Source organism: Saliphagus sp. LR7, assembly GCF_003344565.1.
Classification (GTDB): domain Archaea; phylum Halobacteriota; class Halobacteria; order Halobacteriales; family Natrialbaceae; genus Saliphagus; species Saliphagus infecundisoli.
Genome location: NZ_QPND01000002.1, coordinates 220465 through 330580, shown reverse-complemented (window position 1 = coordinate 330580; position 110116 = coordinate 220465). Strand labels below are relative to the sequence as shown.

The 110116-nt window shown below is 67.8% G+C and carries 115 protein-coding genes, 3 tRNA genes, 2 pseudogenes and 1 riboswitch (2 of these 121 running past the window's edge); of the genes and pseudogenes, 57 read left to right on the top strand and 63 right to left on the bottom strand.

Annotated elements, in window-relative coordinates; all coding sequences use genetic code 11:
• A protein-coding gene (locus DVH23_RS04285) for a DNA polymerase domain-containing protein (protein ID WP_114576195.1) crosses the window boundary here: on the bottom strand, window positions 1-2929 show its 5' portion. 1079 nt of this gene lie to the left of the window's left edge; 2929 of the gene's 4008 nt are visible here — the first part of the coding sequence; the start codon lies at window positions 2927-2929; the stop codon falls past the left edge of the window.
• A 97-nt stretch (window positions 2930-3026) separates the two neighbouring features.
• Between DVH23_RS04285 and DVH23_RS24110 the strand changes: the two genes are divergently transcribed.
• Genes DVH23_RS24110 through DVH23_RS04270 form a run of 3 tightly spaced genes read left to right on the top strand, consistent with a single transcriptional unit; the run spans window position 3027 to window position 4087 of the window.
• Window positions 3027-3209: a hypothetical protein gene (locus DVH23_RS24110; protein WP_114576194.1), complete on the top strand. Its 183-nt coding sequence runs from the start codon at window positions 3027-3029 to the stop codon at window positions 3207-3209.
• A gap of 39 nt (window positions 3210-3248) precedes the next feature.
• The gene (locus tag DVH23_RS04275) at window positions 3249-3653 is read left to right on the top strand and encodes a hypothetical protein (RefSeq protein ID WP_114576193.1); all 405 of its coding nucleotides are present in this window, start codon (window positions 3249-3251) and stop codon (window positions 3651-3653) included.
• Entirely contained in the window at window positions 3650-4087 is a 438-nt protein-coding gene (locus DVH23_RS04270; RefSeq protein WP_114576192.1) for a hypothetical protein, read from the top strand. The genes DVH23_RS04275 and DVH23_RS04270 overlap by 4 nt, the downstream gene beginning before the upstream one ends.
• 383 nt (window positions 4088-4470) lie before the next feature.
• Here DVH23_RS04270 and rad50 read toward each other — a convergent pair whose 3' ends face one another.
• From rad50 to DVH23_RS04255, 3 genes are read right to left on the bottom strand one after another with little or no spacing between them, the layout of a single operon-like run.
• Complete coding sequence (gene rad50 / locus DVH23_RS04265; protein WP_114576191.1) at window positions 4471-7167, bottom strand: DNA double-strand break repair ATPase Rad50; 2697 nt, start codon at window positions 7165-7167, stop codon at window positions 4471-4473.
• The gene (gene mre11, locus DVH23_RS04260) at window positions 7164-8411 is read right to left on the bottom strand and encodes a DNA double-strand break repair protein Mre11 (RefSeq protein ID WP_114576190.1); all 1248 of its coding nucleotides are present in this window, start codon (window positions 8409-8411) and stop codon (window positions 7164-7166) included. Before mre11 ends, rad50 begins: the two co-directional genes overlap by 4 nt.
• Before the next feature lie 57 nt (window positions 8412-8468).
• Window positions 8469-8732, bottom strand: coding sequence for a helix-turn-helix domain-containing protein (locus tag DVH23_RS04255; protein ID WP_114576189.1), 264 nt, complete (start codon window positions 8730-8732; stop codon window positions 8469-8471).
• 122 nt (window positions 8733-8854) lie between these two features.
• Between DVH23_RS04255 and DVH23_RS04250 the strand changes: the two genes are divergently transcribed.
• Both DVH23_RS04250 and DVH23_RS04245 read left to right on the top strand, forming a co-directional pair.
• On the top strand, window positions 8855-10069 hold the full coding sequence (locus tag DVH23_RS04250) for a proteasome-activating nucleotidase (protein ID WP_114576188.1): 1215 nt from the start codon (window positions 8855-8857) through the stop codon (window positions 10067-10069).
• Window positions 10070-10186: 117 nt separating this feature from the next.
• A complete protein-coding gene (locus DVH23_RS04245) occupies window positions 10187-10585 on the top strand; it encodes a hypothetical protein (RefSeq protein WP_114576187.1) in 399 nt (132 codons plus the stop codon).
• A 2-nt stretch (window positions 10586-10587) separates the two neighbouring features.
• Here DVH23_RS04245 and DVH23_RS24105 read toward each other — a convergent pair whose 3' ends face one another.
• Window positions 10588-10725: a hypothetical protein gene (locus DVH23_RS24105; RefSeq protein WP_198667831.1), complete on the bottom strand. Its 138-nt coding sequence runs from the start codon at window positions 10723-10725 to the stop codon at window positions 10588-10590.
• A gap of 112 nt (window positions 10726-10837) precedes the next feature.
• On the opposite strand from DVH23_RS24105, the gene DVH23_RS04240 reads away from it, so the two are divergent.
• Both DVH23_RS04240 and hmgA read left to right on the top strand, forming a co-directional pair.
• Complete coding sequence (locus DVH23_RS04240) at window positions 10838-11392, top strand: GMP synthase subunit A (RefSeq protein ID WP_114576186.1); 555 nt, start codon at window positions 10838-10840, stop codon at window positions 11390-11392.
• Between the two features lie 60 nt (window positions 11393-11452).
• Window positions 11453-12688 carry a hydroxymethylglutaryl-CoA reductase (NADPH) gene (gene hmgA / locus DVH23_RS04235; protein WP_114576185.1) on the top strand — a complete coding sequence of 412 codons (1236 nt, stop codon included), beginning with the start codon at window positions 11453-11455 and terminating at the stop codon, window positions 12686-12688.
• Between the two features lie 2 nt (window positions 12689-12690).
• Here the strand turns inward: hmgA and DVH23_RS04230 are convergent, their stop codons facing one another.
• Window positions 12691-13059 (bottom strand): hypothetical protein, encoded by a 369-nt coding sequence (locus DVH23_RS04230; RefSeq protein WP_224828357.1) that lies wholly within the window; start codon window positions 13057-13059, stop codon window positions 12691-12693.
• A 5-nt stretch (window positions 13060-13064) separates the two neighbouring features.
• The gene (locus tag DVH23_RS04225; RefSeq protein WP_114576184.1) at window positions 13065-13586 is read right to left on the bottom strand and encodes a DUF5817 domain-containing protein; all 522 of its coding nucleotides are present in this window, start codon (window positions 13584-13586) and stop codon (window positions 13065-13067) included.
• An 87-nt stretch (window positions 13587-13673) separates the two neighbouring features.
• Between DVH23_RS04225 and DVH23_RS04220 the strand changes: the two genes are divergently transcribed.
• Both DVH23_RS04220 and DVH23_RS04215 read left to right on the top strand, forming a co-directional pair.
• The gene (locus DVH23_RS04220; protein ID WP_114576183.1) at window positions 13674-15551 is read left to right on the top strand and encodes a prolyl oligopeptidase family serine peptidase; all 1878 of its coding nucleotides are present in this window, start codon (window positions 13674-13676) and stop codon (window positions 15549-15551) included.
• Between the two features lie 225 nt (window positions 15552-15776).
• Window positions 15777-16115: a cupin domain-containing protein gene (locus DVH23_RS04215; protein WP_114576182.1), complete on the top strand. Its 339-nt coding sequence runs from the start codon at window positions 15777-15779 to the stop codon at window positions 16113-16115.
• Window positions 16116-16230: 115 nt separating this feature from the next.
• Here DVH23_RS04215 and DVH23_RS23470 read toward each other — a convergent pair whose 3' ends face one another.
• Window positions 16231-16575, bottom strand: coding sequence for a hypothetical protein (locus DVH23_RS23470; protein ID WP_157972321.1), 345 nt, complete (start codon window positions 16573-16575; stop codon window positions 16231-16233).
• A 325-nt stretch (window positions 16576-16900) separates the two neighbouring features.
• Window positions 16901-17022: transfer RNA gene (locus DVH23_RS04210), tRNA-Arg, on the bottom strand.
• 93 nt (window positions 17023-17115) lie between these two features.
• Here DVH23_RS04210 and DVH23_RS04205 point away from each other — a divergent pair.
• Together DVH23_RS04205 and DVH23_RS04200 are read left to right on the top strand one after the other, a co-directional pair.
• On the top strand, window positions 17116-17697 hold the full coding sequence (locus DVH23_RS04205) for an AAA family ATPase (RefSeq protein WP_114576181.1): 582 nt from the start codon (window positions 17116-17118) through the stop codon (window positions 17695-17697).
• Window positions 17694-18116: an RNA-binding domain-containing protein gene (locus tag DVH23_RS04200; RefSeq protein WP_114576180.1), complete on the top strand. Its 423-nt coding sequence runs from the start codon at window positions 17694-17696 to the stop codon at window positions 18114-18116. Before DVH23_RS04205 ends, DVH23_RS04200 begins: the two co-directional genes overlap by 4 nt.
• On the opposite strand, the gene DVH23_RS04195 is transcribed toward DVH23_RS04200, so the two are convergent.
• Complete coding sequence (locus DVH23_RS04195) at window positions 18117-19523, bottom strand: signal recognition particle protein Srp54 (protein WP_114576179.1); 1407 nt, start codon at window positions 19521-19523, stop codon at window positions 18117-18119.
• A 144-nt stretch (window positions 19524-19667) separates the two neighbouring features.
• Between DVH23_RS04195 and DVH23_RS04190 the strand changes: the two genes are divergently transcribed.
• From DVH23_RS04190 to DVH23_RS04175, 4 genes are all read left to right on the top strand, one after another.
• Window positions 19668-20003 carry a hypothetical protein gene (locus DVH23_RS04190; protein WP_114576178.1) on the top strand — a complete coding sequence of 112 codons (336 nt, stop codon included), beginning with the start codon at window positions 19668-19670 and terminating at the stop codon, window positions 20001-20003.
• 108 nt (window positions 20004-20111) lie between these two features.
• On the top strand, window positions 20112-20765 hold the full coding sequence (locus DVH23_RS04185) for a bifunctional 4-hydroxy-2-oxoglutarate aldolase/2-dehydro-3-deoxy-phosphogluconate aldolase (RefSeq protein WP_114576177.1): 654 nt from the start codon (window positions 20112-20114) through the stop codon (window positions 20763-20765).
• Between the two features lie 166 nt (window positions 20766-20931).
• Window positions 20932-22401 (top strand): amidophosphoribosyltransferase, encoded by a 1470-nt coding sequence (gene purF, locus DVH23_RS04180; protein WP_114576326.1) that lies wholly within the window; start codon window positions 20932-20934, stop codon window positions 22399-22401.
• Between the two features lie 99 nt (window positions 22402-22500).
• On the top strand, window positions 22501-22743 hold the full coding sequence (locus DVH23_RS04175; protein WP_157972320.1) for a hypothetical protein: 243 nt from the start codon (window positions 22501-22503) through the stop codon (window positions 22741-22743).
• Between the two features lie 75 nt (window positions 22744-22818).
• On the opposite strand, the gene DVH23_RS04170 is transcribed toward DVH23_RS04175, so the two are convergent.
• Both DVH23_RS04170 and DVH23_RS04165 read right to left on the bottom strand, forming a co-directional pair.
• The gene (locus DVH23_RS04170; RefSeq protein WP_114576325.1) at window positions 22819-24393 is read right to left on the bottom strand and encodes a polysaccharide biosynthesis C-terminal domain-containing protein; all 1575 of its coding nucleotides are present in this window, start codon (window positions 24391-24393) and stop codon (window positions 22819-22821) included.
• Between the two features lie 209 nt (window positions 24394-24602).
• Window positions 24603-25163, bottom strand: coding sequence for a DUF420 domain-containing protein (locus DVH23_RS04165; protein ID WP_114576175.1), 561 nt, complete (start codon window positions 25161-25163; stop codon window positions 24603-24605).
• Window positions 25164-25690: 527 nt separating this feature from the next.
• On the opposite strand from DVH23_RS04165, the gene DVH23_RS04160 reads away from it, so the two are divergent.
• Both DVH23_RS04160 and DVH23_RS04155 read left to right on the top strand, forming a co-directional pair.
• Window positions 25691-26446, top strand: coding sequence for a glycerophosphodiester phosphodiesterase (locus DVH23_RS04160; protein ID WP_114576174.1), 756 nt, complete (start codon window positions 25691-25693; stop codon window positions 26444-26446).
• A 47-nt stretch (window positions 26447-26493) separates the two neighbouring features.
• Window positions 26494-27672: an MFS transporter gene (locus tag DVH23_RS04155; RefSeq protein ID WP_157972319.1), complete on the top strand. Its 1179-nt coding sequence runs from the start codon at window positions 26494-26496 to the stop codon at window positions 27670-27672.
• A gap of 133 nt (window positions 27673-27805) precedes the next feature.
• Here DVH23_RS04155 and DVH23_RS04150 read toward each other — a convergent pair.
• Window positions 27806-27890 (bottom strand) — tRNA-Leu (locus tag DVH23_RS04150).
• A gap of 102 nt (window positions 27891-27992) precedes the next feature.
• Here DVH23_RS04150 and DVH23_RS04145 point away from each other — a divergent pair.
• The 3 genes from DVH23_RS04145 to DVH23_RS24100 are packed head-to-tail and all read left to right on the top strand — an operon-like array spanning window position 27993 to window position 29820.
• Window positions 27993-28526 carry a multiprotein-bridging factor 1 family protein gene (locus tag DVH23_RS04145; RefSeq protein WP_114576172.1) on the top strand — a complete coding sequence of 178 codons (534 nt, stop codon included), beginning with the start codon at window positions 27993-27995 and terminating at the stop codon, window positions 28524-28526.
• A gap of 56 nt (window positions 28527-28582) precedes the next feature.
• Window positions 28583-29656 (top strand): trans-acting enoyl reductase family protein, encoded by a 1074-nt coding sequence (locus DVH23_RS04140; protein ID WP_114576324.1) that lies wholly within the window; start codon window positions 28583-28585, stop codon window positions 29654-29656.
• Window positions 29653-29820 carry a hypothetical protein gene (locus DVH23_RS24100; RefSeq protein ID WP_198667830.1) on the top strand — a complete coding sequence of 56 codons (168 nt, stop codon included), beginning with the start codon at window positions 29653-29655 and terminating at the stop codon, window positions 29818-29820. Before DVH23_RS04140 ends, DVH23_RS24100 begins: the two co-directional genes overlap by 4 nt.
• On the opposite strand, the gene DVH23_RS04135 is transcribed toward DVH23_RS24100, so the two are convergent.
• Window positions 29814-30683 carry an aminotransferase class IV gene (locus DVH23_RS04135; RefSeq protein ID WP_114576171.1) on the bottom strand — a complete coding sequence of 290 codons (870 nt, stop codon included), beginning with the start codon at window positions 30681-30683 and terminating at the stop codon, window positions 29814-29816. The two genes, DVH23_RS24100 and DVH23_RS04135, sit on opposite strands and share 7 nt — an antisense overlap.
• 121 nt (window positions 30684-30804) lie before the next feature.
• Window positions 30805-31557 carry a VOC family protein gene (locus tag DVH23_RS04130; RefSeq protein ID WP_114576170.1) on the bottom strand — a complete coding sequence of 251 codons (753 nt, stop codon included), beginning with the start codon at window positions 31555-31557 and terminating at the stop codon, window positions 30805-30807.
• A 170-nt stretch (window positions 31558-31727) separates the two neighbouring features.
• Here DVH23_RS04130 and DVH23_RS04125 point away from each other — a divergent pair, with 170 nt between their 5' ends.
• Both DVH23_RS04125 and DVH23_RS04120 read left to right on the top strand, forming a co-directional pair.
• Window positions 31728-32027 (top strand): winged helix-turn-helix domain-containing protein, encoded by a 300-nt coding sequence (locus tag DVH23_RS04125; RefSeq protein ID WP_114576169.1) that lies wholly within the window; start codon window positions 31728-31730, stop codon window positions 32025-32027.
• Window positions 32017-32430: a hypothetical protein gene (locus tag DVH23_RS04120; protein WP_224828368.1), complete on the top strand. Its 414-nt coding sequence runs from the start codon at window positions 32017-32019 to the stop codon at window positions 32428-32430. Before DVH23_RS04125 ends, DVH23_RS04120 begins: the two co-directional genes overlap by 11 nt.
• Before the next feature lie 25 nt (window positions 32431-32455).
• On the opposite strand, the gene DVH23_RS04115 is transcribed toward DVH23_RS04120, so the two are convergent.
• From DVH23_RS04115 to DVH23_RS04100, 4 genes are all read right to left on the bottom strand, one after another.
• Complete coding sequence (locus DVH23_RS04115) at window positions 32456-33565, bottom strand: S1C family serine protease (RefSeq protein ID WP_114576168.1); 1110 nt, start codon at window positions 33563-33565, stop codon at window positions 32456-32458.
• Between the two features lie 189 nt (window positions 33566-33754).
• Window positions 33755-34210, bottom strand: a complete 456-nt coding sequence (locus DVH23_RS04110) for a TIGR04206 family protein (protein ID WP_114576167.1) — start codon at window positions 34208-34210, stop codon at window positions 33755-33757.
• Complete coding sequence (locus tag DVH23_RS04105) at window positions 34207-35316, bottom strand: GTP-binding protein (RefSeq protein WP_114576166.1); 1110 nt, start codon at window positions 35314-35316, stop codon at window positions 34207-34209. The genes DVH23_RS04110 and DVH23_RS04105 overlap by 4 nt, the downstream gene beginning before the upstream one ends.
• A gap of 58 nt (window positions 35317-35374) precedes the next feature.
• A complete protein-coding gene (locus DVH23_RS04100; protein WP_114576165.1) occupies window positions 35375-37075 on the bottom strand; it encodes a hypothetical protein in 1701 nt (566 codons plus the stop codon).
• 138 nt (window positions 37076-37213) lie between these two features.
• Between DVH23_RS04100 and DVH23_RS04095 the strand changes: the two genes are divergently transcribed.
• Entirely contained in the window at window positions 37214-37417 is a 204-nt protein-coding gene (locus tag DVH23_RS04095) for a hypothetical protein (protein ID WP_114576164.1), read from the top strand.
• A 4-nt stretch (window positions 37418-37421) separates the two neighbouring features.
• Here DVH23_RS04095 and DVH23_RS04090 read toward each other — a convergent pair whose 3' ends face one another.
• Both DVH23_RS04090 and DVH23_RS04085 read right to left on the bottom strand, forming a co-directional pair.
• Window positions 37422-38420 (bottom strand): Gfo/Idh/MocA family protein, encoded by a 999-nt coding sequence (locus tag DVH23_RS04090; RefSeq protein WP_114576163.1) that lies wholly within the window; start codon window positions 38418-38420, stop codon window positions 37422-37424.
• Between the two features lie 43 nt (window positions 38421-38463).
• A complete protein-coding gene (locus tag DVH23_RS04085) occupies window positions 38464-39717 on the bottom strand; it encodes a tRNA(Ile)(2)-agmatinylcytidine synthase (protein WP_114576162.1) in 1254 nt (417 codons plus the stop codon).
• 85 nt (window positions 39718-39802) lie between these two features.
• Between DVH23_RS04085 and DVH23_RS04080 the strand changes: the two genes are divergently transcribed.
• Both DVH23_RS04080 and DVH23_RS04075 read left to right on the top strand, forming a co-directional pair.
• A complete protein-coding gene (locus DVH23_RS04080) occupies window positions 39803-41902 on the top strand; it encodes an acetate--CoA ligase family protein (RefSeq protein WP_114576161.1) in 2100 nt (699 codons plus the stop codon).
• Window positions 41899-42960, top strand: a complete 1062-nt coding sequence (locus DVH23_RS04075) for a phosphotransacetylase family protein (protein ID WP_114576160.1) — start codon at window positions 41899-41901, stop codon at window positions 42958-42960. Before DVH23_RS04080 ends, DVH23_RS04075 begins: the two co-directional genes overlap by 4 nt.
• A gap of 6 nt (window positions 42961-42966) precedes the next feature.
• On the opposite strand, the gene DVH23_RS04070 is transcribed toward DVH23_RS04075, so the two are convergent.
• Complete coding sequence (locus tag DVH23_RS04070) at window positions 42967-43719, bottom strand: glucose 1-dehydrogenase (RefSeq protein ID WP_114576159.1); 753 nt, start codon at window positions 43717-43719, stop codon at window positions 42967-42969.
• Window positions 43720-43893: 174 nt separating this feature from the next.
• Here DVH23_RS04070 and DVH23_RS04065 point away from each other — a divergent pair, with 174 nt between their 5' ends.
• Entirely contained in the window at window positions 43894-44868 is a 975-nt protein-coding gene (locus tag DVH23_RS04065; protein WP_114576158.1) for a transcriptional regulator, read from the top strand.
• A 358-nt stretch (window positions 44869-45226) separates the two neighbouring features.
• Entirely contained in the window at window positions 45227-46621 is a 1395-nt protein-coding gene (locus tag DVH23_RS04060; protein WP_157972318.1) for a carboxypeptidase-like regulatory domain-containing protein, read from the top strand.
• Window positions 46622-46768: 147 nt separating this feature from the next.
• Here DVH23_RS04060 and DVH23_RS04055 read toward each other — a convergent pair whose 3' ends face one another.
• The gene (locus tag DVH23_RS04055; protein WP_114576156.1) at window positions 46769-49285 is read right to left on the bottom strand and encodes a cbb3-type cytochrome c oxidase subunit I; all 2517 of its coding nucleotides are present in this window, start codon (window positions 49283-49285) and stop codon (window positions 46769-46771) included.
• The gene (gene coxB, locus DVH23_RS04050; protein WP_114576155.1) at window positions 49285-50292 is read right to left on the bottom strand and encodes a cytochrome c oxidase subunit II; all 1008 of its coding nucleotides are present in this window, start codon (window positions 50290-50292) and stop codon (window positions 49285-49287) included. The genes DVH23_RS04055 and coxB overlap by 1 nt, the downstream gene beginning before the upstream one ends.
• Before the next feature lie 274 nt (window positions 50293-50566).
• Between coxB and DVH23_RS04045 the strand changes: the two genes are divergently transcribed.
• Window positions 50567-50857, top strand: coding sequence for an amphi-Trp domain-containing protein (locus tag DVH23_RS04045; RefSeq protein WP_114576154.1), 291 nt, complete (start codon window positions 50567-50569; stop codon window positions 50855-50857).
• A gap of 1 nt (window position 50858) precedes the next feature.
• On the opposite strand, the gene DVH23_RS04040 is transcribed toward DVH23_RS04045, so the two are convergent.
• Complete coding sequence (locus DVH23_RS04040; RefSeq protein WP_114576153.1) at window positions 50859-51245, bottom strand: hypothetical protein; 387 nt, start codon at window positions 51243-51245, stop codon at window positions 50859-50861.
• A 58-nt stretch (window positions 51246-51303) separates the two neighbouring features.
• Between DVH23_RS04040 and DVH23_RS04035 the strand changes: the two genes are divergently transcribed.
• Window positions 51304-51939 (top strand): adenylate kinase, encoded by a 636-nt coding sequence (locus tag DVH23_RS04035; protein ID WP_114576152.1) that lies wholly within the window; start codon window positions 51304-51306, stop codon window positions 51937-51939.
• Here DVH23_RS04035 and DVH23_RS23465 read toward each other — a convergent pair.
• Window positions 51936-53777: a polymer-forming cytoskeletal protein gene (locus DVH23_RS23465; protein ID WP_157972317.1), complete on the bottom strand. Its 1842-nt coding sequence runs from the start codon at window positions 53775-53777 to the stop codon at window positions 51936-51938. The genes DVH23_RS04035 and DVH23_RS23465 overlap by 4 nt on opposite strands.
• 180 nt (window positions 53778-53957) lie before the next feature.
• Between DVH23_RS23465 and DVH23_RS04030 the strand changes: the two genes are divergently transcribed.
• The 4 genes from DVH23_RS04030 (at window position 53958) to DVH23_RS04015 (ending at window position 56574) form a co-directional block, all read left to right on the top strand.
• Window positions 53958-54908 (top strand): DUF106 domain-containing protein, encoded by a 951-nt coding sequence (locus DVH23_RS04030; protein ID WP_114576151.1) that lies wholly within the window; start codon window positions 53958-53960, stop codon window positions 54906-54908.
• Between the two features lie 48 nt (window positions 54909-54956).
• A complete protein-coding gene (gene cmk / locus DVH23_RS04025) occupies window positions 54957-55529 on the top strand; it encodes a (d)CMP kinase (RefSeq protein ID WP_114576150.1) in 573 nt (190 codons plus the stop codon).
• Window positions 55529-56431, top strand: coding sequence for an RNA-guided pseudouridylation complex pseudouridine synthase subunit Cbf5 (locus DVH23_RS04020; RefSeq protein ID WP_114576149.1), 903 nt, complete (start codon window positions 55529-55531; stop codon window positions 56429-56431). The genes cmk and DVH23_RS04020 overlap by 1 nt, the downstream gene beginning before the upstream one ends.
• A gap of 72 nt (window positions 56432-56503) precedes the next feature.
• Window positions 56504-56574, top strand: a tRNA-Pro gene (locus tag DVH23_RS04015).
• A gap of 115 nt (window positions 56575-56689) precedes the next feature.
• Here the strand turns inward: DVH23_RS04015 and DVH23_RS24095 are convergent.
• The 4 genes and pseudogenes from DVH23_RS24095 to DVH23_RS04005 all read right to left on the bottom strand — a co-directional run bounded on the left by DVH23_RS24095 (window position 56690) and on the right by DVH23_RS04005 (window position 59493).
• Window positions 56690-56857, bottom strand: a complete 168-nt coding sequence (locus DVH23_RS24095) for a hypothetical protein (protein ID WP_198667829.1) — start codon at window positions 56855-56857, stop codon at window positions 56690-56692.
• Window positions 56858-56890: 33 nt separating this feature from the next.
• Window positions 56891-57022 (bottom strand): annotated as a pseudogene (locus DVH23_RS24950) (type II toxin-antitoxin system death-on-curing family toxin); the annotation flags it as partial.
• A 95-nt stretch (window positions 57023-57117) separates the two neighbouring features.
• Window positions 57118-58176 (bottom strand): AAA family ATPase, encoded by a 1059-nt coding sequence (locus tag DVH23_RS04010; RefSeq protein WP_114576148.1) that lies wholly within the window; start codon window positions 58174-58176, stop codon window positions 57118-57120.
• 39 nt (window positions 58177-58215) lie between these two features.
• Window positions 58216-59493 (bottom strand): DUF4179 domain-containing protein, encoded by a 1278-nt coding sequence (locus tag DVH23_RS04005; protein WP_198667828.1) that lies wholly within the window; start codon window positions 59491-59493, stop codon window positions 58216-58218.
• 127 nt (window positions 59494-59620) lie between these two features.
• Between DVH23_RS04005 and rnz the strand changes: the two genes are divergently transcribed.
• Complete coding sequence (rnz, locus tag DVH23_RS04000) at window positions 59621-60553, top strand: ribonuclease Z (RefSeq protein ID WP_114576147.1); 933 nt, start codon at window positions 59621-59623, stop codon at window positions 60551-60553.
• A 100-nt stretch (window positions 60554-60653) separates the two neighbouring features.
• Complete coding sequence (gene engB, locus DVH23_RS03995) at window positions 60654-61271, top strand: GTP-binding protein EngB (RefSeq protein WP_114576146.1); 618 nt, start codon at window positions 60654-60656, stop codon at window positions 61269-61271.
• On the opposite strand, the gene ddh is transcribed toward engB, so the two are convergent.
• Together ddh and DVH23_RS03985 are read right to left on the bottom strand one after the other, a co-directional pair.
• Window positions 61268-62200: a D-2-hydroxyacid dehydrogenase gene (gene ddh / locus DVH23_RS03990; RefSeq protein WP_114576145.1), complete on the bottom strand. Its 933-nt coding sequence runs from the start codon at window positions 62198-62200 to the stop codon at window positions 61268-61270. The genes engB and ddh overlap by 4 nt on opposite strands.
• 142 nt (window positions 62201-62342) lie before the next feature.
• A complete protein-coding gene (locus DVH23_RS03985; RefSeq protein ID WP_114576144.1) occupies window positions 62343-63644 on the bottom strand; it encodes an NUDIX domain-containing protein in 1302 nt (433 codons plus the stop codon).
• Window positions 63645-63728: 84 nt separating this feature from the next.
• Here DVH23_RS03985 and DVH23_RS03980 point away from each other — a divergent pair, with 84 nt between their 5' ends.
• Both DVH23_RS03980 and DVH23_RS03975 read left to right on the top strand, forming a co-directional pair.
• Window positions 63729-64487 carry a coenzyme F420-0:L-glutamate ligase gene (locus tag DVH23_RS03980; RefSeq protein ID WP_114576143.1) on the top strand — a complete coding sequence of 253 codons (759 nt, stop codon included), beginning with the start codon at window positions 63729-63731 and terminating at the stop codon, window positions 64485-64487.
• On the top strand, window positions 64484-65461 hold the full coding sequence (locus DVH23_RS03975) for a 5,10-methylenetetrahydromethanopterin reductase (protein ID WP_114576142.1): 978 nt from the start codon (window positions 64484-64486) through the stop codon (window positions 65459-65461). Before DVH23_RS03980 ends, DVH23_RS03975 begins: the two co-directional genes overlap by 4 nt.
• Here the strand turns inward: DVH23_RS03975 and DVH23_RS03970 are convergent.
• Window positions 65448-65639 (bottom strand): hypothetical protein, encoded by a 192-nt coding sequence (locus DVH23_RS03970; RefSeq protein ID WP_114576141.1) that lies wholly within the window; start codon window positions 65637-65639, stop codon window positions 65448-65450. The two genes, DVH23_RS03975 and DVH23_RS03970, sit on opposite strands and share 14 nt — an antisense overlap.
• Window positions 65640-65740: 101 nt before the next feature.
• Here DVH23_RS03970 and DVH23_RS03965 point away from each other — a divergent pair, with 101 nt between their 5' ends.
• Entirely contained in the window at window positions 65741-66001 is a 261-nt protein-coding gene (locus tag DVH23_RS03965; RefSeq protein ID WP_114576140.1) for a hypothetical protein, read from the top strand.
• Window positions 66002-66053: 52 nt separating this feature from the next.
• On the opposite strand, the pseudogene DVH23_RS03960 reads toward DVH23_RS03965, so the two are convergent.
• A pseudogene (locus DVH23_RS03960) lies at window positions 66054-66428 on the bottom strand (zinc ribbon domain-containing protein); the annotation flags it as partial.
• A 190-nt stretch (window positions 66429-66618) separates the two neighbouring features.
• Here DVH23_RS03960 and DVH23_RS03955 point away from each other — a divergent pair.
• The 5 genes from DVH23_RS03955 (at window position 66619) to yciH (ending at window position 71890) form a co-directional block, all read left to right on the top strand.
• Window positions 66619-66813 (top strand): cold-shock protein, encoded by a 195-nt coding sequence (locus DVH23_RS03955; RefSeq protein WP_114576138.1) that lies wholly within the window; start codon window positions 66619-66621, stop codon window positions 66811-66813.
• Between the two features lie 203 nt (window positions 66814-67016).
• A complete protein-coding gene (locus tag DVH23_RS03950; protein ID WP_114576137.1) occupies window positions 67017-68015 on the top strand; it encodes a MoxR family ATPase in 999 nt (332 codons plus the stop codon).
• The gene (locus DVH23_RS03945; RefSeq protein WP_114576136.1) at window positions 68016-69104 is read left to right on the top strand and encodes a DUF58 domain-containing protein; all 1089 of its coding nucleotides are present in this window, start codon (window positions 68016-68018) and stop codon (window positions 69102-69104) included.
• Window positions 69101-71458: a DUF3488 and DUF4129 domain-containing transglutaminase family protein gene (locus DVH23_RS03940; protein ID WP_114576135.1), complete on the top strand. Its 2358-nt coding sequence runs from the start codon at window positions 69101-69103 to the stop codon at window positions 71456-71458. The genes DVH23_RS03945 and DVH23_RS03940 overlap by 4 nt, the downstream gene beginning before the upstream one ends.
• A 138-nt stretch (window positions 71459-71596) precedes the next feature.
• Window positions 71597-71890, top strand: coding sequence for a stress response translation initiation inhibitor YciH (yciH, locus tag DVH23_RS03935; protein WP_114576134.1), 294 nt, complete (start codon window positions 71597-71599; stop codon window positions 71888-71890).
• Window positions 71891-71941: 51 nt separating this feature from the next.
• Here the strand turns inward: yciH and DVH23_RS03930 are convergent, their stop codons facing one another.
• The 7 genes from DVH23_RS03930 to DVH23_RS03900 are packed head-to-tail and all read right to left on the bottom strand — an operon-like array spanning window position 71942 to window position 75444.
• Window positions 71942-72307, bottom strand: a complete 366-nt coding sequence (locus tag DVH23_RS03930; protein ID WP_114576133.1) for a rhodanese-like domain-containing protein — start codon at window positions 72305-72307, stop codon at window positions 71942-71944.
• Between the two features lie 38 nt (window positions 72308-72345).
• Window positions 72346-72915: an NUDIX hydrolase gene (locus DVH23_RS03925; protein ID WP_114576132.1), complete on the bottom strand. Its 570-nt coding sequence runs from the start codon at window positions 72913-72915 to the stop codon at window positions 72346-72348.
• Window positions 72912-73313, bottom strand: coding sequence for a hypothetical protein (locus DVH23_RS03920; RefSeq protein ID WP_114576131.1), 402 nt, complete (start codon window positions 73311-73313; stop codon window positions 72912-72914). Before DVH23_RS03920 ends, DVH23_RS03925 begins: the two co-directional genes overlap by 4 nt.
• Before the next feature lie 40 nt (window positions 73314-73353).
• A complete protein-coding gene (gene hisH, locus DVH23_RS03915) occupies window positions 73354-74016 on the bottom strand; it encodes an imidazole glycerol phosphate synthase subunit HisH (protein WP_114576130.1) in 663 nt (220 codons plus the stop codon).
• A gap of 49 nt (window positions 74017-74065) precedes the next feature.
• The gene (locus DVH23_RS03910) at window positions 74066-74674 is read right to left on the bottom strand and encodes a uracil-DNA glycosylase family protein (RefSeq protein ID WP_114576129.1); all 609 of its coding nucleotides are present in this window, start codon (window positions 74672-74674) and stop codon (window positions 74066-74068) included.
• Window positions 74675-74698: 24 nt separating this feature from the next.
• The gene (locus DVH23_RS03905) at window positions 74699-75268 is read right to left on the bottom strand and encodes a DUF99 family protein (protein WP_114576322.1); all 570 of its coding nucleotides are present in this window, start codon (window positions 75266-75268) and stop codon (window positions 74699-74701) included.
• Between the two features lie 2 nt (window positions 75269-75270).
• Window positions 75271-75444, bottom strand: a complete 174-nt coding sequence (locus tag DVH23_RS03900) for a DUF5786 family protein (RefSeq protein WP_114576128.1) — start codon at window positions 75442-75444, stop codon at window positions 75271-75273.
• Window positions 75445-75548: 104 nt separating this feature from the next.
• Here DVH23_RS03900 and DVH23_RS03895 point away from each other — a divergent pair, with 104 nt between their 5' ends.
• Window positions 75549-76160: an MBL fold metallo-hydrolase gene (locus DVH23_RS03895; protein ID WP_114576127.1), complete on the top strand. Its 612-nt coding sequence runs from the start codon at window positions 75549-75551 to the stop codon at window positions 76158-76160.
• Between the two features lie 6 nt (window positions 76161-76166).
• Here the strand turns inward: DVH23_RS03895 and DVH23_RS03890 are convergent, their stop codons facing one another.
• From DVH23_RS03890 to DVH23_RS03875, 4 genes are all read right to left on the bottom strand, one after another.
• On the bottom strand, window positions 76167-76316 hold the full coding sequence (locus DVH23_RS03890; RefSeq protein WP_114576126.1) for a 50S ribosomal protein L40e: 150 nt from the start codon (window positions 76314-76316) through the stop codon (window positions 76167-76169).
• Window positions 76317-76359: 43 nt separating this feature from the next.
• A complete protein-coding gene (locus DVH23_RS03885) occupies window positions 76360-76845 on the bottom strand; it encodes a DUF367 family protein (protein ID WP_114576125.1) in 486 nt (161 codons plus the stop codon).
• A gap of 61 nt (window positions 76846-76906) precedes the next feature.
• The gene (locus DVH23_RS03880) at window positions 76907-78049 is read right to left on the bottom strand and encodes a thioredoxin domain-containing protein (RefSeq protein WP_157972316.1); all 1143 of its coding nucleotides are present in this window, start codon (window positions 78047-78049) and stop codon (window positions 76907-76909) included.
• A 280-nt stretch (window positions 78050-78329) separates the two neighbouring features.
• A complete protein-coding gene (locus DVH23_RS03875; protein WP_114576123.1) occupies window positions 78330-80099 on the bottom strand; it encodes a Rieske 2Fe-2S domain-containing protein in 1770 nt (589 codons plus the stop codon).
• A 106-nt stretch (window positions 80100-80205) separates the two neighbouring features.
• Here DVH23_RS03875 and DVH23_RS03870 point away from each other — a divergent pair, with 106 nt between their 5' ends.
• Window positions 80206-80571: a nuclear transport factor 2 family protein gene (locus DVH23_RS03870; protein ID WP_114576122.1), complete on the top strand. Its 366-nt coding sequence runs from the start codon at window positions 80206-80208 to the stop codon at window positions 80569-80571.
• Window positions 80572-80598: 27 nt separating this feature from the next.
• On the opposite strand, the gene serS is transcribed toward DVH23_RS03870, so the two are convergent.
• From serS to DVH23_RS03850, 4 genes are all read right to left on the bottom strand, one after another.
• The gene (serS, locus tag DVH23_RS03865; RefSeq protein WP_114576121.1) at window positions 80599-81969 is read right to left on the bottom strand and encodes a serine--tRNA ligase; all 1371 of its coding nucleotides are present in this window, start codon (window positions 81967-81969) and stop codon (window positions 80599-80601) included.
• A gap of 60 nt (window positions 81970-82029) precedes the next feature.
• Complete coding sequence (crcB, locus tag DVH23_RS03860; protein WP_114576321.1) at window positions 82030-82398, bottom strand: fluoride efflux transporter CrcB; 369 nt, start codon at window positions 82396-82398, stop codon at window positions 82030-82032.
• Window positions 82398-82790, bottom strand: a complete 393-nt coding sequence (locus tag DVH23_RS03855) for a CrcB family protein (RefSeq protein WP_114576120.1) — start codon at window positions 82788-82790, stop codon at window positions 82398-82400. The genes crcB and DVH23_RS03855 overlap by 1 nt, the downstream gene beginning before the upstream one ends.
• Window positions 82791-82793: 3 nt before the next feature.
• Window positions 82794-82856: riboswitch (Fluoride riboswitch) on the bottom strand.
• Between the two features lie 131 nt (window positions 82857-82987).
• A complete protein-coding gene (locus DVH23_RS03850) occupies window positions 82988-83689 on the bottom strand; it encodes a helix-turn-helix domain-containing protein (protein ID WP_114576119.1) in 702 nt (233 codons plus the stop codon).
• Window positions 83690-83865: 176 nt separating this feature from the next.
• Between DVH23_RS03850 and DVH23_RS03845 the strand changes: the two genes are divergently transcribed.
• Together DVH23_RS03845 and DVH23_RS03840 are read left to right on the top strand one after the other, a co-directional pair.
• Window positions 83866-84279, top strand: a complete 414-nt coding sequence (locus DVH23_RS03845; protein ID WP_114576118.1) for a universal stress protein — start codon at window positions 83866-83868, stop codon at window positions 84277-84279.
• Window positions 84280-84346: 67 nt separating this feature from the next.
• On the top strand, window positions 84347-84784 hold the full coding sequence (locus DVH23_RS03840; protein ID WP_114576117.1) for an acyl-CoA thioesterase: 438 nt from the start codon (window positions 84347-84349) through the stop codon (window positions 84782-84784).
• Here the strand turns inward: DVH23_RS03840 and DVH23_RS03835 are convergent, their stop codons facing one another.
• Window positions 84785-85786, bottom strand: a complete 1002-nt coding sequence (locus DVH23_RS03835; RefSeq protein WP_114576116.1) for a methyltransferase domain-containing protein — start codon at window positions 85784-85786, stop codon at window positions 84785-84787. It abuts the gene before it with no gap.
• A gap of 92 nt (window positions 85787-85878) precedes the next feature.
• On the opposite strand from DVH23_RS03835, the gene DVH23_RS03830 reads away from it, so the two are divergent.
• Both DVH23_RS03830 and DVH23_RS03825 read left to right on the top strand, forming a co-directional pair.
• Window positions 85879-86439 (top strand): TATA-box-binding protein, encoded by a 561-nt coding sequence (locus DVH23_RS03830; RefSeq protein WP_114576115.1) that lies wholly within the window; start codon window positions 85879-85881, stop codon window positions 86437-86439.
• A 44-nt stretch (window positions 86440-86483) separates the two neighbouring features.
• On the top strand, window positions 86484-86852 hold the full coding sequence (locus DVH23_RS03825; protein ID WP_114576114.1) for a hypothetical protein: 369 nt from the start codon (window positions 86484-86486) through the stop codon (window positions 86850-86852).
• Here the strand turns inward: DVH23_RS03825 and hisG are convergent, their stop codons facing one another.
• The 8 genes from hisG to DVH23_RS03785 form a co-directional block, all read right to left on the bottom strand.
• Complete coding sequence (hisG, locus tag DVH23_RS03820; protein ID WP_114576113.1) at window positions 86853-87701, bottom strand: ATP phosphoribosyltransferase; 849 nt, start codon at window positions 87699-87701, stop codon at window positions 86853-86855.
• A 350-nt stretch (window positions 87702-88051) separates the two neighbouring features.
• On the bottom strand, window positions 88052-88789 hold the full coding sequence (hisA, locus tag DVH23_RS03815; protein WP_114576112.1) for a 1-(5-phosphoribosyl)-5-[(5-phosphoribosylamino)methylideneamino]imidazole-4-carboxamide isomerase: 738 nt from the start codon (window positions 88787-88789) through the stop codon (window positions 88052-88054).
• Window positions 88790-88835: 46 nt separating this feature from the next.
• The gene (locus tag DVH23_RS03810; protein ID WP_114576111.1) at window positions 88836-90401 is read right to left on the bottom strand and encodes a tryptophan--tRNA ligase; all 1566 of its coding nucleotides are present in this window, start codon (window positions 90399-90401) and stop codon (window positions 88836-88838) included.
• A 55-nt stretch (window positions 90402-90456) separates the two neighbouring features.
• A complete protein-coding gene (gene endA / locus DVH23_RS03805) occupies window positions 90457-91488 on the bottom strand; it encodes a tRNA-intron lyase (RefSeq protein WP_114576110.1) in 1032 nt (343 codons plus the stop codon).
• A gap of 120 nt (window positions 91489-91608) precedes the next feature.
• Complete coding sequence (locus DVH23_RS03800; RefSeq protein ID WP_114576109.1) at window positions 91609-92361, bottom strand: DUF91 domain-containing protein; 753 nt, start codon at window positions 92359-92361, stop codon at window positions 91609-91611.
• A 97-nt stretch (window positions 92362-92458) separates the two neighbouring features.
• Window positions 92459-93478 (bottom strand): phosphonate ABC transporter, permease protein PhnE, encoded by a 1020-nt coding sequence (phnE, locus tag DVH23_RS03795; protein ID WP_114576108.1) that lies wholly within the window; start codon window positions 93476-93478, stop codon window positions 92459-92461.
• Complete coding sequence (locus DVH23_RS03790; protein WP_114576107.1) at window positions 93475-94242, bottom strand: phosphonate ABC transporter ATP-binding protein; 768 nt, start codon at window positions 94240-94242, stop codon at window positions 93475-93477. Before DVH23_RS03790 ends, phnE begins: the two co-directional genes overlap by 4 nt.
• Before the next feature lie 29 nt (window positions 94243-94271).
• Window positions 94272-95525: a substrate-binding domain-containing protein gene (locus DVH23_RS03785; RefSeq protein ID WP_232833692.1), complete on the bottom strand. Its 1254-nt coding sequence runs from the start codon at window positions 95523-95525 to the stop codon at window positions 94272-94274.
• 147 nt (window positions 95526-95672) lie between these two features.
• Here DVH23_RS03785 and DVH23_RS03780 point away from each other — a divergent pair, with 147 nt between their 5' ends.
• Both DVH23_RS03780 and DVH23_RS03775 read left to right on the top strand, forming a co-directional pair.
• Window positions 95673-96170 (top strand): AAA family ATPase, encoded by a 498-nt coding sequence (locus DVH23_RS03780; RefSeq protein ID WP_114576106.1) that lies wholly within the window; start codon window positions 95673-95675, stop codon window positions 96168-96170.
• Between the two features lie 76 nt (window positions 96171-96246).
• Window positions 96247-97422: an HD domain-containing protein gene (locus tag DVH23_RS03775; protein ID WP_114576105.1), complete on the top strand. Its 1176-nt coding sequence runs from the start codon at window positions 96247-96249 to the stop codon at window positions 97420-97422.
• A 672-nt stretch (window positions 97423-98094) separates the two neighbouring features.
• On the opposite strand, the gene DVH23_RS03765 is transcribed toward DVH23_RS03775, so the two are convergent.
• Window positions 98095-98397, bottom strand: a complete 303-nt coding sequence (locus tag DVH23_RS03765) for a MazG nucleotide pyrophosphohydrolase domain-containing protein (protein WP_114576103.1) — start codon at window positions 98395-98397, stop codon at window positions 98095-98097.
• Window positions 98398-98532: 135 nt separating this feature from the next.
• Here DVH23_RS03765 and DVH23_RS24090 point away from each other — a divergent pair, with 135 nt between their 5' ends.
• Both DVH23_RS24090 and DVH23_RS03755 read left to right on the top strand, forming a co-directional pair.
• Window positions 98533-99360 (top strand): CHRD domain-containing protein, encoded by an 828-nt coding sequence (locus tag DVH23_RS24090; RefSeq protein ID WP_198667827.1) that lies wholly within the window; start codon window positions 98533-98535, stop codon window positions 99358-99360.
• A gap of 134 nt (window positions 99361-99494) precedes the next feature.
• Window positions 99495-100169, top strand: coding sequence for an HAD family phosphatase (locus DVH23_RS03755; RefSeq protein WP_114576102.1), 675 nt, complete (start codon window positions 99495-99497; stop codon window positions 100167-100169).
• A gap of 7 nt (window positions 100170-100176) precedes the next feature.
• On the opposite strand, the gene DVH23_RS03750 is transcribed toward DVH23_RS03755, so the two are convergent.
• Window positions 100177-102519, bottom strand: a complete 2343-nt coding sequence (locus DVH23_RS03750; protein WP_114576101.1) for a DEAD/DEAH box helicase — start codon at window positions 102517-102519, stop codon at window positions 100177-100179.
• 100 nt (window positions 102520-102619) lie between these two features.
• Between DVH23_RS03750 and DVH23_RS03745 the strand changes: the two genes are divergently transcribed.
• Window positions 102620-103084: a DUF5518 domain-containing protein gene (locus DVH23_RS03745; RefSeq protein WP_114576100.1), complete on the top strand. Its 465-nt coding sequence runs from the start codon at window positions 102620-102622 to the stop codon at window positions 103082-103084.
• Window positions 103085-103116: 32 nt separating this feature from the next.
• On the opposite strand, the gene DVH23_RS03740 is transcribed toward DVH23_RS03745, so the two are convergent.
• Entirely contained in the window at window positions 103117-104607 is a 1491-nt protein-coding gene (locus tag DVH23_RS03740; RefSeq protein ID WP_114576099.1) for an MATE family efflux transporter, read from the bottom strand.
• A gap of 49 nt (window positions 104608-104656) precedes the next feature.
• Between DVH23_RS03740 and lipA the strand changes: the two genes are divergently transcribed.
• Complete coding sequence (gene lipA, locus DVH23_RS03735) at window positions 104657-105676, top strand: lipoyl synthase (RefSeq protein ID WP_255565197.1); 1020 nt, start codon at window positions 104657-104659, stop codon at window positions 105674-105676.
• A 2-nt stretch (window positions 105677-105678) separates the two neighbouring features.
• On the opposite strand, the gene DVH23_RS03730 is transcribed toward lipA, so the two are convergent.
• Both DVH23_RS03730 and DVH23_RS03725 read right to left on the bottom strand, forming a co-directional pair.
• Entirely contained in the window at window positions 105679-107886 is a 2208-nt protein-coding gene (locus DVH23_RS03730; protein WP_114576097.1) for an alkaline phosphatase PhoX, read from the bottom strand.
• 237 nt (window positions 107887-108123) lie between these two features.
• A complete protein-coding gene (locus DVH23_RS03725; RefSeq protein ID WP_114576096.1) occupies window positions 108124-108543 on the bottom strand; it encodes a hypothetical protein in 420 nt (139 codons plus the stop codon).
• Between the two features lie 436 nt (window positions 108544-108979).
• Between DVH23_RS03725 and pdhA the strand changes: the two genes are divergently transcribed.
• On the top strand, window positions 108980-110089 hold the full coding sequence (pdhA, locus tag DVH23_RS03720; protein WP_114576319.1) for a pyruvate dehydrogenase (acetyl-transferring) E1 component subunit alpha: 1110 nt from the start codon (window positions 108980-108982) through the stop codon (window positions 110087-110089).
• A 1-nt stretch (window position 110090) separates the two neighbouring features.
• A protein-coding gene (locus DVH23_RS03715) for an alpha-ketoacid dehydrogenase subunit beta (RefSeq protein WP_114576095.1) crosses the window boundary here: on the top strand, window positions 110091-110116 show its 5' portion. The gene runs 964 nt beyond the window's last position; 26 of the gene's 990 nt are visible here — the first part of the coding sequence; its start codon is at window positions 110091-110093; its stop codon lies off the right edge, out of view.

The following is a 110116-nucleotide window of genomic DNA, read 5'->3' as shown; positions in this document are numbered from 1 at the left end:
GCATCCGGAGCGTGTTCTTCGAGTTTTCGGTCACGTAGATCCGCCACGTCCCGCTATCCCGACCGTAGTTCGCCGTAAGCCCGAGATGAGCACAGAGCCGAAGGACGTCGTCTCGAAGTCGGTCGCTCGAGGTGGAGTAGCGCCACGAGTGTACCTGTCGATCGCCGTCCCCGTCGACGAGGAGTTCGAGGAACCGTCGTTTCTGTCTACGACTGCGATCGAAGACGAACTCGGGGATCCGTTTCTCGAAGCTTCCATCACCACAGAGCGACGTCAAGAGGTTTCCGAGGAGTTTCGACGTGATCGTGTACGCTCGATCGTCGACGTAGGAATCGAATCCCATCCCGTCGAGCAGATTACCGATCGTTGCGTGGTGGTTACTGCCGCCGTCCGCGACCGGGAGGTTCTCCTGGGCCAGTTTCACCGTCGTCGCGGATCCACGGAAGTTCTCACCGAACTGCTTGTCCTCGGAGGTGTAAACGTTCCCCTCGGTCACGAACCACGCGAGCAGGTCGAGGAAATCGTCCCCCTCGTACGTTCGTGGAATCCACTTTCTGCCGGATTCGCGGTGGATGAAGCTCGTCTCGCAGACCTCCTCGATGTATTCGCGATGGTCCTCGAACTCCTCGGCGGTGAAGACGTAGCCCGTCTCTCCGACGTCCGCTTTCGGGACACGTCGCGGCGTCCAGCCCAGCTCGGCTGTGAATGTGTGGCCGTGAACGGACGGCCGTACCCAGACCTCGTACTCGCCATCGATCAGCTCCGTGAGATCGGCCTCCTCGAGTTCGTCTCCATCGGGACCCTCCCAGTCGTGTGGGAGCTCGTAGTTCGTGGCCCGGTCGAGATTTCCGGCCTCAACGAACCCGTACTCGTCCTCGGTGATTCCGTTGGTTTCGTTCTTGCGGACGAGCATCCGGTGGTTCGGCGTCACGCTGAAGTCGATCTTGCTCGTCTCGATGTCGATCAGATCGCCCTCGTAGTCGGGATACGAGTGGGTCTCGACGACGGGCTTGACCTGTAACTCCTCCGTCTCCGGATCGAGCGAGTACACGTCGTCGCCGACGTCGAGATCCGTGATATCGCGGACCCCATCGGGAGTCAGGACCTCCGTATCCGGCGTAAAGCAGTTCATGATGACCTTCACCGCACCCTGCTGTCGGTCGTACTGCTCGAACTCCGGAGAACCGGGCTCGTTGACGTTTCGGAGTTCCTTTTTCTCCTCTCGCTCGGCGAGCAGTTCGTTGACCATCTCCCGGATGATCCCGTCGGGTTCCTGCCGGAAGTGCGTGGGTTCCGGCTTCGTCGGCGCGGTGTGGGTCGGGCCGTCGTACGTTTCGGGATCGACCCGCGTCTCCGGCGAGGCGTTGACGGTCACCATACACATCGGGTACAGCGATTTCAGGTCCAGCACGGTGACGTTCTCCTTGACGCCCGTGATCGGGTCGAAGACGGCCCCGCCCTCGTACTCCTCGCCGGCGTCCTGTTGGCCCTTCGAGGGCAGCGCGAAGCGGCCGTAGGCCTCGTGGAGGACGTACATGTCCACCGCGTCCCCGGGGGTGGGGGCGTCCTCTAACTTGCAGCCGACGAACGCCCGGACCTCGTCCCAGAAGGGGACGATGTTCTGCTGGCGGTCGAGTTCGACACAGAGTTCGACGTCCCGGAGGTTGTACTCGAGTAACTGGGTGGGGTCGTCCTCCCAGAGATCGCCGATATCTCCCGCATAGCGTTCCTTGCCGACGCCGAGTTCGGCCTCGCCGACGGCGTCCAGGCGATAGGAGTCGAGTTCGGAGATGACCATTCGCTGGTAGCCATAGAGCAGGTCGAAGACGACACGACCCTTGATGTCGGGACCGCCCCAGTTGCTCCGCCAGACCTCGTCGACTCGCGAGAGCCGGTCGATGTCCAGGTCGTAGTCGTGGTGCGGTCCTTGAAGGCGCTCCATCCGGTCGAGGAAGTAGGGCGCGTCGAAGTCCTCGAAGTTCCAGCCCGTCAGCACGTCGGGGTCGGTCTCTCGAACGTAGTCGACGAAGGCCTCGAGCATCGCCTCCTCCTCGGAGAAGGCGCGGATCTCGTGGTCGATCCCGCCCTCGATCGGCTCGTAGGCCGTGATCTCGTCGGGGATCGGCCCGTCGCCGATGGGGGCCTCGTAGAGCCACATCACGTACTCGTCGCGACCCGAGTCGTGGCTCGTCAGACAGACGATCGGCTCCTCGCCGTCCTCGGGGAATCCGGATCGGTCGTCGACCTCGATGTCGAACGTGCACACTCGAGGGGTGGCCTCGACCTCGCAGGCTTCGACCTCGTCGTGGGGGACCACGAGCGAGTCGTCGTCGGCGCGCCGTTCGGGGACGCGGATCCCGCTGCGGACGTCGTTGTCGATCAGAAAGCGGTTTGGAAAGAGGATGTCCGCCTCGTAGTGGTCGAACTCGTCTCTGACCTGGCCGACGTCTCGCGGGGTCTGGCCGAAGATCTTCGTCAGGCGCTCCCCCCGGATGCTCTCGTAGGGCTCGCCCTCGGCGTCTTCGGTTTCGCTGCCCGTGAGCCGGTCGTAGCGCTCCTCGGGCGGCCCCTCTAGGCTCGCGGTCGGCGCGTAGAAATAGGGGCGGAAGCCGACGACGCGGACGTGTTCGATCTCGCCGTTGCTCGTCCGGCCGAAGACGTGCATCACCGGCCGCTCGTCGTCGCCCCGGCCGGCGATGGTGTAGTCGACCTGCATCACCGCCAGCTCGAGGGCCCCCTGGGGCTCGGGGAGCGCCTCGGCGACCACGTCGACGACCTCCGCCCGGGAGGAGCCGCCGTTTCCGGCGACCGCGATCGCCTCCTCGACGAGCCGGTTGCCCGAGCCGGTCACCTCCCCGCCCTCGTCCCCGGACCCGTCGCCCACCTCACCGGCGTAGTCGCCGAGCCCGGTCTGTGCCTCCTCGCTCATGGCCCCGGGTTGGCGGGGCCCGAATAAAAACCCCCTCATCGACCGCCGCCCCCTCCCGGGACAAGAGCTTTAATGTGGTAACACATACCACGACACGGTGAACGCCGTGTCAGTCCGAGCGAGAGACGAGAGGCGCGAGGAGCACAGTCGCCACGACGACCCCGCAGTCGCGACGGTCGAGTGCTACGAAACCGACGGCAGGACCGTCTTCTTCGACGCGGAGAACCCGCTCGCCTGGATGGAGACCGCCCGAACGCTCGCCCTAGAGGAGTTCGCGTAGGGAGACAACGCTTTTCCCCCGACCCACCCTTTTCCGACCGTGGACCTCGAGCCGAGCGACCACGAGCCCGAGGAGGACGACCCCGAGGAGCGGTTTCACGACCCCGACTCCGAGGGATTGACGATCCCCTCGGCTCCCTCGCCACCCTCTCCCGAGGCGCCAGAAGTGCCCTCGCCGGGGGCCGACGAGGACGTCCCCTCGGAGATCCACTCCGCGTTCTGGCTCGTCGTGTTGACCCTGAACGCGGCCATCCTCGCGACCGCGGTCGGCGCCCTCGTGCTCGTCTTCGGCCACGGGACCCGCCCCGGGCTCGCCGCCCTCGCCTGTGGCGTTGCCCTGTTCGCGCTCGCCGCCCGTCGGTACCGTAACTCCAAGGCGCTGGCCGGAGGCGGAAGCGACGACGCCGAGAGCGATTCCGACACCGAAAGGGAGGAAGCACAATGAAAACCGTCCGCGACGCCGAGGGGACCCGCTACCTCCTCCGGAAACGCTCGACGGAGTCGAGTCTCGTCTACGACCCAGAAACGGGGGAGGAACGCTACCTCCCCAACGACCGCCTCGAGGAAGAGGAGGGAAGCGGATCGCCCCTCGAGACGGCCGCAGCGGGCGTCGATCCGGCGGTCCGAACGCTGCTTTCGGCCGTCCACGACGATGAGACGCTGGGCCTGGTGATCGCGCTCGCCGACCGGGGACCCATCGCCGTCCGCCAACTCCTCGACGGCTACGGCCTCTGCGAGAGCGACCTCCACGGCCGGCTGGCCGAACTCGTCGCCGCCGGCCTCGTAGAGGAGGCGACGGTCGCGGGCGAACGGGGCTACCGGGCGACCGGGGACTGCCGAGTGGCGCTCGAGATCGTTCGTCCCGACGCCGGAAGCTGACACTGCCGGCTGTGACTTCCTGCCGAAAGGTAGTCCGAGGTAAGAGAACCGTGGCTACGTTCGACTGAAAACCCTGTAAGATCCGTACGCGAGGACGCCCCCTACGGCCAGGAGGAAGAACGCTGCAAAAGGCCCTAATGGCTCGATCGGCGCGAAAAAGCCAGGTAAAACACGGCCATGATCGCGATAGCGATCGACCCAACACCATTGACAAAGTCCAGCCAGGGAAAATGGGTATGTTTCATCATAAGCTGTCTACGGCGGAGAACACTTAAAATTCCATCCAGTTGCCATATTGGTCGTTAGCTTGTGCACAACGTAGTCGATCTCGCATAGCCGTAGTTCGGCACGCGGGAGTCATAGGATCCAGTTCATAGTACGAGTCAATCTGAGGTCAACAGCGCCTCCGAGGGCGCGCTGCGCTCGAGCCGCGAGCGATTCGAGGTCGCCGACTTCTCGACGGCGACGAGGTCGTCGGCGGCCCCGACGAGTTCGTCGTCGTGGCTGACGACGACGATCTGCTCGACGCCGATCTCGCGCATCGACTCGATCAGCGAGACGAGCTGGGTGACGTGGCCCGAGTCCAGAAAGACGGTGGGCTCGTCTAAGATCAGCGGCGGCATCGGAGCCGACCCCTCGACGCCCTCGGCGAGCAGTCGGTAGATCGCACACCGCAGGCTGAGGTTGAACAGCGCCCGTTCCCCGCCCGAGAGCTGTTCGGGTTCGAGGGGCTCGCCGTCCTTCTGGTAGATCGTGAGCCGGTAGTCGCCGTCGAGATCGATCGCCGCGTAGGAGTCGTTTCTGTAGACCAGGTCGAACGTCTCGTTGACCAGTCGCTCCAGGGTCGAGACGTTTCGCTGGCGAAGCTCCGCCCGGAGGTCGCCGTAGGTCGCCTGGAGGGTCTCGGCCTCCTCGTAGAGCGAGTCGAGGCGCTCACACCGGACCTCGACGCTCTCCAGGCGCTCCCGGAGGCGCTCGAGTTCCTCGATCTTCTCCTCGATGCCCCCGATCGCCCCCTGGAGTTCATCGCGATCGTCCTCGAGATCCGATAGTTTCTCGCCGACCCGCTCGAGGTAGTCCTCCGCCTCGGCCTTCCGCTCGCGGGCCTGCTCGATCCGGTCGTCGTCGAACCCGCTTTCGAGGTCGCGCTTTCGCTCGCGTTTCTCCGAGAGCCCCTCGCGGCGTTCCTCGTTCATCGTCGCCCAGTCGTCCCGGCGCTCCCGGAGCCGTTCGATCTCGCCTTCGAGCTCGCCACGTTCGCTATCGATCTCGGCCACGCGCCGGAGCGTCTCGAGGGAGTCCCTGACCTCGCCGCGCTCGGCGTTGATTCCCCCGAGTTCCGAGCGGGCGTCCGCGACCTCGCTCTCTATGTCGGTTGCCTCCTCGCGGGCGTCTGCCGCCTCCTCGTCGTACTTCTCGGCCTCCTCGCGAAGCCGGTCGCGCTGGTCGCGGCGATCCGCGAGGGTTTCGCCTTTTTCCGCGAGCAACCGGGCGGCGCTCTCGCGCTGTTCTTCCAGTCGGTCGACCCGGCGTTCGGTCTCGACCAGGTCCTCGACGCGCTCGATGCGCTCGTCGATCTCCTCGCGGTCCGCTTCCAGTTCGGACAGCTCGGCCTCGAGCTCCGCCAGCCGCTCGCGTTTCCTCTCGAGGGCATCGACGTGGGGCGAGTCCTCGACGTCCTGGCCGCACTCTGGGCACTTGCCCTCCTCGCGCAACTGCTCGCCCTCCTCGATCGCGTCCTCAACCGACCGGATCTCGGCGGTCAGTTCGGTGAGCTCCGCCGTGAGGCCCTCGCGGTCGTCCTCCAGGGCCTCGAGACGGGACTCGCTCTCCCCGAACGCGATCGGCGCGTCCGCGAACGCCTCGCGGGCGGACTCGATCTCGCCGTCGAGCTCCTCGACTCTCCCCTCGCGTTCCTCGATCGCCTCGACGTCCTCGGCGATACGCGATTCGAGGTCGTCGGCCGCCTCGCGGGCCGCCGCCGCCTCCTCGTCGTACTCCGTGGCCTCCTCGCGGAGGCGCTCGATCTCGCCGGTCCGCTCGGTGATCGTCACTCGGACCTCCTCTAGGTCGTCCCGGAGCGCCTCGTCTCTGGCCTCCAGCTCCTCGACCCGGTCCTCGATGGTTTCCTCGTCTCGATCGCCGTCCGCGAGATCGATCTCAGAGACGTCGGCCTCCGCGAGCAGGCCCTCGCGTTCGTCGGCGAGCCCCTCGTCCTCGCCCTTCAGCTCGCGGAGCGCCTCGCCCGCCTCCTCGCGTTTGCGCTCGGTCTCGGCGATCTTCGACCGGAGCTTCTCGATCTCCTCCTCGAGCTCTTCGATCTCCTCGCGGGTCTCCTCGTGGCGCTCGAGAACGTCCGCCGCGCTCTCCCTGGCCTCTCTGGCCTCCTCGCGCTGGCTCTCGTAGCGCTCGATCTCGGAGACGACCTCGCCGCGGCGGCTTTCGAGGGCGTTCAGTCTCTCGTGGAGGTCCTGGTCTTCCTTGCGCTCGACTTGCGTCTGCAGATCCTCGAGGACCTCCCGCTGGCCGTCCAGCACCGACTTGACGCCCAGCCGGGCGTCGCTGGCACGTTCGCGGTACTCCTCTAGAGCACCCAGCTGGAGGAGGTCGTCGATCATGTCCTGGCGCTCGCCCGGCGAGGCGTGGATCAGCTTGTTGACCTCGCCCTGGCGGACGTACGCGCAGTTGACGAACGCGTCGGCGTCCATCCGCAGGAGTTCCGAGACCGCGCGCTCGACGTCGCGGGCGCCCTCGATCGGCTCGCCCGCGCCCTCGAGGATGCAGGTCGTCGTCGTCGCGCGATCCCCCCGGAGGCGAAGCTCGCGCTCGATCCGGTAGTCCCCGCCGTCGTGGTGGAAGTCGAGTTCGACCGTACACTCCTCCTCGCCGGTGGAGATCACGTCGTCGAGGGTTCGGTCGTCGAGCGCGCTTGAGCCGTAGAGCGCGAAGAAGACCGCCTCGAGCAGCGTCGACTTCCCGCTGCCGTTGATGCCGTGGACGACCGTCACCCCCCGGCGCAGGCGGAGGTCGGCGTCGCCGTAGCACTTGAAGTTCCGCAGGCGGACGCGTTCGACCCTCACGAGAACTCACCGATCGAGATCTGATCGTCGCTCTCGTCCGTCGGTTTCCCCGCTTCGGAGTCGTCGGAGGCTTCGGATTCGGGCGCTTTGGCGGCTTCGTCGCTCTCGGCATCGGTCCCGTCGCCGCCCTCGCCGGAAGCGGGCTCAAACGCCGCGGACTCCTCAAGGCCCTCCCGGACCCGGCGCTCGATGGCGTCCCGGACGTTCGCGTCCGCGAGATCGTCGTCCCTGACCACCCGATCGATGTCGCGGGCGGCGTCGCTCAGGCCGAGGTCGCGTACCCGTTTTCGGACGGCCTCGTCGGGGTCGGCGAAGTTCACCGAGACCTCGGTCTCCTCGTCGATCTCGCGGCGGTCGGTCACCCGGGCGACCAGGGCCCCGCGCTCGCTGGCGGCGGTCTCGATCGTCGCGGGGGTGATCGGCTCGCCCTCGCCCTCTACCGTGACGACGACGACCGCGTCCTCGACGTCGTACTCGCCGACGCGCTCGCGGACGACATCGCCGCCCTCGCCCTCGTGGAGGGTGACGTCGACGAAGACGAACTCGCGGCTCTCGATCCCGCGTCGGCGGATCTCCACGGCGTCGTCGAACTCGACGACGTTGTACCCCCGGCTCTCGCGCTCGCTCGCGCTCGCGCGCTCGGTCGAGCCACAGTAGGTGACCCACGTGTCCTCCACTTTGGCGGTTCCCGGTTCGTGGTTGTCCCCGAGCAGGAGGGCGTCGAACTCGACGTCCGCCTCCGCCAGGAGGGTCTCGGTCTCCCAGTCGGCGTGGGCGAACGGGGAGAACAGGCCGTGGGTGACGAGCGCGGCGTGGTCGCCGTCGTGGTCCGCGAACTCGTACTCGAGGTCCTCGCGCCGGGAGCGGGGAACGAAGTCGAGGCCGTAGAGAGCGACCTCGCCCAGTCGATAGGGCTCGCGCCCGAGGCGGGTCGCCAGCCCGAGATCGGCGAAGAGGTCGAGCCACTGGGCGTCGCGTTTGCCCTCGTGGTTGCCGACGACGGCGAGAAAGGGGATCCCCGCGTCGTCGAGGTCTCGCAGGACCGAAAGGGTGCTCTGGAGGTCGACCAGCCCCGGCCGTCGGTCGTGAAAGAGGTCGCCAGCGTGGACGACCGCGTCGACGTCGAGATCCATCGCGTCGTCGGCGACCCGACGGAACGCTCGCAGGAAGTCCCGGCGGCGCTCGGGAGCGTTGTACTGGCGATAGCCGATGTGGGTGTCGCCGGTGTGTATCACCCGCGTCATCTACCTCTCCCTTGCCGGGCGAACCCTATAGGGGTTCGGAGAGTCCGGTGAAACTAGTCAGTCCGCGATCGAAAGCGAGTAGAGCCGTTTCCGGGCGTCCGAGAACGAAAACCGGGAGTCGATGACGTTCTGCTCGTCGAGACGGCTCAACGCGTAGCGGACGGTTCGTGCGGGAAGCAGGGTTTCCTCGGCGATCTCCCCCTGAGTCATCGTCTCGTTGTACTCCAACACTTTGGCCACGAGTTTCGCACTCGGCGGCAGCTCCCGGACGTCCTCCCAGCTCCCCCCTCCTTCCGTGCCGACCGGCTCTGAGACGCTCATCGAGTCCCCCTACAGGATACAGAGTGATAATATTTTCCCTTCTATCGAATAACTTCTAGTTATTCCATCGGACGCCCGATCCACCCGAAGCCTCTTATGAAACAGCGACTTACGGAGGGGCAATGAGCGACACTGCGGACGAGATCGACCTCCCCTACGACGAGGAGGAAACGTCCCAACAGGAGAAGATCCAGGTCCTCGAGGAACGCCTCGACGGGCTCGAATCCCGAAACGAGGAGATGCGCGACAAGCTACTGGACGCAAACGCCGAGAACAACAAGTACCAGCAGAAACTCGAACGGCTGACCCACGAGAACAAGAAACTCAAGCAGTCGCCCCTGTTCGTCGCCACCGTCCAGGAGATGACCGACGACGGCGTCATCATCAAACAACACGGCAACAACCAGGAGGCCCTGACGGAGGTCACCGACGAGCTTCGCGAGGAACTCGACCACGACGCCCGGGTCGCCGTCAACAACTCCCTCTCGATCGTCAAGACGCTCTCCGACGAGACGGACGTTCGCGCTCGCGTAATGGAAGTAACTGAGAGCCCCGACGTCAGCTACGACGACATCGGCGGCCTCGAAGAACAGATGCAGGAGGTCAGAGAGACCGTCGAGATGCCCCTCGAGAAACCCGACATGTTCCGGGACGTCGGCATCGACCCGCCCAGCGGCGTGCTCCTCTATGGCCCGCCGGGCACGGGCAAGACGATGCTCGCGAAGGCGGTCGCGAACCAGACCGACGCGACGTTCATCAAGATGGCCGGCTCCGAGCTGGTCCACAAGTTCATCGGCGAGGGGGCAAAGCTCGTCCGGGACCTCTTTGAGGTCGCCCGCGAACACGAACCCGCCGTCATCTTCATCGACGAGATCGACGCCATCGCCGCGACCCGCACCGAGTCGAAGACGTCCGGAGACGCCGAGGTCCAGCGGACGATGATGCAACTGCTCTCCGAGATGGACGGTTTCGAGGACCGCGGCGAGATCCGGATCATCGCCGCGACCAACCGCTTCGACATGCTCGATCGCGCGATCCTCCGGCCGGGTCGGTTCGACCGCCTGATCGAGGTCCCGAAACCCGACGAGGAGGGCCGGGAACTCATCTTCGAGATCCACACCCGCGACATGAACGTCGCCGACGACGTCGAGTTCGCCGTTCTCGCCGCGGAGGTTGAGGAGGCCTCCGGCGCCGACGTGAAGGCGATCTGTACGGAAGCCGGGATGTTCGCGATCAGGGACGACCGCACCGAGATCCGGATGGAGGACTTCCGGGCGGCCTGGGAGAAAGTCCAGGCCGAAAACGACGACGAAGAGGTCTCGAAGACGTTCGCCTGAGCCAGACCGGTAGAACCAACCACGGCGAGTGCCTCGGCTCAGAGAGCCAATGTACGGACACAGTTCATCCCACGAGCGAGCGAACCGTGACCGGCCCGGTCGGCCGGCGGGAGGCCGATGAACCCGGCACGGGTCGACTTCGTCGTCGACCTCATCTACGGACTGTTGATCTTCGCCTCGATCGCCCTCATCGCCGTCCTCGGTACCCGTGTCGGGGTCGCGTTCGGCCTCGGCGTGCTCGCCTCCTACGTCGTCCACGTCGTCTGGAAAATGGCCAGGTTCGATCCCGACTGGATGACACGGGAGGTCGCCGACGAAGTCGAGGAGACGGTGACCGAGGAAGTCACCGAGGAGGTCGAACAAACCGTGAGCCAGGAGGTCGACGAAGTGATCGACAGGTTAGAGGAGATCAACGACCGGGTCGACCGCCGTCCCCGAACCGAGGAGGTCGACGAACGCGTCGAGGAGTTGACGCGCGAGAGCCGACCGGACGACGGCTCGGAGCGCGATCGGTAAGGCTACACCACTCCGAACGCCGCCCACGGCAGGACGAACAGCGCCGCCGCGAGCGCGAGGAGGATCAGCAGATAGCCCCCGACGGTCGCGCCCGCGGCGAGCCAGGCGGGTGAGAGCTCCGCCGTTCGCGGATCGTTCATGAACATCGGTCGCCGGGAGAGAGCAAAAGCCTGGCGGCGGTCGCCGGCGCCTCTCCGACGGGCGGCCGCGTGGTCCGGACCCCTTTTGTCGCCGCGGGCGCTATCGCCGGCAATGACGACGATCGTCGTGGTCGACAACCACGGGCAGTTCACCCATCTCGAACGGCGGGCGCTCCGGGACCTCGGCGTCGAGACCGAACTCGTCGACAACGAGACGCCACCCGAAGAGGTCGAAGCCGACGGGATCGTCCTCTCGGGAGGGCCCGACATGGACCGCATCGGCCACAGCGCCGACTACCTCCGCGACGGCCGGCCCGTCCTCGGGATCTGTCTGGGGATGCAACTGATCGCCGCCGAACTCGGCGGCCGCGTCGAGGGCGGGGACTACGGCGGCTACGCCGACGTCACCGTCGAGATCACCGATCCCGATGACCCCCTCGTCGGGTCGCTTGCCCCCGAGACCCGCGTCTGGGCGAGCCACGCCGACGAGGTCCGGGAGGTGCCGGAGGGCTTTTCCCGAACCGCCAGAAGCGACGTCTGTGGCGTCGAGGCGATGAGCGATCCCGAGAGGGCGCTCTACGGCGTCCAGTGGCACCCCGAGGTCGCCCACACCGAGGAGGGCGAGGAAGTCTTCGAGAACTTCGTCGCGATCTGCGAGTCCGCCTGACCCATCCCCAAACGAGCCCGGATAGGTACAGTTACACCGCGGGAGTCCGATTCTCGCCCCATGACCGACCCCGACGACCTGGCGGAACGGGTCCGGGAGGGCGACCTCCGCCTGCACGAACTCGAGGAGCACGCAGATAGCGAGACGGCCGCCACGGCTCGCCGGCGGCTCGTAGAGAGCGAGACGGGCGCCGACCTCGATACCGTGGGGGAGTACGCCTTCGACGCGGGGGAGGCGACGGAGTCGGCCGTCGAAAACCTGATCGGCGGGGCCCAGATCCCGATGGGCGTCGCCGGCCCCCTGGCGGTAGACGGCGGGGCAGCCTCGGGCGAGTACTACCTCCCGCTTGCGACCACCGAAGGGGCGCTCCTCGCCTCGGTCAACCGCGGGCTGTCGGCGATTCGAGCGGCGGGCGGCGCCGACGCGCGCGTGACGAAATCGGGGATGACCCGCGCGCCCGTTTTCCGGGTTTCGGGCGTCGCCGAGGCCGCCGAGGTCGTCGAGTGGCTCGGCGAGCAGGAACACCTCGAGTCGGTCAGGGAAGCCGCGGAGGCGACGACGAGCCACGGGGAGTTACTGGGAATCGAACCCTACGTCGTCGGCGACTCGATCTACCTCCGTTTCGCCTACGACACCAAGGACGCGATGGGGATGAACATGGCCACCATCGCGACCAGGAAGGCCTGCGAGGTCGTCGAGAACGAGACGCCGGCCTCGCTGGTCGCGCTCTCGGGGAACCTCTGTTCGGACAAGAAACCGGCCGCGATCAACGCCGTCGAGGGCCGGGGCCGCTCCGTGACCGCCGACGTCGTCCTCCCCGGAGAGCTGATCGAGGAGCGCCTGGGAACGACCCCCAAGGCGATCGCCGAGGCCAACACCAGAAAGAACCTCGTGGGGAGCGCGAAAGCCGGGAGTCTGGGATTCAACGCCCACGCGGCGAACACCGTGGCCGCCGCCTTCCTCGCGACCGGCCAGGACGCCGCCCAGGTCGTCGAGGGCGCGAACGCGATCACGACGATGGAGACTCGAGAGGGCGAGGAAGGGGAGACGGACCTCTACGCCAGCGTCAGCCTCGCCTCTCTCGAGGTCGGCACCGTCGGCGGCGGGACGAAGCTGCCGACCCAGGCCGAAGCCCTCGACGTGCTCGGGCTCGCCGGCGGCGGCGACCCCGCGGGGTCGAACGCCGACGCGCTCGCGGAAGTGATCGCCGTCGGCGCGCTCGCGGGCGAACTCTCCCTGCTGGCGGCACTCGCCTCCCGGCACCTCGCGAGCGCCCACGAGGACCTGGGTCGGTAGGGTTACGCCCGATCGCCCTCGGTCGGTTCTCGGCGGGCGCGGACGGTCGCGACCGCGACGTAGGCGCCGCCGGCGACGAGCAGGAGGTAGCCCGCGATCGTAAAGAGGGGAGCCGCCGCGGGCGCCACGAGGAAGAGACCGGCGGCGGCGAGGGCGTACGCGCCGGCGAAATCCCGCCGGCCGTAGGAGGCGTGGAGGACCGCGAGGGACGCAGCCGTAAGCGCGAACGCGACGAGGGCGAGCGCCGCGGGATCGAGCCCGAGGACCGAGCCGCCGATGTACCGGCCGTACGCGAAGAGGACGAGCGCGGCGACGGTGCCGACGCCGATCGCCGTCCCCTGGACGTCCACCGCGCCGTGTTCGTCGGCCACGGCGGTTAGAGCCGGCGGTACCGGCCGCCGCTCTCGCTCACCTCGCCCCGACGGCGCAGCTTTTCGAGGGCCGTTTCGACGTAGTCGGCGGGAACGCCGTGGTCGTCGGCGTACTCGACGATCTCGCTTTCGGTGGGTTCGTCGAGTTCGGAGAGAGCACGTTCGACGACATCCTTCCGGCTCGAGCCCGAGGGAGAACGAGGATCCCGGTCGCCCGCGGCCGCGATCTCGTCGGCATCGAGTCCCGATCCCTCGAGGTAGGCCTCGTCGTCGATCACGCCGTCTTCGACCTGGTCCTCGAGCTCCGAGACCGAATCGACGTCGGCGAACACGTCGCTCTGACCCTGGCGGGCGGCGAGCATCGAGGCGCGGACCTCGCGGGCGTGGTCGGCGTCGTCGGTCTCGACGAACTGCTTTCGCTTCTCGAAGGCCCGCCGGGTGCCACAGCGGGGGCACTCGGAGGTCTCGGAGCGACCCTCGACGATCCAGAGGTTCGAGCACTCGCCACAGCCGACGACGGCGTACATCGTCGGAACCTGCGGCGTCACCGTAATTCAACCTTCTCCCTCTCCGGTTCTCGAGGAACTATATGGCTGGTTTCACTCCACTGAAACATGACCGACGCCGCCGACGGCGATCCGAAGGACGTCCTCGACGAACTCGCCTCGCTCCCGACCTTCCACCATCCGACCGCCTCTCCCGACGGGGAGACGGTCGCGGTCTACCACGACGTCTCGGGCCGGAACGAACTCCACCTGATCGACGTCGCTACTGGGGAGTCCCACCAGGTCAGCGACGGCGAGGTCCCCCGGAACGCCCGCTGGCCCGTCCGGTGGGACGCCGCGGGTGAGCGGGTCTACTTCCACATCGACGACGCGGGCGACGAACAGAACGACGTCCACGCGATCTCCCGCGAGGGCGAGGTCGAACCGATCCTCGAGCGCGAGGGCCAGACCGTCCTCGCCGACGTGAGCGAGGCGTTCCTCCTCTTCGGCTCGACCGCGGAGGGCCAACTCAACCTCTATCGGTCGGATCCCGACGGCCGAAACCAGGAGAAGCTGACCGACTACGACCGGGCCGCTGCGGCCGGGACGATCTCGCCCGACGGCGAGCGGATCGCCTACGCGACCAACGAGAGCGACGAGTACGAGAACATGGACGTCTACGTCGCCGAGGCCGACGGCTCGGACCCCCGAAACGTAGAGATCGGCGAGGTCGGCGCCGAGTCCTTCCCCGCCGACTGGGGTCCCGAGGGCGACCGGCTGCTGGTCGCGGACAACACCGCGGATCTCGGTCGAGCCGGGATCTACGATCTCGAAGCGGGGGAGGTGACCTGGTTCGGCGAGGGCGAGGCCGAGGAGAGCCCGGTGCAGTTCATCGATGGAGGGCGATTTCTCGCGACCCGGACTCGCGAGGCCGCGGTCGTGCCGGTGGTCTACGACGTCGAGAGCGGGAGCTCGCGAGAACTCGACCTCCCCGAGGGCGTCGCCTCCTTCGCGGGCGGCGAGGCCGCCCTCTCGGAGGGTCGGGTGCTCCTCGATTACACCACGCCGAGCGAGCGCCCGGCGCTGCTCGCCTACGATCTCCACACCGACGGGACCGAGACGCTGATCGAGCCGACCTACGGTGACCTCGATCCGGGGATGTTCGCCGACGCCGAGTACTTCGAGTTCGAGTCCGACGGCGTTCCCGAGGTCGAGGCCGAAGCGATCGAGCTGGAACCGGGAACCGACCTCGAGATCGGTGCCCTGCTCTACGATTCGGGGGAACGCCCCTCCCCGCTGGTCGTCAACCCCCACGGCGGCCCGCGGGCGGCCGACCAGCGGGCGTTCGGCCTCTACACCCAGTTTCTCGTCTCCCGGGGCTACAGCGTCCTCCAGGTCAACTATCGGGGCTCGACCGGACGCGGGCGGTCGTTCGTCGAGGAACTCTATGGGGACTGGGGCGGGGCCGAACAGGGCGACGTCGCCCGCGGGGTCGAACACGTCCTCGCAGAGCGGGACTGGATCGACGCCGAGCGCGTGGTCGTCTTCGGGGGCTCGTATGGAGGGTACTCGGCCTACTGGCAGATGGTCCAGTACCCCGCGCTCTACGCCGCCGGCATCGCCTGGATCGGGGTCACGGACCTGAACCGGATGTACGACACCACGATGCCCCACTTCCGGACCGAGCTGATGGAGAAACAACTCGGCAGTCCCGATGAGCACGCCGACCTCTACGAGGAGCGCAGCCCGATCACCCACGCCGAGAACCTCGCCGCACCCCTGCTGATGGTCCACGGCGTCACCGACCGGCGCGTCCCCGTCGAACAGGCTCGAGCCTTCCGCGAGCGTCTCGAGGAGCTGGGCTACGAGTTCGGCGAGGAGGGCGACGTCGAGTACGTCGAACTCGGGGAGGAGGGGCACGCCTCCTCGGACATCGACCAGAAGGTGCGGCTGTTCGAGACGCTGGACGGGTTCCTCGAGCGCCGGATCGGGACACCTGGGACCTGAGACTCGGTTTGGCTCGAGTTTCTCCCGATCGGCCAACCGCTGCCCTGGTGGACTAAAAGGGCGAGGCTGTTTCGGGGAACCCCGGCGACGCAAGCACCGCAGCAACGCGAGGAGCGCAGCGAGCCGCGGGACGCGAAACAGCCGAGGGCTTTCGAGGTGGTGTTGACCTCGACAACGGCGCCAATCTCGACAACGACTTTCACGTCGAACTACCATGAGTAGAGTATGGAACGAGTTTCGATCCACGACACCGAAACCACAGAAGTCGCAGAGGGCGTCGAGTTGGCACTATTAGCCGGCACGGACTCGATGACCGTCCAGCATTTCGAGATCGAGCCCGGAGCGCGGGTGGACAAACACAGCCACCCCAACGAGCAGACGGGGATGATCTACGAGGGGGAACTGGTCTTCCTCTCGGAGGGCGAGGAGGTCGTCTGTGGTCCCGGCGACTCCTACGGGATCCCCGGCGACGAGCCCCACGCCGCCGAGAACCGCGGCGAGGAGACGGTTCGGGGGTTCGATATCTTCGATCCGCCAAGAGAAAATCCTAGTTGGCAGGAGTAGTTTGCAGAGCCTATAGAGAGGGCATTGTTTCAAGGTGGTTCTAGATCCTCTGCTTCAAGTTCCTCACTATAGGTTTGAACTTCGTATTCTCGCTCTCCATCTACAATAGTGAAATTTATTTTCGCCCTGACCTTTTCGTAGTCATCCCGAACATCTGCAATAGTAGAAAGGGCAAATATTCGCGGTACAACCTGTAATTCGATAGTTTCTCCTTTTTGAGAGTGAACGGCCCCCTCTCGTAACCCTTCTCAGTATCTACTATCTTGTTAGTTACAACAATTGGCTCTGAATCATAAACAAAATCCCCTAATTCTTCTCTGTGGAGTATATTCTTCCCAGAGTCAGAAGGTGATTTATTATAAAATTCCAGCCAATCCAATTCTGATCCAGTAATATGACCTGTGTCATCTCCCCGATTTTGAGCCAAAAAAATAAAGTTCCATTTGGATTTCACCCGCACGGGTTGAGTTCGTATTAGACCGGGGTGCAACCTTCTTATTAAATACAACATCTGACTTGGGCTTTCTAAAATGAGTTATAGCGAAGTCAACCAAAGATAATACCAAGGTTAGTGTGATGAGAATAAGGGTCCATTGCTCAATAGATAAGCCAAACATCTGCTATAGTGACCTCACTTAGTATATGGATCAAGGATAATTCATTGTTGTCATTAGACCAGAAATTCCTATGGGCACGATGGGATTCGAACCACGGTCGTTCTGCTCACTTCGTTCGCGCCACTCCCTGATTCGAACCCATCTCGTCCGACAGCGGCCGCTCGCGGATGCTCGCGGCACGCTGTACGGGCACGATGGGATTCGAACCCACGACCGTCGGATGTCTTCCCCCACAACACACGTCACGGGGATAGAAGTCCGACGCTCTATCCGGACTGAGCTACGTGCCCTCGGCCCATCATGGAGGACCGATCGGCATAAGCGGTAGGGATTTCGCCCCCGAGACACAGCCCTTATGCTCACCACGGCAGTATCGCTCCCCAATGCACGTCATCGGAACCGTGGGCCTCGCGGGCAGCGGGAAGGGAGAGGCGGCCACGGTCGCACGGGAGGCCGGCATCCCGGTCGTGACGATGGGCGACGTCGTCCGCCAGGAGACCGCCGACCGCGGCCTCGATCCCGCAAGCGACCACGGCCAGGTGGCCCAGGCCCTCCGAAAAGAGAACGGCCCCGCCGCGATCGCCGAACGCTCGCTCCCGATGATCGAGGACCGCCTGGAGGACCACGACGCCGTCCTCGTCGACGGCCTCCGCTCGGACCGCGAGGTCGATCGCTTCGAGGACCGCTTCGGCGACGCCTTCACCCTCGTCAGCATCGAGGCCCCCTTCGACCTCCGCCGGGAACGCGTCGAGGACCGGGGACGGGACACGAGCGAGGACGACGGCGGCGAACCCCTCGCCGAGCGCGACGAACGCGAACGCGGCTTCGGGATGGGCGAGGCGATGGAGCGCGCCGAGGTCACCATCGAGAACACCGACTCCCTCGAGGCCTTCCACGAACGCATCCGAACGGTCATCCGCGAGGGCGGGATCGACCGGAACCACTCCCCCACTCACGAACCATGACCGACGTCTACCGCGTCGATGTCGAACTCGCGGCCCCCGTGTTCCCCACCGAGGTCACCGCCCGGGTCGTGGACGCAGTCGAGAACCTCTTTCCCAACGCCGATATCGAGGAGAGCCACGGCGAGATCCGCGGCGAGGCCCACTCCCTCGATCACCTCTCGGAGCTGCTCCACCGCCAGGAGATCCTCGATACCGCCCGCGGCGAGTTCTTCGGCAACCGCGAGGGCGAGGATACGTTCACCTTCGCGCTCAAGAAAGGGGCCGCCTTCCAGAGCCGAGTCAACTTCTCGGTGGGCGAACCCGACGAACTCGGCGAGATCACGGTCCGGGTCCGTGTCCACGAGCCAGGTATCGAGGAGTACGTCGATCACGTCGCACCTCCCACCGAGGGCGGCCGGCCGATCGACCCCGAGGCCTGATCAGCCGAAGGGACCGCCGCCACCGCCGCCGCCCAATCCGCCCATCCCGCCACCGCCGCCGCCCTGCATCTGTTTCATCATCCGCTGCATCTCCTTGTCCGAGCCCATCCCCTGGAACTGCTTGAGCGTCTTCTCCATCATCTTGAACTGCTGGAGGAGTTCGCGGACCTCCTCCTCGCTGGTGCCCGACCCGCGCGCGATGCGCTCGATCTGGCTCGCGCCGATCGCCCTGGGATACTCCTTTTCGGCGTCGGTCATCGAGTCCATGATCACCGAAAACGAACGCATCCGGTCCTGGGTCACGTCCATCGCGTCGTCGGGCAACTGATCTTTGATCCCGCCGCCGAACCCGGGGATCATATCGAGGACCTGATCGAGCGGTCCCATGTTGTTCATCGCCTCCATCTGTTTTTGCATGTCGTTCAGCGTGAACTGCCCCGAGAGGAGGTCCTCGGGGTCCCAATCGTCTTCCTCCTCGATGCCCGTCTCGGCCATCGCGCGCTCGACGCGTTCGGCGAGCTGGCCCAGATCGCCCATCCCCAACAACCGAGAGATGAAGCCCTCGGGCTCGAAGCGCTCGACGTCCTCGACCTCCTCGCCGGTCCCGAGGAAGGCGATCGAGGAGTCGGTCTGATCGACCGCCGCGAGCGCACCGCCACCTTTCGCGGTCCCGTCGAGTTTCGTGATGACGACGCCGTCGATCCCGATCGACTCGTCGAACTGAGCGGCCTGGTCTTTCGCTCCCTGTCCGATCGCGGCGTCGAGCACGAGCAGGGAGGTGTCGGGCTCGACGACGCCCTCGATCTCCTCGATCTCGGCGATGAGGTCGTCCTCCAGGGCGTGGCGACCCGCGGTGTCGACGATGTGGACGTCAGCCTCGCTCGTCGCCTCCAGTCCCTCGCGGGCGACCGCGACGGGGTCGTCGGCGTCGGGATCGCCGTAGAAGTCGACCTCGGCGCGCTCGGCCATCTGTTTGCCCTGTTCGTAGGCGCCCGGCCGGAAGGTGTCGGTCTGGATCACCGCCGGCCGGAGCCCCTTCGTCGAGAACCACCAGGCCATCTTCGCGGCCGACGTCGTCTTCCCCGAGCCCTGGAGGCCCGCGAGCAGGATCGTCTGCTCCTCTAAGGGGAGATCCGTCGACTCGCCGATGAGGTCGACCAGCTCCTCGTAGACGATCCGGAGAACGAAGTCCCGCGCGGGGGTGCCCGCCGGGGGCTCCTCCTCTAGGGCCCGTTCCTCGATGTTGTCCGACAGCTCCATCACGAGCGAGACGTCGACGTCGGCCGACAGCAGCGATCGCTGGATCTCCTTTACGACCTCCTCGACGTCCTCCTCGGAGATCCGCGACTGCCCGCGGAGTTTGTCCAACGTGCCCCGGAGCGAGCTTCCGAGATCGTCGAGTACCATTTGCTCCCGGTAGGTCGCCGGGCGGTTAAAGCCTTGTCCGTCGCCCCCGCCCCGATCCGCACCGCCCGCACCCCCTCTCGAACCCCCGGCTATCGTAAGCACGTCTCCTTCGCGCGTCGGGACCCTTCTCGAAGACGCCCTCCCATGACCGCATCCACCGAACGCCGAGGGGTGACCCTGTCGCTGTCCCACGAGGAACAGTGGCTCCTCCACCACCTGATGCTCGACCGCATGGAACTCGAGGCCCGCTCGCCCGAGACCGATCCACCCTCGATGGACGTCTACCGAATCTTCGACAAGCTCGAGGCCGGCACCCACTGGTTCACCCGCCAGGAGTGTCGACGGCTCCGGGACGAACTCGACCGGTACGTCGACGCACGGGACACCCCCGACCGGGACAGGCCGACCGCGAGGCGGCTTCTCGACCGACTCGACCGGGGGGGGACGCCTCGCGGTTCGATCAGTCACGCGGGTCCCTGATCGCGGACGGCATCGACCGCAACCGTTCGAGGGGTCGAGACTGAGAGAGGCGACGGCCCGCAGTTGGGACGTGACAGCGCTTATTGTGGTGCCCCTCGATCCGCCGGTATGGCCGACAAACTCGAAACCTACGAGCGGATCGTCGACGCGGGCGTCGTCGCCGTCATGCGCGGGATCGGCGAGGACGACGTCGTCCCCGTCGCCCGTGCCCTCCACGAGGGCGGCGTTGAGGCGCTGGAAGTGACCGCCGACGCGACGCGCGCCAGCGAACTGATCGCCGACGTCGACCGGGCGCTCGCCGAGACGGACGCCGTTGTCGGCGCGGGGACGGTCCTCGACGAAGCGATGGCGGTAAACGTCATCGAGGCCGGCGCGGACTACATTCTGGCACCCCACTTCGATCGCGGGATGGTCACCACCTGCAACCGCTACGGCAAGATCGCGATTCCGGGGGTCGCGACGCCGACCGAGGCCGTCGAGGCGGCCGAGGCAGGCGCAGACATGCTGAAGGTGTTTCCCGCCTCGGATCTCGGTCCCGGCTACATCAGCGCGATCCAGGGCCCGCTCGGCCAGTTGCCGATCGTCGCCACCGGCGGCGTCAGTCCCGACAACGTCGACGAGTTCTTCGCGGCGGGCGCGACCGCGGTCGGCGCGGGATCGGCGATGATCGACTACGACGCGATCGATCGGGGCGATATGGACGGCGTCCGCGAACACGCCGCCCGGTTCGTCGAGGCCGTCGCCGACGCCCGTTCGGAGTAGCGTCCGACGGCCACCCACCGGGGCGGCCTTCGCGGAAGTATCCAGGTTCGTGCATACTTCCCCGCCCGGGTCGGGCGATCGAGGCACGAACAAGGAGCTTTTTGGTCGCTCGGTTCGACTCCCTCCCATGAGCAACCCGCGGGGCGAGATCCCCCAGCGGACCGGGATGACCGAGAAGTGCGGCGTCGTCGGCATCTCCCTCGACGGCCGACCGGCGTCGCGCCCCCTCTATTACGGACTCTACGCGCTCCAGCACCGCGGCCAGGAGTCCGCGGGGATCGTCACCCACGATGGCTTCCAGCAACACAGCCACGTCTCGATGGGGCTGGTCGGCGACGCCTTCACCGAGGGCGACCTCAAGGACTTGAACGGGTCGGCGGGGATCGGCCACGTCCGCTACCCCACCGCGGGCAGCGTCGATTCGAGCTGTGCCCAGCCCTTCTCGGTGTCGTTCAAGAGCGGCTCGCTCGGCCTGAGCCACAACGGCAACCTCGTCAACGCCGCGGAGGTCCGCGAGGAACTCGCGGGGATCGGCCACGCCTTCACCAGCGACGGCGACACCGAGGTCATCGCCCACGACCTCGCGCGGAACCTGCTCGATGCCGACCTCGTCCGGGCGGTCAAGCGGACGATGGACCGGATCCACGGCTCGTACGCGCTCACGATCAGCCACGACGACACGATCATGGGCGTCCGGGACCCCCAGGGGAATCGCCCGCTCTGTATCGGCGAGCTGGAGGACGGCTACATCCTCGCCTCCGAGTCCGCCGCGATCGACACCCTCGATGGGGAACTGGTCCGTGACGTCCGCCCGGGCGAGCTCGTCGTCCTCGCCGAGGACGGTTCCGGCTTCGACTCCTACCAGCTCGTCGACCTCGACGACACCGCCCACTGCTTCTTCGAACACGTCTACTTCGCGCGCCCGGACTCCGTGATCGACGACAGCCTGGTCTACGAGGTACGGCGGAACCTCGGTCGCAAACTGTGGGCCGAAAGCGGTGTCGAGAGCGACGTCGTGATGCCCGTCCCCGACTCGGGACGGGCGTTCGCGTCGGGCTACGCCGACGCCGCAAGCGAGACGACTCCCGGCGGGGCCGACCGCCCGGAGGACGACGACGGCGTCGAGTTCGCCGAGGGGCTGATGAAAAACCGCTACGTCGGCCGGACGTTCATCATGCCGACCCAGGACGAACGCGAGCGCGCGGTCCGCCTGAAACTGAACCCAATCAAGTCCACCGTCGAGGGGAAATCGATCACCCTCATCGACGACTCGATCGTCCGCGGGACGACCTCGAACCAGCTCGTCTCCCTCCTTCGCGACAGCGGCGCCGCGGAGGTCCACATGCGCATCGGCGCGCCCCCGATCGTCGCCCCCTGCTACATGGGGATCGACATGGCGACCCGCGAGGAGCTGATCGCCGCCGACAAAACGGTCGAGGAGATCCGCGAGGAGATCGACGCCGACAGCCTCGCGTACCTCTCCACCGAGGCCGTCGCCGACGTCCTGGCGACCGATCGGACCGACCTCTGTATGGGCTGTGTCACCGGCGAGTACCCATACGACATCGCCGGCGAGGAGACCGACCGGCCCGTCAGCCGACCGACGATCGAGGCCGCGATGAGTGCCGACGACTGACTCTCCCGGCGTCCGACCTCCAGTAACCTGTCGGACGGTGAAAACGTTTGATAGTCGAAGTGGAAACAGCCATCCATGGACAGGGCGTTAATCTATCACGTGTCCCTGTCCGTCGTCGGGGGCCTCTTGGGACTAAACGGGCTCTCGGAGATTCTCGGCGGGGAAACATCCCTCGCCTCGCTACTGATGGCGATCGGCGGTTTCGGGATCGTTCTGGGCGTGATCTACGACCGGATCTCCACTGGCGACTCGTCCGAATCAGCTCCGGACGCACGAGTGGTCCGCTTGGCGCTTCTCGGGGCCGTACTCGCCGTCGCCGGCACTCTCCTCGAGACGATATAGCAACCGCCGGGCAGGCGGTTCGGATCCAGGGCTTCACGGGTTTGGTTCGCTACTCCGTGAGCCGAAGTTCTGGAGTCAGAAGTACCGAGACAGCCCGCCCTCGCCGTCGAATTCCCGGACCCGACGACACAGCGGGCGTGCCGCCGATCCGATCGGGTCGGGAAACCCCGCGAGGATCCGGAGCATCTCGGTCAGCTCGAGCGCCCGGAAGACGATGGCGGTGACGAAGAAGATCGCGAGCCCGACGGGCGGGACGACGGCCGCCGAGACCGGGACCGGGCCGACGAGAGGGACGGCGATCGACGCCGAGATCGCGTCGGCGAGCGAGAAGATGGGGACCGCCGCGACGACGGTGGTGGCGGCGATGCGGACGTACCGGGCGTCGGCAGCAGGGTCGAAGCCGACCTGCCGGGCGCTCCAGACGTGGAGGACGGCCATCGAGCCGTAGCCGATCGAGGTCGCGACCGCCGCTCCCTGGATCCCGTAGCGCGGGATGAGAACGGCGTTCAGCACGGCGTTCAACAGCGCCGCGACCCCGGTCGCGGCGATCGGGTACCGGAGTTCGCCTTTCCCCTGGCTGATCGCGAGGATCGGGCGCGCGAGCGCGAACCCGACCGCGCCGGGAAGCAAGAGGAGCAACGGAGCGATCACCGGCTCCGAGCCGGGGCCCCAGTAGACGGGTACGACGTCGTCGGCCAGCGCCGCCATGCCGACGGCCATCACTGCGGTCAGCAATAAGGTGTACCGGCTCGTCCGCGCCGCGATCCGGGAGACCTCCGCCTCTCGCCCCTGGGACCACAGCTCCGAGGTCGACTGGACGAACACCATCTGGAGGGTCACCGGCGCGAACCAGAGGAACTCGGCGAACACCAGCGCCGCCTTGTAGTGGTCGACCTGGCCCCCGGGGACGAGCGCCTGAAGCATCATCACGTCGATATGGTACAGCGACATCACCAGGAAGACGAGCACGATCGACAGCGAGTTGAACGCCATCATCTCGCGTCTGGGGAGGCCGTCGTTCCCGAACCGGAAGACCCCGCGCAGCGACAGCCTCGAGTGCAAGAGCCCGAGCCCGAGGACGGCGGCCACGCCGGTCGCGATGATCTGGCCCGCGAGCGCGCCGACGACGCCGTAGCCGTAGTAGACCAGGGGGACGGCGACGACCACGAACGCGACGTTGTAGAGCACCTTCAGCGGCTCGGAGTAGCGCTCGAGGCCCAGCCCCATGAGCGACTTCCGGGCGAGTTCCCAGTACTGGGAGGTGATCACCAACCCGACGACAACGTAGAGGTACGTCCGGAACTCGGGGCCCCAGAGCGCGTCGAAGACGCCGACGTAGGTGAGCAGCGCCAGCACCGTCGCGCCGAGGATCGCCAGAAGCGTCGCCAGTCGGACGTAGAAGCCGACGACCGACCGCTCCCAGCCGGACTCCTCGCGGGTCTCGGCGACGAACTTCCGGACGCCGTCGGAGATGGCCGTACTCACGAGGATCATGAAAAGCGAGTGGGCGGCCAGCACCGTCGCGTACGCGCCGTACTCGCCCTCGTCCATCCAGCGGTAGAGCAACGGCGAGGAGAGGATCCCGAGCACCGTCGTGATCGCCCGCCCGCTCGCGACCGAGAGGATCCCGCTCGTGAGGCTCCGTTTCACGGGGCCCACCCCGAATCGGGAGACGGACCGCCCGCCGGGACCTCAGGCGGGCACGGAGCGAACGGAGAGGGCGATCGGCACGTCCGGTACATCGAGAGCGATCATCGGTACGTCGCCCACCTATTATAGTTCGGCGATCCCACGAGAGGGTCGGAGGGCAGGGAGCGTGCTCGGCCGTCGGACAGGTCAGTGATGTACGGCAGTTCGGATCAGTAGACGTGATACAACATCGTGTAGACGACGACCCCCAGAGCGAAGGAGACGAGCCAGAGCGTCGCCGCGACCCGCCCGACAGCGGCGTGGCGGGTCGCCGGAAGCTCCGCCGCCGGGCGAGTCGCCGCCAGCAGAAGGACGTAGTACAGAAGTGGGATGCAGACCACGGCGAGCAGGATGTGGACGGCGAGCACGGGGAGATAGACGAACCGCTCGACGGCCGCCGGCCCCGGGAAGGAAGCGGGACCCCCCAGCGCGACCAGCCGGTAGAGGTAGAGCCCGAGAAACGCCACGAACAGGAGAAAGGAGGCGACCATCGCCGCCCGGTGGCGGTCGATCCGGCCGGCCCTGATCGCCCGCCAGCCCGCGGCGATCGTCCCGATCGCCGTCAGGCTGATCGCCGCGTTGACGTGCGGGATCGCCTCGAGGACCCACGACGGTGCCCCCGGGACCGCCGACGGCGGGATCCGTCCGCCGGCGGCAGCGAAGACGACCGCGAGCGAGGCGACGCTCAACACCGCCGTCAGGAGCGGGACCTGGGATCGGACGACTGCCATACCGGATCTTGGCGCCCCGGGAGAAAGGGATTGCTCTCTCGACCTGCTCCCCGACGTCGGAGTACCGGGCGGTGTGACATCCTCCCCTCCCTACTCCCTCGGTCTTCGACCTCGGTCCTTGAGGAAGGGGCTTGCCACGCCCACCAAAAGGGCGGTTCGTTGGGAACTTACGGTTTCGAGTCCGACGAACTCGTGGCGGTGCCACGCCGCCGGTACTCCTATCCCGCACAGGACTCGGAAGTACTTGCTTATTTTGTGTCGGTCTGCGCCCCATGGGCTTACTTATTTGATGAGGCAAACACCGAGTCAACTGCCAGTTTGTGGGATGTCGAGACGCGACGGGAGACCGTCGCGTCGACGGATGGATATGTGGGCGTAGGGCAACCTAATCCTTCCGATTCGGGCGTTTGAACAGATGAAGACACCGCCGTATCCCCGCCCTTCCGGTCGGACATCAATCCGACCTCAACGGCGGGGTTTTGCCGGCTGCGATTCAGATAAGCCCCGCCGGACGGAATCCGGACGACATGAGGAAACGGGCGACCGACGCTCTCGTCGCCGGGGTGCTCGCGGCCGGGCTCGCGGTCCTCGCCGGAATCCGGGCGAGATCGCTGACGACGTTCGCCCACCGCGGGTTCGCGGCCGACGCCCCCGAGAACACGGTCCCGGCGGTTCGCGGGGCCGCCGACCGCGCCGACGGGGTCGAGATTGACGTCCGTCGGTGCGCCTCCGGCGAACTCGTCTGCGTCCACGACGCCGACGTCGAGCGCTTCACCGGCGACCCCATCCCCGTCGGCGAGACGGAGTGGACCGCCCTCCGGGAGATCGAGGTCGGCGACGGGGCGACGGTCCCCCGTCTCGAGGACGTCCTCGATGCCGTTCCCGACGACGTGCTCCTCAACGTCGAACTCAAGGAACGCGGGCTCGCGGCCGACGCCCTCGCGGCCGTCGCCGGCCGGGAGCGGGTCCTGCTCTCCGCGTTCGATCCCGAAGTTCTCGAGGAGGTCCGGGCCGCCGACGGCGGCGATGAGGTCGCACTCGCGTACGTCACCCGCTCGTCGCGGGGGACCTGTTCGGTTGCCGATCGCTTCGACTGCGTCGCCGTCCACCCCCGTGCCGACCTCCCGTTTCGGTCGGCGATCGTCCCGCGGGCCCACCGGCGGGGGCTCGCGGTCAACGCCTGGACGGTCGACTCCCGGCTCGAGATGCTCGCACTCGCGCTCGTCGGGGTCGACGGCGTCTTCGCTGACTCGGCGCGCTGTCTGGGCCGGTCCCGGCGGTAATCGGGCCGAACGGAAGCTACATGCAAGCGGGGGCGGGAACGCCACTCGTGCACGCAGGCGAGCGGTCGGGTGGCGAGCGGCTGATCGGGGGATACTCCGGACGGTTGCTGATCGGGCTCTCGACGGGCTACCTCGCGATCCAGCTCGGCCGGAACGTCCTCTCGCCGCTGCTTCCGGCGATCGTCGAGGACCTGGCGATTTCGTCGTTCGAGGCAGGAGTCGCCATCTCCGTGCTCTCGGCGGCGTACGCGCTGTGTATGTACCCCGGCGGACGGCTCTCGGACCAGCTCACCCGCAAGACCGTCCTGGTCGCCGCCGCTCTCGTCGCCGCCGCCGGTTTCGGGGTCCTCTCGGTCGCCGGCTCATACCCCGCCCTCCTCGGGGGCGCCGCGACGGCCGGCCTCGGCGCCGGTCTCTACTGGATCGCGCTGCGTGGCCTGCTCGCCGACCTCTTCGTCGACCGACGCGGCCAGGCGTTCGGGGTCCAGGACGCCCTGGGGTTCGTCGGGCCCATCGTCGCCGCCGGCGGCGCCGTCGCCGTCCTCTCGATCGGGGGGTGGCGCCTCGCGTTCCCCCCGCTCGTCGCCTTCCTGGTGGCGTCGGCGGCGTTCGCCCATCGCCGGATCGACGAACCCTACGAACTCGCCTGCGTCGGGTTCGATCTCCTGGCAACCGGCTGGCGCGTCTTCGGCGACCGCCAGGTCCGGTGGCTCGTCGTCGGCTACACCTGTGGCATCTTCGCGATGCAGGCCGTGATCGGTTTCCTTCCGCTCTTCTTGCAGGCCGAACGCGGCCTGCCCTCCGCGTACGCAAGCGCCGGCTTCGCCGTCCTCTTTCTCGGCGCCGTGATAACGATGCCGACGGCGGGCTACCTCGGCGACCGCCTCTCCCACGTCCCCGTCGCCGTCGGCGGGCTCTGTCTGAGCATCGCCGGTCTCCTCGGGTTCGTCCTCGGCCCCTCGCTCCCGGTCATCACCCTCGGAATCCTCTCGTTCGGGCTCGGCATCTGGGCGTTCCCGCCAGTGATCCAGGCCCACCTCATGACCCGCTTTCCCGACGAGAGCATGGGCGGGGATTTCGGCGCGTTCAAGACCATCTACGCGGGCGTCGGGAGTCTCGGCCCCGCCTACGTCGGCTTCGCGGCCGGCGTCGTCGGCTACACCCCCGCGTTCCTCGGGCTGATCGCACTGCTCGTCGCCGCGATCGTCGTCTTCCTGTGGGTCTGAGCCGGCGGTGGACGAAAAGTGGGGCCGGATTCGAACCACGCGAAGACGTGGTCGCTTCGCTGTGCGCGTCTTCTCTACTTCGAATCCGGTCGTACGATTCGCGACGCTCGCGGATTTGCTCGCGTCGAGAGAATGCGTGGGACCGGATTCGAACCGGCGGACCCCTACGGGACAGCGCCCTCAACGCTGCGCCGTTGGCCTGGCTTGGCTACCCACGCGCGGCAAGACTGCATTCCCGAGTAGACGGAGTTGTTTGATATGGGTTTCGCTTTGGCCCCCGCGAGCGGTGTATTCAAATGCGGTAGCCCCCAACGTCCCCTATGGCGAAATACTCGACGGGCACCTCGTCGGGCGGCGGTGGCGACAGCTGCGAGCTCTGTGGCGCCGAGAGCGGCTCGCTCCGGACGGCGACCGTCGCCGGCGCCGAACTCGAGGTCTGTCCCGACTGTGCGCCCCACGGCGAGGGCGGTTCGGGCAGGCGATCGGGCTCGGGCGGCGCGGGCGGCGGCCAGAGCCACGGCGGCAGTCAGGACAGCGAGGCCGAGCGGCGCAAACGCGCCGCCCGGAACACCGCGAAGGCGAACCCGATCTGGGACGGCGACTCCGAACACTGGGAGCGTGAGGGAACCAACTACGACGACGACCAGCTTCCGTACCTGGTCTCGGACTACGGCGAGGTCGTCGTCGAGGCCCGCCGGGACGCGGGCTACCAGCGCGGCGAACTCGCCGACGAGCTCGAGGTCCCCGAATCCGACCTGCTCGCGATCGAACAGGGCCGGGCGACCCAGGCCGGCGTCGGCGGCGGCCTCGTCCGGGAGCTAGAGGAGGTCCTCGAGGTCGAACTCGCGGAGTGATCCCGCGGACCGGCCGGAAGCGACACGTTGACGGCGACGGCGCCGCCGAACCTCGTATGGACCTGCTCGTCTACGGCTCCTACGGCTACACCGGCCGGCTGATCGCCCACCGGCTCGTCCGACGTGGACGGGAGCCGAGGCTCGCGGGCCGAAACCGCGACCGCCTCGAGGACCAGGCCGACGCCCTCGGTCTCGAGAGTCGAGCCTTCTCGCTCGACGGGCCGACCGAAGGGATTGTAGAGTACCTCGAGGGGTTCGACGCGGTCCTCAACTGTGCCGGCCCGTTCGTCGATACCTGCGGGCCGCTCGTCGAGGCCTGTCTCGAGGCCGGAACCGACTACCTCGACATCACCGGCGAGCTCCGGGTGTTCGAGGACCTCATCGAGAACGACGACCGCGCGCGTGAGGCGGGGATCGCTCTCCTTCCGGGCGCCGGCTTCGACATCGTCCCCTCGGACTGTCTCGCGGCCTTCCTCGCCGACCAGTTGGGATCGGTTGAGGAGCTTACCATCGGGATCGCCGGCGGAGCCTCGATATCGGCTGGGACCGCCAGAACGATCCTCCGGATGGCGGGCGAGGGCGCGGTCGTCCGCCGGGAGGGTCGGCTGCGGCGGGTTCCGGCGGCCGACGACGTCCGCGAGATCGAGTTCGGACGGGGTTACGGCACCCGGAGCGCCGTCACCGTGCCGTGGGCCGACGTCGTCTCGGCGCCCCGCTCGACCGGCGCCGAGGACGTCACGGCCTACGCCGCCGTTCCCTCGCCCGCAATCGGGCTCATGCGTCGGATGGGGCGGCTCGCTCCACTGGTCGGCAGCCGGCCTGCCAGGTGGCTCGGCGACCGACTGATCGACGCTGCGATCTCGGGCCCGAGCGCGCGCGAACGTGCTACCGGCTCGGCGGTCGTCTGGGCCGAGGCGACCGACGGCGACGACGTGGCGCGGGGACGCGTCGAGACCTCCGAACCGTACGGATTTACGGCACAGGCCGCGACGGCCATCTCCGAACGGGTCGTCGCGGGCGAGGTCGATCCAGGCTATCAGACGCCGGCGACCGCCCTGGGTCCCGATCTGGTCCTCGAGTTCCCCGGCGTCGATCGGGAACTGCTCGTGGCACCCGGAGAGGAGCCATGAACGTCGACCGGGCCGGCGCGTTCTACCTCGTCGGGGTCGCGCTCAACGCGGTCGCGTTCGTCTTCGCGCTGGCCGACGGCGAACCCCTGTTCGCGCTCGCCTTTGGCCTCGTGATGGTTTACCTCGGGATCCGCTATCGGATGCACGCCAGCGGCGGTCAGTAACAGGCCGTCTCGACGCGCTCGTCGTACAGTCGGGCGAGCAACTCGGTGACGGGGCCGACCTCGCGGTCGATGCCGTCGACGGTCCGAACCGGCCGAACCTCCCAGGTCGTGTTCGTGAGGAAGACCTCCTCGGCCTCCCGGATCGCCGCGGGCTCGTAGTACCCCTCCTCGATCGGGATCTCGGCCTCCTCGGCGAGTTCCATCACCACCCGCCGCGTGATTCCCGGGAGCACCGGACCGTCGGTCGTCGGCGTCCGTACTCCCTCCCCGGTGACGAAGAAGACGTTGCTCGTCGCGCCCTCGGCGACGTACCCTTCACCGTCGCGAACCAGGGCCTCGTCGGCGTCGTGGAGTTCCCGGCGGGCGAGGATCCCGTTCAGGTAGTTGTGGGTCTTCGCGCCCGCCGGGATCGCCTCGTCGGGAACCCGTCGAGTTCGGACCGTCTCGAGGGCGGCGGGGCCGTCATCGGCCCAGATCGCCTCCCCGGAGAGCCCGCCCCGCGGGAGCGGCTTGGCGACGACGACGACCGTCGGATCGACCGCGGGACCGGGGGTCAGCTTCCCTGGCTGGACCCCGCGAGTGATCGAGAGCCGGACGTAGGCGTCGAGCAGGTCGTTCGCCGCGAGCGTCTCGTCGATCCGCTCTCGAAGGTCCCCACGGGAAAGGCCGTGATCCAGCCCGATCGCCTCGCAGGTGGCCTCGAGGCGGTCGACGTGGGCCGCCCACTCGAAGACCGCGCCGCCGTAGGCCCGCATCGTCTCGAACGCACCGTCGCCGTACCGAAACCCCCGGTCCTCGACGGAGACCGTCGCCTCGCTTCGGGGCCGGAGTTCGCCGTCGACGTGATAGAGTCGCTCGGCCATACCGTCGCTTCGGCTCGCGGGTATTTAGGGACTCGACGTCGGGTCGGGGACACCGTTTCCGCTCGGGCGGCTCGCCGTCGCTCGCCACCGTTCGCTGAAAAACCTGCACCAAAAAACCGCCTTACCGCTCGATGACTTCGATCTCGTGGCCGTCCTGGTCCTTCGTGAAGGCGTAGTTGTAATCACACGACTCGGGATCGCGGTAGTCCTCGCTCTCGCGGGTCATCAGCGTCTCCCAGTCCTCCTCCAAGTCGTCGACGCGGACCGCGACGTGGCCCCAGGCGTCCCCGAGGTCGTAGCTGCGCCCGTCGTAGTTGTAGGTGAGTTCGAGGTCCATCTCCTCGCGGGAGGCATCCTCGGGAGCCATGAAGTAGTTCGCGAAGGAGTCGGCCTCCCAGCGGCCGGTCTCCTCGTACTCGAGGGTTCGGGTCCAGTAGCCCAGCGCCTCGGTCGCGTCCTCGACTCTGATCATCGTGTGGTCCAGTGACCAGCGCTCGCCGTAGTCGCGTTCGACGATCTCGATCTCGTGGCCGTCGGGGTCTTTGACGAACGCGTAGCCGGGGTTGTCCTCGGGCCGGCGGTAGTCCTCGACGCCGTTGTCCATCAGCTCGTAGTAGGCGTCCTCGACGTCCTCGACCCGAACCGCGATGTGGCCCCAGCCGTCGCCCATCTCGTACGTTCGGTCGTCGTGGTTGTAGGTCAGCTCGAGGGTCGCGCCGTCGTCGGGCTTGTCCTTGGGGCCGAGGTGGACGTTCGTGAACGTGTCGGCGTCCCAGCGGCCGTGTTCGACGTAGCCGAAGTTCTCTTGATAGAAGTCGAGCGATTCCTCCAAGTCCTCGACGCGCATCATCACGTGGTCGAGCGTCGCGTGCATGGAAGGTCATGTGCGACCCCGAGCCAAAAGCGTAGCGGAGGCGGCGACCGCCGGACACCCACCAGTGCCGTGGCCGGCAGTGATGGTCAACGGGCGATCGCGGCCCGGGTACGCGGACCCCGTTTCGCCCATCAGAACCTATTTCCGTCCATTCCGACCTTGATTACTCGATGCGGCAGGTGCTCTGGTGGCTGATCGGCGGTTCCCGCGGCGGGAAAAACCGCCTCCGGATCGTCCGAACGCTCGGCGATCGGCCGATGAACACCAATCAGCTCTCGGAGGAACTCGATCTGAACTACAAGACCGTCCAGCACCATCTCGAAGTGCTCGAGGAAAACGACGTCGTCGACACCCAGGGCGGCAACTACGGTCGGATGTACTTCCTGACCGATCGAATGCAACGCAACGTCGACGTTCTAGAGGAGATAGCCGCCCAAGCCGACATCGAGACCACCACCAATGACACGTGAACGCTCCGCGCTCGTAAAGACGGGTATCGTGGCCGCCGTCGCGGCGGTCGCCGGATACGCTGCCACGCTCACGCTCGGGCGGACGCCGCCGTTTCCGTTCGGGCCCCCGGAGTTGCTGGTGGCGCTCGTCCGGATCCAGCTGTTCGTCACGACGTTCAACCTGATCGTCCTCGTCCTCCTGATCCGGTCGTACGTCTCGCTGTACCGGGGCCTTCCGAACAAATACACGCGGAGCATGCTCGTGTTGAGCGTCGCCTTGCTGCTCTACGCGCTGACGTCGAACCCCTACGTCGCGGCGCTTTTCGGCTTCTCGCCGGGGGTCGACCTCGGGCCGTTCCTGTTCATCCCGCACGTGTTCGTCGGCGTGGGAATCGTCGTCCTGTTCTACCAGAGCCAGACGTGAGCCCAAGTGGAGCGACCCGGGCTCGCTACCGGGAGGCCGTCGCCGGCCGCTCGGGTCGTACCCCGAGAGTAACCGATACCGTCCGTCGCTCGCCGTCGCGACGCACCGCCAACTCGACGGTCTCCTCGGGCGACGCCTCGAGGGCGAGATACGACGAGAGCTCCTGGCCGTCGTCGATCGTCCGGCCCGCGACGCCGACGACGACGTCGCCCTGCCGGAGGGCATCCGCGGACGGCCCGTCCGGTTCGACCCGGGCGACCGCTACGCCGCGTGGCCCGTCGAGGCCGGCCTGGGAGGCGATCTCGGGGGTCACCGTCCGGAACCCGATTCCCAGGTACGGGTGGTCGTAGCTCCCGTCCTCGACGAGCGCCGGGACGACCCGGTCGACGAGGGCCGCCGAGATGGCGAACGCGAGGTTCTCGCCGCCGCCGGAGTTGATCACGCCGACGACCTCACCGTCCGTGGTGACGAGGGGCCCGCCGGAGTTGCCGGGGTTGACCGGCGCGCCGGTCTGGATCCCGTCGGGGATCGTGTAGCCGTTCGGCGCCGGAATAGACCGGTTGACGCCGCTTACGAGTCCCGAGGTGACCGAGCCCTCGAGCCCATAGGGGTTCCCGATCGCGAGGACTTCCGTCCCGACTGCGGGCTGGCTCTCGACCAGCGAAAGCGCCTCCGCGTAGTCGGGTTTCTCGTCGACCTCGATCACGGCGAGATCGCTCGAGGCGTCGGTCCCGACGACCGACCCGTCGCGCCACTCGCCCTCGGCGAAGCGCACCTGGACGTCCGTCGCGTCGGTGACGACGTGTGCGTTGGTGACGACGTAGCCGTCGCGGTACACCCAGCCCGATCCCTGGCCGCCGCCCGAGCCCTGACTGTCCGCGGAGTCGCCCCCGACCCGAACGAGGACGACCGACCCGATCACGTCGTCGTAGACCGCCGCGTATCCCCCCGTCGAGCCGGCGGCCGACGGAGCGGAGTCGTTGCCGGATTCGTCGGTTTCGTTTTCGGAGTCGCCGTCGGTTCCGTTCGCGGTCACCGATCCGATGTTCTCCGCGCTACAGCCGGCGAGCGCCGACGCGAGCGTAACGCCCGCAGCGGAGAGAACGGCGCGGCGACTCGGTTGGTTCGGTGTCATTGCATCTAATCGAAGCGCCGCAGACCGGAAAACCGTTGGCCGAACTCCGATACAACTCCGGGACAACTCGGGGACAACTGAGGCACAATTTCGTCACGAATCCGGTGCCCCCGCCCGCGTCGAACGGCTCGCCGGCCGCCTCCCCGTCTTCGCGCGCGGGCTCCTCCGCGGGGCTACCTTGCGCGGGAACTACCGCTCTCGCCCGTTCAGGTACGCCCAGCCCGCGAGCCCACCCAGCAGGACGGAGCCGACCGGGACCGCCGACCGTGTCGGTTCGGCGGCCAGCCCCCAGGCCGTCCAGCCGGCGGCGAGCGCCGCGAGCGCGAACAGGCCGGCGGCCACCCGCGGGTCGGCGCCGAGCCGCTCGCCGGCCGCCCAGACCGCCCCGAGGACGTAACAGGCGGTTCCGACCGGCCACATCCGGAGGTACCGGGGGAGGCCCGCAGTCGCCGAGAGGTACTCCGGGAGGGTGGTGACGTAGAACCCCTCGAGCGCGACCATCCCCCAGGGGAAGACGAGCGTCGCCGAGGTCGTCCGGACGGCGACCAGCGGCACCACGAGCGGCGCGAGGACGGCGAGGCGCCACGCCCATATCGCCTTTCGGTCGCGGACGGCACCGGCGCTCCCCTCGCCTGTGCGCGTCACCGCCGGAGGATCAGCTTCAGGACGTCCTCGTCCTGCAGGACGTGCTGATCACCCACTTGCTGTTCGTCGTGGGTCGCGCTCGGCCCCGAAACCCGCGCGAACCGAAAGCGCTCCTCGAACTCGCCGCCGAGCTTGTCGATGGCGTCCTCGACGGTCGCGCCCTCCCGGAGCATCAGGGGCTCCTCCCGGTCGATCCCGCGACCGGGCTTGTCCATGTAGACCCGGATGAACTCGAGGTGCTCCCAGATCCGGTCCTTGAGCGTGTCGAGGCCGCGTTCTGCCTCGGCGCTGATGAAGGTGACCGCCTCGGGGTCGAGTCCGCGCTCGCGCAGCTGGTCGTCCACCGTCTCCTTGTAGTCGGGATCGATCAGGTCGACCTTGTTGACGCAGGTGATCGAGGGGATGTACTCGCGGTTCTCCATCAGGCCGTCGACGAGCCGGTCGATGTCCACCTTCTCGCCGAGGTTGAGATCGGCGTTGACGTAGCCGTACTCGCGGGCGACCTCCTTGATCGTCGTTTCATCCAGATCCTGGTCGGCGCTCGAGGTCACTCGGATGCCGTCCTTGTGCTTTCGGCGTGCGGTCACCCGCGGGGGGTCGCGATCGACCCGGATGTTGATGTTATACAGCTCCTCCTGAAGGCGATCGTACTGTTCGATCTCGAACACCGAGAGCACGAACAGGACGAGGTCGGCGTTGCGCACGACCGCGAGCACCTGCTTGCCGTCGCCCTTTCCAGTTGCTGCGCCCTGGATCAGCCCCGGCACGTCGAGCAACTGGATGTTCGCGCCCCGGTGGGCGAGCATGCCGGGGTTGACGTCCAGGGTCGTGAACTCGTAGTCGCCCGTCTCGCTCTCGGCGTTCGTAAGCGAGTTCAGCAGCGAGGACTTCCCGACGCTGGGAAAGCCCACGAGGGCGACCGTCGCGTCGCCGGTCTTCTCGACGGAGTAGCCCGTCCCGCCGCCCGCCGAGGACTGGTTCTCCAGCTTCTCTTTTTTCTCCGCGAGCTTCGCCTTCAGCCGGCCGATGTGGGACTCCGTGGACTTGTTGTAGGGGGTGTCCTCGATCTCGGTTTCGATCTCCTCGATCTCCTCCTCGAGCCCCATTTGTCCCTAGCCAGCCGGTCGTGCCGAAAAACCCTTTCTATGCGCGACCCCGCCTCCCTCACTCGATCCGGTAGTCGTCGAAGCGGGCGACGGCGTACCGGTAGCCGGCGAGGGGTGCGACCAGCCCGACCGCGAGGACGAGCCAGGCGAGGGCGGCGATCAGGCCCGCGGGAACGGTCGGCTCGCCGATCACGGGGAGGAAGGCGAGAAGCGCCGTCAGAACATTGGCGAGGAGGGCGGCGGCGTCGATGGCGATGAGCGCGGCGGCCGCCGCGGGGAGGGCGATCGCGAGGCTGTAACAGAGGAAGGCGGCCTTGCTCGGCATCACCGCCTCCCGGTTGTTCGTTACCTTCACGCTGCCAAAGCGGGGGAAGGCGGTGCCGACGCCGGTCGCGAGCGCGGGCGAGAGGACCGCCCCTACGACGGTTCCGGCGACCAGGAGGAGCGTTCGCTCGACCGGGAGCGGGCTCGCGACTCCCGCCGCCAGGGCGACGAGGAGGCCGATCGGGGCGGTGACGCCCGCGCCCGCGAGGATCAGTCCCCGGGTCGAGGCTCGTCCCGACACCGTCGAGGTCATCGCGGCCGGCAGCGCGGGTCCGAGGTCGCCGAGTGGGTTCAGAGTGGCGAACGCGCCCGCGGCCCAGACGACGTACAACGAGAGAAGGACGGCGAGATAGGACGGAAACGTCCCCGTCGAGTACACCGTCTGGGCGAGCGGGAACACGCCGAACAGCGGGTAGGCGACGTACAGCAACCGGACCGGCGCCCGCTTGGTCCGGCGAAGAGCAGTCGCCGCGACCGTCCAGGCCGGCCGCCCGACGGTGGGGATGAGGGCGCTTTCGAGCCGACCGGGCGCGCGCTCGACGGGCTCGCGGGACGTGGCGGTCTCGTCCCCGCCGCCTCCGCCCTCGGTCCGGGCGGGGTCCGCGTACCAGTGGACCCGCGCGGAGGCGACGCCGGCGGCGAGGGCGACCGGGACGAACAGGACGGTGCCGACGAGAGCGCCGACCGCGGCCACCGGCGAGGGGTCGATGGTCGGAACACCGACGAGCAGGAGGTGGCCGGGCCAGCCAAGCGGGCTGTCCCCCAGCACCGAGAACACCACGGAGGTGATCCTGTTGAACCAGCCCGTCGCGATCAGACCCATGTAGACGGCGAAGGCGAGGACGCCGATGACGGTCCGGAAGCGCGCGACCGGCTCGTAGACCGTCAGCAGGTGGCGGATCCAGACGCCGACGACGAAGCCGACCGGGACGGCCGTCACGAGGAGCACGGCGACGACGACGACCGCGGCGGGCACCGGCAGGGCGGTCCCCGCGCCGTAGGCAAAGGCCCCCGAGAGCAGGAGCGTCGGGACGGCGATCCAGGCGCCGAAGAGGGCGATCTCGGCGCCGACGAGGCCGACGACGGCGTTCCTGAGTGGCGTCGAGATCAACAGACACGCGGGCTTTTCGACGTCTGCGACCGCGGTCGTCGTCCGGATCGTGGCCATGACCGCGACCCCGACCCAGAGCACGGCGGCGCCGCCGGTGACGATCTCCGTCGGCGTCCCAAACCCGAGGTCGCCGACGCCCCCCGCGGCGACGGCCTCGCCCGCCGCCGAGAGCCCGAGCACCCCGAACACGCTCACGGGACCGAGCATGAACAGGGCGACGGCCCCGAGCACCAGCAGCTTCGTCCGGTCGCCGGCGACGACACGGACGGTCCGGCGAAACTCCGTGCGGGCGACGACCGAGGCGGCACGCGAGACTCCGTTCATCGTCCGTCCCTGTCTCCCCGCCGACCCTAAACCTTTCGCACCGTTGTCGTTTCGGCGGGCGAACGGAGTCGAGGTCGAAACCGGCCGTGTGACATGACTTCGACACACATATCATCCGGGATACGCACGGGCCGGACGATGCCGGACCCGTCGTCGCTGCGCGACAGCACCCAGATCGTTCTCCCCCGGGAGGCGCTGGCAGGGCTCGAGGCGGGCCTCGACGACGCGTGTACGGTGACGGTGTTCGAGGAGGGCGAGGACCACTACCGGATCATCGGCAGCCCCGTCGAGATCAAACGTGCCGGCGAGTTCCTCGCGCGGAACGGCGTCGCCTTGCCTTAGCTCCTCAATACTTGATCTCGACGCGCTCGCCCGTCCGGGCCGACTCGTAGGCCGCCTCGGTGAGCATCGTCGCGTACAGCGCCGTCCGCGCGGTCGCGGGCGGCTCCGTCCCCTCGCGGACCGACTTGAGGAACGCCCCGACTTTCTCCGCGGTCGAGAGCACGCCCTCGATCGTCTCGCTTTCGCCCTCGGCGCCGGTTCGGATCAGGTGGCGGTCGTCCCAGCCCTCGCCCTCGATGATGCCCCGGCCGCCGTCGCCCCGGATCGCGATCCGCTCCAAGACGTCCGGGGAGTCCCCCGAGACGCCGATCGAGGCGACGGTGCCGTCCTCGAACTCGGCTGAGAGCGCGGCCTGGAGGTCGATCCGTTCGGCCTCGTGGTAGTAACTCATCTCGGCGGAGACGCTCGTCGGCCGGGCGTCGAGCATCCAGACGATGGCATCTAAGACGTGGCTCCCGCTGTCGTACAGCTGGCCGCCACCCGAGAGATCCGGATTCACTCGCCAGGTGCCCGCGACGTTCTGGATCCAGTCCTGGGCGATCTCGGCGGTGACGAACTTCGGTTCGATCTCGCCGGCCGCGATCGCCTCCCGGAGTTCGACGTAGGCGGTACAGAGGTGGCGCTGGTAGCCGACCATGAACACCTCCTCACTCCCTTCGACGCGCTCGGTGATCTCGCGGGCGCGATCGACGCCGGGGGTAAAGGGCTTCTCACAGAAGACGTGGAGGCCCGCGTCGAGGGCGTCCATGATGTGGTCGTAGTGGAGGGTGTGCGGCGAGGAGATCTGGACCGCGTCGAGGTCCTCGCTTTCGAACATCTCCTCGTGGCTCTCGTAGCGATGATCGGGCGCGACCGCGAGTTGCTCGCCCGCTCGCTCGCGGCTCGCCTCGGCGACATCGGCCAGCGCGACGACCTCGGCTCCGGGATTCTCGTGAAACTGGGTCGCGACGTGGGTTCCCCAGCCGCCGGTGCCGACGACCGCCGTCCTGATCGTCTCGTCCATACACCCCCACGCTCGGCGAGCGGGTAAGCGGTTTCGTTCCGCCTCAGCGCTCGGGGTGGACGGGCGCGTCGAACCCGCCGCGTACCAGCGGTTTCGCGATATGGCGGCGGGCACAGGGGGGCACCTCGTACCACCCCTCCTCGAGCTCGCGTTCTACTGCCCGTTCGACCTTCCCCTCTGCCGTCCTCGCGCAGTCTCGACACCGATAGCCTTGGTCGGCTCCGGCGCTCTCCATTCGCCGGCCGCAGTCGGGACAGGTCGGGGTCTCGAGTCGGGTCGTCCGCAGGTCGCGGACGGCGAACTTCTCGAGTTTGAGGGTGCCCCCCGAGAGTTCCCCACAGACCGTAAGGGAGTCACCGGCCCGCAGCGCCCGGACCCGCTCGCGAAAGCGTTTGGTCGGCTCGAAGGCGACACACTCCAGCCGACGGTCGCCGTCACCGACCTCGAAAAAGACGTGGCCTCCCTCGCGGGTTTCGGGACCCGAAACGACCTCGCCGGAGAGGCGATAGGCCCGGCCGTTCCGGAGCTCGCCGATCTCACCCTCCCGGAGGTGGACGTCGGTCCCCTGGTTCGTGACGAACAGTTGGCGCTCCGCAACGGGTTCGCTCTCGATCCTCGCCGCGATCCCCCTGACCGCATCGGCGTCGTCGCCGCGGATGCCGTACAGAATCGGTCCCGGCGTGTGGGGGACACAGACCGTCTCGCCCTCGATCCGGTCGACGGTGTCCCACACCGCCGGGTAACCCGTCTTTGCGGCCGCGAACACGCTTTGGTGATCGACCTCGCGGGGCGTGCCCCACCGCTTCGGTTCGCGGTAGGAGATCTCCTCGAGGGTCCACTCCGAGAGCGTCGACCAGGCGCCGACCGCCGCGAGCGCGCCGATCCGGCCCCGGCCGTTGCCCGCTCCCCAAGCACGATAGCCCGCCCGCTCGATCAGCGCCTCGCTCTCGGGGATCGTGAGGTGGTCCCGGACCGCCTCCCGAGCGAACTCGCTCACGGAGTCGGGCACCGCCTCGGGCGCGTGATCGGCGACGACGACACCGGGGTTTGCCGTGCCGTCCCCCGCGGCGAGGTCGGTGACTGTCTCGCGGGCGACCGAAAACGCCTCGCCGGGATCGCAGTCGGCGTGGACGGCGAGGGCGGCGTTCCCGCGGGTCTTGTGTTCGACGGCGGGGTTCAACCTGACGAGGAGCAGTCGCTCGACGCCCGACAGGGCGCTGGCGATCCGGGCGGCGACGTAGGTCGTACACATCCCCTCCTCGCGGGAGTCGGTGTCGTCGACGGCGACGACGGTCATCGGATCCAGTTGGAACCGCGGGCAGTAACGCGTTTCGGGCGCGGGCCGCGGCCACGCTTATTACGCTCGCTCCGATGGATGGCGTATGGGCGTACCGACGGAGTCGGCGGGATCGCTGACCGATCTCTTCGCTCCCCGGCGGGTCGCCGTCGTCGGCGCGACCGACCGCGAGGGGTCGGTCGGCCGTGCGATCGTCAAGAACCTCGCTCCGTTCGGCGGCGAGGTCGTCGGCGTCAACCCCTCGCGGGAGTCGGTGCTCGGCGTCGACTGCGTCGATTCCCTCGCCGAGGCGGGCGACCCCGACGTCGCGGTGGTCGCCGTCCCGCCCGACGCCGCGGTCGAGGCCGTCCGGACGGCCGGCGAGGTCGGGATCGGGAGCGTCGTCGTCATCACGGCGGGCTTCGGCGAGACCGGCAGCGAGGGCGCCGCCCGCGAGCGCGACCTCCGCGAGATCGCCGCGGAGTACGAGCTCGACCTCGTCGGGCCTAATAGCCTGGGCGTGATCGGAACCGGCGCCGGTTTCAACGCCACGTTCGGTCCCGACGCGCCCCTCAAGGGCTCGATCTCCTTTCTGAGCCAGTCGGGGGCGTTCGTCACGAGCGTGGTCGACTGGGCCCGCGACCGGGGGCTTGGCTTTCGAAACGTCGTCTCGCTGGGCAACAAGGCCGTTCTGGACGAGGTGGACTTCGTCCGGGAGTGGGACGAGGACCCGGAGACAGACGTCATCGTCGGCTACCTCGAGGGGATCGACGACGGTCGGGGGTTCATCGAGGCCGCCCGTGCGTGCGAGACGCCGATCGTCCTCGTCAAATCCGGTCGAACGGACGCCGGCGCGCGGGCCGCCTCCTCCCATACGGGGGCGATCGCGGGCAGCGACCGGGCCTACGAGGCGGGCCTCGAACAGGCCGGCGTCCTGCGCGCACAAACGGTTCAAGAACTGTTCGACGCCGCCGAAACGCTGGCGGGCCAACCCCTCCCCGAGGGCGACGGCGTCGCGGTCGTCACCAACGCCGGCGGGCCGGGCGTGATGGCGACCGACGCGGTCGGGGACTCCCGGCTCTCGCTTTCCTCGTTCAGTGAGGAGACCACGAGCCGACTCCGGGAGGCCATGCCCGACGCCGCGAGCGTCCACAACCCGATCGACGTGATCGGCGACGCCGACGTCTCGCGCTTTCGGGATGCGCTTGCGGCCGCGACGGCCGACCCGAACGTGGGGATGGCGACGGTGATCGCGGCGCCGACCGCCGTCCTCTCGTTCGACGCGCTCGCGGAGACGATCCTCGCTATCCGCGAGGAGACGGGGGTGCCGATCGTCGCCTGCCTGATGGGCGGGGAGAGCGCGCGGATCGCCAGTGGGGCCCTCTCCGAGGCGGGGGTCCCCGCCCACTTCGATCCCGCCCGAGCGATCGAGGGGCTGGACGCACTCGATGAGTACCGAGAGATCGGGAGCCGAGAGTACGACGACCCCATGAGTTTCGACGTCAACCGCGAGCGCGCCCGCGAGGTGCTGGATCGCGCCACCGAACGCGGCGACAATCGGATCGGCGTCGAGGCGACGGACCTCCTCGACGCCTACGGCATCCCCACCCCCGAGGGCGCGGTCGTCGAGTCGCCGGGGGAGGCCGAACGGGTCGCGAGGGGAGTCGAGGGCGACGTCGTCATGAAGATCGTCAGCCCCGATATCCTCCACAAGAGCGACATCGGCGGGGTCCGCGTCGGCGTCGCGGACGGGGAGGTCGCCGACGCCTACGAGGACCTCGTCGCCCGCGCGCGAAACTACCAGTCCGACGCGACCGTCCTCGGGGTGCAGGTCCAGGAGCTGGTCGACACCGAGCAAGGCGTCGAAACGATCGTCGGGATGACCCGCGATCCCCAGTTCGGCCCGCTCCTGCTGTTCGGGCTGGGCGGGATCTTCGTCGAGGTCCTGGAGGACACCGCCTTCCGCGTCGGCCCCGTGAGCGAACGCGAGGCCCGCGAGATGGTCGGCGAGATCGACGCCGCGCCGCTCCTCCGTGGCGCCCGCGGGCGCGAGCCCGTGGACGAGGCGGGGATCGTCGAGGCGATCGGCCGGCTCTCACAGCTCGTGACCGACTTCTCCGAGATCGTCGAACTGGATATCAACCCGCTGGTCGCGACGCCCGATGGGGTGTGCGCGATCGACCTCCAACTCACCGTCGAACCATGACCCGAACCCTGCTCGTCGCCGGCACCGAGGAAAGCACCGGAAAGACCGCCATCGCGCTCGCGCTCGCGAAGATTGCCGCCGGGAGAGGCGAAAGTGTCGGCTACATGAAACCGAAGGGGACCCGCCTCGAGAGCCACGTGGGAAAGACCAGAGACGAGGACCCGATGCTCGCGCGCGAACTCCTCGACCTCGACGCAGAGATGCACCGACTCGAGCCGATCGTCTACTCGCCGACGTTCGTCTCCGAGGCGATCCGCGGCCGGGAGGACCCCCAGGAACTCCGGGCGACCGTCCGGGAGTGTTTCGACGACCTCGCCGACGGCCGGGACCTGCTGATCGTCGAAGGGGCCGATCGGATCGACACCGGCTCGATCGTCGATCTCTCCGAACCGGCGGTCGCCGACCTGCTGGACGCGGAGGTCGTCCTCGTCGGCCGCTACGACTCCGCCCGCGACGTAGACGGCGTGCTCGGCGCGGCCGAACGCTTTGGCGACCGGTTTCGCGGGGTCGTCTTCAACGCCGTCCCGGACGCCGCCGTCGACGAGGTCGAGGCGGCCGCGGGCTTTCTCGAGGGCCGAGACGTTCCCGTCCTTGGCGTACTCCCCAGAGAGCGCGACCTCGCGGGTGTCACCGTCGCCGACCTCGCCGACGAGTTGGGTGCCGAGATCGTCACCCGGGACGCCCCGACCGACGCCTACGTCGAGCGCTTCCTCGTCGGCGCGATGAGCGCCGAGGGGGCCCTCTCCTACCTCCGGCGGAGCCGCGACGGCGCCCTGATCACCGGCGGCGACCGCGCGGACCTCCAGACCGTCGCCTTGGAGGCCCCAGGGGTCCGCGCACTCGTGCTCTCGGGGGGAATCCGTCCCTCCGGGGCCGTGGTCGGCGCCGCCGAGGAGGCGGGCGTCCCGATTCTCGTCGTCGGCGCCGACACCCGCTCGACCGTCGAGCGGGCCGAGGACGTCGTCCGGAGCGGCCGGACCCGCGACGAACGCACGGTCGAAACCATGGGCCGGTTGCTCGCCGACCACGCCGACACCGACGCCCTCCTTCGGGACTGATGCGGCCTACGCCATGTAGCCGCCGTCGATCACGAGCGGGTGGCCGGTAACGAAGGAGGCGTCATCCGAGCAGAGCCAGACGACCGCGCTCGCGACCTCCTCGGGCTGGCCCATCCGGCCGAGCGGTTTGGCGTCGATGAACGCCTGCATCTGCTCGCCCATCTCCTCGGCCGAGCGGGCGACCATCTCGGTGTCGATGACGCCCGGACAGACCGCGTTGACCCGGACGCCCTCGGGACCGTACTGGGCGGCCGCGACCCGGGTCAGCCCGATCACGCCGTGTTTGCTCGCGACGTAGGGACCGGGACCCGCGGCGGCCAGCCCGGCGATCGACGCCGTGTTGACGATGCGACCGCCACCGTCGTCGGCCATCGCCGCCAGCTCCTCCTTGAGACAGAGCCAGACGCCGGTCTGGTTGACCGCGATCGTTCGGTCCCAGTCCTCGATCGACTGCTCCGCGAGGGGGGCGTGGTCGCCCTCGATCCCCGCGTTGTTGAACGCCATGTCGGGAACGCCGTAGCTCTCCTCGGCCGCCTCGATCAGCGCCGCCACGCTTCCCTCGTCGGTGACGTCGGTCTCGACGGCGGTCGCCTCCCCGCCCGCCGACTCGATTTCGTCGATCGTCTCTTCGATCCCGTCGCCGTCGACGTCGGCGGCGACGACCCGCGCGCCCTCCTCGGCGAACCGTTCGGCGGCCGCCCGTCCGATCCCGCCCGCTGCGCCCGTCACGACCGCGACGCCGTCACTGATCCCGTTCATATCGAACCGAGGACTACGACCACGAGACGGTACATCAACCCATGGCCCTGTTGCAGCCGGTCCGGAGCTCCCCTTATATATAAACGCTCCGGCTCCCGTACCCGGAAATCGACCGACTGCGACCGGGACGGGTCGGGGAAACACTCATGTATCGAGAGTCGCTTACGTCCTTCCATGTCCCGGGGAGCACTGGTCGGAAACGTCACCGCGATGCTCGAGGACGCGGGGTTTGCCGTCAGCGAACGGTGTGCGATCCGCCCGAAGAGCTTCGACGTTGCTGCCAGACGCGGGGACAGTCTCGTCCTCGTGAAGATCCTCGGCAACGTCGACGCCTTCACCGAGGAGACGGGCCACGAGATGCGCCGGCTCGGCTCCTATCTGCGGGCGACGCCGCTTCTGGTCGGCCTACGGAGCCGCGACGAGGAACTCAAACCCGACGTCGTCTACTTCCGCCACGGCGTCCCCGCGTTCAGCCCCGACACCGCCTACAACTTCTTCGTCGAGGGCGTCCCGCCGCTGATCTACGCCGCCCCCGGCGGTCTCTACGTCAACATCGACGGCGACCTGCTCGCCGACGAGCGCGCCGACCGCGAGTGGAGTCTCGGCCAGCTCGCGAGCGAGTTGGGAGTCTCCCGGCGAACCGTCTCGAAGTACGAGGACGGGATGAACGCCTCCGTCGAGATCGCGATGGCCTTAGAAGAGCTGTTCGAGGCACCCCTGACGAGCCCCGTAGACGTTCTAGAGGGCGCCGAGGACGTCCACGACAGCGAGCCCACTCCAGAGGACCCCGACGCCGATCCCGACGACGCCGAGGTCGTCACCGTCCTCACCCGGGCGGGGTTTCGGGTCCACCCCACGCTCCGCTCTCCGTTCAAGGCCGTCAGCGAGGACGGGGAGCGAGACGACGGCGAGGACGTCGTTCTCACGGGCCACTCCGCGTTCACGGAGGCCGCCGAGAAACGCGCCCGCATCATGAGTTCGATCGGCCGGGTCGCCGACACCCGGTCGGTCTACTTCGTCGAGAAGGCAAATCGGGAGTCCGTCGACGGCACCGCGCTCGTCGAACGCGAGGAACTCGCGGAGATCCGGGATGCAGAACACCTCCGCGAGGTCATCCGCGAGCGTGCCGACCGGGAGGAAGCGGCCTGAGGGCCACGTCGAACCCGGCCGAACTACTTCTCTCCCGTCCGCCCCGGAGCCCGCCCGAGGAAAACGGGGAACGCGCCCCACCCGGCGACGCGGCAGCCCGGATCGGCAACGGTCATCCGGAACCGATACGGATTGTGCGTCGATACTACTAATAACCGTTGGGCCAGGGGACAGGGTACGGGAGCCAAGCCGTTCCGGGATCGCGCGAGACACCCGAGATACGACGCCATCGGCCGAGCGGGCCGCGCCCGTCCGGGTCCCAGCCGAGACCGATGGCGATATAGCCAATGACCACGATGGCGAGGACAGTCAGGCGATCCGAGCGGACGGCGAGAGGACCCATCGGGAGGCCATCGATATGAACGACACGGACAACGAGATCACGACCGACGAGAGCGAGAGCACCGACAGCGAGGCGATCGCGGCGCTTACCGTCCGGGTCGTCGGGCCGGCCGGCGAGCCGATCGAGGGCGCGATCGTCCGAGGCGAGGGCGACGGCGTCGAGTTCGGCGGCGAGACCGACGCCGACGGGACCTACGTCGAGGAGGAAGCGGACACGAGTACGTACACGATCGAGGTCGACCACGGCGAGTACGAGGCGGCGACGGTCGAGTACACTCACGACGACGACGACGGCGAGGTGACGGTCGAACTCGCCTCGCCGGTCGCCGTCGCCGATCTCGCCGTGCGGGTCGTCGATTCGGCCGGCGAACCGATCGTCGGCGCGAGCGTCGACGCCAAAGGCCGACCCCACGACGCCGGGATCCCCCTCGAGTTCTCCGGCGAGACCGATAGCGAGGGAGTCTACCGGGACACCGTCTACGAGAACGCCTACGCGATCACCGTCGACCACGAGGAGTACCATCCCGAGACAGTCGAGTACGGCCACGACGGCGACGGCGGACCGACGGTCTCCCTCGAACCCATCGAGGGCGGGGTCCCCGGCGCCTCGCGGATCACCGTCGCCGTCGTCGACGAAAGCGGATCGCCCATCGAGGGCGCGGAGGTGATCGGCCGCGGGACGCCCCACGAGGCCGACATCCCCCTCCAATTCCGCGGCGAGACCAACAGCAACGGCCGCCATCCGGACGTCATCTACCACAACGACTACCGGATCCAGGCCGACCACCCCGACTACACCGGCGAGATCGTCCGACACACCCACGACGGCCCCGCCGACGTCGCCGTCGAGCTCGAGTCCGGTCCCGAACGGATCCCGGTGGCGATCACGGCCATCCACCCCGACACGGGGGGTGCCATCGAGGGCGCGGCGGTGCGTCTCGTCCGGACCAGCGGACCCGACAGCGTCACCGCCGACGCCGAAACCGGAAGCGACGGGGCGGCCCTCCTCGAGGTCGAGGCCGGCGAGTACAACGTGTTGGTGGCCGACGACATCGACCTGACGCTCGTCGAGACCGAGTACACCGTCGCCGTCGGTGACGATCCGGTCCAGACCTCCTTCGAGGCCGTCACCGAACCCGACGACTGCGTGTTGACCGTCGAGGTCGTCGACGGCGAAACCGGGAGCCCGATCGAGGGCGCGCGGGTCCAGGCCGACGTCCGCGCCGAGAACATCGACGACATGGGCCTGGCGGCCGGCGAGGCCGACGGCAACGGGATCGCCGAGCTCCAGGGCTGGTGTGGCGAGTGGGAGCCCGCCATCGGCTCCGAGGGCTACTGGCCCGCCGACCCCGGTCGGCTCGACGTCGCGGGCAACGACGCGCTCACCGTCGAACTCGAGCCCCGCGAGTAACGCCGGAATCGCTCCCGGAGCCTCCTTCGAGCCGTCTCGGTATCGTTCGGACGGAAGTCGAGCGCCACGCTCGCGGACTCGACGATTCGTTCTCGAGTTGCCCACTGGTCGAGATTGAGGACGGAAAACGGGCCGACCGCCGACCCGCTACATCAGGTAGAAAAGCGGGAAGAGGAAGACCCAGACGATGTCGACGAAGTGCCAGTAGAGCCCGAAGAACTCCACGGGCCGGGAGTCCTCGAGATAGGCGTCGATCGAGATCACGCGATAGATCATGAAGACGGCGACGAAGAGGCCAAGCAGCACGTGGAGCCCGTGGAGGCCAGTCGTGACGAAATACATCGAGTAGTGGAGGTCGGTGAACCAGAAGATCCCGTGGCTGAACTCGTAGCTCCACTCGTAGGCCTTCACGCCCATGAACGTCAGCCCCAGCAGGACGGTGGTCCCGAGGGTGGCGAGCAGTCCCGTCTTGTTCTTCCGTTCGGCCATCACGAGCGCGAGGATGACCGTGAAACTCGACGTGAGCAGGATGTACGTGTTCAACAGGCCGAGCTGGGTGAACGGCGGCACGGGGTCCCAGCTACCCCAGCCCGCGTAGATCCGCATGAAGACGTACGCACCGATGAACGCGCCGAAGACCACGACGTCCGACGCCAGGAAGAACCAGACGCCGAGTTTCGTGTTGCCGACGTTCTCGAACGGCCACCGTTCGGCGATCGCCATCGTCGGCGCGGTAAAGCGCTCGCGGCCGAACTCGAAGAGCGTGTAGCCGAGCGTGGCGACCCCGACGACGGTGATCCCCGAGTAGAGGTAGCTCACGTTGGCCGTGAGCCCCGCGCTCTCGAAGTACTCGGGGTCGAGCGATTCGACCAGCGCCGCGACCGTTCCCGTCATGCCCGAGGCGCCAAGCAGGGTGATGAACAGCCCCAGCCCGATGCCGAAGGGCCAGATGCTCGCGTGATCGACGTGTTCCTCGGCGGTCGCGTGGTCGTGGCCGTGGTCGCGCTCGAGGGCGGCCCCGGCGTCGGCGGTCGCCATCGCGCCGCCGTCGGTGGTCGCACCGCCGTCGGTCGCCGGCGTGTCGTCGACGAACTCGAGGCGCCCGCTCGCATAGGAGGGGCGTCCGGGCCAGTTCTCGAGGGGTGGCGGCGAGGGGATCGCCCACTCGGCGGTCCGGGAGAACTCCCAGGGGTTATCGGGGGCGTCGGGACCGGAGACGAGGCTCTTCCCGAGGGTGTAGAACATGATGAGGAACGAACTCCCCAGGACGAACGCGCCGACGGTCGCCATCTGGTGGTAGATCTGCATGCCGTCGGCGTAGTGGAACACCCGGCGTGGGGTCTCCCAGGCGAGGAACATCGGGAAGTAAAGCAGGTTGAAGCCGACGAAGTAGACCGCGAAGTTGACCTTGCCCAGCAGCTCGTCGTACATCTTCCCGGTCATCTTCGGCCACCAGTAGTAGACCCCGCCGACCAGCGCGGTCACCCCCGAGACCATGACGTAGTGGAAGTGCGCGACGACCCAGTAGGTGCCCCGGAACTCGTAGTCGAGGACGACCGCGCCGAGGAACACGCCCGTAATGCCCCCGAGGATGAAGAGGACGAGCGCACCCAGGCTGAAGAGGAACGGGGTGGTAAAGCGGACGCGGCCCTTGACCATCGTGTAGATCAGCGAGAAGACCATCAGGTCGAACGGCAGCGAGATCCCGATCGTCGTCGCCATGAAGAGGGTCTTGATCTCCAGGTTGATCGTCGTCAGGAACATGTGGTGCATCCATACCAGGAAGGACTGCACCGCCACCAGGACCATCGCGATGATGACCCACTTCCGGCCGACGATCCGCCGACCCGTAAAGGTCTGGAACGTCTCGAACATGATCCCCAGCGCGGGGAAGAAGACGATGTACACCTCCGGATGACCGAAGAACCAGAACAGGTGTGCCCACAACAGGCTCGAGCCCTGGTCGGTCACGAAGTACTGGGTCAGCAGGATCTTGTCGCTTACGAGCAAGAGCAAGGCCGCGAGGAGGGCCGCGAACGCAAACAGCATCATCCAGACCGTAAGCAGCCACGACCAGCTGAAAAGCGGGACGTTCCAGAGGCCAAGCCCCTCCGCACGGGAGCGGTGCATCGTCGTCAGGAAGTTGACCGTCCCGACCGTGATCGAGGTGACGAACAGGAGTAACGCGACGATCGCTGCGGTTCCGCCCGTGGTCGCCTGAACGGCGGGCGTGTACATTGGGACGTTGAGCGGGGCGTACATCGTCCAGCCGCCCTCGAAGGACCCACCCTGGAAGAAGGAGATCGCGAGCAGGACCCCCGAGAAGAGGTAAAACCAGTAGCTAAGCGCGTTCAGCCGGGGAAACGCGAGGTCCTTCGCGCCGATCTGGAGCGGAACGAGGTAGTTCGCAAAGCCCGTCGCGACCGGCGAGAGGAACCAGAACACCATCACCAGCCCGTGGATGGAGACCGCCTGGTTGAAGCCGCTGTTCGAGAGAAGAGTCCCGCCCGGGCTCCAGAGCTGGACCCGGAAGAGCAAGGCGAGGACGCCCCCGAAGATCAGGAAGAAAAACGCGGTCACGAGATAGAGGATCCCGACGTCCTTGTGGTTGGTCGTCACCAGCCAGCGTTTGATCGACGTCCGCGGCGGGAAGTGCTCAGACATCAGCTCTCACCCTCCTGGCTGGATTCGTCGTCGGCGTTGCCGTCGGTTTCGTTGTCCTCAGTGTCATTGTTTCCGTCGTCGCCACTGGCGTCGGTACCGTTCGTGTCGCTTTCGTTGCCGGCGTTCGTTTCGTTGGCCGCGTCGGTCGCGTTGCCCCCGGTGCCGGCCGCGGAGCTCTCGTTCGCTCCGCTCTCGTTGCTCGCAGCGTCGGTACCGTTCGCACTGCTTTCGTTGCCCTCGGGGCCCGTTTGGGTGCCCGTGGCGCTCTCGTTGCCCCCACCGCTTTCGTTTCCGCCGCCGTTCGCCTGGGCTTCCTGTTCTGCCATCCACTCCTGGAAAGCCTCCTCTTCCATCACGGTGAGGTCGGCTTTCATGTTGGAGTGGCCGGCACCACAGAGCTCGAAGCACTCGATGGCGTCCTCGTGGGTCACGTTCTCTCCGTTCTCGGGCGCGTCGGCGATGAACCAGGTCTCGGAGTACTCGCCGGGGATCGCGTCGGCTTTCGCGCGTTGATCCGGTATGCCGAAGGCGTGCCAGACGTCGATCGACGTCACGTTCAGCTGGATCTCCCTGTCGGCGGGGACGACGAGCTCGCCGTTGGACTCGACGCCGTTTTCGTACTGGAAGGTCCAGGAGAACGCCTGTCCCTCGACGTCGACGTTGAGCGCCTCCTCCTGGGCCTCGTCGCCCGGACCGGCCTCGACGTAGAGGAGCATCTGGTACGACCAGAAGACGAGCCCGAGCACGATGACGGCGCTCAGCCCGAACGAGAGGAAGAGCTTCCGCCCTCCCTTCCCCCCGGTCGGCAGTTCGCCGACGACCGGGAGGTCCTCGTCCTCGCCGTGGTTGCCGTCGTCGCGGTACTTGTAGGCGTTGTACAGCGTATAGCTGACGACGACGATGCCGACGAGCGTCCCGAGTCCGAGAAAGAGGACGAAGATCTCGTTGAAGACGTCGACACGCGTCTGCTGTAACGGAGTGGTAAGTTGGGGAAGGATCGTGGTCACCTCGTTTGCCGGCTACTTTTATAGTAGTCGCTGAGTGCTGGGTCCACTTGGCTATTGTGGAAGCCCTCGTCGAACCGAACGGACGGTCCGCTCGCCGCCGGCGCTTCCGTCCGCATCGACCGCGCGTTGTTCTCCGGCATCCAGGTCTCTAAACGGACCTTTGTCCGACCGACCTTTTGTGTATCGTTCTGGAGCCGTCGCCCGACCGCCGCCCCGCCGCCGGACCCGACCTCCCACCACGACGACTCTTATACCCGCGACGCGTAGGGGGCGTATGCCCGAAGACGTCCTCTTCGAGTTCGAGCGCCCGATGGACCGCACCGAGATCGCCGACTACCTCCGGACCGTCGCCGACCGCCTCGAGGCCGGCGATGAGCTCGCCATGGAAGGCGGCGGCGAGAGCGTCAGCCTCTCCCCGCCCGCGACCCCCACCTTCGAGGTCAAAGCCGAACGCGAGACCTCGAGTAAGGGCGGCCCAGGCGAGTTGAGCGTCGAGTTCGAGCTCGAGTGGGACGAGCGTGAGGACGGCAAGGAAGGCGACGAGGGCGGACTCTCCATCGAGTAGCTTAGACCTCGACGACCCAGGCGGTGAACCCCTCGTCGAGTTCGTACACCGACCGGAAGATCGCGTCGAGCGCCGCCGCGACCCGGTCGTCGTCGGCCCGCGCCGCGATCCGGACGTTGACCCCTTCGGCCTCCTCGGGACGCGCGAGTTCGTCGATTGAAAAGGCGGGGTAGTCCTCGAGGAGCGCCTTTAGGGACTCGAGTTCCGCTTCCGTGCAGTCGACGTTTACGATCCCCTCCGCGAACTGGAGCCAGGGGATCGCCCCCTCGTCGGGGTCGACCGCGGCTTCGATCGTGACGAACGCGCTCGCGCGGGCGCGATGGGCGGCGATCGCGTCGGCGTAGAGGGCACGGCGTTTCTCGGGCTCGGCGGCGTCGAATCGAGTCATATCGGCCGTTCGATCGCCTTTCTTTAAGCCTTTATGCGACGGGGCGCAACGCTCGGGTATGGCACAGCCACGAATACTCATCCTCGGGCCCCCGGGAGCGGGCAAGGGGACACAAAGCGGCCGCCTCGTAGAGCACTTCGATATCGCCCACATCACGACCGGCGACGCGCTCCGGGCGAACAAGGGAATGGACATCAGCGACGTCCACGACGAGTACGACACCCCCGGCGAGATCATGGCCGCGGGCGAACTCGTCCCCGACGAAGTCGTCACCGCAATCGTCGAGGAAGCCCTCGCCGACGCCGACGGCTTCGTCCTCGACGGCTACCCGCGCAACATCGCCCAGGCAGAGGCCCTAGAGGGGATGACCGACCTCGACGTCGTCCTCAAACTCGACGTGAGCGAGGACGAACTCGTCCACCGCCTGACCGGCCGGCGGATCGACCCCGAAACCGACGAGGTCTACCACGTCGAGTACGACCCCGCCGAGGACGAGGAGGTCAAAGAGCGACTGGTCCAGCGCGACGACGACACCGAGGAGACCGTCGTCGAGCGCCTCCGGGTCTACGAGGAGAACACGGCACCGGTCGTCGAGTACTACGACGAGAAGGGTTCCCTGGAACGGATCGACGGCGACCGCGCGCCCAAGGAGGTCTGGACGGAGATCCGCGAGCGCGTCGAGAGTGCCGTCTAGTCGAGAACGATCTCGTGGGTGCGGACGTGGACGTAGACCGTCAGCTCGTCGGTCGCGATGTTATCCATGTGGCCGTCCCAGTTGCCCGTCGGTGAGGTGGGCCCGGCGCTGCTGTCGCCGTGGAAGGTTACGGTCCCGCTGGCGTCGAGTCCGCCGATGACGAAGGTTCCGTAGAAGTCGAGCGACCCGCTCGCGTCGAAGTCGGTGTCGGCCGACACCTCGTCGTGGGGCGCGTAGATCGAGCCGTAGTAGGCCCCGCCGCCGCTGAACCTGAAACTACTCCCGGTCGTGCCGAAGATCTGGAATCGGTTCGCCTCCCCTCCCGAGTTCGTCACGGCGCCGCCGGACATCGACACCATACCGCTCGTGATCACCCGGACGACGTGGTCGTTTCCACTGGTGCCGGTCACCGTGATGTCCCCGTTCCCCGTCATGGAGACGCCCCCGCCCGGACGGACCAGGATGTCGATGTCGCCGTCGCTGACGTCGAGTTCGAGGTCGCTGTTCCCGCCGACAGAGATTTCCCCGGCGAAGTACTGGCCAGCCTCGAGGTGATCGTCGCTCAGGGTGCCGACTTCGTCGCCCTCTCCCTGATCGAGGATCTGGTCGTAGGCGCGGTCGATCGGCTCGTGTTCGGGGAGGTCGTCGAGTTCGTCGTTCGGATGGGGGCCGATCTCGCCGGGCGGGACGCCCTCTCTCACCTCGCAGTCGCCGACGCAGTAGCCGTTGTCGGTGATCGATCCGGCCGCGACGAGGTCACCGGCGTACGATTTGTCCCACCGGATCTCGATGTCGCCGTAGGAGACGACGCCGCCGTCGACGTGGCCGCCGACGGTGACGTCCCCGCCCGCGAGGACGCTCCCGGCGTCGTCGTCGCCCGCGATGTCGACGCTCCCGGCCGCGATGATTCGGCCAGTGACCTCGCCGGAGTGGCTGACGCTCACGTCCCCGCCCGAGACGACGTCGCCGTAGATCGTGTGTCCGACGTCGACGTCCCCCGGCGAGACGACGTCGCCGCTCGTGTAGCTGTTGCCCGCCGTACTCGTCGAGATCGACCCCCCGGTCGCCGACAGGACGCTCGCACGATCGGAATTGAGGTTTACGTCCTCGATCTCCTGGGGAAGCTCGGAGATGCCGACGATCACCTCGATGGTCCGGTACTCGCCGGTACCGCTGGTCTCGACGCTCGTGTTCCCCATCGATCGGAAGTATTCCGCCCAGCCGTTGTGATAGGCTGTCGTGACGGAGATCTTGATGTTCTGGCTCTCGTCGACACCGCCAGTGAGTCCGGAGTGGTTCGAGGTGGTGTTGACCCCCGAGACCGCGACCCCGCTTCCTGAGGCCGAGCCGCCGCTCACGTTGAAGATCGGAAGCGTCAGCGTCCCGTCGGTGTACGTAATCGGCGGTCCCGAGACGGGCATCGATCGGTCGCCCGTTCCCCGCCAGACGCCGCCGCCCTCGTAGGCGACGACCGAGCCGTCGTCGTTGGTGTACTCGATCGCACCGAGGCTCTCGTTTGCGACTTCTCCTTTCCCTTCGATGGAGACGGTCATGTTCCCGCCGTCGACCTTGCGGATCGTTCCCTCGCTCGCGTCGATGTCGAGTTCCGTCGTGCCTCCGGCGTCGCTCGTCGCGGCGGCAGTCGCGATGTCCGTGCTGAGTTCGACGAACGCGCTCTCGACGCGATCGATCTCGGCCTGGCTTTCGATCCCGTCGGTTGTCGCGCCCGAAGCGAGCAGGATCGCGACGCTGCCGATCGCGACGATTCCGAACAGCAGGACGAACCCGAGGACCTCCGACTGGCCGCGTTCCTCGCTCACTCCGATCGCCCGGCGCACCGTCTTCTATCCATATTGCTGCTAGATATATCCGACACCGTGATATACTATTCGGTTGGTACGTGGACGGCGTCCCGCACTGGCGGCCGACGGGACCGGACTGGGGCCACGAACCGGCGTCCCGTCGCCGGCGCCCGAAGATAAACACTTGTATACTGGACGTGACCTAGCTTCGAGTAGATGACGCGTACCGCGGAGAAGGTAGACTCCCTCGTCCGCGAGGACGCCGCGATGGCCGAGGCACTCGAGTCGATCCGCCGGGAGGCCGACCGCAACGGCGGCGAGGTCGAGTGGGCCGACGTCCGGGACGACCTCACCAGCGGCCAGTGGGGTCGAATCATCGAGACGGGGATCTTAGTCGACGGCCGTGACGGGTTCGAGATCGCCGACCGGGAGGCGTTCGATCGCGCCCTGGACGACGACGAGGAGGGGGTCGACGCCGACACTCCCGAGATCGACGACGACGCCTCCTCGTGGTCCCAGTGGGACAAACTGGCCGGGCTGAGTGCCATATTGTTGATGACCGGCTACTGGTTCGACTCCATCCGGAACCTCATCGGGGGAACGATCGACGTCGCGCTCGGGCCGCTCAACGCCGCGCTCCCATTTTACGCGGTGATCCTCACGGTTGCGATGGTGACCGGGCTCTACTCGACGCTGCTGCAGGCGAACCTGATGAACCCCGAGCGGATGGGCAAATATCAAGAACGGATGAAGGCGATGCAGGAGAAACGAAAGGACGTCGAGGAGCGAAAGGAAGCCGCCGAGGAACGCGGGGCCAGCGAGTCCGAACTCGAGCGACTCGACAACGAGATGGACCGCGTCCAAGAGGAGCAGATGGAGGCGATGGCCGAGAACCTCGGGATGTTCAAAGAACAGTTCCGTCCGATGGTCTGGATCATGCTGTTTACGATCCCGCTTTTCCTCTGGATGTGGTGGATGATCCGCGACGGCCACATCGCCAGCGACGAGCTCCAGGTCGTGATGCCGATCGCCGGCGTCGTCGAGTGGAACGACGGCGTCGTTGGCCCGATGCAAGCCTGGATCGTCTGGTACTTCCTCTGTTCGATGGGTTTCACCCAGTTGCTCCGGAAAGCCGTCAACATCGACATGTCGCCGGCGACCAGCTGACGCGGGGACTTTCACAATTCCTTTGAACGAGCCCGGTGGAGGGAACGTATGTTACTCACCGTCTCCGGCCCGCCTGGAAGCGGGAAGAGCACCACCGCGGGGTTGCTCGCCGACGCCTTCGACCTCGAACACGTAAGCGGCGGCGACATCTTCCGCGAACTCGCCGACGAGCGGGGGTACACCCCCCTCGAGTTCAACAAGCTCGCCGAGGAAAACGAGGAGATCGACCGCGACCTGGATCGTCGGCTGGGTCGGATCGCCCGCGACCGCGACGACCTCGTCCTCGAGTCGCGGCTGGCGGGCTGGCTGGCGGGCGAACACGCCGACTTCCGGTTCTGGCTCGACGCGCCCGCGAGCGTCCGGGGCGAGCGGATCGCCGACCGCGAGGGCAAGGAGCCGGGGCCCGCGACGGAGGAGACCCGCGCACGGGAGGCCAGCGAGGCCAGCCGGTACGAGGACTACTATGGAATCGACATCACCGACCTGAAGATATACGACCTTTCGGTGAACACCGGCCGGTGGGAGCCCGACGCCGTCCTCGACATGCTCGTGACCGCAGTCGAGGAGTACCACCCCGAAAAGGACGAGGGGAAGTACCCGATCACCGGCGTCGAGATCTGATGGCCCTGCGTGGCCCGCCCGCCGAGCGCTCGCCCGCCTCCCTCCTCCGGTTCGGAGTGGTGAACCTCGACAAACCACCGGGACCGTCCTCCCACCAGGTCAGCGGCTGGCTCCGGGACAGCGTCGCCGACGCACTCGCCGAGACAGGAGAGGAGCCGATCGACCGGGCGGCCCACGCCGGCACCCTCGACCCGAAGGTCACCGGCTGTCTGCCGATCATGTTTGGAACCGCGACCCGGCTCGCACCCGCCTTTCTGGAGGGCGGCAAGGAGTACGTCGCGGTCCTCGAGTGCCACGGGCCGGTCCCCGAGGACGCCTCCGAGATCGTCGCGGAGTTCGAGGGCCCGATCTACCAGAAGCCGCCCCGAAAGAGCGCCGTCTCGCGACGATTGCGGGTCCGGGAGATCTACACCCTCGAGGTGCTCGAGACGGCCGACCGAAAGATCCTGTTCCGGACGCGGTGCGAGAGCGGGACCTACATCCGCAAACTCTGTCACGACCTCGGGCTGGCGCTTGGGACGGGCGCCCACATGGGCGACCTCCGGCGGACGGCGACCGACCCGTTCGACGACCGGACGCTCCATTCGGCGTACGACCTGCTCGACGCGCTGGCGTTCTGGGTCGAGGACGGCGACGAGAAGCTGCTCCGGGAGGTCGTCTCCCCCGCCGAGCGAGTGTTGGAGGGGCTTCCGTCGGTAACGATCGCCGAGAGCGCGGCCCGCGAGGTCGCAAATGGCGCGCAGGTGTACGCCCCCGGCGTTCTTTCTGCGGATGACGCCGGCCCCGAGGACCTGCTCGCCTGTTACACCCCCGACGGCGCCGCGGTCTGTCTCGGGCGGCTGGTCGGTGACCCGGACGCGGAGTCGGGGATCGTGGTGGAACTCGAGCGCGTGCTGGTCTGAGTCGGTGAACGGAGGACGGCGAGGACGGTGAAACGACACTCTTAAACGGAACACGCCCGTCGTCGGAAACACGGGACCGTGGGGTAGTGGTATCCTCTGCGGATGGGGTCCGTAGGACCCGAGTTCGACTCTCGGCGGTCCCACTGATTTTGCGACGAACAAACCCACGAGGCGCGTCTCTCTGATGTCCGTCGTGAGAACGACAGAACGGGTCCTATTCGGGTGCTGAGACCGGATTCATAGCTACCGGACAACGGGCTACTCGCTCTCGAGTGCGGCGTAGATATCCGAGTGGCGGCGTCCGTCGAGTTCTCCCATCTCGAGGAGAATTTTGTGGCGCTCCTCGTCGGTGTCTGCTGGCTGGTATCGCTCGTACAGACGGCGAACCTCGTCGTCGGCCGTGGAGGGTTCAGTACCGGACGCCATTGTCTACTGGATATGTGCGTTCGCGCCTTTTTATACGTAATGTAGGGCGGACCCGGTCACGTTTTCCGACCGAATCCCCGGTTCCGTGTCGTCGCCTTCGCGAACGATCTGGTCGTGGAGACCACAAACGAGTTCGACGGAGGGATACACGACGTCGGCGGTCACACCTCTCCATCTCTGGTGCTATCCGATAACGGTTTGCGATGTGAAAGTCGAGTGCAGCCAGTACCCCGACCCCATTCGTTATCGCCGTTCGACCCTCAGGCCTCTCGACCCAACTCCGCCAGTAGATGCGAAACGTGGATCCGATCGCTCGCCCCTTCGCCCATCTCGAACTCGACGTCGGCCGCCAGCCGGTGTAACCTGGCGAGTTTCTCGCCCTGGTACTGCTTGCGCGCGACCGACAGCACCTCGTCGATGACCTCGCTGCCCGACAGTCCCTCGTCCACCAGCAGGTCGTCGAGCGTGCTCCGGGCGTCGGTGAACGCCCCCGATTCGGCGTCCTCGAGCATCTCCCCCACTTCGTCGTCGTAGCCGACGCTCCCGATGGTCTCGTAGGCGGCGTCCATCGTGATCTCGCCTTCCTCGACGGCGGCGGTCTGAGAAGCTAAGATCGCCCGGCGGAGGTCGCCGTCGGCGTAGCCCGCGACGAACTCGAGGCCGTCGGCGTCGTACTCGACGCCTTCGCGCTCGGCGATCCGCTCGAGTACCGCGACGGTCTCCTCGCTGGTGGGCGCGCGCATCGTGACCGGGAAACACCGCGAACGGATCGGCGGGATCAGCTTGGTGGGCTGGCGGGTCCCGATCACGAACTGGGTCGTCCGGTGGTGTTGTTCCATGATCCGGCGAAGGGCCTGCTGGAAGTCCTCCCGAATCGTCTCGGCGTTGTCGAGCAGGATCGTCTTGTACGTCCCCGAGGAGGGCGCGTAGCCCGCCTGTTCTTTGAGGACGTGGGCGATCATGTCCCGTTTCGACCAGTTTCGCTTGTACTTGTTCGACCGGTCGCCGCTCCGGCGGTGCTGTTTCGAGAACTCGGTCTGACCCTGGAGGAAGTGCGAGAACCGGGGGTCCTCGCGGATCTCGCTTTTCGTCCGTTCGAAGAAGTCCGCGACGTTGATCTCGACGAAGTCGTTGTCGGGATCCGCGTGGGCCTCGCGGGCGAGTGCGCGTGCGGCCGCGGTCTTTCCGCTTCCCGTCGGCCCCTGGAGGATCAGGTTGATCGGCTCCTCGATCGCTCGCTCGAGATACTCTCGGGCGCCGTCTTGGGGGAGTTCCGACAGCTCCGGCGCGTGCGCCTCGGTCCACAGCGGCCCGTCCATCGCCGATCCGTAGGGCGGCTGGCGGTAAGAATCGGTCGGTTACGCGTCGTCCTCGCCTTCGGCCTGGGTCTCGTTTCCGCTCCCGTCGTCGGACTCGTTCGAGCCGTCCGCCCCGTCGCTTTCGTTGGTCGCGTCGGTCCCGTTCGTTTCGTTCGTCGCGTTGGCCCCGTCGGTTCCGTTCGTCGCGTTGTCGCTGCCGATCCCGCCGCCGGGCGAGAGCCCGTCGTCGGTCTCGCCCTCGACGGTCGCGGTCGCCTGAATGCGCTCGCCCTCGCCATCCACGTACGGCACCGTCGTCGCCACCTCCCCGGGGTCGCCGCCGTAGACGACGACGGTCGCGGTCTCGCCGTCGGCGAGTTCGTCCCCGACGTCGATCGTCACGTTCTCGTGGTCGCCGTACTCGAGAGCGTCGGAGGTCGCGACGACGGAGCCGTTGCCGTCCTCGACGGCGAGGAACCCGTCGATCGGGAGCGTCGCGTCGGCGACGACCTCCTCGGGCGTGGCCTCGACGACGGTCACGTCCGCGGGCGCGTACTCGACGAGGAAGTCGTCGACGGCGCCGTCCTCGTCGGTGTAGATCCCGTAGCCGTGTTCGCCGGGTTCGACGCCGCTGAGGTCGATCGTGAAGTTGAGCTGGCGGGTCTCGTCGGCCGAGAGCGAGACGATCTGGCGTTCACGGACCTCGCCGTCGATCCGGAAGTCGACTGGCTGTTGGTCCTCGAAGTCGTTGGGGTTGCGGATCTCGCTCGTGATCTCCAAGGTGTCGTTTACCGGAACCCGATCGGTCGCGTTCGCGGACTCGACGATGAAGGAGGTGCTCGTGGCGCCCTCCTCGGGGCCGTCGGGCATCGAGACGGTCGCGGTGTCGCTTACGGGATAGCCGTCCGCGCCGATGTAGGGCCGGTCGTGGTCCTCGTCCTCGCCGGCCTCCTCGGGGCCGACGAACGTCTCGTTGCCGGTGACGTCCTGGTGGGCCGTCGCCGTCAGCTGGCCGAGCAGCTCCCCCTCGCCGCGCTGTTCGACCGTGACGTTCTCGTGGTCTCCCTCGCCGAGATACTCCGAGACGCCGACGATCTCGCCTTCCGACGTGACGACCACGAAGCCGCCGTCCGAGAGGGTGACGTTGTCGACGGTGGCGCTCGTGCCGTCGCCGGTCTGATCCGAGAACTCGATCGAGCCTTCGGGCTCCTCTGTGACGTCGGCGCCGAAGAGTGCGGGTGCCTGCCCGACCACCGTCCCCGCCGCGAGGACGACGACGAGGGCGACCAGGATGGCGCCGATCCGTTTTACCGTGCCGAGCTCGGGTAGTCTACTCATTCTCGCGGTTGTCTCCAGTCTATCCCTGCGTTCGTCCCGCAGTGATGTAAATTTCACCCTTTCGACCACGCATATGCAACCACTCGGATCGAAGCCGGTTTACCCCGGCCGCTCCCAGTCCAGGGCGATGGCACTGCGCGTGACGTTCCTGGGGACCAGCGGGGCCGTCCCGACGGCCGAGCGGAATCCGACGGCGATCCACGTCGCCCGCGAGGGCGACGAGCTCCTCTTCGACGCCGGCGAGGGAACCCAGCGCCAGATGATGCGCTTTTCGACGGGGTTTTCGGTCTCGCAGCTGTTCGTCACACATCTCCACGGCGACCACGTCTTCGGGATCCCGGGCTTGCTCCAGACGATGGACTTCAACGAGCGTGCGGCCCCCCTCGCCGTCCACGCCCCACGGGGCTGTCGGCGCCGACTGGAGGAGCTGATCGCCGCGGGCGGAACCCGACCCTCCTTTCCGGTCCGGATCGACGAGGTCGCTCCCGGCGACGTCGCCTACCGCGCCGACGAGTACGAGGTCCGGGCGTTCGACGCCGACCACGACACCCGCTCGGTCGGCTACGCGCTGGTCGAGGACGAGCGCAAGGGCCGCTTCGACCGCGAACGCGCCGAGGAACTGGGCGTCCCCGTCGGCCCGAAGTTCTCGCAGCTCCACGAGGGCGACCCCGTCGAGCTCGAGGACGGCACCGTCGTCCGGCCGGAGCAGGTCGTCGGCGACCCCCGCCCCGGACGCTCGGTCGTCTACACCGGCGACACCCGGCCCGTGGCTGGGACCGTCGAGGCCGCCGACGAGCCCGACCTGTTGATCCACGACGCGACGTTCGCCGACGACGGTGTCGAGCGCGCGGGCAAGACTGCCCACTCGACGGCCCGTCAAGCCGGCGCCATCGCGAGCGAGGCCGGCGCCCGCCGACTCGCACTGACCCACCTCTCCTCGCGGTACGCCGGCCGGACCGGGGACCACCTCGCGCAGGCCCGCGAGGTCTTCGACGGCGAGGTGTTCGCCCCTGACGACGGCGACGCCGTCGAGATCCCCTATCCCGACGCCGACGAGTGAATCGAGGGGTCGGGACGGCCCCGGCGCGGACGACGACCGTCGAACTATCGCCAGGGGCCGCGAACGCCGGGTCTTTTGCCCGACGGCCCGTAGGCGGGGTATGTTCGACACCCGCCCGGACCGCGGAAGCGAGGTCGTCCTCGTCGGCCGCTCGAACGTGGGCAAGTCCACGTTGATGCGCGAGCTGACCGGCCACACGTTCGACACCGGCCGGAATCCAGGGGTAACGCGCTCGCCGAACCACTACGACTGGGCCCCCGAGGACTTCGTGATCACCGACCTCCCCGGCTACGGGTTCATGAGCGGCGTTCCCGAGGAGCGCCGCGAGGAGATCAAGACCGGGATCGTCCGCTATCTCGAGGACAACGCCGAGAAGATCCTCGTCGCAATCCACGTCGTCGACGGCAAGAGCGTCGTCGATATCATCGACCGCCACAGCGGCGGCGAAGAGATCCCCTACGACGTCGAGCTGTTTCACTTCCTCCGGGAACTCGATATCCCGACGGTCGTCGCGGTCAACAAGATGGACAAGGTCGACGACCGCGACGAACGCCTCGACGCGATCTGTGACCGCCTCGGCCTGCTCCCGCCCTGGAAACAGTGGCAGGAGACGGTCGCCCCGATCAGCGCCAAGCGGGGCCAGCTCGACCCCCTGGAAAAAGCGGTCCGGACCCACCTCCACGACCAGGAGAGGGACGACCTCTTCACGTTCTTCTAGACCACCCGGTTTCGAAACTCGCCGTCCCGCTCGATGCGCGCGACATTGTCGGCGACGATCTCCCCGACGTCCCGGTAGTAGTCCCGGGTGTAGGCGCCACAGTGGGGCGTGACGATCACCTCCTCGAACCCCCACAGCGGCGATGATTCGGGAAGCGGTTCGGTCTCGAAGACGTCCAGGGCCGCCCCCGCGATCGACCCCGACTCGAGGGCCGCCACGAGCGCCGGCTCGTCGACGACCCCGCCGCGGGCGACGTTGACGAAGCGAGCCTCGGGGGCCATCGCCTCGAACGCCGCCCGGTCGAACAGCCCCTCGGTGTCGGCGGTCAGCGGGACGGTCGCGACAACGAACTCCGGGCCGGCGATCGCCTCGTGGAGCGTCTCGGTCGCGTACATCTCCTCGAACTCCGGCAGTGAGTCTGGAGAGCGCCGGACCCCCACAGTACGAACGCCCAGCGAGCCGACGACGTCGGCGACTCCCCGACCCAGGGTTCCGGTGCCGACGATGCAGGCCGTCGTCCCCGAAAGGGTAAACGCCTCGTCCCACTCGGGGCGGTTCCACTCCCGTCGCTCCCCGGCGGCGACGTGGTCGTGGAGCCGCCGGGCGAACGCGAGCAGGTAGCCCGCGACGGTCTCGCCGATCGACCGGCCGTGGATCCCCGTGCTGTTCGTGAGGACGACGCCCCGCTCATCGAGCGCCTCGAGGGGAAACCGATCGATCCCCGCCTGGATCGAGTGGATCCACTCGAGGTCCCGAAACGCATCGCGGTGCTCCAGGGTGACGACCCCGTCGACGCCGCCGAGCCCGTCGTCGCCGATCACCGCGACGTCGATCCCCCCATGCGTCTCGCTCGCGAGGAACTCGCGGAGCCGCTCGGGCGGGAAGACGGCCGCGACGGAGTCGTGAATTCCGAGTCGGTCGATCTCCATGCCGCGGGCTACGCGGGCCGGCTACTCAATACGAGGGGCGGCTCGGGAGAGGGTCCTCGTCACACGGGGCTCGGTGGGGGTAACTCCTCGTCACCGCCGCCCGGCCTGCTGTAGGGTCCAGGGGGGTTTCGGTCTGTCGCTCCTACCTCTCGGCCCACCGCTCGTACTCCCGGAGTTCCTCGGCGACGGCCTCGATCTCGCCGGACTCCACGACGCCCGCCTCGGTGACGATTCCCGTCAGGCAATCCGCGGGAGTGACGTCGAAGGTCGGGTTGGCGACGTCGATCGGTGCCTCGCCGTCGTAGACCGTCTCCGGGGAACCCGACTCCAGGTTGACCGCCTCGCGGGTCGAGACCTTGTCGCTCGCGGCGACCGCGTAGACGGGGACTCCCTCGCGGGCGGCAGCGATCGCGGCCCCTCGAGTCCCAGTCTTGTTCACGATCCGACCGTCGGGAAGGACCGTGTCGGCACCCACGAGGACGGTATCGACGTCCGCGCGGGCGAGAAGGTGGGCGACGGCGGCGTCGGTGTGCAGCGTCACCGCCGTTCCCGGGACCTCCGCCGCGAGTTCCTCGGCGACCGCCCGCCCCTCGCAGGCGGGCCGGGACTCGGCGACGAAAACGCGGTCGGGGTCGCCCGCCCGAAGCGCCCGCCGGACGGTGCCCGACCGCGAGAGGGTCAACACCCTCCCGCCGACCTCCCCGGCGGCGTTGTCGGCCGCCCGGTCGTCGGCCGCGTGGGCCCGGTCGATCGCCTCGAGGGTGCTATCGAGGACCGCCGACGCGTCCCGTCCGTCATCGTCCGCTCCCGCCATCGCCCGGTTGACCCGGTTTCGGAGGACCGCCATGCTCGGTCGGGCCTCGATCAGCCGGTCGGCGAGGGAAGCGAGTTCGTCCCACCCGTCACCGTCCTCGCTCGCCTCGCTCCCCCCATCGTCGCCCCCTTCGGCGGCCAGGAGACCCGCGCGATCCCGGAGGACCTCGAGCGCGCGAATCGAGAGGAAGGCGGCGCCGTGCCTGCCGTCGGCCGCGATCGATCGAACCGTGGGCCCGACCCGTTCGTAGGCGTTCCAGAGACCGGGGACGGTCTCGCGATCCCCGGTGACGATCTCGGTCGGGGAGACCCACGCCGCCTCGTCGTGTTCCTCGCCGAGTTCGACCTCGCGGTTCCCGGCGTCGAACAGGTAGGGGTGGATCCGCCAGCGTTCGCCCTCGACGGTGAGGGGACGACCCGCCCGGACGGGATCCGTGTCGCCCGTCGGGAGGTCGGTCTCCTCGCGGATCTCCCGGCGGGCCTGCTCGTCGGGTTCGTCCTCGGCGTCCCCCGAGACCCCACCCCACTGGCCCCGGAAGCTTCCCGCGTTTTCGCTTCGCCGGAGGACCAGGACCTCGCTCCGGTTCCGGAGGAACGCGGTGACGACGTCGGTCGGACCGTCGTCGGTCATACGTCCCCCCACGACGGGAACCCGAAAGTCGGTTTCGCCCGCCGATGACGGTGGCCTTTTCCTGGCGCTTCCCCCACGAACGGTATGGAACTCGACGCAGTCGAAGGGATCCCCGAGATCCGCCCCGGCGACGACCTCGCATCCCTCGTCGCCGAACGGACGGACCTCGCCGACGGCGACGTGCTGACGGTCGCCAGCACGGTGGTCTCGAAAGCCGAGGGCCGGGTGGCCGACCTCGCCGATTTCCCCGCCGGCCCGCGGGCCGAGGAGATCGCGACCCGGCTCTCCGAGCGGACCGACGAGGAGAAAGATCCCCGGTTCGCCCAGGCAGTCCTTGAGGAGAGCACCGACCTCGTGATGGAGGAGCCGTTCCTGCTGACCGAAACCCGCTTCGGCCACGTCTGTGTCAACGCGGGGATCGACCGCTCGAACGTCCCCGACAACGACCTCCTCTTGCTCCCGAAACGACCCGGGGAGAGCGCCCGCCGGATCCGGGAGGCGCTCTCGAACGACGTCGCGGTGATCGTCACCGACACCTGCGGGCGACCCTTCCGCTACGGCCAGCGCGGGGTGGCGATCGGCTGGGACGGGATCCCCGCGAGCCGGGACTGGCGCGGCGAAGAGGACCGCGACGGCCACGAACTCGCGGTCACCGTCCAGTCGGTCGTCGACGAACTCGCCGCCGCCGCGAACCTCGTCACGGGGGAAGGTGCCGGCGGCACCCCCGCCGTCATCGTCCGGGACTGGGACTTTGGCGATCATGCGGGCAGCGAGAACCTCTTTCGTGATCTCGAGAGCGACTTCGTTCGCCAAGCCCTCCGGGAGTGGCAGTGGGAGCCATGAAGGGAATCGAGTTCACGCCCGAACACCCGCCCGACGAGCTCGCAGATCTCGCCGCTCTCGCCGAGGCAGAGGGGTTCGAGGCGGCCTTCGCGAGCAGCCACTACTTCAACCGCGATCCCTTCGTCACGCTCTCGCGGATGGCGGCGGCGACCGAGGAAATCCGGCTGGGACCCGGCGTCGTCAACCCCTACGAGAGCCACCCCGCGACGCTCGCGGCCCGCGTCGCGACCGTAGCGGAGGTAAGCGACGGCCGCGCGCTGCTCGGCCTCGGCGCGGGCGACCGCTCGGCGCTCGCCGCTCTGGGAATCGACCGCGACCGGCCGCTCCGGCGCGTGTTGGAGACGATGGACGTCGTCCGGGACCTCTGGCAGGGAAAGACGGTCTCGCGCGAGGGGACCTTCGAGGTCCACGAAGCGTCGCTCAACACGCCCTCGGCGGCGATCCCGGTCTACGTCGGCGCCCAGGGGCCCGACATGCTCCGGATGGCCGCCAAACACGCCGACGGCGTCCTGGTCAACGCCTCCCACCCCGACGACCTCGCGTGGGCCGAAGAACGGCTCAAGGAGGGGAGAGCCGAGCGCGGTCGGGACGGCGAGTTCGAAGCGCTGTCGTGGGCCTCCGTCAGCGTCGCCGAGGACCGCGACGACGCACGGGAGGCCGCCCGGCCGCCGGTCGCGTTCATCGCGGCCGACGTCGCAGAGCCCGTCCTGGAGCGCCACGGGATCGCCGGCGAGGACGCCCGCTCGGTCGGCGAGGCCCTCGAGGCCGGCGAGTTCTCGACGGCGTTCGAGCGGGTCACGCCCGCGATGCTCGACGCCTTTTCAATCGCGGGGACCCCGAGAGAGGTCGAGGAGCGGTTCGAGGCCGTCCTCGAACACGTCGACGGGATCGTCGTCGGCTCGCCGCTGGGGCCCGACCTCGGTCGGGGGGTAGAGCTCGCCGGCGAGGCTCTGGCGCGGGCTACTCGAGACTGAACAGCGAGCCGACCGCACCGAGGGTGAGGCCGCCGAAGACGGCGAGGCTGAAGGCGACCAGCAGGGCGCCAACGAGGAACAGAAGCGGCGCGAGAAGCTCGCCGGTCGCGACCTCGGCGAACAGTTCGGTCATCTCGGTGACGTTCTCGACGATGACGTTCAGCGGGACGGGGTCCATACCGGGAGTTTTCGCCCGGCGCACTTGGCCATGCCGGTCTACGGTGCCGCTGGTGCGGTGCGGGCCCGGGGATTAAGGCGCCCGCCGCCCGACGTCCGGTCGTGACCAGAGAGCCGACGATCGCCGACTGCACGAGCGGGGGCGACGGCGACGAGGAGTCCAGGACCGATACGGAAGGGGACGAATCCCGACGGCGGGCATCGACGACGGGCGGCCGGGAGGGGAGCGATCCGGATGCCGCCGAGCCCGCGCGAGCGACGTACGGATGGGGCTCGTACGACTGTGCCCGCTGTGGGTCGGCGACCGAGCGAGTCTGGAGGGGCGAGGAGGGAGTCCTCTGCTCGGACTGCAAGGAGTGGTAAACTGCCTCGGGGTCAAGCCCCGAGGCTTTCGCGTGGGCTCCCGTTCTATGCCTCAACAGAGGTAGGGGGGGACGTACTCCCCACTCACGTTCAACGTCCCGCGATTCAAGCGCACGTCTACGGGTGCGCCTCCGTCGGCTGCGTTTTGCCGCCGGCGGAGATACCGGAAACCGATGTTCTTCGCCGCATTGTAATCCGCGTGGTTCTGATACCCGCACTTTAAGCACTCGAAGTGCTCGCTATCACGGTTGTCCTCGTGGGTCCAGCCGCACGTCGAGCACCGTTGGGACGTATGGTTTGGCGGGACTTGGGCAGCTTCGACGCCGTGCTCTGCCGCCTTGTACTCGACATATTGGAACAATCGACGGAACGCCCACACGTGTTGCCACGTCGCCTGCGGGATGTTCTCGCGGATGTGTGTTAGGTCCACGTTCGGGAGTGTGATAGTCTGAGAACGGAGGTTTGTGTCGAGTATCGACGCGCTTCCTCCCCGAGGTCGAGCCTCGGGGCATCCGCGCTGTGTTTTCTGTGAACCCCCGAAAACCGGCAAGTGCAGGCAGTTTCGCGGCGATACCCCCAGAACATTTATGAGGTTGTCCGGAGTTTATGCGGACGCAATGGCGCAAGGTACGGTCGCGTTCTTCAACGACACGGGCGGTTACGGGTTCATCGAGACGGACGACGCGGACGACGACGTCTTCTTTCACATGGAAGACGTCGGCGGCCCGGACCTAGAGGAGGGACAGGAAGTCGAGTTCGACATCGTCGAGGCCGAGAAGGGGCCACGGGCGTCGAACGTAGAACGGCTCTAAGGGGCCGACCGTCGGGGCATCGTTCTTCGACCGTCACACCGAAAGCGGCTGCATCGTTCGGTCCGAGTTATATTAGTGGGGAGTGCGTACACCCGCCAACCGCAGGCAGTTCGAGAGTCGACGGAACACATATCACCGTCACGACCCCAACGAGGGGTAAGAAGACCACGCCACGTACCCGCCGTGGCGCCGGGAGAGAACAGATGACCGACGCCAACACGAGGGACCGCCCTCACGATCCGATCCAGGAGGACCGCCCGACAGCCGTCGAGCCGCTACCGACCGAGGAGGCCGCCGACCTCTGTCGGGCCGTCGCCGACAACGTCGCCGGCGTCATCGTCGGCCACGACGAGGCGGTCGAACACGTCGTCACGGCGATCCTCGCGCGGGGCCACGTCCTGCTCGACGACGTCCCCGGGGTCGGCAAGACGATGCTCGCCCGCTCGCTTGCACGCTCGATCGACTGCCGGTTCCGCCGGGTGCAGTTCACCCCCGATCTCCTCCCGTCGGACGTCACCGGCGTCAACGTCTTCAACCAGAAGACCCGCGAGTTCGAGTTCCAGCCCGGTCCCGTCTTCGCCAACGTCGTCCTAGGCGACGAGATCAACCGGGCGCCGCCCAAGACCCAGTCGGCCCTCCTGGAAGCGATGGAGGAGGCCCAGGTGACCGTCGACGGCGAGACCAGGGCCCTCCCGCGGCCGTTTACGGTCATCGCGACCCAGAACGCGGTCGAGCCCGATCGCACCTACGAGTTGCCGTTCGCGGAGGTCGACCGGTTCGTCAAGAAACTCCGGCTCGGCTATCCCGACCCCGACGAGGAGTCCGAGATGCTCGCCCGGACCGTCGGCCACCACCCCATCGAGGACTTAGAGCCGGTGACCGACCTCGAGTCGGTCCGGCGGGCCCGCGAGACGGCGACCCGGGTCCGCGTCGAGGCCCCGGTCCGTGAGTACGCGACCCGGCTTGCGGGCTACACCCGCGACCACGCTCGTCTCGGGGTCAGTCCCCGAGGAACGATCTCCCTGCTGCGGGCCGCCCAGGCCCGGGCGGTGCTCTCGGGGCGGGACTACGTCATCCCCGACGACGTCCAGTACGAGGCCCCAGTCGTCCTCCCCCACCGGATCAGGGCCGGCTCCGACGACCCCGAGGTCGACGGGACGGCCATCGTCGAGCGGGCCCTGGAGCGGGTAGCGGTGGAATAGATGAAGCTCACCCGCCGTGGCTACGCCGTCGTCGCCGTCGTCGCCGGCTGTCTCGTGATGGCCTGGCTCTACGGCGCCCGGTCGCTGAACGCGCTCGTCGCTCCCCTCTTGCTCGCCCTGTTGGCGGCGGTCGTGGCGGTCTCCCGTGCGGAGGCGCCGACGGTAGAGCGGGCCGCCGTCGAGGACGGCTTCGTCGGCGAGCGCCGGACCGTCTCGCTGTCGCTCACTGCCGGGAACCCGATCGCCGCGACCGTCGAGGACGAGGTCGGCGACGGGCTGGCGACGATCCGGGAGGCACCGAGCGAGTCCTGGCGCGAGGGAATCGTCGCCGACCCCGAGGCCGACGCCGTCGCCGACCTCACCATCGCCGAGGGAAGCGAGGTCACGTACGACGTCCGGCTGACCGCCCGCGGCGAGCGGACGGTCGGTCCCGTCACCGTGACCGTCCGGGACGTCCTCGGGCTCGTCTCCCGAGAGTTCTCGGTGGCCGCGACCGGCCGGGTCCTCGTCTACCCCGAGGTATACGACCTGCGGGGGGCCTCGCGGCGGGACCTGCGGACGCTCGCGCTGGCGATCCGCGAGGGGAGCCGCGAGGAGTTCGATCACCTCCGGGAGTACGACCGGGGCGACTCGCTGCGGGACGTCCACTGGAAGTCGACCGCGAAACGTGCCGACGGCGAACTCGTCGTCAAAGAGTTCGTCGCCGACGACGACGTCGGCGAGGTCGCCCTCCTCGCGGAGGCGGGTCGCGACCGCGCCGACCAGATGGCGACGGCGACCGCGAGCGTCGCGACCTACCTCCTCGAGTCTGGCGTCCGCGTCTCGGTCGCCACGCCCGCGGGCTCACTGCCATCGCGGGCGGGCCACGACCACCACCTCGAGGCGCTTCGCTTGCTCGCCCGGACCGGCGACGGGATCGCCACCGACCGGGCGAGACGCGAGGCCGACGTGGTGGTCCGTGCCGACGAGACGGGAACCGTCGTCGCGGTCGGCGAGGAGACGATCCCCTTCGACCGGTTCCGGGAGGGCGATCTCCGGACCGGAATCGCCCCGGATTCGAAGGATGAGGGCCGAGAGGTGGTCGCGTGAGCACGACCGATGCGACCGCGAGCCGGTCGGTCGACGTCGACCGGGCGATCCCCGACCGGGCGTTCCGGACCGGGGCGCTCGCGGGCGTGCTCGTGCTCACGGCGTCGTACGTCTCGGTGTTGCTGGAGGTGACGGGCGTCGTCGGCGGGACGGCCCGACTGCTGGCCGTCGTCGCGGTCGTGTTCGCGGCCGCGACGCTGCTCGCCCGGGCGATCGCCGTCCGGACCGCGGTGGGAACGGCCCTCCTCTTCGGTGCCGTCGGCTTCGGCTACTACTTCACCGTCACCGGGGTCGGGGTCGGGACCGCTCTCGGCTCGTTGGACAGACTGGCCTCGGATACGATCGCGATCGCAACGGGGATGCCGCTGCTGCGGATGATGGCGGTCGACAGCTGGGCGCTGGCGTTCGCACCCGGACCGGTCTTTCTCTCGTGGTATCTCGCCGTCCGCCGCCGGTACGTCCTCGGCGTCCTCGCGGGCGGGATCGCGCTTGCCTTCCTCGTGCTCTCGGGGGACGCCGGCGTCGCGACCACGCTCGCGGGGACCGTCGGCGGGATCGCCGCCGTCGGCTTCGGCGAGCTCGAGCTCCGCCGGGGGACGATCGCCCAGGCGGACGTGCTCGCCGTCCTGTTCGCGGCGATGGTCGTCCTCTCGCTTTCGGTCTCGCTGGTCCCCGGCGGGACACCCGGGCCGACGGTACTGATCGAGGGCCAGGGCACCGACGGGAGCCTCGAGGCCAACTCCGCGACGGCGCCCGAGGAGACGACGATCGCGGGCAACGTCTCGCTGTCGCCGGAGGTCCGCTTTACCGTCCGCAGCGAGCGCGAATCGTACTGGCGCACCGGCGTCTACGACCGCTTCACCGGCGAGGGGTGGGTGCGGACCGGCCAGCAGGAGGCCTTCGACGGCCGCCTCGAGGCGCCCCCGGGAGAGACCGAGACGGTGAACCAGACGGTGACCGTCGAGGACGACGCCCGCGTGCTTCCGGCGGCGGCCTCCCCGGTCGAGATCGAGGGGGACGTCCGGGAGATCACCGAACGGACGGACCACGGCCAGTTCCACCCGAGCGAGGCGCTGATCGAAGGCGACAGGTACAACGTCGAGAGCGCCGTGCTCAACGCCTCGAGCGAGGAGCTGGCGAACGCGAGCACCGACTACCCCGAGGAGGTCACGGCACAGTACCTCCAACAGCCCGAAGGGGTGTCCGCAGAGTTCGAGGACGCGACCGCGGAGGTCGTCGCCGACGCCGACGACCCCCACGAGGCCGCGAGCGCGATAGAGGAGCACCTCCGGACCGAGAAGGGCTACTCGCTGAACGTCACCCGACCCGACGGCAACGTCGCCGAGGGGTTCCTCCTCGAGATGGAGGAGGGCTACTGCGTCTACTTCGCGACGACGATGACCCAGATGCTCCGGACCGAAGGGATCCCGGCGCGCTACGTCACCGGCTACACGAGCGGCCAGCAGGTCGACGACAACGAGTGGGTCGTCCGCGGACTCAACGCCCACGCCTGGGTCGAGGCCTACTTCCCCGGACACGGCTGGGTCGCCTTCGACCCCACGCCCGGCGGCGACCGCGACGACGTCCACTACGACCGGCTCGAGGACGCCCGCGAGAACAATGAATCAGGCATCGACACCGGGGCGAGCGAGGACGTCGCCGCCGGGCCCGAGGGCAACACCTCAGACGGCCCCGACCTCGACCGCGTCGAGGTCGAAAACGCCCCGATCAACGTCTCCGAGCCCGCCGGAGGCGGCGTCGGACCGACCGAGCCGCCGTCGGAGATTCCCGACGGGGCGCTTCCCAACGATCGCGGGCCCAACGGCAGCGCCGAGCCCGGGATCGGCAGTCTCGACCCCGAGGGAGGAAACGGCAGTGCGAACGCGACCGACGGTGATGACGGCGAGGGCGACGGCGAGCGGGAGTTCCCGCCCTCCTCGCCCGAAACCGCCATCGTCGGGATCGCCGTCCTCGTCGGCCTAGCCGCCGGCGCCCACCGGACGGGCGCCACTGCCCGGGCGAGCCGGAGCGCCCGCCTCCAGTACCAGGGCCGGACGGCGGGCCCCGACGCGGACGTCGAACGGGCCTACCGCCGCCTCGAGATCCTCCTCGAACGCCGTCACAGGCCCCGCGAGGCGGGGGAGTCGACCCGCCAGTATGTCGAGGCGCTCTCGGGGACGCCCTCGTTCGATCCGCGCGCCCGCCGGGTCGAGGAACTGTACGAACGGTCGACCTACGGCGGGGGCATCGACCGGGCGGCGGCCGACGAGGCGATCGACCTCGTCGACCGGATGGCCCGAGAGGAACTGCCGGCGATCGGCCGGCTCTATACGGCCGGACGTAACGGTCGATAGGTTTTCGCCGAGTCGATGGGCGAAAACCGTCCACGGCTTACGCCCGACCGTATACCGGGCATCGACGTAAAAAGGATCACGGGCGGGGATCGGGGTCCCGACAGTGTTTAATATGGTCGTTTCCTACCGTCGAGCGTAATGTCGGAAGTCTGCTCGACGTGCGGGCTGCCCGAGGAGCTCTGCGTCTGCGAGGACGTCGCCAAGGGCCAACAACAGCTCACTATCCGCATTGACGAGCGCAGATACGGCAAGGAAGTAACGATCATTGAAGGGTTCGATCCGAAAGACGTCGATCTGGACAGCCTCTCCTCGGACCTCAAATCGAAGTTCGCCTGCGGGGGGACAGTCGAGGACAGCCAGATCGAGCTCCAGGGCAACCACACCGGCCGCATCGAGGACTTCCTCCGGGACCGCGGCTTCAACGTCGCCTGACTCCGACAGCCGACCTCGTTTTCGATCGCTCGACCGCCGAGCGACCGCTCCTCAGAACGGCGCGTCGGGCCCCTCGGCTCCGCCGGAGTCGGCGGTGGCGGCCGACTCCAGTTCGTACCGGTCGGCCCACGCCTCGAGCCCGCCGGCCATGCTCTCGACGCGGGCGTCGGTCGCCCCCTCGTAGGAGCCGATGAGGCGGGCGGCCTGGACGCTGGCCTTCCCGTGGGGACAGACCGTCACGATCCGGTCGGCGCCGTCTAGCTCCTCGACCCGGCCGGGGAGTTCGGAGAAGGGGACGTTCTCGCTGCCGGGGATCCGTTCCCGGCGAAAACTGTGTTCGTCGCGGATATCGACGATCCGAACGCCGTCGCTCTCGAGGAGATCGCGGACGTCCTCGACGGTGATCTCGCCGTCCATCGCCGGCCCGTTAGGTCGGCCGGCGAATAAGCGCTCCGCTACAGGAAGCCGTCCGCTCTGGCCAACAGGAGCCCGTCTATCGTGGCGTCGTTCGCCGGTGCCTCGCGGGCGCGATCCAGAGCGTCCTCGAGGGGCACCCGCCGGAGCTCGAGGAACTCGTTCGTGTCGAGGGCCCGCTCTCCCGGCACCAGCCCGTCGGCGTAGACGACTGCCCGATCGTGTCTGAGGAGGCCGGTCGCGACCGCGTACTCCTCCAGAAGAACCGTCGTCTCCGGCCGAAAGCCGGTCTCCTCCTCGAGTTCGCGGGCCGCGGCCGCGGTGTAGGACTCGCCGTCCTCGACGATGCCGGCGGGGAGTTCGAGGTGGTGTTCGCCGACCGTCGGGCGGTACTGCTCGACGAAGAGCAGTTCGTCGCCGGCGGGTCCCTCGGGGCCGTCAGTGCGGGCGACGACCACGACCGCCGGCGGAAGCGAAGCCCAGTAGTAGCGCTTTTCCGTGCCGTCGGGCTGGCGGACAAGGTCGTAGCCGCCGTCGTACCACGGGGTCTCGTACTCGGTCACTGACTCGATCACGGTCCACTCCTCGGGCTCGCCGGCGTCGTCGGTCATTCTCCTGGGTCGGTTGTGATCTCCAGGCGGTAGTAACTGCTGTTTTCGACGACCAGGACGCCTTCCTCGTCCCCGGGGGTCGCCGCCCCCTCCCGGACCCGGAGTTCGCCGAACTCGTCGCTCGGCGTGTGGGTGAACGACTCCTTGATCCCGAACCGCCCCTCCTCGTAGGCGTCGGAGATCCCCTCCTCGATCGCCTGGTGAGTGTACGGAAACCGGTTCTCCGAGAGGTTCTCCACCCGTATCGGTTCCCCGTTTCCGTTCTCGCTCTCGACGGACGTCGCGGTGACGTAGTAGACCTCGCCGCCGCCCAGCAGGGAGGGGAGGGCCCCGAGCGCCAGGAGCGCGAGGAGAGCGAAGAGAACGGTTGCAACCGCGAGCAGGTAGCGCCGGCGCATCGGTGGGGATCGGGCCCGGGAGCCAATACGCGTTTCCCTCTCACTCCCCGCAGAGACCGACGAAGTTCCGGAGGATCGTCAACCCGGTCTCGCCGCTCTTCTCGGGATGAAACTGGGTGCCGAAGACGGTTCCGGAGTCGTCGGCGATTATCGCGGGGAACTCGAGGCCGTAGTCGGTCGTCGCGACGACCGCCCGCTCGTCGTCGGGCACCGCGTAGTAGGAGTGGACGAAGTAGGCGTACTCGCCACTAACGCCCTCGACGAGCGGGTGGTCGCGCTCGACGCTGAGCTCGTTCCAGCCCATGTGTGGCACCTTCTGGCCCTGGTCGAACCGGAGGTTCGTCCCGGGGATCAGGTCGAGGCCGGCGCTCGCGGCGCCCTCGGCGTCGTCCTCGCCTTCCTCGCTGCCCGACAGCAGCATCTGCATCCCCAGACAGATGCCAAAGAGAGGCGTGTCGCTTTCGGCGACCGCGAGCAGGTGCTCCCGGATCGGGTCGGCGTTCTCGACGCCCTCCCGGAAGGCGCCGACGCCGGGAAGGACGACGCCGTCGGCCTCGCCGAAGGCGTCCGGATCGTCGGTGATCTCCACTTCGGCGCCCGCCCGCTCCAACCCGCGGGTGACGCTCCGGAGGTTCCCCAGGCCGTAGTCGACGACGACCACCGAGGCCGCCGCCCCGCTCGCCCGCCGGGCGTCCGTCTGCATGCTCATGGCGGAGGCTACTCCCCGGGCCGGCAAGTGCCTTCCGCTCCCGTTAATACTCCCCTAAACGGGACTGACCGCCCGAGGAACCGCCGCCCACGAGGTCGGCCGCCGTTTCGATCGCCTCCGCAAAGGTCTCCTCCTGGCTCCGGTCGTACAGCGTCGCCGCGGGATGCAGGCAGATCAGTACGCGCCGGGGGCGGTCCCCGATCCGGACCTCCTCGACGCTTCCCGACTCGTTCGTGACCGACACCGACCGGCCGAGCAGGTGCTCGCCGGGCACCTTCCCGAGCGTGACGATCACCTCGGGGTCGACGCGTTCGATCTCGACTTCGAGGTAGCCCCGACAGTGCTCGAGTTCCTCGGCCGTCGGATCGCGGTTCTCGGGCGGTCGACACCGCACGCAGTTCGTGATCCGGACCGACTCGCGCTCGAGCCCGACGCTCCGGAGTTCGTCGTCGAGTACCGACCCGCTCCGGCCGACGAACGGCTCTCCGCGCTCGTCCTCTCGCTGGCCGGGACCCTCGCCGACGAACAGCAGGTCCGCGTCGTCCGGTCCCGTTCCGTCGACGATCCGGCTTCGCGACTCGACCAGTTCGGGACAGCGCTCGCAGGCGGGCACCGTGAGGCCGTCCATCCGCTCGCGGTCGTCTGCGTCCATACCTCGCGTTCCGGCGCCGTCCTACTACCCGTTTTCCTTCCCTCGCAGCCGGTAGGCGTCGCCGGCCCGCGCGGCAAGCCGGGCCACCCGAAGGGGTTCCGGTCGCCCGCCGGTCGGGGTGTAGGCCTCGACGACTCCACCGGCCTCCTCGTCGTCGATCCCGACCGACCGAACGTACACCCGCTCGCCGTTGACCCGCCGCTCGTGCCGGGGCGGCAGCGACCGGTAGGCGTCGAGGCGCTCCTCGAGTTCCGCGCCCGAAAACGCCTCCCGGAGCGAGGGCTCGAGCCCCTCGCTTTCCTCGAACGTGACCGCGATCGTCGGGCGATCGGCGGTCGAGGTGATCGCCTCGAGATCGAGGAAATCGTACCAGGCGGGTGCGATCGCGCCCAGAAACAGATAACGGACGTCCTCGCGGGCGAGGTCGTCGACGAGTGCCCCGACGGCGTCGGTCGCGTGGCGGCCGCCGACCGGACACGACCGGAAGGCGAACCCGTCGACGACCCGGTCGGCTCGGACCACCGCTCCGGCAAAGGTGCTCCGGTCCCCGTGGGCCGATTCGGCGATCCCCAGCGCTCGCGCGCCGGGTTTCACCATCAGTCCTCGTCTTTGATGCTCTCTAGCTTGTCGAGCAGTTCGTCGTTCGAGGCCCCGTTATCGAACTCCAACGAGCCTGTGTGGCCGTTTTCCTCGGACTCGACGGCGTCCTCGTCGTCGAAGTCCGCGTCGATGTCCTGTTGTTCGGACTCGTCGTAGCTTCCAAATCCCATACGGGCCCGTGTACGCCCTCCAGCGGAAAAAAGGCTGTGGCGGCTATGTTTCAGTTGACACGAGCCGCGACACCGTTTTGTCGTCGGCCCGAGAGGGGGTCCGTATGGCGGTCTACAACGTCACCGAGGGCGCCGAGACGTTCACCTGCAACGCCTATCTCGCGACCGGCGGGCGGCCGACGCTCGTCGACGCCGGCTCGATGGCGGGCGTCGAGGAGGTGATCGCCGGCCGGGTGGACGACCTCGCGGCCGTCGTCCTCACCCACCAGCACGGCGACCACGTCGCGGAACTCGACGCGGTCTGCGAGGCGTTCGACCCGGTGGAGGTCGTCGCCTACGCCGACCATCCTCGACGGACACGGGCGATCGACGACGGGGACCGCGTCGAGATCGGCGATGAGACCTTCGAAGTCGTCTACACCCCTGGCCACGCCGACGACCACGTCTCCCTCGTTTCGGAGACGACGCTGTACAGCGGGGACGTCGTCGTCCACGACGACGGCGCCTTCGACTACGGGAGCTTCGGACGGACGGACATGGAGGGCCAGTCCCGGGAGACGCTTATCGAGAGCATCGAGCGCCTCCTCGAGCGGATGCCACCGGGCGTCGAACACATGTACGCTGGCCACGGCGGCGCCTTCCACGGCGACGTCCGTGACGTCGTCGAGACGGCGCTGGGACGGGCGGAAAAACGGGAGCCGAAATACGACGACTGAGAGAGGTCAGGCGTTGCGGGGCTCTTTGGCCTTCACACGGAGGTTGCCGTAGCCACACTTCCGACAGCTTTCCGCTCGCTGTGGATTTCGGGCGTTACACCGCATACAGATCTGCTTCTCTAAGTTCCGTTTCTCGGCGGCGTCGAACTTGGCCATGTCCCGAGGTCGGCGTTCGCGTACGTAACGCTTGTGATTCGGGCTACTCCAAATACTCGGACTGGACGGCGACGACCTCCGTCGAGTCCGCACACGCGGCGTACCGATCCAGGGGTTCCTCGTTGAGTTCGAGGAACGTCTCCCCCCACCGGAACGGCTCGAGCACTCGCGTCGCGTGGTCGTCCTCGCCGAGGATCCTGAGAGCGCCCGCCAGCGCCTCGACGGTCGTCAGTCGGAACGGCCGGCCGAAGTTGATCGGGTTCGCCGCGACCAGGAAGGGAAGCGCCCGATGAACGCCGTCCATCGCGAAGGCGGCTTCCCCGGCGGACTCCCACGAGCAGTCCAGCGCGACGAGCCGATCTGCGGCGTCGGCCGGCGACAGCGCCCGCTCGGCGTGGGGGTTCAGGACGACGCCGTAGGGCACCCGACCCATCGACCGATGGAGGGTAACGATCTCGAAGCGCTCGAGGCGACGCGCCGTACACTTCTCGGGGTCGTCGTCGCCCTCGTAGTAGGCGTGACACTCCACGCTATCGGTCGGCGGCGTCGAAAGAAAAGTCTCGTGGTCGTTGGGTCGCGTTCAGCGGCGTCTACAGGACGCCCTCGCCGATGACGCAGCTCCCGCCGGTTTCGGCGTCGTCGGTGTCGCTCGTCTGTTCGGGCTCCTCCTCTTCTTCGGGTTCCGGCTCGGGTTCGGGTTCCGGCTCGGGTTCGGACTCTTCTTCGGGTTCGCTTTCGGAGTCGTCGGAACCGCTCGAGCCGTCCGAGCTACCGGAGTCGTCCGAACTACCGTCCGAACCGCTCTCGGAGTCGTCCGAACTACCGTCCGAACCGCTCTCGGAGTCGTCACCGGACATGTCCTCGGAGCCGGTCTCCTCGGCGGGTTCCTCGGTGTCGCCGGAACTGCCGGAGTCGTCGGATCCGTCGCTCGATTCGCTGCCGGAGTCGTCGGTGCTCTCGTCAGTCGACTCCGACTCGTCGGACTGATCCGGCTCGTCGGACGTGTCCTCCTGGTTGGCCTCGTCGGACGTGTCCGCTTCTTCGGCCGGCTCTTCGTCCGTCGTCCCCGAGGGAGCCTCGTCGACGCGCGCGTCGATCCAGTTGATGACTCCCTCAGTGCTGTGGTGGGGCGAGGTAATGTCGCCGGCAAGCTCCATCGTCGGGATCCACGAGACGCCGTCGGAAGCGGCGGCCTGGGAGACTGCATCGGGTGCCGACTCGTACTGGCTGGCGGCATTTGCGATGGCGTCGGCGTTCGAGACGCCCCGGGCGCTGGCCTCGTCGGCGATGTCGTCGTACGCAAGGTATCCTGACACCGGATCGATGAACATCTCGTCGAAGAACGACCAGTAGGTCCCGGGCTGCTCGTTCCAGAGGGCGCGGCCGAACGCGGCCAGCCGCGGGTCGCTGCTCGAGATGTAGTACGAGGACGTGCTGCCGGGATTATAGGCCAGGTTCGCGAACTCGATGTTGAGCTGGCCGGTCTCGACGAACTCATCGATGATGGTCTGGAGGTTCTCGAGGACGAACCCCTGCGTGACCGGACACTTGAAGTTGCCGTAGACGGTCGCGGTCGGGTTGGAGCTGTCGGTGCCCATCGTCGGTCGATCCGCGCTCGCGACGACGGGTACGTCCGAGACAGTCGTGTCAGCCTGTGCCATTCCGGCGAAGCCGAGAAGTGATGCGCTGCCCGCTGCGGTAAGCCACTCACGTCGCGTTAGGTTGCGTCGCATTCGGTCACCGCTACGAAGGGGGATGGATATAAACGGTCTCGACGCTCCAGCTAATTCGATCGATTTCACCGCCTTCGATGCCTCTACTCCGATTATTGCCCGTTTAAACACGAAAATGAACAGCGGTTAATTCGGCTGAAGGTAAATTAAGCATGACGTTCGCACCGTCGAGACCGTCTATACGGGTTCCATAATCCATACCGTATCCCTTGCGACTGTCGGGGGCCCTTTTAATACCGTGCGCCGCGATCGGACGATTTCGTGGCACGAACCGCGTAATTCAGCCGTCATGGATGCTCTCGCCGCGGTTCAGGCGACTCGCGATCGTGAACGTCTGCTCGGCTTCCCGGCGAGTCGGGAAGTGTGCTGCCATGTATCGTGCCGTCGCAACCAGCGGAACGCGCTCGCGGTCCCCGTCCGCGCGGCCGGCGGTCGCGAACGCGGCCTCGACGTTCTGGATCGTGTGGAAGCCGGCGTCCTTCCGGAGGAGCGCTCCACCGAGGCTCCGCCGCAGGTCGGCGGGGTCGCCCCCACAGTCCTCGAACTCGCAGACAAGCCTGCCGGCCTCGTTGACCTCCCCCTCGCGGTCGAACGTCTCCTCGAGATCCGAAAGCACCGCTTCGGGATCGCGCCCGGTGTCGTTCTCCCCGAGTTCGGGGATCGGCGCGGGCGGAGTGTTCAGGAAGCGATCGAGGTAGACGTTGATCGCGGCGTCGAACACCCCTCTGTAGGTTTCGATCGCGTCGGTCCGGCCGGCAAAGCCACGGACGGCGTTCGCGTAGGTGAACGTGTGGTGGACGGTGTTCCAGTCGGAGAACTCGTTTGCCGTCCCAAACTGCGCGACCCGCTTTGTGGCCGCATCGACGACCGCGTCCGCGAGGGCCGTACTCGAGGCGCCCCCGCGGACGGCGCCGGCGAGCGCGTCGACGATCGCGTCCGGGTCCTCTCCCAGGAGCGTCTCCCGGAACTCGGCAGTCGGCTCCCACACCTCGCCCTCGCCCGCGGCGACGAGTTCGTCGAGCCCGTCCGTCGCGCCGACGTCCCCCCCGTAGACGTCCTCCAGAAGGGCGACGAGGTCAACCGGACGGCGCCACGCCGAGCGCTCGTCGCTTCGGTCGGCGGTCGCGAGCGGGGGAACGAGACTCGCCAGCGCGTCCGCGGCGTGCTCGTCACCGACGCGTTCGATGGACTCGAAGGCCTTGTTCGCGAAGTCGAGGACGTGGCCGGTGCTGAGATAGGGGTGGTCGGTCGCGGCGGCGACGACGAGTTCCGCGAGCCGGTCGGTCCCGTAGCCCGCCGCGACCGCCGTCCGTAGACAGCGTTCGGCGCCGTCCCGATCGCGAACCTCGATACAGTCCCGGAACCAGGTCTTCAGCCGGTCGAACCCGGTCTCGGTCGTCCGTAGCGCGGGCTGGTCGAAATTCGGCGCCTCGCCCGCACAGTCGCTCGCGACGTGGCGCGCGCCCGTGTAGAGGGCGCGTTTGCGGTCCTCGAGGGTTAGGTCCCCCATTACGTTCCCGAGACAGCCGAGGATCGTGAGCCCGGAACTCCATCCCGGTTCCCGGTAGCGGGTGCCAAAGCGGAGAGTCGTGGCCATCGGATCGCGGTAGTCGACGCCCGCATCGAGCAGTCCGATCGACGACTTCGCGATCACGAGCCGGAGGTTCTCCTCCAGGCCGGTTTCGAGGCGGTCGGCCCACCGCTTGGCCGGCGGGCGCTCGCGGGGCGGGTTCGGATCGACGTACACCATCCCCTCGCGGCGTTCGACGGGGTAGGTCGGGACGTCGTCGGCCCAGGGGTCGAACGTGTCGCCACAGGCGAGTTCGAACCGCGCGTGGTGCCAGTGACAGGTCAGCAAGCCGTCCTCGACGCTGCCCTCCGAGAGGGGAAATCCCATGTGCGGACAGCGGTTGTCGACCGCCCGGAACTCCCCCTCGTGGTGGAAGACGGCGATGGCGGTGCCTCCCGCCGAGACGAGTTCCCGGCCCGAGTCTGCGAGGTCGTCGGCCGGACCGACCTCGACGAGCCGGCCTGTGTCATCGACTGCCATAGAAGGGGTTCGACGCAGGGCTACTAAACGGTTCGCCGAAACGGGTTTTTGTACCCGGCCTGACACCGGCCACAGCCCTTCTGTACCCCGACGACCAAGCAGGGCTATGACCGGGTCGGCGGACGAGACGGACGGGGCGGCCGGCGAAAGGGTCGAATCGGCGGTTCGAGAGTACTACCGCGCGATCGACGCAGGAGCGTACGGCGATCTCGAGGCGCTGCTCGCGCCCGGGTTCGTCCAGCGCCGCCCCGACCGCACGATCGAGGGCCGGGAGTCGTTCGTCCGGTTCATGCACGAGGACCGCCCGATGACCGACACGAGCCACCGGCTCGAAGAGGTGATCGTCGCCGACGGCCAGGCGGTCGTCCGCGGCGAACTCCTCGACGGCGACGGCGAGTCCGTCTTCGGGTTCGCCGACGTCTTCTCGGCTCGGGAGGGGCGGCTCGTGGCGCTCGAGACCTACACCCGATAGCGGGTCACCGAAGACCCGTCGTCGGGTTCATTCGCCCTCGCCGAGTGCACTCTCGCCGACGGCCTCGTGGCCCTCGATCCGGTCGGTGCCCATGTACTCCCGCAGGGGGTCGGGAACCGTCACGGTGCCATCCGGGTTCTGGTAGTACTCGAGGATCGCCACCACCACGCGCGGGAGCGCGAGCCCCGACGCATTGAGAGTGTGGAGGTAGTCGGCCGACTCGTGGTGTTCCGGCCGATACCGAATTCCCGCCCGCCGGGCCTGGAACGCCTCGAAGTTCGACGCCGAGGAGACCTCGAGCCACCGGCCGCCCTCATCGGGACCGTCCTCAAGATCGTCGCCGGGCGCCCAGACCTCGATGTCGTACGTCTTCGCGCTCGCAAAGGTGAGGTCGCCGGTACAGAGCTCGAGAATCCGGTAGGGAAGCCCCAGCCGCCGGAGGACCTCCTCGGCTTCTCCCAGAAGTCCCTCGAGACGGTCGTAGCTCTCATCCGGTTCGACGAAGTTCACCAGTTCGACCTTGTTGAACTGGTGAACCCGGACGATTCCCCGCGTTTCGGTGCCGTGTTCGCCGGCCTCCCGGCGAAAGTTCGGCGAGTACGCCTGGTGTTTCAGCGGGAGGTCCTCGCCCAGGAGGATGTCGTCGGCGTACATGTTGGTGACGGGGACCTCGGCGGTCGGACACAGCCAGAGGTCGTCGTCGTCGTACGGTTCGTCGTTCGCCCCGCCGAGCCGGTAGGCGTCCTCGACGAACTTCGGGAACTGGCCGGTGCCTCGCATCGACTCGCTGTTGACTGGCACCGGGGGAACGACGTCGAGATAGCCCTGCTCGCGGTGGACCGAGAGCATGAACTGGATCAAGGCGTGTTCCAGTCGTGCGCCCTCGCCCTTCATGAAGTAAAAGCCCGCCCCGCTCGTCTTCGCACCCCGGGCCTCGTCGATGATATTCAACTCTTCGCCGAGGTCGTAGTGGGGGACGACTTCCTCGGGGAGTTTTCGGAGATCGTCGAACCCCCACCGGCGGCGCTCGACGTTTTCGTCCTCGCTCTCGCCGACGGGAACGCTCTCGTCGGGGATCTGGGGGAGTTCGAGCATCGCCTCCTCTAACTCCTCGGCGAGTTCGGCGGCCTCTCGCTCGACCGTCTCGATCTCGGCTTTCAGCGACTGCGAGCGTTCGATCGCCTCCTCGGCCTCCTCCTCGCGGCCCTCGCCTTTCAGCCGGCCGATCCGGGAGCTCACCTCGTTTCGGTCGTGTCGCAGGCTGTCCCCCCGCGCCTTCCGGTCGCGCCACTGCTCGTCCAGTTCGAGGATCGCCTCGAGATCGACGTCAGCCCCGCGGTTTGCGATGGCCTCGGCGACGACCTCGGGGCGTTCGCGAAGGGAGCTCCGGTCCAGCATCGCTATCTCCTTCCCCGCGACCCGGCAAAGTCGTGTCGGATGTGTGTCGGCGGGTGACGGTCAGAACAGCGCGGTCGCGACCAGCCGGGCGAGACCGATCGCCGAAAGCGCACACACCAGGTTCCCGGCCGCCGAGACGAGCGCGAGGCGTCGCTCGCTCGCTTCCCAGAGCCGGACGGTTTCGACGGAAAACGACGAGAACGTCGTGAACGAGCCACAGACGCCGATCCCGAGGAACTGCATCGCCGACTCCCCCGCGCCAGCGAACGCGACGAGCCCGAGGACGAAGCTGCCGGCGACGTTGACCGCGAGCGTCGAGAGCGGGAGTCCGTCGTCGGGATCGCTCGCCAGGCGGAGATAGACGGCGTGGCGAGCGACGGCGCCGACGGCGCCACCGATCCCGACGAGGTGGGCTGGCTCGAGCCCGATCACGCTCTCGCCCTCCGATTGCGAACGGCGGCGGCGACGGTTCGGCCGACGAGGACCCCCGCGAAGCCGAGGCCGTAGTTGCCGGTGACGACGGCGGCGACTCCGAGCGGGCGCGCCGCGAGGGCGGCCTGGAGCGCGAACGTGCTGTAGGTCGTCAGCGACGAGAGTACCCCCGTCGTGAAGACCACGCGAGCGGTTGGATCGACGATCCCCGTGTACCGGGCCTCGTAGACGAGGAATCCCAGCAGGAAGCTCCCGACGACGTTGACCACGAGGACCGCCACGGTTTCGGGGAGGAAGCCGGCGACCAGAAAACGGAGGTTCGCCCCGGCGAACCCGCCGATGGCGACCAGGGCGACCGTCTCGAGTCGGGCGAGAGGGTGACGGGCCATCCGAGTGATACGGGGGCCGTCAGCCGTTGGCGGTTGCGTCGGGCGGGCCCCATCGCCCGGTCGTAGCGCCGGCTACTCGCGAACCCACATTGAGCGTTGCGGTTCCGGACGGGCGTCGTGGGTCGGTTACGGGTCAGTGCACTATCGGCGGCAACACGCTGGTGCGACCGAACGAGAAATCCGTGTAACCGACCCCATCAGTCGTTTTCGACACGATCCGCCGCCACTTCGCCGCTCCCCTCGCCATCTGCCTCGGGCTCGAGCTCGAAGGGCATGTCGAGTTCGGCCCGCGCTAGGGTGCCGTAGGCCCGCCGGAGCCGCTCGGAGAGCGCCTGGTGGGAGATCTCGAGCTCCTCGGCGAGCTCCTGCATCGAGACCTTCCGGGGGATCTCGAAGTAGCCGCGTCTGATCGCGGCGACCAGCGAGTCGTACTGCTGGGCGGTCAGACCGATCTCCTCCCAGGAGGAGTCGGTGAGCTCCGAGAGATGGCCGATCTCGACGTCGACCCCGTGCTCGCGGAGGCGTTCGTACACCGTCCGGAGCTGCTCGCGGTCCCGAAACCGCATCCGGACCGCCCACCGGCCGTTTTCGGCCTTCGCGCTGACGAGCGTCCCGCCCTCGTCGAGCACCATCTCGACGACCGAACAGACCGCCTCGGCGAACTCGAGTTCGTACAGCGTTCGGTCGTCGTCGCCCGAGACCCGTTCGAACTCCTCGACGGTCGGGTCCGCCTCGAGGGCGGCCGCGATCTCGTCGTCGTCGGCGCCGGCGAGCCAGACGCCCGGCCAGGCCGATTCGACGACGCGCTCGAGTTCGCACGTGAGGTCGGGACACCGCTCGAAGGACTCACCCAGGGCAGTATCCTCCGCGCTCACGTGGAACTCCGCGATCGTAGCCATCGACCTCCGTACGACAGGCACTGTATAAATTTCATCGGTTCGGGGGCTCGCGGGGACTGCCTCCGTTGCCTCCGGCGGCGGGTCGGTTGAAACAGGAAGCCCCACCCTCACGCGCGAGCCGAAAGGCGAGCGGTAGAGTGGGGTAGTTCACACACCGGAGCCCCGAACGTCCGGCGATGCGCATCCTTCTGGCGTACGACGGATCGCCCGCGGCGGAGACGGCCCTCGATCTGGCCGTCTCCCGCTACGGCGGCGACGAGCTGGTCGCACTGTACGTCGCCGAGGTCGATCCGACCACCTACGACGCGAGCGCCTTCGGCGGCGGGACCGACGACGTCCCCGACTCCGACGAGGCCGAGGCGGTCCTCGAAGAGGCAAGAGAGCGGGCAGTCCGGGAGGGCTACGAACTAGAGACGGACGTCATACAGGGCACGCCCAGCGACGTGATCGCGGAGTACGCCGGCGAACACGGGTTCGACCAGATCGTGATGGGGACCCACGGCCGCCAGTCGATATCGGAGATGATCGTCGGCTCGACGGCCGAACAGGTCGTCCGGAACTCGCCGGTGCCGGTGCTGACGGTGCGCTGACCGCCGGCCTCGACACCGTTTCGGACGCGAGCGGGAGCGTTATGCCCCTCGCCCGTCCAGGGAGTCCATGCCCACGCTCGAAGAGACCCGCATCCGAAACCGGTTTCGCGTCCAGCCCCACCACGCGAACAACTACGAGACCCTCCACGGCGGCAACCTGATGAAGTGGCTCGACGAGGTGTCGGCGATGTCGGCGATGCGCTTTGCCGGCGAGACCTGTGTGACCGCCCGCGTCAACGAACTCGACTTCGAGCAGCCGATCCTCATCGGCGACACCGCCCTCGTCGAGGGCTACGTCTACGAGGCCGGCCGGACGAGCGCCCACGTCGCGCTCAGAGCCTGGCGCGAGGAGCCCACCACCGGCGAGACCGAACTCACGACCCGCTCGTCGTTCGTCTTCGTCGCCATCGACGCCGAGGGCTCGCCCGTCCCGGTTCCCGACCTCGCCGTCGAGAGCGAGGAGGGCGAGCGGCTGCGAGAACGGGCCTACGAGACCCTCGAGTGATCACTTCAGAACGAGCACGTGCCGGTCCAGCGATCGGTGGACCCGCCGCTCGAACGCCGACTCGACCGCCCATCCGGCCCCCCTCGCCGCGTCCGCCCACGAGCGGTCGCCGACGACGACCGCCCGGTCGGCGACGCGACGGGCCTCCGCCAGCGCGCCCGCCACGAGGTCCGCCAATCGGTGGCGCGCTATCTTCGACTGGCGGCCGTACGGCGCGTCGAAGACGACGCCGTCTGCGGCGCCGTCCGCCAGCGGAAGCCGGGTCGCGTCGCCGCGGGCGACGGCGAACGTACCCGGCTCGCCGAGCGGCGATCCGTCCGCGACCCCCCTCGCGAGGTAGTGTGCGAGGTTCTCCCTCGAACCGCGGACCATCTTCGCCTGGGCATCGATCCCGACGACGTCGCTCCCGACGAGGCCGGCCTCCACGAGGATCCCGCCGGTACCACACATCGGGTCCACCACGATAGCGCCCGGACCCGCGCCCGCGACGTTCGCGACCGCCCGCGCGAGCAGGGGGTCCATGCTTCCGGGCTGGAAAAAGGGCTTCCCCGTAGGTGCCCGCGAGCCGAAGTCCCGGACGCTCTCGCCCGCGAGCCACCCGAGCGCACAGACCTCGCCCGAAAAGACCGCCCGGAGGACGTGGTCCGGATCGTCGAGATCGACCGCGAACCCCCGATCGACGAGGCAGGTTCCGAGCACCCGCTCGGCCTCCTCCGTGCTGATCCCGGCCGTCCCCCGGACGTCCCGCGCGCGGACCGCGACGCTTCCCTCCCGGTCGGGCGCGCCCGCTGCGAGCAGCGCCCGCGCGCTCTCGACGTTGGCATCGGTGTGTCCGATCAGCTCGCTCGCCCGTCGGGTGTAGGCGAGCCCGGCGATTCGGTCGGGTACGAGCCCGCCCGCGATCGCAAGTCCCGGGGCGAACTCCTCGACACCGGCGGCGGCGCTTTCGGCCTCCCGGCGGGCGAAGCCGTCGTCCTCGCCGGCGAGCTCGAGGAGGTACACGGCCTCCCTCGGCCGTCTACGGCCCTATCGGTTTCGCATCGGGCCGCGGCACCAACCTTTATAAACCTTAAATACGTCCTTTTAAGCGACTGATGACGGATCCGAAGGACACCATCAACATCGAGAACGTGGTCGCGTCGACGGGTATCGGGCAGGAACTCGACCTCCAGAGCGTCGCGATGGACCTCGAGGGGGCCGACTACGACCCCGAACAGTTCCCCGGCCTCGTCTACCGAACCCAGGAACCGAAATCCGCCGCCCTGATCTTCCGGTCGGGGAAGATCGTCTGTACCGGCGCGAAATCGACCGACGACGTCCACGAGAGCCTCCGGATCGTCTTCGACAAGCTCCGTGACCTCCAGATTCAGGTCAACGACGATCCCGAGATCGTCGTCCAGAACATCGTCACCTCGGCCGACCTCGGTCGGAACCTCAACCTGAACGCGATCGCGATCGGGCTCGGGCTCGAAAACATCGAGTACGAGCCAGAACAGTTCCCCGGCCTCGTCTACCGCCTCGACGACCCCGAGGTCGTCGCCCTCCTCTTTGGCTCGGGCAAGCTCGTCATCACCGGCGGCAAGAAGCCCGTCGACGCCGAACACGCCGTCGACAAGATCGTCTCCCGGCTCGAGGACCTCGGACTGCTCGAGTAATCGGACTCCGGCAGGCACAAAGCCGGGGAGGTCGAACGCCGAGCATGGTCGTCGCACAGATAGATCCCGCGGCCGGCGGGCCGATCGCCTACCTCGGGACCGTCCTCCTCGCGACGCTGTTCTACGGCGTCACCCTCCACATCGCGGCGCGGTACGTCCTCGGGGACGTCCCCGTACGCCGGGCGTTTACGGTCGCGCCGCTGCTGGGCGTCTTCTCGCTTGCCCTCCAGCGGGCCGGCCCGGCGATCACCGCGGCGGTCACGGTCGCCGTCGCCTACGTCGCGATCCACGTCGTCTACGACCTGAGCCACAGGCTGACCGCCCTCGTCGCGGTGATCTACTACACGGTCGCCTTTCTCGTCGGACTGGTCGTCGTCAACGTCCTCACCCTGCTCGGGGGCGCCCCGACCTGATCACTCGACGAGCCGTTCGATCTCGGTCACGAGGATCCCGCTCGCCCCACGCTTTTTGACCTCGGTGATCGTCTCGAAGACGTCCCGCTCGGAGACGACGGCGTGGACCGCGACCGTTCCGTCCCCGTCGGCGATGTCCATTACTGTGGGACCACCGAGACCCGGAATCACCTCGCGGACGTCCTCAAGGCGGTCCTCGGGCACGTTCATCATCAGATAGCGTTTGCCGTCCGCAGAAAGCACCGAGGAGAGCGCGGTTCTGATCTCTCGCACCTTCGGCTCCTCTCGGACGTCCTCACGGGCGAACAGCCGGACCGAACTCGAGAGCACTTCCTCGATCACTTGCAGTCGGTTGACCTTCAGCGTCGTCCCCGTGCTCGTGATGTCGACGATCGCGTCGGCCATCTCGACGTGGGGGGTGAGCTCGGTCGCGCCCGTCACCTCGACGATCGAGGGATCCACGCCGGTCTCGGCGAAGAACTCCCGCGTGATCGTCGGGAACTCCGTCGCGACGGTCTTCCCGGCGAGATCCTTCACGGAGGCGACGTCGCCGTCCTCGGGAACCGCAAGCACCAGCCGGCAGCGCCCGAACTCGAGGTCGAGCAGGTCGGCGAGATCGTGGCCCGACTCCCGGACCTGATCCAGACCCGTGATCCCGAGGTCCGCGGCGCCGTCGGCGATGTACTCGGGAATGTCGGCGGCCCGGACGAACAGCAGGGTGACGTCGGGATCGACGGTCTCGGCGTAGAGCTTCCGGTCGGCGCCGTTCTCGACGTGGAGGCCCGCCCGCTCGAGGAGGTCGATCGTCGGCTCGTGGAGGCGACCCTTGTTGGGGACGGCGAGGCGCATTTGTGCCGTGTTGGCGACGAGGTGGCAACTGTCTTTTCATCCCGACGGCTCGCGGTCGGCGCTCGAACCACGCCGACCCGACCGCTCACGACGACCGGCTTGCCGGTGAGTCGACCGCTAACGGCGACTGATCTGCTGGTGATCCGACCGCTAACAGCGAGCACCCGCCCTCGCACGGGCATCTAAGGGGACCCACGGCCTCCCCAGCCAACTCGCTCGCTCCGCGGTCGCTCGCTCGCCCCTCGCACGGGATCGCGCCGCGTCTCGCCGCCGGCTCGTCGCGACGCCGCACGCGTCACCCCACGGTTGCCGGTCGGGCCCGGTGGTCGGCGCGACGACGGAGGCGACGGTCACTCGAGCGCGGCGGCGGCCTCCGCGAGCGTAAAGCGACCCTCGTAGAGGGCGCTCCCGACGACGACCGCGGCGGCGCCGGCCTTCCGCAGCGCGCGGACGTCCTCGACCGTCGCGACGCCGCCGCTCGCGATCACCGGAATTCCGACCGCGTCGGCCAGCTCGGCGACGGGATCGGTCCGGACGCCCTCGAGGCGGCCCTCGACGTCGACGTTCGTAAAGAGGATCGCGCCCGCGCCGAGGTCCTCGTACCGGCCGGCGGCGTCGGCCGGCTCGAGCCCGGTTCCCTCGGTCCAGCCGTCGACGACGACCTCGCCCTCTTTCGCGTCGAGGCTCACGACGACGCTCCCCGGGTGGACCTCGCTTATCTCCCGAACGATCTCGGGGTTCTCGACCGCGGCGGTCCCGAGAATCACCCGATCGACTCCCGCTTCCAGCAGGCCGATCGCCTCCTCGGCCGTCCGGATGCCGCCGCCCAGTTGGACCGGGACGTCCACGCTCTCGACGATCGCCTCGATCGCTCCGGCGTTCGCGCGTTCGCCCTCGAATGCGCCGTCGAGGTCGACCAGGTGAAGGGTCGAGGCGCCGGCCTCGACCCACTTCCGCGCGGCCTCGACGGGCTCTCCGTACCGTTTTCCGGTGTCGCGCTCGCCGCCCACTAACTGGACGACCTCGCCGCCCTCGACGTCGACCGCGGGGATCACCTCGAACTCCGGGAACGCCTCGCTGTCGGTCATGGCCGACCCTCCGGGAAGGTCGCGAGTAAAGGCGACGGTTCCGGCGTCATCGACGGGACGACTCGAGTTCGATCTCCGCCTCCTCGAGTAGTCCCTCGACTTCCGCGCGTTTCTCCTGGTGCTCTTCGAGGAACTCCTCCATGAGTCGGGCGGCCTGTTCCTTGCAGTCGCCACAGAGGCGCTCGCCGCCGACGCACTCCTCGTAGACCTCGGTGGCGAACTCGTCGTCGTCGCCCGCGAGCAGATACGCGTAGAGTTCGTAGACGGGACACTCGTCGGCTCTCCCGCCGAGTTCGCGCTGGAGGTCGGCGGTCTCGCGCCCGCCCGTGGTCGCCGATTTGACCTTCTCGTAGCCCTCCTCGGGGTCGTCGAGCAGGGAGATGTGGGAGGCGGGGATCGACGACGACATCTTCCCGCCCGTGAGGCCGGTCATGAACCGGTGGTAGATCGACGACGGCGGGAGAAAGCCGTGGCCGCCGTGGGCGACCTCGACCTCCCGGGCGAGTTCCTCGGCTTCCGCCAGGTTCACCTCGAAGGCGTCGACGTGGGCCTCGAACACCCGCTTTTCGCCCTCGACGGCTTCGATCAGCGCCTCGAAGGCGTCGTCGGTCGCCCGGCGATCGACGAACCGGGTGCGCGGACGCAGGGGCTCCATGCCGGCGTTCTCGAGCTTCTCGATCGCTCCCTCGGCGGCGGTCTCCTCGGTTGCGAGCCACTCGGCGGCCTCCTCACAGCGGGGCTGGTCTGCGTCCTCGGCGTAGGCCTCGCGGGCCTCGTAGGCCTCCCGGAGGGAGGCGAGTTCGTCGTCGGTCGCCTCGAAGCTCGCGTACGCCGTCCGAACCCCGAAATACCGCGTTCGGGCGGCCAGATCGCGCGCGAGTCGGACGTGGGGGTCCTGGTCGGGACCGACCGGGATCACGGTGGGTTTTGGCTCCTCGAGTTGGGGGTAGAGGATGTCGGCCATCTGGGTGACGACCGACTGCATGTGCGAGACGTCGGTCTCGCCGTCGAAGCCGTAGATCGACTGGAACTCCGAGAAGTTGGCCTCCGCGCCGAGTTCGAACGCAAGGTCCTGGACCTCGCGGTTTTCCGACTGGCGGTAGAGCGTCCCCTCCTCGGGATCGAACCCGAGCGCGAGCAAGGAGAGCAAGTAGTTCCGGGCGTGTTCGTCGATCTCGTCCCAGGACATCCCCCGCGCGGAGTTCGCTTCCAGATCGGCGATCAGCGCGTAGGCGTCCCCGCCCTGGGCCTGGTGCCAGATGATCTCGTCGAACACGAGCTTGTGACCGATGTGGGGATCCCCGGTCGGCATGAAACCAGAGAGCACGGCGAAGGGGTCGCCCTCGTCCATCGCGCGGGCGACCGGGCGGTAGTCGCGATGGCCGAAGATCACGCCCCGGCGCATCAGGTAGTGAGGGTCCGGCACCCGGGGAAGGATTCCCTCGAACTCCTCAATGCCGAACTCCGAGAAGAGTTCGCGGTAGTCGCCGACCGCCGAGGAGCCCCACGGATCGAGCGCCACCTCGTCGGCCCCCTCGGCTCCGTCGGCACCGTCGGCATCGCCGGCCACACCGCCGTCGCCCCCCCGCCCGCCTTCGGTATCGCCCGTCATTGATTGTCGGTACTGGCGCCGTGAGCCGCAAAAACCTTCGTTTTCCGCCCCGAGCTCAGGGCGTCAGCCGCTCGAGCGACCACCAGTCGATTCCCTCCCCGACGAGCGCGAACGACATCGTCTTCCGGACGCCGTGGGCCAGCCGAACGTCGAGCGCGAGGTCCCTGGGTTCGAAGACGTGGTCGGCGGGCAGCACCCGGACGAGCAGCTCGGAGTGGCCCAACTCCTCGACGCTCTCGACGTCCGCATAGGTCCGGAAGTCCGCACCGAACTTGTAGCCCGTCTTCGGGACGGTCCCCGCCTCGCGGAGCGCGCCGTAGACCGCGAGCCGGCGGTCGAAGCGCTCGCCCTCGACGGCCCGCCCGCGATCGACCACCGCCTCCGTCGAGAGATCGATCGTCCCCCGATCGGCGAGGAAGGCGGCCTCGACGAGCGAACACTGCAACGTCGGCCGGTCGTAGTCCCGCCCCTCAAGGGGCTGGCCATAAAAGCCGCGTTCGTACAGCTCTCGGGGCGGGTTCCAGACGACGACGCGGTCCTCCAGAAGGTCGGCCTCGACTCCCCGAGGGAGGTCGATCCCGCTCGTTCCCGAGGGCTCGAGCCGGGCGCGCTCGAAGTAGGTGATCTCGCTTTCCTCGTCGACGACCGCGAGCACGCCCTCGGCGAGTTCCCCGGCAGGGAGAGAAGCACGCTCGCCGACCGCCCGGACGGCGTACTCGACCTCGCCGTCGCCGGGACCGTTCCCGCGGGGAAAGACCGCGAAGTCGGCGTCGGGCGGCTCCTCGATCCAGGGTTCGCGGGCGGGCGAGAGATAGAAGCCCCGCGAGCGGAGGTCGGCGTAGACGAGATAGCGGACGACGAAGTCCTCGGCGGGTTCGCGGGCCAGAAATGACCGGAAGTCGAGGCGTTCGCCGTCGGCGACGACCCCGATCCGCTCGCGAAAGAGGAGGTGGGCGGCCTCGACGGGCGCGAGGGCGATCTCGTTGCCCTCGAGGGGGTAGCCGTAGCCGCTGGCGTCGTGAAACCGCTGGCGGGCGTCGCCAGCGACCCGGACGACCTCCCCGTCGAAGCGACCCTCGAGTTCCATACTCCCGAGTGATTCGCTCGCCACAAAGGGACTGCGATCATAGGGTCGGATGTGAGTCAGTGCACCGGCGATCGCAACCCGGCCGTTCGATCGATCGCGACACAGTCACATCCGTCCCTATCAGTCGCCGGCTGCGGGGGCCGCCACCCGCTCGCAGGTCGAGTCGAGACAGCGCCGCCCGCTCTCGGTCTCGAACGCCGGCAGGCCACACGGGCACTCCCCGTCTACGACGCCCGCGGGGACGACGAAGCCGGTTTCGCAGTCGGCATACCGTTCACAGCCCGCGAGCAAGCCGCCCCGGCGGAGGATCCGGAGGTCGCCCCCGCAGTCGGGACAGTCCCACTCGCGGTCGAACGCCCGCCGGACGGCCGCGTCGAGGGACTCACAGTCGCGGTCGAGACAGACGTCGAAGGCGTACCCCCGTTCGACGCGCATCCGGGGCAGGCCACACGAACAGCGGTCGTCGCGGACGGTCGCGTCGTCGGGGACGCCGTAGCGCTCGCCACAGCCGACACAGGAAACGCCGTCAGCGCGGACGAGCGCGCCGGCGCAGTCGGGACAGCGCCCGACCGGCGTCCCGGCGGTCGAGACGGGATACTGGCCGAAGCCGTCGCGCTCGTGGGCCGCGAGTCGCAGGGTCATCTCGTCCTTGTGGGCGACCAGCGTGAACCCCTCGGGCGGGCCGCTCGTCGTCGAGACGCTGTCGGCCCGCGTGAGCCACGCGACGGGCTGGTAGCTCTCGCCGTCGTGGACGAGCACGGTGTTGTCGGGTTTGACGACGGCGGTCATCCGCCCGCGGTGTTCCTCGCGGTCGGCGCCGTCGGCGACGACGGTACAGTCGCCCGCGAGCACCTGGATCGTCTCCTCGAGCATGGGCCCGCTGGTCCCCTCTTCGTACTTAAACCCGCGGCGCCGGGGCGGCACCCAGTGGCATCCGAAGAACCTCCCTCGTCCGCCGAACGCCCCGACGTCACTTCAGCAGGGCGTCGGCCATCCGCTGGGGGAAGCCGGTGATAAGTTCCCACAGCCCCATCGGCTCGTCATCCGCGCGCAGATACGAGCGAAGCCGCTGGGAGAACATCTCGACGGAGACGATGAGGACCAGGATGACGAGGATGGTCGCCATCATGTTGGTAAAGGCGAACAGCCCCTGCTGGACGCTGAGGATCCGTCCGAGTCCGCCGCCGCCGATGATGCCCAGAGTCACCGCGATGCGAACGTTGATCTCGAAGATGTAGAGCGTCCAGGCGATAAACGGCGTCGTCACCTGCGAGAGCATCCCGAACGTGATCGTCTGGGGTTTGTTCGCGCCGGTCGTCCGCATCGCCTCGATTGGACCGTCCTCGACTTCCTCTAACTCGTCGGTGAACAGGCGTCCGAGGTTCCCGACGGTGTCGGTGGCGATCGCAAGCGTTGCCGTCGCCGGCCCGAGTCCACCGAGCGGGACATAGATCAGTGCCCAGACGAGCGCCGGGATCGCGCGGATCGCGCTCATCGTCCCGCGGAAGATGAAGTTGAACGGAAACGGCGTCACGCGACCGGAACCGAGCACGCCGAACAGCAAGGCGAGCGGAAAGCCGAGGATCGTGCCGGCAAACCCCATCGAGAGCGTGAGACCGGCCTGGCCGAACAGCCCCAGCGGGCCGCCGGTGCTCGGATCGGTCAGCGACGCCTCGGGATCGTAGATGAGGTTCCGTTCTTGGATGAACGCCCAGTAATCACCGAACCCCGAGGGGTCGAACGTGATCCAGGGGAACCCCTCGAGGGGAACGAGAAACGGGAAGTAGTCCTGAAGGGCCCCGACGAAGTCCCCAACGTACTGGGGCAAGTTCGCCTGTGGTAACTCGGCTGCGTACAGCGCGTTCGCGAAGAAGTAGCCGATGACGACGACGAGCAACCCCGCAAGCACCGCACGCACTCGCCGACCGCGGACGATCCGGTCGTACTGGCGTTCGACGTCAGTCGACGCCGTCCCTTCCTCTCCGCTCATGCGGTCGCCTCCCTGTCGGCGTCGGTCCGGGCGAACAATCCTTCGGTGTCGATGTCGCCGTAGATCTCGTCGATGACGTCCATCGTGACGTCCTCGCGGTAGCCGTCAAACACCTTCCGGCCGTCCCGGAGCCCGATGAAGCGCTCGCCGAACTTCCGGGCGAGGTTCACCTGGTGGAGGCTGCTGATGGCAGTGAGGTCGCGGCGCTCGGCGGCGGTCCGGAGATAGCCCATCACCTGCTGGGCGCTTCCCGGATCGAGGCTGGCGACGGGCTCGTCGGCCAGCAGGATGTCCGGGTTCTGGACGAGCGCGCGGGCGATCCCGACGCGCTGTTGTTGGCCGCCGGACATCCGGCTGGCGCGCTGGCGGGCCTCGTCGAGGAGGCCGACGGTCTCTAAGGCCTCCAGAGCCTGGTACTTGTCCTCACGGGGCTGAAACTGGAGGACGCTCCGGAGGTATCCGTTCCGGTTGAGCGAGCCGGTCAACGCGTTACCGTACGCGCTGAGCTGACCGATGATGTTGTGTTGCTGAAAGATCATGGCCGTGTCCTCTCGGGGCTGGGTCACGGGCGTGCCGTCGATGCGGACCTCGCCGCCGGTAATCGGGGTCAGCCCGTTCATACACCGCAAGAGCGTCGACTTCCCCGATCCCGAGACACCGAGGACGATGACGAACTCGCCCTCGGGGATCTCGAAGGAGACCTCGTTCAACGCGACGGTCTCGCCGTAGTGCTTGGTGAGCCCGTCGACCGTAATGCGACTCATGAGGGGGTAGGAGAGGATACTGTGGGGGCTCAGGAAAGGTCTTCGAACTCCAGCCCGAGCTGGTCCATCACGTCGGATATCATCTGGTAGTCGTCGACGTTCCCTTCCTCGACGCCGGTGAACCACAGCGGCTCGCCGTCGTAGTCGTCGCCGTGGCTCAGGTCCTCCTCGGTGACGTTGAGGATCGCCTCCTCAATCTCGGCTTTGGCGGGGTGATCCCAGTTGCTGCGGGTCACCAACGGCGCGCGCGGGATCGGGTCCGAGACCGCGAGCAGTTGGAGCTCGACGCCCTCTTCCTCGATTGCGTCGCCGGCACCCTCATACTCCGCGGAGATGTCGACGAAGTCCTGGGAGACCTCGTCGAACTGCTCCTGGGGCACGTACGGCGCCGAGGAGAAGGCGCCCGTACACGCGGCCGCCACGTCGTCGCGGTTGACCATCTGCTCGCGGGCGGTCGTGTGATCGGAGTACGCCGCCTCGAAGCCGGCCGCGTCGCCGTCGGGGGCGTTCCCGATATCCAGTCCCGCGTCCTGGAGCATCGTCAGCGGAACGAGCGTACCTGAAACCGAGAGGATGTCGCCGAGATTGACCTGCTCGCCCTCGAGGTCGGCCAGCTCGCTGATTCCCCGGTCGGGCATCGTCGTGATCGTCGAGAAGTACTGGGAGGCGCCGTAGGCGATCCGGATGCCGACGACGTCGACGACCCCCTCGCCCGCGATGACCGCCGAGGGGGAGATGTCGGCGATCTCTCCCCGGTCGTTGCGCATCGCCTGGAGCGTCGCCGTGTACGACTCGGCGCGTGTCGACTCGATCTCGACGTTGACCTCACTCTCGAGGTACTCGAACATCGGCTGGTACTGCTCTTCGATCGCGACGTCGGCCTCCGCGGGATTCAGGATGAACTGCGCCGTCGTACTCTCGACCTCGCCCGTCGTCTCTCCGTCGCTTTCGTTCCCACTCTCGTTCCCGCTTTCATTGCCCGTCTCGTTGTCGCTCTCGTTGCCGTCCGTGCCGGTCGCGTTGTCCTCGCTCTCGTTGACCTCGGTCGCGTTGTCCTCCGTTTCCGTCTCCTCTTCCGTCTCGGTCTCCTCGGTCTCGTTTTCGTCCCCGCCGTTCCCGTTCCCGTTCCCGTTCCCGTTTCCGTTTCCGTTCCCGTTCCCGTTCCCGTTCCCACCGTCGTCGCCCAGACAGCCGGCCAGCAGGCCCGTCAACGCCGCGCCGCCGGATGCCTTGAGAAACGCTCGTCGCCGGGTGTCGTCGCCACCGTCTGGCGTCAGTGCCATATCTCCTTACCGTTACCCCACCGTTATAAACGCACTGTAATTCGGCTATTGATTCCTCCATAGAGATGGTATTACATCCCCGTATCGACCGTTCGTCCATCGATCCCAACCCGATCCGACTAAGTGGGCGTACCCGAATCCCCGGACGTGGCCCGTCCAAGGCTGATCGTCTTCTGTGGGTTGCCGGGGGTCGGAAAGTCGACGGCCTCGGCGTACGCCGCCGAGGAGAGCGCGGCGACCCGGTACCGGAGCGACGAGATCCGCAAGGAGCTGTTCGACGAGCCGACGTACTCCGCCGAGGAGAGCGCGGCGACCTACGACGAACTGTTCGCGCGCGTGCGATCCGACCTCGAGGCCGGCCGGGACGTCGTCGCCGACGCCACCTTCGGCTCGCGGGAGGCCAGAGAGCGCGTGGCCGACGTCGCGTCGGGGACCGGCGCCGACCTCGCGTTCGTCCACGTCACCTGTCCGGCCGAGATCGTTCGGGAACGCATCGCCGAGCGCGAGGACGTAAGCGACGCCGACTTCGAGGTCCACCTCGCCCTCCGGGAGGCGTTCGCGCCGTTCGAACGCGACCACGTCGCGGTCGACAACTCGGGAGGCCTCGAGGCGACCTACCGACAGATCGACCGGGACGTGCTGTAGCCCGCCGCGCCCTCGACTCCGGCGACGGGCGCGCATCCGACAGTATAAGTCCGCGCTCCCGCGAGTCTCAGGTCCGATGACCCCGGTCAAGGACGGCGTTCACGGCTACATCGAACTCGGCTCCCTGGCCGAGGCACTCGTCGATACGCCCGCGATGCAACGGCTGCGGTACGTCCGCCAGCTCTCGACGGTCCAACTCGTCTACCCCTCGGCGAACCACACACGTTTCGAGCACAGCCTGGGCGTCTACCACCTCGCCTCGCGGGCGACCGACCGCCTCGACGTCGCCAACGACCTCGCCGCCCGCCTGCGGGCCGCCGCCCTCGTCCACGACGTCGGCCACGGTCCCTTCGGCCACCAGACCGAGGCCGCCATCGAGCGCCACCTCGGGCGCCACCACGACGAGATCGGCTGGCTTCTCGCGGAGACGGAGCTCGGAGGAGTTCTCGAGGAACAGGGCCTCGATCCCGACGCCGTCGCCGAAAGCGTCGACGGCCGGGGCCCGCTCGGAGAACTCGTCTCCGGCGCGCTCGACGTCGACCGGATGGACTACCTCGTCCGGGACGCCCACCACACGGGGGTCCCCTACGGCACCATCGACCACGACCGGCTGGTCTACGCCCTCCGGACCGTCGATGGCGAGCTCGCGATCGCCGACGGCGACGTCGCGACGGCCGAGAGCGCGCTGATCGCCCGGACGCTGATGAACGCGACGGTCTACCGCCACCACGTCTCCCGGATCGCGGGCGCCATGCTCGACCGGGCCAGCGAGACTCTGCTGGCCGACGGCGCCGTCGCCCCCGAGCGCTTCGCCCGCCTCACCGACGCCGAACTGCTCGCCGCCCTCGAGGAGTACGGCCCGACCGCCGACCTCGCGGCCCGGATCCGCGACCGCGACCTCTACAAGCGCGCGGTCTGGATCGACCGCGAGGCGGTCCCCGACGACCTCGTCGGGATCGACTACGACCAGACGCGCGCGATCGAACGCGAGATCGCCGACAGTGCGGGGGTCGATGGCGCCGGGGTGATCGTGGACAGTCCCTCCGAACCGAGTTCTCCCGAGTCCCGCGCCCGGATCGTCGCCAACGGCGACCTCGCCCGCCTCGAGGAGCGCTCCTCGCTGGTCGCCGGCCTCGACGCCTGCGCCCGCGAGATCTGGCGGCTGGGCGTCTACGCACCCGCCGACGACCTCGCGGCGGTCCGGGAGGCGACGGAGTCGGTCCTCGGGCTCGCAGCCGACGTGGCGCCGTAACCGAGCGATCCGTTCAGGGTCCCGGATCGAACGCGAATCCTGTCGTGGTCCTCATCCGAAATTATATGTTAACTCACCCTCATATCGTGATACATGGGCACACCCCATTCGTCTCGCCGACGCGTTCTCGGAACGGCCGCTCTTTCGGCTCTTGGGGGGGTGTTCGGTCTTTCGTTCTGATCCCGCCGTTCGAATCGGGAACATCGTCATCGGCAATTGGCGAGATGATCCGGTCACGGTTACGCTTCGGCTTGATCGGGACGGAAGTACGGTCTTCGAGGAGGCCATCGAGATCGATAGCGATGGAAACGAACTCATAGAGCAATCGTGGGATTCCGATTCCTCCGAGTACGCTCTTCTGTTTGCCACGGAGACGGAAGGACGAATCTACGATCTGTCCCTTCCGGGAGACAGGGAGGATGTAGATGGAGAGTGTATCGATATAGCGATCCAGTGTCGAGCCGAATTGACCGATATCGTTTTCAGAGACGATAGTCCATCGTGGGGAATCTGCTAACGGGATTTCCAATCGTCCGAGGTGTTCGGAAGCCTGAGGAGTCAACCGACCGGACGCGAGCGAATCGGCCGGGGAAGTCGTGGCGATCCACTGTGTCCACGAAGCAAGGTACCAGTGTTCGCCGGTATCCCCGTCAGGAGCCCGGCCCCTATTCACTACGCACCCGATCCCGGCGTCTCCCCCTCCTCCAGGCGCCGCTCGTACTTCTCCATCGCTTCCTCGAGGGCCTCCTCGGCGTCGATATCGACCGACTCGGCGAGCGCGAGCAGCGCGAAGACGGCGTCGCCGATCTCGTCGCTCGCTATTTCGAGGTCGCCGCCCGAGCCGTAGTCGGTCGACTCGTTGACCTCCTTTGCGAGCTCGCCGACCTCGCTCGCGAGGTCGAGCAGTCGGTACTCCGGCGGGCTCTCGAGACCGTTCTGGGCGACGAACGCCGCGACCTCCCGTTGTGCGTCCATGTCCTGGCGTGGGGATTCCGGGCCAAAAGCCCCCGGGATCGCTCGCCGTCGGGACCTACACTGGCAGCGCCAAAGACTATCCGCAAGAACGTAGACGACCGTCTGTCTCCGCGCGTTCGTGGGGACGATACCACCATGGTAGACACACACAACACGCGGCGGCGGTTCCTGCAGACCGCCGGCATTGCCGTCGGGAGCACAGTCCTGTTGGGGACCGCGAGCGCGTCCCACGAGGAGACCTGGACGTTCCACGCCGAGTTGACCGGCGAGGACCACGGGGTCGAGACGCCCGCGAGCGGGCACGCGACCTTCGAGATCCCGCCCGACTCCCACGAGATCCAGTACACGATCGACGTGAGCCACCTCTGTCATACGACCCAGGCCCACGTCCACCTCGGCGAGGAGAGCGAGGACGGCCCGGTCGTCTCCTGGCTCTACCCCGAGGACGGGACCGAACCCGAACTCCTCGAGGGCCGGTTCGACGGCACCCTCGCCGAGGGCACCATCTCGCTTTCGGACCTCGTCGGTCCCCTGGAGGGCGCCGACGCGAACGAGGTCGCGACGACGCTGATGGAGGAAGACGCCTACGTCAACGTCCACACCGAAACCCACCCCGCCGGCGAGATCCGCGGCCAGATCCGCCCCGACGCCGACACGGAGGAGGCCATCACCGAGGCGATGGACGACGACGAGGACGACGCCCCGATGGAGGGCGGAGACGGGTCCGAGGAGGGAGACGACGGGAACGACACGGACGCCGACCAGGACGACGCCTCGGGCGACGACGAAGCGGAAACCGACGACGGAGAGGGCGACGACGGGACGATGAACGGGACGGACAGCGACGACGGGATGATGAACGAGACGAACGGGACAAACGAGACCGCGAACGGTAGTGACGATGGCGACGACACGTCGTCGATCCGCGGGCTCTTCGGCAGCATCCGCGCGCTGTTCGCGTAGAACACCCGGGGGCGCTGGCCGACCGTCGGGCTTTTTCTCCGTCTCGAACCCTCCACGGCCCGTACGCCCCGAGATCCGGGGAGTCGGATCGCGGAGCCGAACGGCTATAGGGCTCGGCCGTCGAGGCCCCAATAATGAGCCAACGTGCCGTGTTGTTCGACATGGACGGCGTGATCGTCGATTCGGAGGACTACTGGGTCGAGGCCGAACGCGAGGAACTGCTCCCCGCGGTCGTTCCCGACCACGACGTCGCGGTCTCGGAGGTCACCGGCCTGAACTACCGCGAGATCTACGACTACCTCGAACGCGAGTACGGCACCGCGGTCACCCGCGAGGAGTTCATAGAGCGCTTCGAGGCGGTCGCCCGCGGGATCTACGCCGATCGGGTCGCCCTGTTGGAGGGGTTTCACGGGATCCTCGCCGACCTCGACGATCGAGATATTCCGGTCGCGATCGTCTCCTCGTCGCCCCACGACTGGATCGACGTCGTCCGCGAGCGCTTCGACCTCACCGACGCCTTCGACGCGGTCGTCAGCGCCGAGGGGATCGACGGGCCGGGCAAGCCCGACCCCTACATCTACGAGCACGCCGCCGAACTCGTCGGCGTCGCCCCCGAGGACGCCCTCGCCGTCGAGGACTCGGGCCACGGCGTCGCCGCCGCCGCGGCCGCGGGCGTCCACACGGTCGCCTACCGGATCGCGGCCCACGACGACCCCGACCTCTCGCCGGCCGACGCCGTCGTCGACTCGCCCGAAGAACTCCGGAAGACGGTGCTCGCGTACGCCGATCGGGGCGCCCTCGAGAACTGACCGGGTTTCAGACGACCGCCACGGTTCGAGTCTCGGAAATCGGGAGCAAGGGCAGTTCCGGGAACGCGACCCGAACGGTGTAGGCGAGTTCGTCCTCGTCGGCGCCGAAGACCCCTACCGGAACCGCCTCCTCGCTCCGGAGGTAGGTCCCGCTCTCGGTCATTTCGACGTCGTTGACCGTCACCGAGATCCCGGCCCGGGCGGATCCACCCTCGTTTCGGACCGTCACGTCCCGGACGTCGTTTTTCTCCACCTCGATCCGGTCGGGAAACTCGCCCCACTCGATCTCGATGGCGGGCAACGACCGGGCGCCCTCGAGGACCCGCTCGGCGACCGACTCTGAGAGTCCAGCCTCCACGAGGCCGGAGACCCCCGCGTCGGCCACGTCCCCCGGCGTCGCGATCCCCTCCTTGGCGAGCTTGCTCGCCCGGCCGGGGCCGACGCCGTCGATGGCGGTCAGCCCGACCGCGTCGCCCGCGACCCCGTTCTCGACTCTGGCCTCGAGGCGTCGGGCGCGGTTGGCCGCAAGCGGGGAAGCGAACCGATCGAGGAAGGCCCGAAGTGCCGACAAAAGCCGGGTGGCGTTTCGGCGGATCGCCCAGGCGTCGCTCCTGAGTTCGGCGGGGACCGAGCCGCTCGCGGCACCCGAAAGGACCGCAAGCACCTTCCGGCCGCCGGCGTCGAGGTCGCCGGTGTCGCGGCCGACGAGCACGGCATTGATCGAATCGCGTTCGGACTGGCGTGCGGAGACGGAATCGAACTCCGCCGCGGCCGCGACCGCCCGGAGGAGGGCCTCCTCGTCGGGCTCTTCCGGCCCGCAGACCGCGTGAAACCGGGCGGCGGTCTCGAGTCTGAGGTAGTACTTCGACGCGAGCACTCCCAGGGGAGTGGCTTCGATCGAGAGGTCATCGCCGGTCTCGACGAACCCCTGCTCGACCAGCCCCTCGAGACAGTCCCGGACCCGTCCCCGGAGATCGGGAAAGCCGTAGGCCTCGGGATCGGACTGGCCCCGGACGTAGTAGAAGGTCGTTTCGAGCCACGCCATCACCTCCTCGAGGTCGGTCAGGGTTCCCATAGCGATCTCGGCGTTCAGATGCGAATCGAGGCTCTCGGCGAGACGGGACTCGATCTCTTTCCCCTCTCGGAGCAGCCGTCGATACTTGTCGGCCTCCTGACTGTCGGCAACGACCCAGCCGTAGCCGACGTCGTCGTAGCCCGGTCGTCCGGCCCGCCCGAGCATCTGGAGGACGTCGAGGGGGCTCATGTCGACCTCGCCCTCGAGCGGATCGTGGTACTTCGTGTCTCTGATCACCACGCACCGGGCTGGGAGGTTCACGCCCCAGGCGAGCGTCGAGGTCGAAAAGAGGAGTTCGATCTTGCCCTCCTTGAACCACTGCTCGGTCAGATCCCGGTCGTTCTTCGAGAGACCGGCGTGGTGGAAGGCCACTCCATCCAGCGCCGAGTTCCTGAGGGTCTCGTTCTCGAGGCGTTCGCTCTCGGTATGAAACTCGTAGTCGCCGCGGGCGCCCATCGGGACGTCGCGTTCGGCGATCTCGTCTCTGGCTTTCTCGGCCGCCCGGACGGTGTCCTGGCGCGAGGCGACGAAGACGAGCGCCTGGCCGTCCTCCCGGAGGTGGGGTTCGGCCAGGTCGAGCGCCCGATACAGGCGGCGGTACTTGTCGGCGAAGGCGTTCTCGCCGTGGGTGTAGGTCTTGACGCCGGTCTCTAAATCGACCGGGCGGTAGTCGTCGCCGAACTCGAAGGTACACTCCGGCGGGGCGTCGAGCCAGGCCGCGACGTCGTCGACGTTCTTCATCGTCGCCGACAGCGCGACGATCCGGGGGCTACAGAGCCGCCGGAGCCGCGAGATGGTGACCTCGAGGACCGACCCGCGGCGGTCGGCGTCGAGCAGGTGGACCTCGTCGATCACGCAACACGTGACGTCGGTGACGAAGTCGTACCTGCGCGAATCGTGTTTTCGAGTGGCCGAATCGACCTTCTCGGGGGTCATCACGAGGATGTCCGCGCGGCGCGCGCGGCGGGGGTTGAGTTCGCGCTCGCCGGTGACGACGTACACCGAGTAGCCAAGGTCCTCGAAACGATCCCACTCGCCTTCCTTCTCGTTGGTCAGCGCCCGCATCGGGGCGATGAAGAGGGCGGTCCCGCCGTCGTCCAGACATTTACAGATCGCCAGCTCCGCGATCGCCGTCTTCCCCGAGGCCGTCGGCGCGGAGGCGACGACGTTCCCCTCCTGCTCGAGGATCGCGGGCACCGTCTCCCGTTGCATCCGGTTGAACTCCTCGAAGGCGAAGGCGTCGGCAAAGTCGGGGAGCACCTCGGCGACTTCCATCGAGCGGAGAGGGGGGTCGGCGAGCCAAAGGGGTTTCTGTCTCCGATCAGGGTCCGCTTTCGCCCGAACGGTTATGTCATTCGGTGGTTATCATCATATCATGAACACGGCAAGGATGTTGCTCGTCGACGCGACCGACGAGCGGTTCCGGACGGCGGTCCTCCTGGGACTCGCTTCGATCCCGTTTACCGTCGGCGCGAACTGGCTGTTGACGCCCGACTCCGTCGAGGCCACCTCCCTGTTGGTCGCGTGCGTGATCTCGGGGTATCTGTGCGGGATCCGGGGAGAATCCCCCGTCCATGCCGGAACGCTCACCGGGCTCGTCGGTGGGGCGCCGATCCTCGTCTGGGAGAGCGCGACGACGCTCGTCGAGTGGTGGGGCTATCCTCCCCTGACGGAGGTCGCCGGAAACTCGATCGCCGCAGTCGCCGCAGTCCTCGCGGCCCTGCTGTCCACCCTCATCGTAGTGGTTATATTGCTCGTCATCGGCTGGATCGGAGGGAGCATCGGCGGCTGGGCGAGCAAGCGGATCGATCCGCCACGGCGGCTCCGGTCGGGCAGTTAACTCCCCTCCAGTTTCCCGAGGAACCGACGGACTCAGCCCGCCCCGGAGCCGTCGGTCGCCGCCGCGGCGCTCGTTCCTTCGTCGCCGTTCCCGTCGGTTTCCGCGTCCGGTCTCTCCCCGTCGTCCCCTTCCTCCTCGCCCGAGGCGACCTCCGCGGCTCGTTCGTACATCCCGTCCGCGACCTCGTGGCGGTAGTAGAGCCCGAGCCCGATCGCCGCGACGATATTCGAGAGCGTCACCGCCCAAAAGACCCCGACGACGCCCGCCCCGAGGACGTAGACGCCGACGGCGGCGATCGGCAGCCGGGCGGCCCAGTACTGGAGGAGGGTCGCGACCAGGCTCGTCCGGGTCCGGCGGGCGCCGTTGAACCCACCTCTGAGAAGGTAGGTCGCGCCGATCGCCCAGTAGCCGTAGGCTAAGATCCGGAGGTAGTCGGCGGTGAGCTCGAGTTCCGTGCCGGTCGCGTCGGGGACGAACACGAGCGTCAGCGTCTCGGGGACGAACCACTGGACGGCGCCGACGAGGACGAGAGTGCCCGCGGCGAGTGCGACCCCGATCCAGGTGGTCCGGCTCGCCCGATCGGGACGTTCGGCCCCGAGGTTCTGGCCGATGACGCTCTGGGCGGCGTGCTGGAGGCCGGTCGCGGGGACGAACGAGACGGTCGCGACCTGGGCGCCGATCGTGTAGGCGGCGACCCCGGCGGTCCCGCCGGCGACGGTGACGATGGCGATCATCACGACCCGGACCGCCTGGCTCGCGGCCGACTGGGCGGCGTTGGGCCAGCCGATCGAGACGATCTCGCGGAGGTCCTTCGTGTGGAAGACGAGGACCGAGCGGTCGATCAGGAGGCCGCTGCGCCCGCGGAGGGCCATCCCGATCCCCAGAAGCAAGCCGCCGGTGTAGCCGATCCCGGTCGCGAGCGCGGCGCCGGCGACGCCGAGTTCGGGAAAGAGCCACCAGCCGAAGATCAGGAACGGGTCGAGGACGGCGTTCGTACCGATCGCGAGGACGTTGATGTAGAGGGCGGCCCGGGTGTCACCCCAGCCGACGAAGCCGCTCTCTAAGGTGTCGCTGGCCGAGAATATCGGCATCGCGAGCGCGTAGACCGTGAGGTAGGTCGCGGCCATCTCGCCGACGCGGGGAGTCGTATCGAAGAGGCCGATGACCTCACCGGCGAAGACCGCGGTGACGAGGCCGACGACGAGTCCGAGGACGAATCCCAGTATCGTGCCGTTGACCGCCGCCCGCCGGCCGGCGACGAGGTCGTCGGCACCCACCCGCTGGGAGACGAGGATCTGGGTGCCGACGAGGGTCCCGATCGCGACGACGCCGAGCAGGGCGACCAGCGGGAAGTTGAGTCCGACCGCGGCGACGGCGTCGGCGCCCAGCCGGCCCAGCCAGAAGAGATCGATTACCTGCTGGGCCACCTGCACCAGGTTCTGGACGAGCAGCGGTGCCGCGAGGACCAGCAGTGCCCGCGCGAGCGAGCCCTCGACTATCTCCTCGCGGGATACGTCCAACATCTGTTCGGGAAGGTTCCTCAGTACATCCCGCGAATCAGCATATATACGTTTGGATATTTCCTTTGCAAACAGGAGTCGTGGCGGATCACGGAGGTGGGTTTTTCACCACCGAGACACCAGTGACGGTATGAGCCGCTCGCGAAAGCCCGGCTGGCTGAAGACGCGACCGCCCTCGGGCCGGGAGTTCGCCGACATCCGGGAGACGCTTCGCGACCACGACCTCCATACGGTCTGTGAGGAAGCCAACTGTCCGAACTTGGGCGAGTGCTGGAGCGGGGGCGAGGGAGGAAGCGAGGGCGGCACGGCGACGTTCATGCTGATGGGCGATCGCTGCTCGCGGGGCTGTAACTTCTGTGACGTCGAGACCGGGGGAATGGAAGCACTCGATCCCGACGAACCCGAAAACGTCGCCGAGGCTGTCGCCGAGATCGGCCTGGACTACGTCGTCCTCACGAGCGTGGACCGCGACGACCTGCCCGACCAGGGCGCGGGCCACTTCGCCGAGACGATCCGCGAGATCAAAGCGCGCCATCCCGGCATCCTCGTGGAGGTCCTGATCCCCGACTTCCGGGGCGAGGAGGAGTTGGTCGAAAAGATCGTCGAAGCAGACCCGGACGTGATCGCCCACAACGTCGAGACCGTCTCCCGGCTCCAGACCCCCGTTCGGGACCGGCGAGCGGGCTACGAGCAGAGCCTCTCGGTACTGGAGTACGTCGATCGCGTCTCCGAGATCTACACCAAGACCTCGATCATGCTCGGCCACGGCGAGTACGACCACGAGGTCTATCGCACCCTCGCCGACTGCCGGGAGGCCGGCGTCGACGTCGTCACCCTGGGCCAGTACCTCCGGCCCTCGGAGTCCCATCTCCCCGTGCGCCGGTACGACCACCCCGGGAAGTACGAGACCTGGCGTCGGGTCGCCGAGGAGGAACTGGGCTTTCTGTACTGTGCCAGCGGCCCCATGGTCCGATCGTCGTACCGTGCCGGCGAGCTGTTCGTCGAGGCCGTCCTCCGGGAGGGAGAGAGCGTCGAGCGGGCCCGCGAGCGAACCCACGCGGTCGGAAACTGACGTTATCGGAGCGGACGTGCGGGGCTCGTTCTCGATGGCACCGCCGGCCCGACTCCGCGTCTGGCGTCCTGGTCGTCGTTCCCATCGTCTCCATCGTCTCCGTCGTCAGCCTCGTCATCATCGCCGTCCGCCGCGCCGGCGTCGCTTCCGGTCCCGTTACCACGAACCTCCTCGGGCGTGTAGACGTAGAGGCAGTCGTTCGAGTACGACCGCCCGAGCTGGGCGGCGTCCTCACAACAGAGCACCCGCCCGTCGTCCATCACGTAGACGTTGTCGACGTTGATCAGCGCGTCGTCGGCGACGTCGGCTGGATCGGTGGCGTCGGGGCCGACGATGACGGGCTCGAGCGTCGAGACGTCGTACTCCTCGTCGAGTCGCCCCCGGTAGACGATACCGCCGTCGACGCGGTCGAGCCGGATTTCGCCGTCGTCGTCCGCCATCCCCTCGTTGAGCTCCGAGATGCCGAAGTAGACGTAGTCGCCGGGACCGGCGCCGTCAACGCTGTCGACGCCTTCGGCCTTCCGGAACTCGATCGTCGCGCCGATCTCCTTTGCGGCCGCGCGGGTCTCGAGGAACGGCACTTTCCGGAGCTCGTCGTCGACGCCGTCGTAGCCCTCGCTCTCGTACTGGCTCGCCCACTCGACGATCTCCTCGTTCGTGACGTAGTTTCGGTTCCCGTTCTCGATCACCTCCCGGTCGGCTTCCTCCATGATCTCCTCGGTGACCTCGTCGCCCTCGTTCCAGTCGGAGTGAGCCTCGAGGTAGTCGGCCTGGGTGACGTCGTCGTACGTCTCGATCCAGCCGGCGATCTCCGCGTTCGAGCCGTGGGCCATCGGGATCCAGTCGATCTCGAGGGGGACGTCCGCGGGCGACCCGCCCCGTGCAGCGGCCGCGTTGGTCACGAGCGGGGCGTAGAGGGTTCCCGAGAGCGCCATCGGGTCGTCGTAGCAGGTGATCTTCCGGTCGGCGACGAACTTATAGATGCCCTTGTTCACGCCGTCCGAACAGCCATAGACCGTCTTCAGGTCCGACTGGACGTCGGGTGCCTCCCAGGAGGCCCGTCCCATCACGTAGTACTTGACCGGCTCCGGGGTGTCGGCCGTTGGCTCGCGGATGTCGACGTGGTAGCCGTAGTCGTAGGGGTTGGGGTAGACGTCAGCGATCGGGGTTGTGGCGCTCTCGTCGCCGCCCTGATCGATCGGGTCGGCTCCGAGGTAGTACGCGAGGAACTCGACGCCGGTCAGCGCCCACGAACCCTGGACGCTCCAGGCATCGTCGCCGTAGTAGCCGTCGACGGCCTCCTGGATCGCACTCGGGTTCGGCCGGTTCCAGAACTGGGCGGCGCCGGTCAGCCCCTTGCCCGAGCCGGTCTCGACGATCTCGCCGGCGGTCGCCATCGGCGTGACCCGCGGATGGGCGTAGTTCTCCTCGGAGGAGAGCATCGTGTTCCACGGGCTCAAGTCGCCGTAGCAGTTGATTCGGGTGCCGCCGATCTCGCGGAACGCCTCGGTGTTCGCGATGTTGATCGCGTGCTCCAGGTCGGCTTCCCACTCGCCGTCCACACAGGAGATCGGGATCCGCGAGACGTTTCCCGGGCTGTTCTCCCAGTTGGTGAAGAGATAGCCCTCGGTTCCGTCGTCGTCAGTGGCGACGAACTGGTTGCAGTCGGGGTTGTACGCCGCGTCGCCGTACTGGGTCCCCGCGAAGTTCACGGCCTCGCCGTCGGGCGTCGAGCCGGTCGCCGACGTGATGTTCACGCCGTCGGGCGTCTGGACGACGCCGAGTTCCTCGCTCCCGCCGTTGATCGGATCGTGGCCGTGTGCGAGATACGTGAATCCGCCGCCACCGCCGCGGACGACCCCCCGTTCCTCGTTGGTCTGCGGGGTCGAGAGCTCGTCGAACTCGTCGCTCTCCCCGTTCATCGTGAACCGAAAGCCGCTGAAGTAGCCGATCCCGGCCTCGGCGTAGGGACCGGGGTTCTCGCGGCTCGGATGCTGGACGCTGTACAGCGGCGTCCCGTCCTCGAAGACGAACGGTCCCGTCACTTCGGCGCCGAGCGCCGTCGAGGAGAAGCGTTTGAGCTCGCCCCGCACGTGCGGTGCGTGCGGCGTGTCCCCGTCTTCCTGGGCGCTCGCCGTGGTTGCCACGCTCGCGCCGAGCGAGGCCGCCACCGACGTCGCCATCAGCTTCCGCCTGGTGAACTCGACCATGCGGTCGATTCCACCGCATCTATTTTAAAGACGTTTTATAATATCACTCCGTACGAATCCGACCCATCGGTGGGTATCGGGACCGATATATAGCGGTCCTTTCGGGACGTACTCCGCGGGAGGACTCCCGATAACAGGTCCGAGAACTGCCGGGATCGGTGAACGGAAAACCCGGTCGACGTGACTATCGCCGGTTTCGTCGCCGTAGCCGTTTCGTGCGCCGGATCCGGCTGCGAGTCACTCCATCCCCCGCTCTCTCGCTCCGTTCCGGATCTCCTCGGCGCGTTGGCGGACCCAGGAGACGTACCGGTCGACCTGGGCCGTCTTCACGCCGTAGAAGGAAGCGACCCAGTTCTCGTCGGTGAAGGGCTGAGTCAGGAAGTACGCCGCGAGGGTGTCCCGTCCGGCCTGGATGATCTCCGGCGGGACGCCCCGTTCGCCGGTGCCGGCCTCCTCGAAGCCGTTGACGTCGAAGTAGACGTCCACGTACAGCTCGGCGAGGTCGGGATCGTCGAACTCGAGTCCCTCGTGGCCCGGCGCCTCGAACCGGTAGCTGGGGCCGTCCCGGGAACGGGTTTCGACGATGCGGACGTCGAGAACGTACGCCGCGTGGATCGACTCCTCCTCCATCGTGGCCGGGTCGTCGGTTCGTGACATGGGTAGGGTCGTCGGTCGGGTTCCGCCCGGAAAGCGGGTCGACACACGTCAACGTCCCCGAACGGGCGCTTAAACGTATATAATTCGGCTATGAGCGCCCTCGAGCCCCCAGTATCCCTATATAGGATCAGGGAGGTTCCGGAGGGCGGTTCCACCGCTCGCGAACCGGGTCCCGGAATCGGTCGCCAGCATCTCGCGTCGGATGTGGGGACGGCCCGAAACGGGACCCGCTCGAGGGATCGGTAGCCTGGCCGGGACGGTGGACCGTTCGACCCCCGGCCCGTATTCTGCGGATTGGGTACCGACCGGCGGTTTCGGTGGTCGATAGGTCGGTATCCGGCGGTTGCTGGCAAGAATCGTACCGAGAGCAAGCTATTTACGAAATGCCTTTAACGCGAGCGATAGAAGATGAAGATATGTGCCGGAGGGCTTCGCCGTGAGTACGCTACAGTCCGATCCCCGAGAGCGCGTACAGGTGTTAGACGAGTCGGGCGAGGTCGTCGAGGGGGCTCGAGTCCCCGACCTCTCCGAGGAGGAGTTCCTCGAGATCTACGAGGACATGCGTCTGGCTCGCCGGTTCGACGAGCGGGCCGTGAGCCTCCAGCGCCAGGGCCGGATGGGGACGTACCCGCCGCTGTCGGGCCAGGAGGCCGCCCAGATCGGGAGTGCCTACGCCCTCGCCGACGACGACTGGATGTTTCCGAGCTACCGGGAACACGGCGCCTCGCTCGTGCGCGGTCTCTCCCTGAAACGCACCCTGCTGTACTGGATGGGCCACGAGACGGGCAACTACATTCCCGAGGACGTCAACATCTTCTCGGTGGCGGTACCGATCGCGACCCAGATCCCCCACGCGACCGGCGCGGCGTGGGCGTCGAAGCTGAAAGGCGAGGAGAGGGCCTTTCTCTGTTACTTCGGCGACGGCGCCACCAGCGAGGGCGACTTCCACGAGGGACTGAACTTCGCGGGCGTCTTCGACACCCCCACCGTCTTCTTCTGTAACAACAACCAGTGGGCGATCTCGGTCCCCCGCGAGCGCCAGACCGCGAGCGCGACGCTCGCCCAGAAGGCAGAAGCCTACGGCTTCGAGGGCGTCCAGGTCGACGGGATGGACCCGCTCGCGGTGTACAACGTCACCCGAGACGCCATCCGAAAGGCGAAGGATCCCGCCGAGGACGAACTCCGGCCGACGATGATCGAGGCCGTCCAGTACCGCTTTGGCGCCCACACCACCGCCGACGACCCCTCCGCGTACCGCGACGACGACGAGGTAGAGGAGTGGAAGGCAAAGGACCCGATCCCCCGTCTCGAGACGTTCCTGCGGGACAACGGGATGTTGGACGACGACCGCGTCGAGACGATCGGGGAGCGCATCGAGGACGAGGTGGCCGACGCGATCGAGGCCGCCGAGGAGGTCGAACGGCCCGAACCCGAGGAGATCTTCGCACACGTCTACGAGGGGATGCCCAAACGGCTCCGGCGCCAGATGGAGTGGTTCGACTCGATCCGCGAGAAACACGGCGACGACGCGCTTCTGGAGGAGTAAGATGGGCAAAACCGAAACCGAATCACA

Excerpts from the sequence above, each read along its gene's own strand:
- DVH23_RS04055 (WP_114576156.1), bottom strand. The coding sequence starts at position 49,285 with ATGTCTGAGCACTTCCCGCCGCGGACGTCGATCAAACGCTGGCTGGTG.
- DVH23_RS03775 (WP_114576105.1), top strand. The coding sequence starts at position 96,247 with ATGACCCCGGTCAAGGACGGCGTTCACGGCTACATCGAACTCGGCTCC.
- DVH23_RS24105 (WP_198667831.1), bottom strand. The coding sequence starts at position 10,725 with ATGAACGATCCGCGAACGGCGGAGCTCTCACCCGCCTGGCTCGCCGCG.
- DVH23_RS04075 (WP_114576160.1), top strand. The coding sequence starts at position 41,899 with ATGACCCGAACCCTGCTCGTCGCCGGCACCGAGGAAAGCACCGGAAAG.
- endA (WP_114576110.1), bottom strand. The coding sequence starts at position 91,488 with ATGGAACTCGAGGGTCGCTTCGACGGGGAGGTCGTCCGGGTCGCTGGC.
- DVH23_RS03785 (WP_232833692.1), bottom strand. The coding sequence starts at position 95,525 with ATGGCACTGACGCCAGACGGTGGCGACGACACCCGGCGACGAGCGTTT.
- DVH23_RS04220 (WP_114576183.1), top strand. The coding sequence starts at position 13,674 with ATGACCGACGCCGCCGACGGCGATCCGAAGGACGTCCTCGACGAACTC.
- DVH23_RS04255 (WP_114576189.1), bottom strand. The coding sequence starts at position 8,732 with ATGAGCGTCTCAGAGCCGGTCGGCACGGAAGGAGGGGGGAGCTGGGAG.
- DVH23_RS03925 (WP_114576132.1), bottom strand. The coding sequence starts at position 72,915 with ATGACCGACGACGCCGGCGAGCCCGAGGAGTGGACCGTGATCGAGTCA.
- mre11 (WP_114576190.1), bottom strand. The coding sequence starts at position 8,411 with ATGACGCGGGTGATACACACCGGCGACACCCACATCGGCTATCGCCAG.
- DVH23_RS03850 (WP_114576119.1), bottom strand. The coding sequence starts at position 83,689 with ATGGCTACGATCGCGGAGTTCCACGTGAGCGCGGAGGATACTGCCCTG.
- DVH23_RS04185 (WP_114576177.1), top strand. The coding sequence starts at position 20,112 with ATGGCCGACAAACTCGAAACCTACGAGCGGATCGTCGACGCGGGCGTC.
- DVH23_RS04020 (WP_114576149.1), top strand. The coding sequence starts at position 55,529 with ATGGCCCTGCGTGGCCCGCCCGCCGAGCGCTCGCCCGCCTCCCTCCTC.
- engB (WP_114576146.1), top strand. The coding sequence starts at position 60,654 with ATGTTCGACACCCGCCCGGACCGCGGAAGCGAGGTCGTCCTCGTCGGC.
- DVH23_RS04250 (WP_114576188.1), top strand. The coding sequence starts at position 8,855 with ATGAGCGACACTGCGGACGAGATCGACCTCCCCTACGACGAGGAGGAA.
- DVH23_RS04140 (WP_114576324.1), top strand. The coding sequence starts at position 28,583 with ATGGACCTGCTCGTCTACGGCTCCTACGGCTACACCGGCCGGCTGATC.
- rnz (WP_114576147.1), top strand. The coding sequence starts at position 59,621 with ATGGCACTGCGCGTGACGTTCCTGGGGACCAGCGGGGCCGTCCCGACG.
- DVH23_RS03755 (WP_114576102.1), top strand. The coding sequence starts at position 99,495 with ATGAGCCAACGTGCCGTGTTGTTCGACATGGACGGCGTGATCGTCGAT.
- DVH23_RS03875 (WP_114576123.1), bottom strand. The coding sequence starts at position 80,099 with ATGGCAGTCGATGACACAGGCCGGCTCGTCGAGGTCGGTCCGGCCGAC.
- DVH23_RS03985 (WP_114576144.1), bottom strand. The coding sequence starts at position 63,644 with ATGACCGACGACGGTCCGACCGACGTCGTCACCGCGTTCCTCCGGAAC.
- DVH23_RS03910 (WP_114576129.1), bottom strand. The coding sequence starts at position 74,674 with ATGGACGCAGACGACCGCGAGCGGATGGACGGCCTCACGGTGCCCGCC.
- DVH23_RS04270 (WP_114576192.1), top strand. The coding sequence starts at position 3,650 with ATGAAAACCGTCCGCGACGCCGAGGGGACCCGCTACCTCCTCCGGAAA.
- DVH23_RS03840 (WP_114576117.1), top strand. The coding sequence starts at position 84,347 with ATGCCCACGCTCGAAGAGACCCGCATCCGAAACCGGTTTCGCGTCCAG.
- DVH23_RS04030 (WP_114576151.1), top strand. The coding sequence starts at position 53,958 with ATGACGCGTACCGCGGAGAAGGTAGACTCCCTCGTCCGCGAGGACGCC.
- DVH23_RS04205 (WP_114576181.1), top strand. The coding sequence starts at position 17,116 with ATGCACGTCATCGGAACCGTGGGCCTCGCGGGCAGCGGGAAGGGAGAG.
- DVH23_RS04085 (WP_114576162.1), bottom strand. The coding sequence starts at position 39,717 with ATGACCGTCGTCGCCGTCGACGACACCGACTCCCGCGAGGAGGGGATG.
- DVH23_RS04065 (WP_114576158.1), top strand. The coding sequence starts at position 43,894 with ATGTCCCGGGGAGCACTGGTCGGAAACGTCACCGCGATGCTCGAGGAC.
- DVH23_RS04125 (WP_114576169.1), top strand. The coding sequence starts at position 31,728 with ATGCGGCAGGTGCTCTGGTGGCTGATCGGCGGTTCCCGCGGCGGGAAA.
- DVH23_RS04165 (WP_114576175.1), bottom strand. The coding sequence starts at position 25,163 with ATGGCAGTCGTCCGATCCCAGGTCCCGCTCCTGACGGCGGTGTTGAGC.
- DVH23_RS03750 (WP_114576101.1), bottom strand. The coding sequence starts at position 102,519 with ATGGAAGTCGCCGAGGTGCTCCCCGACTTTGCCGACGCCTTCGCCTTC.
- DVH23_RS04245 (WP_114576187.1), top strand. The coding sequence starts at position 10,187 with ATGAACCCGGCACGGGTCGACTTCGTCGTCGACCTCATCTACGGACTG.
- DVH23_RS04010 (WP_114576148.1), bottom strand. The coding sequence starts at position 58,176 with ATGGACGGGCCGCTGTGGACCGAGGCGCACGCGCCGGAGCTGTCGGAA.
- DVH23_RS04215 (WP_114576182.1), top strand. The coding sequence starts at position 15,777 with ATGGAACGAGTTTCGATCCACGACACCGAAACCACAGAAGTCGCAGAG.
- hisH (WP_114576130.1), bottom strand. The coding sequence starts at position 74,016 with ATGCAGACGGACGCCCGGCGGGCGAGCGGGGCGGCGGCCTCGGTGGTC.
- DVH23_RS04190 (WP_114576178.1), top strand. The coding sequence starts at position 19,668 with ATGACCGCATCCACCGAACGCCGAGGGGTGACCCTGTCGCTGTCCCAC.
- DVH23_RS03930 (WP_114576133.1), bottom strand. The coding sequence starts at position 72,307 with ATGGACGGCGAGATCACCGTCGAGGACGTCCGCGATCTCCTCGAGAGC.
- DVH23_RS03745 (WP_114576100.1), top strand. The coding sequence starts at position 102,620 with ATGAACACGGCAAGGATGTTGCTCGTCGACGCGACCGACGAGCGGTTC.
- DVH23_RS03975 (WP_114576142.1), top strand. The coding sequence starts at position 64,484 with ATGAAGGGAATCGAGTTCACGCCCGAACACCCGCCCGACGAGCTCGCA.
- DVH23_RS04160 (WP_114576174.1), top strand. The coding sequence starts at position 25,691 with ATGAGGAAACGGGCGACCGACGCTCTCGTCGCCGGGGTGCTCGCGGCC.
- DVH23_RS03895 (WP_114576127.1), top strand. The coding sequence starts at position 75,549 with ATGGCGGTCTACAACGTCACCGAGGGCGCCGAGACGTTCACCTGCAAC.
- serS (WP_114576121.1), bottom strand. The coding sequence starts at position 81,969 with ATGCTGGACCGGAGCTCCCTTCGCGAACGCCCCGAGGTCGTCGCCGAG.
- DVH23_RS03855 (WP_114576120.1), bottom strand. The coding sequence starts at position 82,790 with ATGGCCCGTCACCCTCTCGCCCGACTCGAGACGGTCGCCCTGGTCGCC.
- DVH23_RS03800 (WP_114576109.1), bottom strand. The coding sequence starts at position 92,361 with ATGCTCGAGGAGACGATCCAGGTGCTCGCGGGCGACTGTACCGTCGTC.
- DVH23_RS04225 (WP_114576184.1), bottom strand. The coding sequence starts at position 13,586 with ATGTACGCCGTCGTCGGCTGTGGCGAGTGCTCGAACCTCTGGATCGTC.
- DVH23_RS24100 (WP_198667830.1), top strand. The coding sequence starts at position 29,653 with ATGAACGTCGACCGGGCCGGCGCGTTCTACCTCGTCGGGGTCGCGCTC.
- DVH23_RS04040 (WP_114576153.1), bottom strand. The coding sequence starts at position 51,245 with ATGACTCGATTCGACGCCGCCGAGCCCGAGAAACGCCGTGCCCTCTAC.
- DVH23_RS04095 (WP_114576164.1), top strand. The coding sequence starts at position 37,214 with ATGCCGGACCCGTCGTCGCTGCGCGACAGCACCCAGATCGTTCTCCCC.
- DVH23_RS03765 (WP_114576103.1), bottom strand. The coding sequence starts at position 98,397 with ATGGACGCACAACGGGAGGTCGCGGCGTTCGTCGCCCAGAACGGTCTC.
- DVH23_RS03970 (WP_114576141.1), bottom strand. The coding sequence starts at position 65,639 with ATGGACCCCGTCCCGCTGAACGTCATCGTCGAGAACGTCACCGAGATG.
- DVH23_RS04145 (WP_114576172.1), top strand. The coding sequence starts at position 27,993 with ATGGCGAAATACTCGACGGGCACCTCGTCGGGCGGCGGTGGCGACAGC.
- DVH23_RS04070 (WP_114576159.1), bottom strand. The coding sequence starts at position 43,719 with ATGAACGGGATCAGTGACGGCGTCGCGGTCGTGACGGGCGCAGCGGGC.
- DVH23_RS03825 (WP_114576114.1), top strand. The coding sequence starts at position 86,484 with ATGGTCGTCGCACAGATAGATCCCGCGGCCGGCGGGCCGATCGCCTAC.
- DVH23_RS03920 (WP_114576131.1), bottom strand. The coding sequence starts at position 73,313 with ATGCGCCGGCGCTACCTGCTCGCGGTTGCAACCGTTCTCTTCGCTCTC.
- DVH23_RS03980 (WP_114576143.1), top strand. The coding sequence starts at position 63,729 with ATGGAACTCGACGCAGTCGAAGGGATCCCCGAGATCCGCCCCGGCGAC.
- cmk (WP_114576150.1), top strand. The coding sequence starts at position 54,957 with ATGTTACTCACCGTCTCCGGCCCGCCTGGAAGCGGGAAGAGCACCACC.
- hisG (WP_114576113.1), bottom strand. The coding sequence starts at position 87,701 with ATGCGCCTCGCCGTCCCCAACAAGGGTCGCCTCCACGAGCCGACGATC.
- DVH23_RS04035 (WP_114576152.1), top strand. The coding sequence starts at position 51,304 with ATGGCACAGCCACGAATACTCATCCTCGGGCCCCCGGGAGCGGGCAAG.
- DVH23_RS03955 (WP_114576138.1), top strand. The coding sequence starts at position 66,619 with ATGGCGCAAGGTACGGTCGCGTTCTTCAACGACACGGGCGGTTACGGG.
- DVH23_RS04045 (WP_114576154.1), top strand. The coding sequence starts at position 50,567 with ATGCCCGAAGACGTCCTCTTCGAGTTCGAGCGCCCGATGGACCGCACC.
- DVH23_RS03740 (WP_114576099.1), bottom strand. The coding sequence starts at position 104,607 with ATGTTGGACGTATCCCGCGAGGAGATAGTCGAGGGCTCGCTCGCGCGG.
- DVH23_RS04240 (WP_114576186.1), top strand. The coding sequence starts at position 10,838 with ATGACGACGATCGTCGTGGTCGACAACCACGGGCAGTTCACCCATCTC.
- DVH23_RS04090 (WP_114576163.1), bottom strand. The coding sequence starts at position 38,420 with ATGGACGAGACGATCAGGACGGCGGTCGTCGGCACCGGCGGCTGGGGA.
- DVH23_RS04120 (WP_224828368.1), top strand. The coding sequence starts at position 32,017 with ATGACACGTGAACGCTCCGCGCTCGTAAAGACGGGTATCGTGGCCGCC.
- DVH23_RS24090 (WP_198667827.1), top strand. The coding sequence starts at position 98,533 with ATGGTAGACACACACAACACGCGGCGGCGGTTCCTGCAGACCGCCGGC.
- DVH23_RS04195 (WP_114576179.1), bottom strand. The coding sequence starts at position 19,523 with ATGGTACTCGACGATCTCGGAAGCTCGCTCCGGGGCACGTTGGACAAA.
- DVH23_RS03845 (WP_114576118.1), top strand. The coding sequence starts at position 83,866 with ATGCGCATCCTTCTGGCGTACGACGGATCGCCCGCGGCGGAGACGGCC.
- DVH23_RS03790 (WP_114576107.1), bottom strand. The coding sequence starts at position 94,242 with ATGAGTCGCATTACGGTCGACGGGCTCACCAAGCACTACGGCGAGACC.
- purF (WP_114576326.1), top strand. The coding sequence starts at position 20,932 with ATGACCGAGAAGTGCGGCGTCGTCGGCATCTCCCTCGACGGCCGACCG.
- DVH23_RS03900 (WP_114576128.1), bottom strand. The coding sequence starts at position 75,444 with ATGGGATTTGGAAGCTACGACGAGTCCGAACAACAGGACATCGACGCG.
- DVH23_RS03870 (WP_114576122.1), top strand. The coding sequence starts at position 80,206 with ATGACCGGGTCGGCGGACGAGACGGACGGGGCGGCCGGCGAAAGGGTC.
- DVH23_RS04130 (WP_114576170.1), bottom strand. The coding sequence starts at position 31,557 with ATGCACGCGACGCTCGACCACGTGATGATGCGCGTCGAGGACTTGGAG.
- DVH23_RS04200 (WP_114576180.1), top strand. The coding sequence starts at position 17,694 with ATGACCGACGTCTACCGCGTCGATGTCGAACTCGCGGCCCCCGTGTTC.
- yciH (WP_114576134.1), top strand. The coding sequence starts at position 71,597 with ATGTCGGAAGTCTGCTCGACGTGCGGGCTGCCCGAGGAGCTCTGCGTC.
- DVH23_RS24095 (WP_198667829.1), bottom strand. The coding sequence starts at position 56,857 with ATGGCGTCCGGTACTGAACCCTCCACGGCCGACGACGAGGTTCGCCGT.
- DVH23_RS04115 (WP_114576168.1), bottom strand. The coding sequence starts at position 33,565 with ATGACACCGAACCAACCGAGTCGCCGCGCCGTTCTCTCCGCTGCGGGC.
- hisA (WP_114576112.1), bottom strand. The coding sequence starts at position 88,789 with ATGACCGACAGCGAGGCGTTCCCGGAGTTCGAGGTGATCCCCGCGGTC.
- DVH23_RS04135 (WP_114576171.1), bottom strand. The coding sequence starts at position 30,683 with ATGGCCGAGCGACTCTATCACGTCGACGGCGAACTCCGGCCCCGAAGC.
- DVH23_RS03730 (WP_114576097.1), bottom strand. The coding sequence starts at position 107,886 with ATGGTCGAGTTCACCAGGCGGAAGCTGATGGCGACGTCGGTGGCGGCC.
- phnE (WP_114576108.1), bottom strand. The coding sequence starts at position 93,478 with ATGAGCGGAGAGGAAGGGACGGCGTCGACTGACGTCGAACGCCAGTAC.
- hmgA (WP_114576185.1), top strand. The coding sequence starts at position 11,453 with ATGACCGACCCCGACGACCTGGCGGAACGGGTCCGGGAGGGCGACCTC.
- DVH23_RS04100 (WP_114576165.1), bottom strand. The coding sequence starts at position 37,075 with ATGAACGGAGTCTCGCGTGCCGCCTCGGTCGTCGCCCGCACGGAGTTT.
- DVH23_RS03880 (WP_157972316.1), bottom strand. The coding sequence starts at position 78,049 with ATGCGACGCAACCTAACGCGACGTGAGTGGCTTACCGCAGCGGGCAGC.
- DVH23_RS03945 (WP_114576136.1), top strand. The coding sequence starts at position 68,016 with ATGAAGCTCACCCGCCGTGGCTACGCCGTCGTCGCCGTCGTCGCCGGC.
- DVH23_RS04080 (WP_114576161.1), top strand. The coding sequence starts at position 39,803 with ATGGGCGTACCGACGGAGTCGGCGGGATCGCTGACCGATCTCTTCGCT.
- DVH23_RS04105 (WP_114576166.1), bottom strand. The coding sequence starts at position 35,316 with ATGGGGCTCGAGGAGGAGATCGAGGAGATCGAAACCGAGATCGAGGAC.
- DVH23_RS03950 (WP_114576137.1), top strand. The coding sequence starts at position 67,017 with ATGACCGACGCCAACACGAGGGACCGCCCTCACGATCCGATCCAGGAG.
- DVH23_RS03830 (WP_114576115.1), top strand. The coding sequence starts at position 85,879 with ATGACGGATCCGAAGGACACCATCAACATCGAGAACGTGGTCGCGTCG.
- DVH23_RS04060 (WP_157972318.1), top strand. The coding sequence starts at position 45,227 with ATGAACGACACGGACAACGAGATCACGACCGACGAGAGCGAGAGCACC.
- ddh (WP_114576145.1), bottom strand. The coding sequence starts at position 62,200 with ATGGAGATCGACCGACTCGGAATTCACGACTCCGTCGCGGCCGTCTTC.
- DVH23_RS04005 (WP_198667828.1), bottom strand. The coding sequence starts at position 59,493 with ATGAGTAGACTACCCGAGCTCGGCACGGTAAAACGGATCGGCGCCATC.
- DVH23_RS03725 (WP_114576096.1), bottom strand. The coding sequence starts at position 108,543 with ATGTCACGAACCGACGACCCGGCCACGATGGAGGAGGAGTCGATCCAC.
- DVH23_RS03810 (WP_114576111.1), bottom strand. The coding sequence starts at position 90,401 with ATGACGGGCGATACCGAAGGCGGGCGGGGGGGCGACGGCGGTGTGGCC.
- DVH23_RS03890 (WP_114576126.1), bottom strand. The coding sequence starts at position 76,316 with ATGGCCAAGTTCGACGCCGCCGAGAAACGGAACTTAGAGAAGCAGATC.